The sequence below is a fragment of the Falsirhodobacter halotolerans genome (assembly GCF_022899245.1).
GTDB lineage: Bacteria > Pseudomonadota > Alphaproteobacteria > Rhodobacterales > Rhodobacteraceae > Falsirhodobacter > Falsirhodobacter halotolerans.
In genome coordinates, this window is record NZ_JALJAZ010000001.1 from 1,505,079 (window position 1) to 1,616,951 (window position 111,873).

At 65.1% G+C, this 111,873-nt stretch carries 111 protein-coding genes and 4 tRNA genes (1 of these 115 cut by a window edge); 62 read left to right on the forward strand and 53 right to left on the reverse strand.

What is annotated here, in order from left to right; genetic code table 11:
• The first annotated feature begins 83 nt into the window (after positions 1-83).
• Positions 84-1,373: a serine--tRNA ligase gene (gene serS, locus MU449_RS07965; protein ID WP_244737490.1), complete on the forward strand. Its 1,290-nt coding sequence runs from the start codon at positions 84-86 to the stop codon at positions 1,371-1,373.
• Here serS and MU449_RS07970 read toward each other — a convergent pair.
• Positions 1,370-1,948 carry a lytic transglycosylase domain-containing protein gene (locus MU449_RS07970; RefSeq protein WP_244737491.1) on the reverse strand — a complete coding sequence of 193 codons (579 nt, stop codon included), beginning with the start codon at positions 1,946-1,948 and terminating at the stop codon, positions 1,370-1,372. The two genes, serS and MU449_RS07970, sit on opposite strands and share 4 nt — an antisense overlap.
• 148 nt (positions 1,949-2,096) lie before the next feature.
• On the opposite strand from MU449_RS07970, the gene ssb reads away from it, so the two are divergent.
• Complete coding sequence (gene ssb, locus MU449_RS07975; protein ID WP_244737492.1) at positions 2,097-2,609, forward strand: single-stranded DNA-binding protein; 513 nt, start codon at positions 2,097-2,099, stop codon at positions 2,607-2,609.
• Positions 2,610-2,651: 42 nt separating this feature from the next.
• Here ssb and MU449_RS07980 read toward each other — a convergent pair whose 3' ends face one another.
• Positions 2,652-4,922: a Tex family protein gene (locus MU449_RS07980; RefSeq protein WP_244737493.1), complete on the reverse strand. Its 2,271-nt coding sequence runs from the start codon at positions 4,920-4,922 to the stop codon at positions 2,652-2,654.
• Between the two features lie 154 nt (positions 4,923-5,076).
• Between MU449_RS07980 and MU449_RS07985 the strand changes: the two genes are divergently transcribed.
• The 6 genes from MU449_RS07985 to MU449_RS08010 all read left to right on the forward strand — a co-directional run bounded on the left by MU449_RS07985 (position 5,077) and on the right by MU449_RS08010 (position 14,823).
• On the forward strand, positions 5,077-6,654 hold the full coding sequence (locus MU449_RS07985; RefSeq protein WP_244737494.1) for a peptide ABC transporter substrate-binding protein: 1,578 nt from the start codon (positions 5,077-5,079) through the stop codon (positions 6,652-6,654).
• A gap of 66 nt (positions 6,655-6,720) precedes the next feature.
• On the forward strand, positions 6,721-7,644 hold the full coding sequence (locus tag MU449_RS07990) for an ABC transporter permease subunit (protein WP_244737495.1): 924 nt from the start codon (positions 6,721-6,723) through the stop codon (positions 7,642-7,644).
• Positions 7,637-8,746 carry an ABC transporter permease gene (locus MU449_RS07995; protein ID WP_244737496.1) on the forward strand — a complete coding sequence of 370 codons (1,110 nt, stop codon included), beginning with the start codon at positions 7,637-7,639 and terminating at the stop codon, positions 8,744-8,746. Before MU449_RS07990 ends, MU449_RS07995 begins: the two co-directional genes overlap by 8 nt.
• A gap of 1 nt (position 8,747) precedes the next feature.
• On the forward strand, positions 8,748-10,370 hold the full coding sequence (locus tag MU449_RS08000) for an ABC transporter ATP-binding protein (protein ID WP_244737497.1): 1,623 nt from the start codon (positions 8,748-8,750) through the stop codon (positions 10,368-10,370).
• A gap of 104 nt (positions 10,371-10,474) precedes the next feature.
• Positions 10,475-11,605 carry an efflux RND transporter periplasmic adaptor subunit gene (locus MU449_RS08005; RefSeq protein WP_244737498.1) on the forward strand — a complete coding sequence of 377 codons (1,131 nt, stop codon included), beginning with the start codon at positions 10,475-10,477 and terminating at the stop codon, positions 11,603-11,605.
• Positions 11,602-14,823, forward strand: coding sequence for an efflux RND transporter permease subunit (locus MU449_RS08010; RefSeq protein ID WP_244737499.1), 3,222 nt, complete (start codon positions 11,602-11,604; stop codon positions 14,821-14,823). Before MU449_RS08005 ends, MU449_RS08010 begins: the two co-directional genes overlap by 4 nt.
• Here the strand turns inward: MU449_RS08010 and MU449_RS08015 are convergent.
• Positions 14,762-15,247 carry a DUF1499 domain-containing protein gene (locus MU449_RS08015; RefSeq protein ID WP_244737500.1) on the reverse strand — a complete coding sequence of 162 codons (486 nt, stop codon included), beginning with the start codon at positions 15,245-15,247 and terminating at the stop codon, positions 14,762-14,764. The genes MU449_RS08010 and MU449_RS08015 overlap by 62 nt on opposite strands.
• An 82-nt stretch (positions 15,248-15,329) precedes the next feature.
• Positions 15,330-18,407, reverse strand: a complete 3,078-nt coding sequence (locus tag MU449_RS08020; protein WP_244737501.1) for an EAL domain-containing protein — start codon at positions 18,405-18,407, stop codon at positions 15,330-15,332.
• A gap of 115 nt (positions 18,408-18,522) precedes the next feature.
• Between MU449_RS08020 and MU449_RS08025 the strand changes: the two genes are divergently transcribed.
• Positions 18,523-18,843 carry an arsenate reductase family protein gene (locus tag MU449_RS08025; RefSeq protein WP_244737502.1) on the forward strand — a complete coding sequence of 107 codons (321 nt, stop codon included), beginning with the start codon at positions 18,523-18,525 and terminating at the stop codon, positions 18,841-18,843.
• Here MU449_RS08025 and MU449_RS08030 read toward each other — a convergent pair.
• Complete coding sequence (locus MU449_RS08030) at positions 18,840-19,046, reverse strand: cold-shock protein (protein WP_244737503.1); 207 nt, start codon at positions 19,044-19,046, stop codon at positions 18,840-18,842. The genes MU449_RS08025 and MU449_RS08030 overlap by 4 nt on opposite strands.
• 173 nt (positions 19,047-19,219) lie before the next feature.
• Here MU449_RS08030 and MU449_RS08035 point away from each other — a divergent pair.
• Positions 19,220-19,309, forward strand: a tRNA-Ser gene (locus MU449_RS08035).
• A gap of 329 nt (positions 19,310-19,638) precedes the next feature.
• Here the strand turns inward: MU449_RS08035 and MU449_RS08040 are convergent.
• From MU449_RS08040 to MU449_RS08050, 3 genes are all read right to left on the reverse strand, one after another.
• Positions 19,639-20,262 (reverse strand): protein NO VEIN domain-containing protein, encoded by a 624-nt coding sequence (locus tag MU449_RS08040; RefSeq protein WP_244737504.1) that lies wholly within the window; start codon positions 20,260-20,262, stop codon positions 19,639-19,641.
• 245 nt (positions 20,263-20,507) lie between these two features.
• Positions 20,508-22,214, reverse strand: a complete 1,707-nt coding sequence (locus tag MU449_RS08045; protein ID WP_244737505.1) for a DEAD/DEAH box helicase — start codon at positions 22,212-22,214, stop codon at positions 20,508-20,510.
• Between the two features lie 103 nt (positions 22,215-22,317).
• Positions 22,318-22,776, reverse strand: a complete 459-nt coding sequence (locus MU449_RS08050) for a hypothetical protein (protein ID WP_244737506.1) — start codon at positions 22,774-22,776, stop codon at positions 22,318-22,320.
• 15 nt (positions 22,777-22,791) lie between these two features.
• Here MU449_RS08050 and MU449_RS08055 point away from each other — a divergent pair.
• Positions 22,792-23,951, forward strand: a protein-coding gene (locus tag MU449_RS08055) for an IS3 family transposase (RefSeq protein ID WP_244737507.1) whose coding sequence is annotated in 2 segments (ribosomal slippage) — positions 22,792-23,050 and positions 23,050-23,951 — 1,161 coding nt in all. Because the reading frame shifts where the segments join, the coding sequence is not laid out codon by codon here.
• Between the two features lie 126 nt (positions 23,952-24,077).
• Here MU449_RS08055 and MU449_RS08060 read toward each other — a convergent pair.
• Complete coding sequence (locus MU449_RS08060; protein ID WP_244737508.1) at positions 24,078-24,278, reverse strand: helix-turn-helix transcriptional regulator; 201 nt, start codon at positions 24,276-24,278, stop codon at positions 24,078-24,080.
• 389 nt (positions 24,279-24,667) lie between these two features.
• Positions 24,668-24,744 (reverse strand) — tRNA-His (locus MU449_RS08065).
• 144 nt (positions 24,745-24,888) lie between these two features.
• Here MU449_RS08065 and MU449_RS08070 point away from each other — a divergent pair.
• Positions 24,889-25,104, forward strand: coding sequence for a DUF6324 family protein (locus MU449_RS08070; protein ID WP_244737509.1), 216 nt, complete (start codon positions 24,889-24,891; stop codon positions 25,102-25,104).
• Here the strand turns inward: MU449_RS08070 and MU449_RS08075 are convergent.
• Positions 25,101-25,553, reverse strand: a complete 453-nt coding sequence (locus tag MU449_RS08075) for an MmcB family DNA repair protein (RefSeq protein WP_244737510.1) — start codon at positions 25,551-25,553, stop codon at positions 25,101-25,103. The genes MU449_RS08070 and MU449_RS08075 overlap by 4 nt on opposite strands.
• Before the next feature lie 127 nt (positions 25,554-25,680).
• Here MU449_RS08075 and MU449_RS08080 point away from each other — a divergent pair, with 127 nt between their 5' ends.
• Positions 25,681-27,759: a TonB-dependent receptor domain-containing protein gene (locus MU449_RS08080; protein ID WP_244737511.1), complete on the forward strand. Its 2,079-nt coding sequence runs from the start codon at positions 25,681-25,683 to the stop codon at positions 27,757-27,759.
• 30 nt (positions 27,760-27,789) lie between these two features.
• Here MU449_RS08080 and MU449_RS08085 read toward each other — a convergent pair whose 3' ends face one another.
• The 4 genes from MU449_RS08085 to MU449_RS08100 are packed head-to-tail and all read right to left on the reverse strand — an operon-like array spanning position 27,790 to position 31,377.
• Positions 27,790-28,548, reverse strand: coding sequence for an iron ABC transporter ATP-binding protein (locus MU449_RS08085; RefSeq protein WP_244737512.1), 759 nt, complete (start codon positions 28,546-28,548; stop codon positions 27,790-27,792).
• Positions 28,545-29,507 carry an iron chelate uptake ABC transporter family permease subunit gene (locus MU449_RS08090; protein ID WP_244737513.1) on the reverse strand — a complete coding sequence of 321 codons (963 nt, stop codon included), beginning with the start codon at positions 29,505-29,507 and terminating at the stop codon, positions 28,545-28,547. The genes MU449_RS08085 and MU449_RS08090 overlap by 4 nt, the downstream gene beginning before the upstream one ends.
• Positions 29,494-30,456 (reverse strand): ABC transporter permease, encoded by a 963-nt coding sequence (locus MU449_RS08095; RefSeq protein ID WP_244737514.1) that lies wholly within the window; start codon positions 30,454-30,456, stop codon positions 29,494-29,496. Before MU449_RS08095 ends, MU449_RS08090 begins: the two co-directional genes overlap by 14 nt.
• A 3-nt stretch (positions 30,457-30,459) precedes the next feature.
• Positions 30,460-31,377: a siderophore ABC transporter substrate-binding protein gene (locus tag MU449_RS08100; RefSeq protein WP_244737515.1), complete on the reverse strand. Its 918-nt coding sequence runs from the start codon at positions 31,375-31,377 to the stop codon at positions 30,460-30,462.
• Positions 31,378-31,520: 143 nt separating this feature from the next.
• Between MU449_RS08100 and MU449_RS08105 the strand changes: the two genes are divergently transcribed.
• The 5 genes from MU449_RS08105 (at position 31,521) to MU449_RS08125 (ending at position 36,383) form a co-directional block, all read left to right on the forward strand.
• Entirely contained in the window at positions 31,521-32,177 is a 657-nt protein-coding gene (locus tag MU449_RS08105; protein ID WP_244737516.1) for a paraquat-inducible protein A, read from the forward strand.
• Positions 32,174-32,773 carry a paraquat-inducible protein A gene (locus tag MU449_RS08110; protein ID WP_244737517.1) on the forward strand — a complete coding sequence of 200 codons (600 nt, stop codon included), beginning with the start codon at positions 32,174-32,176 and terminating at the stop codon, positions 32,771-32,773. The genes MU449_RS08105 and MU449_RS08110 overlap by 4 nt, the downstream gene beginning before the upstream one ends.
• A gap of 3 nt (positions 32,774-32,776) precedes the next feature.
• The gene (locus tag MU449_RS08115; RefSeq protein ID WP_244737518.1) at positions 32,777-34,873 is read left to right on the forward strand and encodes a PqiB family protein; all 2,097 of its coding nucleotides are present in this window, start codon (positions 32,777-32,779) and stop codon (positions 34,871-34,873) included.
• Positions 34,874-34,880: 7 nt separating this feature from the next.
• Positions 34,881-35,438, forward strand: coding sequence for a PqiC family protein (locus MU449_RS08120; protein WP_244737519.1), 558 nt, complete (start codon positions 34,881-34,883; stop codon positions 35,436-35,438).
• A 63-nt stretch (positions 35,439-35,501) separates the two neighbouring features.
• Entirely contained in the window at positions 35,502-36,383 is an 882-nt protein-coding gene (locus tag MU449_RS08125; protein WP_244737520.1) for a lysophospholipid acyltransferase family protein, read from the forward strand.
• Between the two features lies 1 nt (position 36,384).
• Here MU449_RS08125 and MU449_RS08130 read toward each other — a convergent pair whose 3' ends face one another.
• Positions 36,385-37,077 (reverse strand): DUF1223 domain-containing protein, encoded by a 693-nt coding sequence (locus MU449_RS08130; protein ID WP_244737521.1) that lies wholly within the window; start codon positions 37,075-37,077, stop codon positions 36,385-36,387.
• A gap of 211 nt (positions 37,078-37,288) precedes the next feature.
• Between MU449_RS08130 and acnA the strand changes: the two genes are divergently transcribed.
• The 6 genes from acnA (at position 37,289) to MU449_RS08160 (ending at position 42,771) form a co-directional block, all read left to right on the forward strand.
• Positions 37,289-39,994, forward strand: a complete 2,706-nt coding sequence (gene acnA / locus MU449_RS08135; RefSeq protein ID WP_244737522.1) for an aconitate hydratase AcnA — start codon at positions 37,289-37,291, stop codon at positions 39,992-39,994.
• An 85-nt stretch (positions 39,995-40,079) separates the two neighbouring features.
• Positions 40,080-40,691, forward strand: a complete 612-nt coding sequence (ccmA, locus tag MU449_RS08140; protein ID WP_244737523.1) for a heme ABC exporter ATP-binding protein CcmA — start codon at positions 40,080-40,082, stop codon at positions 40,689-40,691.
• Positions 40,688-41,344: a heme exporter protein CcmB gene (gene ccmB, locus MU449_RS08145; protein ID WP_244737524.1), complete on the forward strand. Its 657-nt coding sequence runs from the start codon at positions 40,688-40,690 to the stop codon at positions 41,342-41,344. Before ccmA ends, ccmB begins: the two co-directional genes overlap by 4 nt.
• A gap of 37 nt (positions 41,345-41,381) precedes the next feature.
• A complete protein-coding gene (locus MU449_RS08150) occupies positions 41,382-42,110 on the forward strand; it encodes a heme ABC transporter permease (RefSeq protein WP_244737525.1) in 729 nt (242 codons plus the stop codon).
• Positions 42,107-42,259, forward strand: coding sequence for a heme exporter protein CcmD (gene ccmD / locus MU449_RS08155; RefSeq protein ID WP_244737526.1), 153 nt, complete (start codon positions 42,107-42,109; stop codon positions 42,257-42,259). The genes MU449_RS08150 and ccmD overlap by 4 nt, the downstream gene beginning before the upstream one ends.
• Positions 42,256-42,771, forward strand: a complete 516-nt coding sequence (locus tag MU449_RS08160) for a DsbE family thiol:disulfide interchange protein (RefSeq protein ID WP_244737527.1) — start codon at positions 42,256-42,258, stop codon at positions 42,769-42,771. Before ccmD ends, MU449_RS08160 begins: the two co-directional genes overlap by 4 nt.
• On the opposite strand, the gene pgi is transcribed toward MU449_RS08160, so the two are convergent.
• Genes pgi through zwf form a run of 3 tightly spaced genes read right to left on the reverse strand, consistent with a single transcriptional unit; the run spans position 42,740 to position 46,463 of the window.
• On the reverse strand, positions 42,740-44,329 hold the full coding sequence (gene pgi, locus MU449_RS08165) for a glucose-6-phosphate isomerase (RefSeq protein WP_425310219.1): 1,590 nt from the start codon (positions 44,327-44,329) through the stop codon (positions 42,740-42,742). The genes MU449_RS08160 and pgi overlap by 32 nt on opposite strands.
• A gap of 11 nt (positions 44,330-44,340) precedes the next feature.
• Positions 44,341-45,012 (reverse strand): 6-phosphogluconolactonase, encoded by a 672-nt coding sequence (gene pgl, locus MU449_RS08170; RefSeq protein WP_244737529.1) that lies wholly within the window; start codon positions 45,010-45,012, stop codon positions 44,341-44,343.
• The gene (zwf, locus tag MU449_RS08175) at positions 45,009-46,463 is read right to left on the reverse strand and encodes a glucose-6-phosphate dehydrogenase (RefSeq protein WP_244737530.1); all 1,455 of its coding nucleotides are present in this window, start codon (positions 46,461-46,463) and stop codon (positions 45,009-45,011) included. The genes pgl and zwf overlap by 4 nt, the downstream gene beginning before the upstream one ends.
• Positions 46,464-46,607: 144 nt before the next feature.
• On the opposite strand from zwf, the gene opgC reads away from it, so the two are divergent.
• Both opgC and MU449_RS08185 read left to right on the forward strand, forming a co-directional pair.
• Positions 46,608-47,816, forward strand: a complete 1,209-nt coding sequence (gene opgC, locus MU449_RS08180; protein WP_244737531.1) for an OpgC domain-containing protein — start codon at positions 46,608-46,610, stop codon at positions 47,814-47,816.
• A gap of 9 nt (positions 47,817-47,825) precedes the next feature.
• Positions 47,826-48,263 carry a GNAT family N-acetyltransferase gene (locus MU449_RS08185; protein ID WP_244737532.1) on the forward strand — a complete coding sequence of 146 codons (438 nt, stop codon included), beginning with the start codon at positions 47,826-47,828 and terminating at the stop codon, positions 48,261-48,263.
• 4 nt (positions 48,264-48,267) lie between these two features.
• Here MU449_RS08185 and ypfJ read toward each other — a convergent pair whose 3' ends face one another.
• From ypfJ to pdxH, 7 genes are all read right to left on the reverse strand, one after another.
• On the reverse strand, positions 48,268-49,104 hold the full coding sequence (ypfJ, locus tag MU449_RS08190; protein WP_244737533.1) for a KPN_02809 family neutral zinc metallopeptidase: 837 nt from the start codon (positions 49,102-49,104) through the stop codon (positions 48,268-48,270).
• 105 nt (positions 49,105-49,209) lie between these two features.
• Positions 49,210-49,557 carry a PRC-barrel domain-containing protein gene (locus tag MU449_RS08195; RefSeq protein ID WP_244737534.1) on the reverse strand — a complete coding sequence of 116 codons (348 nt, stop codon included), beginning with the start codon at positions 49,555-49,557 and terminating at the stop codon, positions 49,210-49,212.
• A gap of 128 nt (positions 49,558-49,685) precedes the next feature.
• A complete protein-coding gene (locus MU449_RS08200) occupies positions 49,686-49,892 on the reverse strand; it encodes a cold-shock protein (protein ID WP_244737535.1) in 207 nt (68 codons plus the stop codon).
• 228 nt (positions 49,893-50,120) lie between these two features.
• Positions 50,121-50,197: transfer RNA gene (locus MU449_RS08205), tRNA-Pro, on the reverse strand.
• Positions 50,198-50,238: 41 nt separating this feature from the next.
• A complete protein-coding gene (locus MU449_RS08210) occupies positions 50,239-50,703 on the reverse strand; it encodes a DUF192 domain-containing protein (RefSeq protein ID WP_244737536.1) in 465 nt (154 codons plus the stop codon).
• Positions 50,700-51,236: a cold-shock protein gene (locus MU449_RS08215; RefSeq protein ID WP_244737537.1), complete on the reverse strand. Its 537-nt coding sequence runs from the start codon at positions 51,234-51,236 to the stop codon at positions 50,700-50,702. Before MU449_RS08215 ends, MU449_RS08210 begins: the two co-directional genes overlap by 4 nt.
• A gap of 117 nt (positions 51,237-51,353) precedes the next feature.
• Positions 51,354-51,959 carry a pyridoxamine 5'-phosphate oxidase gene (pdxH, locus tag MU449_RS08220; RefSeq protein ID WP_244737538.1) on the reverse strand — a complete coding sequence of 202 codons (606 nt, stop codon included), beginning with the start codon at positions 51,957-51,959 and terminating at the stop codon, positions 51,354-51,356.
• A 134-nt stretch (positions 51,960-52,093) separates the two neighbouring features.
• Between pdxH and fabI the strand changes: the two genes are divergently transcribed.
• The 5 genes from fabI (at position 52,094) to trpE (ending at position 57,487) form a co-directional block, all read left to right on the forward strand.
• Positions 52,094-52,906, forward strand: coding sequence for an enoyl-ACP reductase FabI (gene fabI, locus MU449_RS08225; protein ID WP_244737539.1), 813 nt, complete (start codon positions 52,094-52,096; stop codon positions 52,904-52,906).
• Positions 52,907-52,937: 31 nt separating this feature from the next.
• On the forward strand, positions 52,938-53,546 hold the full coding sequence (locus MU449_RS08230) for a LysE family translocator (RefSeq protein ID WP_244739009.1): 609 nt from the start codon (positions 52,938-52,940) through the stop codon (positions 53,544-53,546).
• 9 nt (positions 53,547-53,555) lie between these two features.
• The gene (gpt, locus tag MU449_RS08235) at positions 53,556-54,062 is read left to right on the forward strand and encodes a xanthine phosphoribosyltransferase (RefSeq protein ID WP_244737540.1); all 507 of its coding nucleotides are present in this window, start codon (positions 53,556-53,558) and stop codon (positions 54,060-54,062) included.
• A gap of 67 nt (positions 54,063-54,129) precedes the next feature.
• Entirely contained in the window at positions 54,130-55,974 is a 1,845-nt protein-coding gene (locus MU449_RS08240) for a SurA N-terminal domain-containing protein (RefSeq protein WP_244737541.1), read from the forward strand.
• A gap of 7 nt (positions 55,975-55,981) precedes the next feature.
• Positions 55,982-57,487 (forward strand): anthranilate synthase component I, encoded by a 1,506-nt coding sequence (gene trpE / locus MU449_RS08245; protein WP_244737542.1) that lies wholly within the window; start codon positions 55,982-55,984, stop codon positions 57,485-57,487.
• Here the strand turns inward: trpE and MU449_RS08250 are convergent.
• The gene (locus MU449_RS08250) at positions 57,484-58,260 is read right to left on the reverse strand and encodes a divergent polysaccharide deacetylase family protein (RefSeq protein WP_244737543.1); all 777 of its coding nucleotides are present in this window, start codon (positions 58,258-58,260) and stop codon (positions 57,484-57,486) included. The genes trpE and MU449_RS08250 overlap by 4 nt on opposite strands.
• 97 nt (positions 58,261-58,357) lie before the next feature.
• Here MU449_RS08250 and MU449_RS08255 point away from each other — a divergent pair, with 97 nt between their 5' ends.
• The 5 genes from MU449_RS08255 to MU449_RS08275 are packed head-to-tail and all read left to right on the forward strand — an operon-like array spanning position 58,358 to position 62,370.
• Entirely contained in the window at positions 58,358-58,945 is a 588-nt protein-coding gene (locus MU449_RS08255; RefSeq protein WP_244737544.1) for an anthranilate synthase component II, read from the forward strand.
• On the forward strand, positions 58,942-59,973 hold the full coding sequence (gene trpD / locus MU449_RS08260; RefSeq protein ID WP_244737545.1) for an anthranilate phosphoribosyltransferase: 1,032 nt from the start codon (positions 58,942-58,944) through the stop codon (positions 59,971-59,973). The genes MU449_RS08255 and trpD overlap by 4 nt, the downstream gene beginning before the upstream one ends.
• Complete coding sequence (trpC, locus tag MU449_RS08265) at positions 59,970-60,749, forward strand: indole-3-glycerol phosphate synthase TrpC (RefSeq protein WP_244737546.1); 780 nt, start codon at positions 59,970-59,972, stop codon at positions 60,747-60,749. The genes trpD and trpC overlap by 4 nt, the downstream gene beginning before the upstream one ends.
• Complete coding sequence (moaC, locus tag MU449_RS08270; RefSeq protein ID WP_244737547.1) at positions 60,749-61,219, forward strand: cyclic pyranopterin monophosphate synthase MoaC; 471 nt, start codon at positions 60,749-60,751, stop codon at positions 61,217-61,219. The genes trpC and moaC overlap by 1 nt, the downstream gene beginning before the upstream one ends.
• Positions 61,216-62,370, forward strand: coding sequence for a molybdopterin molybdotransferase MoeA (locus MU449_RS08275; protein WP_244737548.1), 1,155 nt, complete (start codon positions 61,216-61,218; stop codon positions 62,368-62,370). The genes moaC and MU449_RS08275 overlap by 4 nt, the downstream gene beginning before the upstream one ends.
• Here the strand turns inward: MU449_RS08275 and MU449_RS08280 are convergent, their stop codons facing one another.
• Positions 62,371-63,084: a M48 family metalloprotease gene (locus MU449_RS08280; RefSeq protein ID WP_244737549.1), complete on the reverse strand. Its 714-nt coding sequence runs from the start codon at positions 63,082-63,084 to the stop codon at positions 62,371-62,373.
• A 102-nt stretch (positions 63,085-63,186) separates the two neighbouring features.
• Here MU449_RS08280 and MU449_RS08285 point away from each other — a divergent pair, with 102 nt between their 5' ends.
• From MU449_RS08285 to MU449_RS08300, 4 genes are read left to right on the forward strand one after another with little or no spacing between them, the layout of a single operon-like run.
• Complete coding sequence (locus MU449_RS08285; RefSeq protein ID WP_244737550.1) at positions 63,187-63,423, forward strand: hypothetical protein; 237 nt, start codon at positions 63,187-63,189, stop codon at positions 63,421-63,423.
• Positions 63,424-63,459: 36 nt separating this feature from the next.
• Complete coding sequence (locus MU449_RS08290; protein ID WP_244737551.1) at positions 63,460-64,077, forward strand: hypothetical protein; 618 nt, start codon at positions 63,460-63,462, stop codon at positions 64,075-64,077.
• A gap of 51 nt (positions 64,078-64,128) precedes the next feature.
• Positions 64,129-64,692 carry a nitroreductase family protein gene (locus MU449_RS08295; protein WP_244737552.1) on the forward strand — a complete coding sequence of 188 codons (564 nt, stop codon included), beginning with the start codon at positions 64,129-64,131 and terminating at the stop codon, positions 64,690-64,692.
• Entirely contained in the window at positions 64,692-65,375 is a 684-nt protein-coding gene (locus tag MU449_RS08300) for an EI24 domain-containing protein (RefSeq protein WP_244739010.1), read from the forward strand. Before MU449_RS08295 ends, MU449_RS08300 begins: the two co-directional genes overlap by 1 nt.
• On the opposite strand, the gene MU449_RS08305 is transcribed toward MU449_RS08300, so the two are convergent.
• Positions 65,372-66,070 (reverse strand): GNAT family N-acetyltransferase, encoded by a 699-nt coding sequence (locus MU449_RS08305; protein ID WP_244737553.1) that lies wholly within the window; start codon positions 66,068-66,070, stop codon positions 65,372-65,374. The two genes, MU449_RS08300 and MU449_RS08305, sit on opposite strands and share 4 nt — an antisense overlap.
• Positions 66,071-66,086: 16 nt before the next feature.
• The gene (gene aspS / locus MU449_RS08310; RefSeq protein ID WP_244737554.1) at positions 66,087-67,862 is read right to left on the reverse strand and encodes an aspartate--tRNA ligase; all 1,776 of its coding nucleotides are present in this window, start codon (positions 67,860-67,862) and stop codon (positions 66,087-66,089) included.
• 185 nt (positions 67,863-68,047) lie between these two features.
• Here aspS and carB point away from each other — a divergent pair, with 185 nt between their 5' ends.
• Positions 68,048-71,374 carry a carbamoyl-phosphate synthase large subunit gene (gene carB, locus MU449_RS08315; RefSeq protein WP_244737555.1) on the forward strand — a complete coding sequence of 1,109 codons (3,327 nt, stop codon included), beginning with the start codon at positions 68,048-68,050 and terminating at the stop codon, positions 71,372-71,374.
• Between the two features lie 3 nt (positions 71,375-71,377).
• Here carB and MU449_RS08320 read toward each other — a convergent pair whose 3' ends face one another.
• Complete coding sequence (locus tag MU449_RS08320) at positions 71,378-73,204, reverse strand: glycoside hydrolase family 15 protein (RefSeq protein ID WP_244737556.1); 1,827 nt, start codon at positions 73,202-73,204, stop codon at positions 71,378-71,380.
• 127 nt (positions 73,205-73,331) lie between these two features.
• Between MU449_RS08320 and MU449_RS08325 the strand changes: the two genes are divergently transcribed.
• The 4 genes from MU449_RS08325 (at position 73,332) to MU449_RS08340 (ending at position 75,432) form a co-directional block, all read left to right on the forward strand.
• Positions 73,332-73,691: a hypothetical protein gene (locus MU449_RS08325; protein ID WP_244737557.1), complete on the forward strand. Its 360-nt coding sequence runs from the start codon at positions 73,332-73,334 to the stop codon at positions 73,689-73,691.
• 35 nt (positions 73,692-73,726) lie between these two features.
• Complete coding sequence (locus tag MU449_RS08330) at positions 73,727-74,554, forward strand: copper chaperone PCu(A)C domain-containing protein (protein WP_244737558.1); 828 nt, start codon at positions 73,727-73,729, stop codon at positions 74,552-74,554.
• A gap of 25 nt (positions 74,555-74,579) precedes the next feature.
• Entirely contained in the window at positions 74,580-75,158 is a 579-nt protein-coding gene (locus tag MU449_RS08335; protein WP_244737559.1) for an SCO family protein, read from the forward strand.
• A gap of 70 nt (positions 75,159-75,228) precedes the next feature.
• Complete coding sequence (locus MU449_RS08340; protein WP_244737560.1) at positions 75,229-75,432, forward strand: DUF3072 domain-containing protein; 204 nt, start codon at positions 75,229-75,231, stop codon at positions 75,430-75,432.
• A 9-nt stretch (positions 75,433-75,441) separates the two neighbouring features.
• Here MU449_RS08340 and lepA read toward each other — a convergent pair whose 3' ends face one another.
• Positions 75,442-77,241: a translation elongation factor 4 gene (gene lepA / locus MU449_RS08345; RefSeq protein ID WP_244737561.1), complete on the reverse strand. Its 1,800-nt coding sequence runs from the start codon at positions 77,239-77,241 to the stop codon at positions 75,442-75,444.
• Positions 77,242-77,414: 173 nt separating this feature from the next.
• Between lepA and MU449_RS08350 the strand changes: the two genes are divergently transcribed.
• A complete protein-coding gene (locus MU449_RS08350; protein WP_244737562.1) occupies positions 77,415-77,723 on the forward strand; it encodes a hypothetical protein in 309 nt (102 codons plus the stop codon).
• 89 nt (positions 77,724-77,812) lie between these two features.
• On the opposite strand, the gene rpmB is transcribed toward MU449_RS08350, so the two are convergent.
• Complete coding sequence (rpmB, locus tag MU449_RS08355; protein ID WP_244737563.1) at positions 77,813-78,100, reverse strand: 50S ribosomal protein L28; 288 nt, start codon at positions 78,098-78,100, stop codon at positions 77,813-77,815.
• Positions 78,101-78,250: 150 nt separating this feature from the next.
• Here rpmB and MU449_RS08360 point away from each other — a divergent pair, with 150 nt between their 5' ends.
• The 4 genes from MU449_RS08360 to MU449_RS08375 are packed head-to-tail and all read left to right on the forward strand — an operon-like array spanning position 78,251 to position 81,185.
• Positions 78,251-78,964 carry a DUF3108 domain-containing protein gene (locus tag MU449_RS08360; protein ID WP_244737564.1) on the forward strand — a complete coding sequence of 238 codons (714 nt, stop codon included), beginning with the start codon at positions 78,251-78,253 and terminating at the stop codon, positions 78,962-78,964.
• Positions 78,965-79,019: 55 nt separating this feature from the next.
• On the forward strand, positions 79,020-80,330 hold the full coding sequence (gene hisD / locus MU449_RS08365; protein WP_244737565.1) for a histidinol dehydrogenase: 1,311 nt from the start codon (positions 79,020-79,022) through the stop codon (positions 80,328-80,330).
• A complete protein-coding gene (locus tag MU449_RS08370; RefSeq protein ID WP_244737566.1) occupies positions 80,327-80,740 on the forward strand; it encodes a UPF0262 family protein in 414 nt (137 codons plus the stop codon). Before hisD ends, MU449_RS08370 begins: the two co-directional genes overlap by 4 nt.
• 1 nt (position 80,741) lies before the next feature.
• Entirely contained in the window at positions 80,742-81,185 is a 444-nt protein-coding gene (locus MU449_RS08375) for an arsenate-mycothiol transferase ArsC (protein ID WP_244737567.1), read from the forward strand.
• Here the strand turns inward: MU449_RS08375 and MU449_RS08380 are convergent.
• On the reverse strand, positions 81,175-81,585 hold the full coding sequence (locus MU449_RS08380) for a GFA family protein (protein ID WP_244737568.1): 411 nt from the start codon (positions 81,583-81,585) through the stop codon (positions 81,175-81,177). The genes MU449_RS08375 and MU449_RS08380 overlap by 11 nt on opposite strands.
• A gap of 102 nt (positions 81,586-81,687) precedes the next feature.
• On the opposite strand from MU449_RS08380, the gene infA reads away from it, so the two are divergent.
• The 5 genes from infA to MU449_RS08405 all read left to right on the forward strand — a co-directional run bounded on the left by infA (position 81,688) and on the right by MU449_RS08405 (position 83,866).
• Positions 81,688-81,906, forward strand: a complete 219-nt coding sequence (infA, locus tag MU449_RS08385; RefSeq protein WP_023664579.1) for a translation initiation factor IF-1 — start codon at positions 81,688-81,690, stop codon at positions 81,904-81,906.
• Positions 81,907-81,932: 26 nt separating this feature from the next.
• Positions 81,933-82,508: a Maf family protein gene (locus MU449_RS08390; protein WP_244739011.1), complete on the forward strand. Its 576-nt coding sequence runs from the start codon at positions 81,933-81,935 to the stop codon at positions 82,506-82,508.
• Positions 82,505-83,539: a ribonuclease E/G gene (locus MU449_RS08395; RefSeq protein WP_244737569.1), complete on the forward strand. Its 1,035-nt coding sequence runs from the start codon at positions 82,505-82,507 to the stop codon at positions 83,537-83,539. Before MU449_RS08390 ends, MU449_RS08395 begins: the two co-directional genes overlap by 4 nt.
• Positions 83,536-83,700, forward strand: a complete 165-nt coding sequence (locus MU449_RS08400; protein WP_244737570.1) for a DNA gyrase inhibitor YacG — start codon at positions 83,536-83,538, stop codon at positions 83,698-83,700. The genes MU449_RS08395 and MU449_RS08400 overlap by 4 nt, the downstream gene beginning before the upstream one ends.
• A gap of 90 nt (positions 83,701-83,790) precedes the next feature.
• Positions 83,791-83,866, forward strand: a tRNA-Phe gene (locus tag MU449_RS08405).
• A gap of 99 nt (positions 83,867-83,965) precedes the next feature.
• On the opposite strand, the gene MU449_RS08410 is transcribed toward MU449_RS08405, so the two are convergent.
• Positions 83,966-84,217, reverse strand: coding sequence for a hypothetical protein (locus tag MU449_RS08410; protein ID WP_244737571.1), 252 nt, complete (start codon positions 84,215-84,217; stop codon positions 83,966-83,968).
• 490 nt (positions 84,218-84,707) lie between these two features.
• Between MU449_RS08410 and MU449_RS08415 the strand changes: the two genes are divergently transcribed.
• Positions 84,708-86,363, forward strand: coding sequence for a Hint domain-containing protein (locus MU449_RS08415; protein WP_244737572.1), 1,656 nt, complete (start codon positions 84,708-84,710; stop codon positions 86,361-86,363).
• Positions 86,364-86,748: 385 nt separating this feature from the next.
• On the opposite strand, the gene MU449_RS08420 is transcribed toward MU449_RS08415, so the two are convergent.
• From MU449_RS08420 to MU449_RS08450, 7 genes are all read right to left on the reverse strand, one after another.
• Positions 86,749-88,002: a glycerate kinase type-2 family protein gene (locus tag MU449_RS08420; RefSeq protein WP_244737573.1), complete on the reverse strand. Its 1,254-nt coding sequence runs from the start codon at positions 88,000-88,002 to the stop codon at positions 86,749-86,751.
• Positions 87,999-88,982, reverse strand: coding sequence for a D-2-hydroxyacid dehydrogenase (locus tag MU449_RS08425; protein WP_244737574.1), 984 nt, complete (start codon positions 88,980-88,982; stop codon positions 87,999-88,001). The genes MU449_RS08420 and MU449_RS08425 overlap by 4 nt, the downstream gene beginning before the upstream one ends.
• Before the next feature lie 2 nt (positions 88,983-88,984).
• A complete protein-coding gene (locus tag MU449_RS08430) occupies positions 88,985-89,947 on the reverse strand; it encodes a hydroxyacid dehydrogenase (RefSeq protein WP_244737575.1) in 963 nt (320 codons plus the stop codon).
• A 38-nt stretch (positions 89,948-89,985) separates the two neighbouring features.
• The gene (locus tag MU449_RS08435; protein ID WP_244737576.1) at positions 89,986-90,630 is read right to left on the reverse strand and encodes a GntR family transcriptional regulator; all 645 of its coding nucleotides are present in this window, start codon (positions 90,628-90,630) and stop codon (positions 89,986-89,988) included.
• A 74-nt stretch (positions 90,631-90,704) separates the two neighbouring features.
• Complete coding sequence (locus MU449_RS08440) at positions 90,705-92,210, reverse strand: tripartite tricarboxylate transporter permease (protein ID WP_244737577.1); 1,506 nt, start codon at positions 92,208-92,210, stop codon at positions 90,705-90,707.
• 4 nt (positions 92,211-92,214) lie between these two features.
• A complete protein-coding gene (locus MU449_RS08445) occupies positions 92,215-92,670 on the reverse strand; it encodes a tripartite tricarboxylate transporter TctB family protein (protein ID WP_244737578.1) in 456 nt (151 codons plus the stop codon).
• Between the two features lie 40 nt (positions 92,671-92,710).
• A complete protein-coding gene (locus MU449_RS08450; protein WP_244737579.1) occupies positions 92,711-93,676 on the reverse strand; it encodes a tripartite tricarboxylate transporter substrate binding protein in 966 nt (321 codons plus the stop codon).
• A 285-nt stretch (positions 93,677-93,961) separates the two neighbouring features.
• Between MU449_RS08450 and MU449_RS08455 the strand changes: the two genes are divergently transcribed.
• The 3 genes from MU449_RS08455 to MU449_RS08465 are packed head-to-tail and all read left to right on the forward strand — an operon-like array spanning position 93,962 to position 96,693.
• A complete protein-coding gene (locus MU449_RS08455) occupies positions 93,962-94,771 on the forward strand; it encodes a DUF1932 domain-containing protein (RefSeq protein WP_244737580.1) in 810 nt (269 codons plus the stop codon).
• A 40-nt stretch (positions 94,772-94,811) separates the two neighbouring features.
• Positions 94,812-95,492 carry an RraA family protein gene (locus MU449_RS08460; RefSeq protein WP_244737581.1) on the forward strand — a complete coding sequence of 227 codons (681 nt, stop codon included), beginning with the start codon at positions 94,812-94,814 and terminating at the stop codon, positions 95,490-95,492.
• Positions 95,485-96,693 carry an alpha-hydroxy acid oxidase gene (locus tag MU449_RS08465; RefSeq protein WP_244737582.1) on the forward strand — a complete coding sequence of 403 codons (1,209 nt, stop codon included), beginning with the start codon at positions 95,485-95,487 and terminating at the stop codon, positions 96,691-96,693. Before MU449_RS08460 ends, MU449_RS08465 begins: the two co-directional genes overlap by 8 nt.
• Before the next feature lie 6 nt (positions 96,694-96,699).
• Here MU449_RS08465 and MU449_RS08470 read toward each other — a convergent pair whose 3' ends face one another.
• Entirely contained in the window at positions 96,700-97,626 is a 927-nt protein-coding gene (locus MU449_RS08470) for a pirin family protein (protein WP_244737583.1), read from the reverse strand.
• Positions 97,627-97,781: 155 nt separating this feature from the next.
• Between MU449_RS08470 and MU449_RS08475 the strand changes: the two genes are divergently transcribed.
• Positions 97,782-98,510 carry an ImuA family protein gene (locus MU449_RS08475; protein WP_244737584.1) on the forward strand — a complete coding sequence of 243 codons (729 nt, stop codon included), beginning with the start codon at positions 97,782-97,784 and terminating at the stop codon, positions 98,508-98,510.
• A gap of 30 nt (positions 98,511-98,540) precedes the next feature.
• Positions 98,541-101,693 carry an error-prone DNA polymerase gene (locus MU449_RS08480; RefSeq protein WP_244737585.1) on the forward strand — a complete coding sequence of 1,051 codons (3,153 nt, stop codon included), beginning with the start codon at positions 98,541-98,543 and terminating at the stop codon, positions 101,691-101,693.
• Between the two features lie 5 nt (positions 101,694-101,698).
• Here the strand turns inward: MU449_RS08480 and MU449_RS08485 are convergent, their stop codons facing one another.
• From MU449_RS08485 to MU449_RS08520, 8 genes are all read right to left on the reverse strand, one after another.
• Complete coding sequence (locus MU449_RS08485; protein WP_244737586.1) at positions 101,699-103,228, reverse strand: tripartite tricarboxylate transporter permease; 1,530 nt, start codon at positions 103,226-103,228, stop codon at positions 101,699-101,701.
• A 10-nt stretch (positions 103,229-103,238) separates the two neighbouring features.
• Complete coding sequence (locus MU449_RS08490; RefSeq protein WP_244737587.1) at positions 103,239-103,706, reverse strand: tripartite tricarboxylate transporter TctB family protein; 468 nt, start codon at positions 103,704-103,706, stop codon at positions 103,239-103,241.
• Between the two features lie 61 nt (positions 103,707-103,767).
• The gene (locus MU449_RS08495; RefSeq protein ID WP_244737588.1) at positions 103,768-104,733 is read right to left on the reverse strand and encodes a tripartite tricarboxylate transporter substrate binding protein; all 966 of its coding nucleotides are present in this window, start codon (positions 104,731-104,733) and stop codon (positions 103,768-103,770) included.
• 172 nt (positions 104,734-104,905) lie between these two features.
• A complete protein-coding gene (locus MU449_RS08500; protein WP_244737589.1) occupies positions 104,906-106,417 on the reverse strand; it encodes a tripartite tricarboxylate transporter permease in 1,512 nt (503 codons plus the stop codon).
• Positions 106,418-106,419: 2 nt separating this feature from the next.
• The gene (locus MU449_RS08505) at positions 106,420-106,887 is read right to left on the reverse strand and encodes a tripartite tricarboxylate transporter TctB family protein (RefSeq protein WP_244737590.1); all 468 of its coding nucleotides are present in this window, start codon (positions 106,885-106,887) and stop codon (positions 106,420-106,422) included.
• A gap of 52 nt (positions 106,888-106,939) precedes the next feature.
• The gene (locus MU449_RS08510) at positions 106,940-107,911 is read right to left on the reverse strand and encodes a Bug family tripartite tricarboxylate transporter substrate binding protein (protein ID WP_244737591.1); all 972 of its coding nucleotides are present in this window, start codon (positions 107,909-107,911) and stop codon (positions 106,940-106,942) included.
• A gap of 41 nt (positions 107,912-107,952) precedes the next feature.
• Complete coding sequence (locus tag MU449_RS08515; protein WP_244737592.1) at positions 107,953-108,636, reverse strand: RraA family protein; 684 nt, start codon at positions 108,634-108,636, stop codon at positions 107,953-107,955.
• 1 nt (position 108,637) lies between these two features.
• Complete coding sequence (locus MU449_RS08520) at positions 108,638-109,639, reverse strand: hydroxyacid dehydrogenase (protein WP_244737593.1); 1,002 nt, start codon at positions 109,637-109,639, stop codon at positions 108,638-108,640.
• 168 nt (positions 109,640-109,807) lie between these two features.
• Here MU449_RS08520 and MU449_RS08525 point away from each other — a divergent pair, with 168 nt between their 5' ends.
• Positions 109,808-110,701, forward strand: a complete 894-nt coding sequence (locus MU449_RS08525; RefSeq protein WP_244737594.1) for a LysR family transcriptional regulator — start codon at positions 109,808-109,810, stop codon at positions 110,699-110,701.
• Positions 110,702-110,733: 32 nt separating this feature from the next.
• Here the strand turns inward: MU449_RS08525 and MU449_RS08530 are convergent, their stop codons facing one another.
• Together MU449_RS08530 and MU449_RS08535 are read right to left on the reverse strand one after the other, a co-directional pair.
• Positions 110,734-111,429 (reverse strand): RraA family protein, encoded by a 696-nt coding sequence (locus MU449_RS08530; RefSeq protein ID WP_244737595.1) that lies wholly within the window; start codon positions 111,427-111,429, stop codon positions 110,734-110,736.
• A 10-nt stretch (positions 111,430-111,439) separates the two neighbouring features.
• On the reverse strand, positions 111,440-111,873 hold the 3' portion of the coding sequence (locus MU449_RS08535) for an NAD(P)-dependent oxidoreductase (protein ID WP_244737596.1). It continues 439 nt past the right edge of the window; only the last 434 of its 873 coding nucleotides appear in the window; the start codon falls outside the window, past its right edge; it ends in the stop codon at positions 111,440-111,442.

Below are 111,873 nucleotides of genomic sequence, written 5' to 3' on the forward strand. Positions count from 1 at the left end.
GTCCCGGGCGGCGGCGTGATTTTCCCGGTTTTCACATCATCCGCGATGGGGCATAGGACAGGCACAGCAACAGGAGAGCCGCCATGCACGACATCCGCGCCATCCGCGAAAACCCCGCCGCCTTCGATGCGGCGATGGCCCGACGGGGTCTGGCCGGTCTGTCGTCGCGCATCCTCGGCCTGGATGAAGCGCGGCGCGGCAAGATCCTTGCGGCGGAAACCGCACAGGCCGAACAGAACCGCGCCAGCAAGGATGTGGGCGCGGCCAAGGCGGCGGGCAACGACGCCGAGTTCGAGCGTCTGCGCGCGCTGGTCGCCCAGAAAAAGGCCGATGTCGCACGCCTGAACGAAGAGGCCGTGGCCGAGGATGCCCGCCTGCGCGATCTTTTGATGACCCTGCCGAACCGCCCCCTGTCCGACGTGCCCGACGGTGCCGACGAATCCGGCAATGTCGAACTGCGCCGCTGGGGCACCCCGCGCGCCTTCGATTTTCAACCCGTGGAGCATTTCGAGATCGCGGGCGCGAAGGGTGGTCTGGACTTTGCCACCGCCGCGAAACTGTCGGGCAGCCGGTTCGTGGTTCTGTCGGGCGCGATCACCCGCCTGCACCGGGCGCTGGCGCAATTCATGCTCGACACCCATGTCACGGATCACGGCCTGACCGAAATGTGGACCCCGGTTCTGGTGCGGGACGAGGCGATGGTCGGCACCGGCCAGCTGCCGAAATTCGCCGAAGACAGCTATCGCACCACAAACGGCTGGTGGCTGATTCCGACGTCGGAGGTCACGCTGACCAACACCGTCGCAGGCGAGATGCTGGAAGAGGAGCGCCTGCCGATCCGCCTGACCGCGCACAGCCAGTGCTTCCGTTCCGAAGCGGGCAGCGCAGGCAAGGACACGTCGGGCATGTTGCGCCAGCACCAGTTCGAAAAGGTGGAGATGGTGTCGATCACCACCCCCGATCAATCCGCCGCCGAACAGGAACGGATGACCGGCTGCGCCGAGGCGATCCTGCAGAAGCTGGAACTGCCCTATCGCGTGCTGGTCCTGTGCGCGGGGGACATGGGCTTCGGCGCGACCCGCACCTACGATCTGGAGGTGTGGTTGCCGGGTCAGGACACATACCGCGAAATCTCGTCCGTGTCGGTCTGCGGCGATTTTCAGGCGCGGCGCATGAACGCGCGGTTCCGTCCGCAGGGGGGCAAGCCCGATTTCGTCCACACGCTGAACGGATCGGGGCTGGCCGTGGGGCGTTGCCTGATCGCGGTGCTGGAGAATGGCCAACAGCAGGACGGCTCGGTCGACCTGCCGGCAGCTCTTCATCCCTATCTGGGGGGCAAGACCCGGATTGCCGCAGACGGAACGCTGGCCTAACGGCCGGCAATCCTGCGGACATAGTTCTGGGTTTCGGCATAAGGTGGGATGCCGCCGAAGCGTTCCACCGCCATCGGCCCCGCATTATAGGCCGCAAGGGCATGTGGCCAGTTGCCGAAACGGTCATGCATCATCTTCAGATACCGCGCGCCCCCATACAGGTTCGCGCGCGGATCGTTGATCGCCGCCCCCACCAGCCGCGCGGTGTCGGGCATCAGCTGCGCCAACCCCCGCGCGCCCTTGACCGACACGGCGTTCGGGTTCCAACCCGATTCCTGCTGCACCAGCCGCAGGAACAGATCTTCGGGAATGCCATGTTCCCGCGCGGCGGACCGGGCCGTTTCCAGATATTCGCCGCGGTAATTGCCGCTGTAGCGTGGGGTAGGCAGGGCGGCGGTGGCCTTGGCCTCCTCATCCTCTTTCGACGGGGGACGCAGACGGGTCGAGGCGGAGTATTGTTGCGCGCCACGCTGGTCCAGAACCTGGAACCGGGAACTTGCGCCATTGCCGAAAATATCGGCCTGCGCCACCTGCGCCGTCATCGCCACCGCCAGCGCCAGAACCGCAACCCGCATGATGTGCCCCTCTCCGTTGTCGCGGCGGACGATGCCACAGAACGGCCTTCGGCAAAAGTCTGCGATTTCACCGTCGGCGGGAAGGTGTTCTTGCGGGGCGGCGGCGTGGCGTGTAGGTCGGATCAAACGCATTTCGAAGGGGGCACGCATGGCGGGTTCGGTCAACAAGGTCATCATCGTCGGCAATCTGGGGCGCGACCCCGAGGTTCGCAGCTTTCAGAACGGCGGACGCGTGGTGAACCTGCGCATCGCCACGTCCGAAACCTGGCGCGACAAGAACAGCGGTGAGCGGAAGGAACGGACCGAATGGCACTCGGTCGCCATCTTCTCCGAACCGCTGGGCAAGATCGCCGAGCAATATCTGAAGAAAGGCTCCAAGGTCTATATCGAGGGGGCGCTGGAAACCCGCAAATGGCAGGACCAGTCGGGGGCCGACAAATACACCACCGAGATCGTGCTGCGGCCCTTCCGGGGCGAGCTGACGTTGCTGGATGGACGTGACGGCGGCGGATCGTCGGGCGGCGGATATGACGATCGCGGCCAGGGCGGCGGCGGATACGATTACGAAGGCGGCGGTTCGCGGGGCGGATCGTCGGGGGGGCGTTCGGGCGGATCGCAAGGCGGGCGCGGATCGGACTTCGACGACGAAATCCCGTTCTGATCACGGCGACATGGGGCGGCCTTCGGGCCGCCCCTTTCGCATTCAGCGGCGCAGCCCCTTCAGCGCATCGGCAAAGGCGTTTCCGCCGGTCGATGCCGGCGCTGCCTTCGCCCCCCCGCGCGGGCGATCCTTCGGGGGCGGGGCGTCCCCGCCCTTGCCGTCCTTGCGCATGGTCAGGCCGATGCGCTTGCGGGGCACGTCCACTTCCGTCACGCGCACCTTCACCACATCGCCCGCCTTCACCACCTCATGCGGATCCTTGACGAACTTGTCGGCCAATTGGCTGACATGGACCAGACCGTCCTGATGCACCCCGATATCGACGAAGGCACCGAAGGCCGCGACATTGGTGACCGTGCCTTCCAGCAGCATTCCCGGCTTCAGATCGGTGATCGCGTCCACGCCTTCGGCGAAGGTCGCGGTGCGGAACTCGGGGCGCGGGTCGCGGCCCGGCTTTTCCAGTTCGGCCAGGATGTCGCGCACCGTGGGCAGGCCGAAACGGTCGTCCACGAAATCCCGCGCGTTCACCCGGGTCAGAACGGCGCTGTCGCCCATCACCGACCGCAGGTCGCGCCCGCAGGCGGCCACGATCCGCCGCGCCACGTCATACGCCTCGGGGTGGACTGAGGAAGCGTCCAACGGCTCTTTCCCGCCGGTGATGCGCAGGAACCCCGCCGCCTGTTCGAACGCCTTCGGCCCAAGGCGCGGCACCTTCAGAAGGTCGCGGCGCGACGCAAACGCGCCCAAGGCATCGCGATGCGCCACGATGGCATCGGCCAGCGAACCGCCCAGCCCCGACACCCGCGCCAGAAGCGGGGCCGACGCGGTGTTCAGATCCACGCCCACCGCGTTCACCGCATCCTCCACCACCGCGTCCAACTGGCGCGACAGGCGCGACTGATCCACATCATGCTGGTATTGCCCGACGCCGATGCTTTTTGGCTCGATCTTCACCAGTTCGGCCAGCGGATCCTGCAGACGCCGGGCGATGGACACTGCGCCCCGCAGGCTGACATCCAGGCCCGGAAACTCCTTCGCCGCCAGTTCGGACGCGGAATAGACGGACGCCCCCGCCTCGGACACGATGACCTTGGTGGGCTTGTGCGGCAGGGCCGAGATCACATCCGCCACCAGCCGTTCCGTCTCGCGGCTGGCGGTACCGTTGCCGATGGCGACCAGATCCACCCCATGCGCGCGGATCATCCGCGCCAGATCCGCCGAAGCGCCGCGCAGATCGTTCTTCGGCTGGAACGGATAGATCGTCCCCGTTTCCAGAACCTTGCCCGTCGCATCCACCACGGCCAGCTTGCACCCGGTGCGAATGCCCGGATCGACGCCCAGCGTCACCTTACCCCCTGCGGGAGCTGCCAGCAGCAAGTCCTTGAGGTTGCGGGCGAATACGTGTATAGCCTCCGCCTCCGCCCGATCCCGCGCCTGCGCCATAAGATCGACCGTCAACGAGGTTTTCATCTTCACCCGCCACGCCCAGGCGGCCACGTCCCGCAGCCAGATGTCGGCCGGCCCTGTGCCCCCCGCCCGCAGGGCGGCGCCCGCCATGCGCTCGGCCCGGCTTTGCCCGCGCGGGGCCTCCGGCTCCACGGCGAGGTCGAGACTCAGCACACCCTCGTTCCGGCCCCGCAGCATCGCCAGAACGCGGTGGCCCGCCGCCGTCGAAAACCCTTCGTCATGCGCGAAATAATCGGCGAACTTCGCGCCCTCGGTCTCCTTGCCCGCGACCACGCGCGCTGTCAGGCGGCCGGTTTCGGCCATGTGCCCCCGCAACCGGCCCAGAAGGTCCGCATCCTCGGCCAGACCTTCGGCAACGATGTCGCGCGCGCCGTCCAGCGCGGCCTTGGCATCGGGCACGGCCCCGGTCACGAAGCGCGTGGCCAGCGCCGCCGGATCGACCGTCCGGTCCGCCAGAATCGTTTCCGCCAGGGGGCCCAGCCCGTTTTCCCGCGCGATCATCGCCTTGGTCCGGCGCTTCGGGCGGAAGGGCAGATAGATGTCCTCAAGCTCGGCCTTGGTCATCACGCCCGCGATCCGTCCCTCCAGCGCGGCGTCCAGCTTGCCCTGATCGCGGATCGAGGTGAGGATCGTCGTGCGACGCGCCTCCATCTCGCGCAGATAGGTCAGGCGTTCGGCAAGCGTCCGAAGCTGCGTGTCGTCCAGCCCCCCCGTCGCCTCCTTGCGATAGCGCGCAATGAACGGCACGGTCGCCCCCCCGTCCAGAAGCGTGATCGCCTGCGCCACCTGGCTCGGGGCGGCCCCGATCTCGGTAGCGATCAGGGCGGGAATGCGTTGGATGGTCATGAACAGGCTCCGTCTTGGGAGCGCCACCATATCCGTCGCCCCCGCCGAACGGAAGCGATGCCATCTTCCTCTTGCGGTTGCGCGCCAAGCACGATTGACTCGAGTCATAAAATTTCAGACAGACCGAAGTCTGGTCCTACAGGGAGAACCAAGAATGAAAAAACGCGACCTTTTCGCCGCCTCGGCGCTGGCCTTGGTCATGGGCGTCGCCTCTGCCAACGCGCAGGTCACCATCAACCGCGGCAACGACACCGATCCGGCAACGCTGGACCCCCATCACACGCAGACCGTGTCCGAAGCGCGCGTGCTGGCCGACCTGTTCGAAGGTCTGATCACCAAGGACGCCGCCGGCCAGAACATCCCCGGCATGGCAGAATCGTGGGAGATGTCGGAGGATGGCACCGTCTATACCTTCACCCTGCGCGATGCGAAGTGGTCGAACGGCGATCCGGTCACGGCGCAGGATTTCGAATATTCGCTGAAGCGCATCATGACGCCGGAAACCGCGGCGGGCTATGCCTCCATCCTGTTCCCGATCAAGAACGGTGAGGCGGTGGCCGGCGGCGAGATGCCGGTGGACGATCTGGGCGTCCGCGCGATCGACGACAAGACGCTGGAAATCACGCTGAACGGCCCGACGCCCTACTTCCTCGAACTTCTGACGCACCAGTCGTCGCTGCCCGTCCACCGCGCCTCGGTCGAGGAGTTCGGCGACCAGTTCACCCGCGCGGGCAACCTCGTGTCGAACGGCCCCTACATGCTGCAGGGCTTCACGCCGAACTCGCAGCTGTCGATGGTCAAGAACCCGAACTACTACGACGCCGACAACGTGGCGGTCGATGCCGTGAACTGGATCCCGTTCGAGGATCGTTCGGCCTGTATGCGCCGCTTCGAAGCCAAGGAAGTGGTGACCTGCGCCGACGTGCCCGCCGAGCAGATGGATTACGTGAAGGCGAACCTTGCGGATTCGCTGCACATCGCCCCCTATCTCGGCACCTATTACCTGCCGGTGAAGGGCGCGGATGGCAGCCCCCTGAAGGATGCCCGCGTGCGTCGCGCCATTTCGATGGTGATCGACCGCGACTTCATCGCCGAGAACGTCTGGGCGGGCACCATGCTGCCGGGCTTCACGCTGGTTCCTCCGGGCATCTCCAACTATGTCGAGGGCGGCGTGACGGTGGATTACGCCGAGGACGACCTCTTCGACCGCGAAGATGCGGCCAAGGAGCTGCTGGAGGAGGCCGGGGTCGAACCGGGCGCGCTGACGGTGGAACTGCGCTACAACACCGGCGAGAACCACAAGAACACCATGGCCGCCGTGGCCGACATGCTGTCCAACATCGGCATCAACGCCCGCCTGAACGAAGTCGAAGGCACGACCTATTTCAACTATCTGCGCGAAGACGGGCCGTTCGATCTGGCCCGTGCCGGCTGGATCGGCGATTACAACGATCCGCAGAACTTCCTGATGCTCTATACCAGCAACACGCCCTTCAACTATTCCCGCTGGAAGAACGAAGAGTATGACGCGCTGCTGGACGAAGCGGCGATGGAAACCGATCTGCCCGCACGGGCGGAGATCCTGGCCAAGGCCGAAGCGCTGCTTCTGGAAGAACAGGCGATCATTCCGATCCTGTCCTATTCCTCGCGCGAACTGGTGGCCACGAATATCAGCGGATACGAGGACAACCTCGGCTCGGACCACTATACCCGCTGGCTGTCGGTCAACTGATCCTGAACCCCTTCACGACGCGCGCCCGATCCCGGGCGCGCGTCCCTTTTATGTCATAGGTCTTCGATGCTTGGATATACCTTGCGACGAATGGCCAGCGCGATCCCGACGATCTTCATCATCGTCACGCTGACCTTCTTCGCCATCCGTGTCGCCCCCGGTGGCCCGTTCGATCTGGAACGCCCGCTGGACCCGCTGATCCTTGCCAACCTGCAACGCGCCTACAATCTGGATGCGCCGTTGTGGCAGCAGTATCTCATCTATCTTGGCAATCTGATTCAGGGCGACCTGGGTCCAAGCTTCACACGGCGCGACTTCACGGTGAACGATCTGTTCGCCCAAGGGTTGCCGGTGTCGATCCTGCTGGGCGGCCTTGCGCTTTTGGTGGCGACGATTCTGGGCACGATCCTTGGCGCCATCGCCGCCCTGCGGCAGAATTCCTGGCTGGACACGACCATCGTCGCCATCGCGACGCTGGGCATCACCACGCCGAACTTCGTCATCGCCCCCCTTCTCAGCCTGTTCTTCGGCGTGATCCTTGGCGTTCTGCCCGCAGGCGGGTGGAGCAACGCGAACCCCGCCTATTGGGTCCTGCCGATCGTGACGCTGGCCTTGCCGCAGGTGGCGGTGATCGCCCGTCTTGTGCGTGGCGCCACGGTGGAGGCGCTGCGCGCCAACCACGTCCGCACCGCCCGCGCCTATGGCCTGCCGGCCCGCGTCGTCGTGGGGGTTCACGCCCTGCGCGCCGCGATGCTGCCGACCGTGTCCTATCTGGGGCCGACCGCCGCCGCCCTGCTGACCGGTTCGGTCGTGGTGGAAACGATCTTCGGCCTGCCGGGTGTGGGACGTTACTTCGTTCAGGGGGCGCTGGGCCGCGATTACACGCTGGTCATGGGCACCGTGGTCGTGATTGCCGTCTTCGTCGTTATTTTCAACCTGCTTGTCGATCTGGCCTATGCCTGGCTCGACCCGAGGGTGCGCTATGACTGATACAACCCTGCCCATCGCCCCCAGCCGGTCGCTGTGGGAAGATGCGTGGCGCCGCCTGCGCCAGAACCGCGCCGCCGTTGCCAGCCTGATCGTGCTGGTCGTGCTGGGGCTGGCGGGGATCTTCGGTCCGATGATCTCCCCCCACCCCTATGACCGCATCTATCAACAATATACCCGCGTGGCCCCCAGCCTTGAGGCCTATCCCCGCGCCGACGCGATCACCCCCGCCTTCGAAGGCCTGATGGCCCGCGCCCGCATCGAGGGGGAGCCGGAGCTGTCCGGTCAGACCATTTCGGTCGATTTCACCTCGGCCGAGCCGGTGGACGAACGCGTCATCCGGTATTTCCAGCGGTCAGACCTGTTCTTCAACCCGAAGCTTGAGATTGCCGAGAACGGCCTGTCGGCGACGCTGTCGGCCAATGTGTCGCGCAATTATTTCCTTCTTGGGACGGACAATCTGGGGCGGGACATGCTGTCCCGCATCCTGATCGGGGTGCGCATCTCACTGGCGATCGGCATCCTCGCCTCGGCCATGGCGCTGGTGGTGGGCGTGACCTACGGCGCGATTTCCGGCTATCTCGGCGGCAGGGTGGACAACGTGATGATGCGGATCGTCGACATCCTCTATTCGCTGCCGTTCATCTTTTTCGTCATTTTGCTTCTGGTTTTCTTCGGGCGGAACCTGTTCATCATCTTCATCGCCATCGGCGCGACGGAATGGCTGGACATGGCCCGCATCGTGCGCGGCCAGACGCTGTCGCTGAAACGCCGCGAATTCGTGCAGGCCGCGCAGGCGCTGGGCGCGACCAGCGGGGCCATCGTGCGCCGCCATGTCATCCCGAACGCCCTTGGCCCCGTGATCGTGTTCGTCACGCTTCTGGTGCCCAAGGCCATTCTTGCCGAAAGCCTGCTGTCCTTCCTGGGCCTTGGCGTGCAGGACCCGATGACCTCGCTGGGCCTTCTGATCTCGGAAGGGGCGCAGAACATGCAAGGCGCCGCGTGGCAGCTGATCGGCCCCGCCGTGGTGCTGACCGTCATCCTGTTCGCGCTGAACTTCCTGGGCGACGGATTGCGCGACAGCCTCGATCCGAAGGAGCGTTGAGATGACCGATCCTGACAAAACGGGCACCATTCTTTCGGTCCGCGACCTGCGGGTCACGTTCCAGACCAATGACGGCCCCGTGGACGCGGTCAAGGGCGTCAACCTCGATCTGAAATCGGGCGAGACGCTGGCCATCGTGGGCGAATCCGGCTCGGGCAAAAGCCAGACGACGATGGCATTGATGGGGCTGCTGGCCGCGAACGGGGCCGCCACCGGCACCGTCAGCTATCGTGGGCGCGACATCCTCAACACGTCGGAACGCGCGCTGAACGGGATCCGCGGCAAGAAGATCACCATGATCTTCCAAGAGCCGATGACCTCGCTCGACCCGCTTTACAAGATCGGGACGCAGTTGGCCGAACCGCTGCGCTATCACGCAGGGATGACGCGGGCGCAGGCGCGGCCGCGGATCCTGGAACTGCTGCGGCTGGTCGGCATTCCCGACCCCGAACGCCGGATCAACGCTTATCCGCACGAATTGTCGGGCGGGCAGCGCCAGCGGGTGATGATCGCGATGGCGCTGGCCAACGATCCCGACATCCTGATCGCGGACGAGCCCACGACCGCGCTGGACGTCACCATTCAGGCGCAGATCCTGGAACTTCTGGCCGATCTTCAGAAACGTCTGGGCATGGCGATCATCTTCATCACCCACGATCTGGGAATCGTTCGCCGCTTTGCCGACCATGTGGCGGTGATGCGCGCGGGCGAAGTGGTGGAGGATGGCGCGGCGGCGGACGTGTTCGCCAGCCCCAAACATCCCTACACCCGGATGCTGCTGGATGCAGAGCCCGAAGGCCGGAAACTTCCCCCGGCCGAGGGCGCGCCCCTGCTGCTGGAGGGCGAGGATGTTCGCGTCACCTTCCCCATCGGTGGCAGTCTGTTCCGCAAGCCGGCGCCGCTGCACGCGGTGAAGGGCATCTCGCTGACCCTGCGCGAGGGCCAGACGATCGGCGTCGTGGGGGAATCCGGTTCGGGCAAGTCCACTCTTGGCCGCGCGCTGCTGCGCCTGCAGGAGTCGGAGGGCCGGATCGCGTGGCTGGGAAGCGAGCTTCCCACCGGCCTCGATGCGATGCGCCCCTATCGCGGCGATCTGCAACTGGTGTTCCAGGACCCCTTCGGCAGCCTGTCGCCGCGCATGACGGTGGGCCAGATCATCACCGAAGGGCTTTTGGTGCACGAGCCCCAGATCACCCGCGCCGAACGGGCGCAGCGCGCGTCCGAAGCGCTGGCCGAGGTGGGGCTGGACCCCGCGATGCGCAACCGCTATCCGCACGAATTCTCGGGCGGGCAACGCCAGCGGATCGCCATTGCGCGGACGATGATCCTGCGCCCGCGCGTCATCGTGCTGGACGAACCCACCAGCGCGCTGGACCGGTCGGTGCAAAAGCAGATCGTGACGCTGCTGCGCGATCTGCAGACCAAGCACCGCCTGTCCTATGTCTTCATCAGCCACGACCTGACCGTGGTGCGGGCCTTGTCGGATTACATCATCGTGATGCGGCTGGGGGAGATCGTGGAAGAGGGTCCGACCGACGCCGTCTTCGATGCGCCGAAGCAGGACTATACCCAGAAGCTGATGGCGGCGGCGCTGTCCACGACACGGTTCCGCGACGTGTCCTGACCACGGCGGGGCGCGCGGCCATCCGCACGCGCGCGCGCCCCGGACTTTCCTTCACCGACGGCGCACCCCATATCAAACGCGACGAGATCCGAGGTCCGCCCCCCGTGAAGTATGCCCTGTTCGCCCTGACCGTCCTGCTGCCCCTGCCTGCGCTGGCGCAGGACGTGCCGCCCCCCGCCGTCACCGTGACGCCGGTGACGGAACGCGACCTGACCGCCCGCGTGGTGGTGTCCGGCCTGATCGCGCCGGTGGAACGGGTGGCGGTGCAGCCCCTGATCGAAGGGCAGCCGATCGACGAACTGCTGGCGGATGTGGGTGACACCGTTCAGGCGGGCGAGGTTCTGGCCCGCCTGTCCTCCGACACGCTGACTTTGGAGAAAAGCCGCCTTGCCGCGCAGCGTGCGTCCGCCCGGGCCGCCGTGGCCCAGGCCGAGGCCGGTCGGATCGAGGCGGAGGCGGCCGCCACCGAGGCGGATGCCGCCGCCGAACGCATCGCGCAGCTTCAGGCGCAGGGGGCCACCTCGCAGGCGGCCATCGATCAGGCGCGGGCCAATCGCGCGACCACCGCCGCCCGTCTGGCCGCCGCCGCGCAACAGGTGGAGGCGGCACGGGCCGAAGAGGACGTGGCGCAGGCGCAGATCGCCGATATCGACCTGCAATTGCAGCGCACCGCCGTCACCACCCCCGTCGCGGGCGAGGTGATGGAGCGGAACGCCGACCGTGGGGCCATCGCCTCGGCCGGCAGTGGCGCGCCCATGTTCGTCCTGATCCGCGACGGGGCGCTGGAACTGCGCGCCGATGTGACCGAGGCGGATCTTGCATCCCTGCGTCCCGGCCAGCCTGCCACCCTGCGCGTCGTCGGCGGGGTGGAGATCGACGGCACCGTCCGTCTGGTCGAACCGCAGATCGACGCCACAACCCGTCTGGGCCGTGTCCGCATCGCGGTCAACGCATCCGCCGCGTTGCGCCCCGGCATGTTCGCCGAAGGCCAGATCGTCACGGCCGAGCGTCCCGCCCTTGCCCTGCCCATCGGCGCGGTGGGGCATGACGGCGACGGCGACTTCGCGCTGCGCGTTCAGGATGGCACGGTGCACCGCGTGCCCGTCGAGGTGGGCATTCGCGACGGCAGTCATATCGAGATCACCGACGGGCTGACCCAAGGCGACCGCATCGTCGCCCGCGCGGGGGCCTTCGTGCGCGATGGCGACCGCGTGACGGCGGTGGACGCGGAATGAACTTCTCCGCCTGGTCGATCCGCAACCCCGTCGCGCCCATCCTCGCCTTCGTGATTCTGGTCGTTCTGGGGATACAGGCGTTCCTCAGCCTGCCCGTCACGCGGTTTCCCAACATCGACCTGCCGTTGGTGTCGGTGACCGTCGTGCAGGACGGCGCCTCGCCCGCCGAACTGGAACGGCAGGTGACCCGAGAGGTGGAGGACGCGGTATCGGGCGTGGCCGGGGTGAAGAACGTCACCTCTACCATCTCGGACGGGCAGAGCACGACGGTGGTGGAATTCCGCATCGAGGTGCCGACAGACCGCGCGGTGCAGGACACCAAGGACGAAATCGACCGGATCCGCGCCGACCTGCCCGCCGATGTCGAGGCCCCCATCGTGTCGCGGATCGACGTGGAGGGGCAGGCGATCCTGACCTATGCCATCGCCTACCCCGAAATGACGGTCGAGGAGCTGTCGTGGTTCGTGGACGATACGGTCATCCGCGCCCTGCAAGGCCAGCCCGGCATCGGTCAGGTGGACCGCTATGGCGGGGCCGAGCGCGAGGTGCGTCTGACCCTCGACCCGGTGGCCTTGGGCAGTTACGGCATCACGGCCGATGAGGTCAGCCAGCAGATCGCGGGCACCAATCTGGATCTGGGCGGCGGGCGCGGCGATGTAGGCGGGGCGGAACAATCCATCCGAACCCTGGGCAATGCCGCAGATGTGGCGGCGCTGGCGGCCACGACCATCGCACTGCCCACGGGCGGCCATGCGCGCCTGTCCGATCTGGGACGGGTGGACGACACGCATGAGGAAATCCGCTCCTTCTCCCGCTTTGCCGGCCAGCCGGTGGTGACCATCGCGGTATTCCGCGCGCAGGGGGCGTCCGAAGTGTCGGCTGCGGACACCGCGACCGCCTCGCTGGCCCGTCTTCAGGCGCAATACCCGCAGATGCAGGTGACCCCGGTCGACGACATGGTGCGCTACACCTTGGGCAACTACCACTCGGCCGTGGATACGCTGATGGAGGGGGCGTTCCTTGCGGTTCTGGTCGTGCTGATCTTCCTGCGCAACTGGCGGGCCACGGCGATCGCGGCGGTGGCGCTTCCCCTGTCGGCCATCCCGACCTTCTGGGTCATGGATCTGATGGGGTTTTCGCTGAACCTCGTGTCGCTTCTGGCGATCACGCTGGCGACCGGCATTCTGGTCGATGACGCCATTGTGGAGGTGGAGAACATCTCGCGTCACATGAAGATGGGAAAGACCCCTTACCGCGCCGCCATCGATGCGGCGGACGAAATCGGGCTGGCCGTGATCTCCACCTCGCTGACCATTGTCGCGGTGTTCGTGCCGGTGTCGTTCATGCCGGGCATTCCGGGCCAGTATTTCAGTCAGTTCGGGCTGACGGTGGCGATTTCGGTCCTGTTCTCGCTGGCGGTGGCGCGATTGATCACGCCGATGATGGCCGCCTACCTGATGCGGGGGTCGGATGCGCACGACCATCAGCCGGGCGACGGGTGGGTGATGGGCGGATATCTGCGGTTCGTCGGGATCACGCTGCGCTGGCGCTTCGTGACGCTGGCGGTGGCGATCGGCATTCTGGCCGTATCGCTGATGTTCATGCTGCGCATTCCGGGCAGTTTCATCCCGCCCGAGGATGTGAGCCGCATCCCGATCAGCGTCGAACTGCCCCCGGGCAGCACGCTGGACGAAACGGACGCCGTCACGGCCCGCATGGAGGCCGCGATCCGCGCGGTGGACGGGGTGCAGGATGTCTTCGTTCTGGGCGGATCGTCCCCTACCGGCGATCTTGACGTGCGCCGCGCCTCGGTCACGGTGCTGCTGGATGCGCCGGCCGAAGGTCTGGGCGGCCGGTTGTGGCATATCCTGAACGGGCTGGGCGGCCTGCTGCCGGAGCCTGACGGACGTTTGCGCCCGCAATGGGATGTGGAGGCGGACATTTTCGCCGCGTTGACGGGCATCCCGGATGTTCGCGCCTATAAACTCAACGATCGGGGGCAGCGGGACATCCAGTTCTCGATCCTGTCGAACGACCCTCAGGCCTTGGGTGAGGCGACGGCTCGTCTGGAGGCTGCGTTGCGGGCCGAACCCCGCCTTGCGAATGTCGCGGCGGAAGGGGCCCTGCCCCGACCGGAGGTTCACATCGTGCCGCGGCCCGCCGATGCCGCGCGTCTGGGGATCACCACCGATGCCATCGCCCGCACCATCCGCATCGCGACACAGGGAGATGTGGACGCGGCGTTGGCGAAGATCTCGTTGGACGACCGGCAGATCCCGATCCGCGTGCGGCTCTCGAATGCGGCGCGCGCCGATCTGGGCCGCATCGCCGCGATGAAGGTGCGCACTGCCGAGGGGAATCTGGTGCCGTTGGCTGCCGTGGCCGACGTGTCCTTGGCCGAAGGGCCCAGCCAGATCAAACGCTACAACCGCGAACGTCAGGCGACTTTGGGGGCCAACCTTCCCCCCGGTGTGGCGCTTGGCACCGCGACCGAGGCGTTTCGCGCCGCCACCGACCGGGTGGAGCTTCCGCCGAACGTCCGCATCGCCGAACTGGGCGATGCCGAGGTGCAGGCGGAGATGGTCGCCGGGTTTGCGAATGCCATGATCTTGGGGCTGATGATGGTTCTGGCGGTTCTGATCCTGCTGTTCCGTTCGGCGGTGCAGCCGTTCACGATTCTGTTGTCCTTGCCTTTGGCGTTGGGCGGGGTGGCCGGTGCCCTGATCCTGACGGACGAGCCGCTGTCGATGCCGGTTCTGATCGGCATCCTGATGCTGATGGGGATCGTCACGAAGAACGCGATCCTGCTGATCGACTTTGCCATCGAAATGCGCGCCCGTGGACTGGCGCGGATGGAGGCGGTGATCGAGGCGGGACACAAGCGCGCCCGGCCCATCATCATGACCTCCATCGCCATGTCGGCGGGAATGTTGCCCTCGGCGCTTGGTGTTGGCGCGGGTGGATCGTTCCGCGCGCCGATGGCCATCGCCGTGATCGGCGGCATCGCCGTATCGACCGTGCTGAGCCTGGTGGTCGTGCCGTCGTTGTTTCTGGTGATGGACGATCTGTCCCGTCTGCTTGCACGGCTGTTCGGACGGCTGATCGGCCCGAAGGAGGAGGAAGCCGCCCCCCTGTCGTCGGACGAGGTTCTGGCCCTCAGGGACCGGGTGTCGGCATTGGAGGGGGCCCCGCCGCATCCTCGGGCACCAGAGAGGTGAGGGCCGCGATCCACCCTTCGATCCGCGCCCGTTCGCGGGCCGGAAGATCGGGGAAATACCGCGCCCTGGCATAGATCGCAACGCGGGTGCCACCGTTTTCAGGGATCAGCCGGACCGAGGTGAAGGTGGGCAGCCCCAGAACACCTGCCCGCGTGGTCCACGTCCGGTGAAACCCCTCGCCCGCGAAGGCCTCGGTCCCCGGGGTCTGACGGGTCAGCGCATCCAGCCGTGCCGCCACCTGATCGGGCGGCAGGGCAATGAACGGCCCGTCGTTTCGATACAGGATATGGTTCGGGCGGTTGGGTTTGCGCACCGTCAGCGGATCGACATGCCAATCCTGCGAATCCGACGGGGTGTAGCGCAAGATCGCCCATGCGGCCAGAAGCGCCACGGCCAACAGGACAAGAAGATCGGCAAAGCTCATGGACAGGTTCCTTTGAACGTCTGTCCTTTCATATGGTTCGCCCCGCCAGCGGCGCAATATGGCGGGGCGGGTTCTTGCCGTCTCAGGCCACCTGCTCGGTCACCTCCAGATCGGGCATGACGGATTCCAGGCGGCCCGGACGGCCCAGAAGGAAGCCCTGCGCCTCGTCGCACCCTTCGCTGCGCAGAAGGTGCAACTGCTCCAACGTCTCCACCCCTTCGGCCAGAATGGGCACTTCCAGACTGCGGCCAAGGGCAAGGATGGCGCGCACGATGGCCTTGGCCTGGCGGCTGGTCTCCACCTCCCGGATGAAGCTGCGATCCAGCTTGATCTTGTCGAAGGCGAAGGAGCGCAGCGTTTCAAGCGAGGAATATCCGGTGCCGAAATCGTCGATGGCGATGGTGACGCCAAGATCCTTGATCTGCGCCAGCATATGCAGCGCCCATTCCTTGTCGGCGATGATGGCGCTTTCGGTAACTTCCAGTTCCAGCCGCCAGGGCTCCAGACCCGTATCGTCCAGGACGGCCTGAAGATTGGTGACAAAGCGCGGGTTTCCAAGCTGCACCGGCGACAGGTTCACCGCGATGCGCACCTTGTTCGGCAGACGGGCCGCCTGTTCGCAGGCCGTGCGCAGAACCCATTCCCCGATATGCAGGATCGCGCCGCATTCCTCGGCCACCGGAATGAAATCGGCGGGCGAGATATTGCCGCGCTCGGGGTGTTGCCAGCGCAGAAGAACCTCATACCCCGTGGTTTCGCCAGTGGTCACCGATTTCTGGATCTGGTGGTGCAGATACAGCTCGTCCCGCTCCACCGCGCGCCACAGATCTCGCGCCATCTGGCGACGCGTGCGCGAGGCTTCGTCCATCTCTGCCTCATAGTAGCAGATTTTTTCGGTGATGCTGGACTTCGCGCGATACATCGCCATGTCGGCATTGCTGATCAGCTTGCCCCCGACATGCCCGTCCTCGGGGAACAGCGCGATGCCGATGCTCGCGCCCACGCTCAGTTCGTTCTGGGCCAGCGGGATCGGCTGGCAGATCGTCTCCAACAGGCGCGCGGCGAAGGCCTCCACCTCCTCGCGCGTGCGGAAGGCCTTATAGGCCGCGAATTCGTCGCCACCGAAACGCGCCAGAAATTCCCCCTTTTCCAGCACATTCGTCAGGCGCGTGGCCAGTCCGATCAGAACGTCGTCGCCCACGGCATGGCCAAGATGGTCGTTGATTTCTTTGAACCGATCAAGGTCGATGCCCAGCACCGCGACCTGCATTCCGCCATCGACCCCCGCATCGTCCAGCGCCCAGGCCAGATGTTCGGCAAAGCTGGCGCGGTTGGGCAGGCCGGTCAGCGCGTCGTGACGGGCCATGTGCACGATCTGCCGTTCGGAACGGGTGCGCTCGGACACATCCTCGAAGGTGGACACCCACCCCCCTTCGGGGATCGTGCGATGGGTGACCAGCAATGTCCGCCCGTCATGCAGTTCCAGCGTCCGTTGGCGCCGCCCCTGCCCGTCCATGCGATAAAGTTCGTCCATGACCGTCGAGGACGCGGTCAATTGCGCCGAAACGTCGGTTGCAAACTCGATCAGGGTCTGTCCCGTCGGGGCCGGGCGGCCGAGAATCTGCGCCAGGCGGGTGTTGGTCAGGACCAGAGCGCCATCCGGGTCGAACAATGCGATCCCCTGGATCATGTTTTCCAGCGCGGCGGTCAGATTGCGGCTCATGCTCGCGATCTGTTCGGCATCCTCTTTCTGGCGGGTGTTGTCATGGGTGACCTTGACGAACCCGATATGCTGGCCATCGTCATCCGTGATCGGTTCCAGCAGCACATGGGCCCAGAACCGGGTGCCATCCTTGCGAAACCGCCAGCCCTCCGCCTCGAATTTGCCATCAAGAAGGGCGCGGTCCAGCATACGATAGGGCAGACGATCCTTCTGATCCTCGGGCGAGAAGAAGATGGAGAAGTGTTTTCCCACAACCTCGTCACTGGTGTAGCCTTTGTTGCGTTGCGCGCCCGCGTTCCAATTCGCGATGAACCCTTCGGGTGTCAGCATGTAGATGGCATAGTTGGTCACGCTTTGGATGAGGAAGCGGAACCGGCGTTCGGCGTCCAGCCGGGCGCGCACGATACGCTCGCTTTCCGCCTCGGCCGCCCGGGCACCCCGCAGGTCGCGCAGGGCGATCGCCTCGGCCGATCGGTTGCCAAGGGTGACAAGGCGCAACGTCGCCTCAACGGGAATGACGGTGCCGTCCTTGCTGCGGATGTCGATCTCCTGCACGCGGGTGGGGTTCGCGCGCAAGCGGTCCAGACCCCCGACATCGACCACATCGGACAAGGCGATGCCGGCATCGAACCCGGTCATGAGGACGAAGGACAGGTTGCAGCTTGTCACCATACCGTCGATGGCCGAAATCAGCCCCTCCTGCGATACATTCGCAAGCTCTCGCAGGCGGTGGGCCTGCAGTTCCATCTGCCGTTCGCGCCGGACATCCATCAACCAAAAGACCAGCGGCACGGCCAGAAGAACACAGGTCGAAAATCCGATCGTCAGCATGACGCCCAGGGGCAGCAAGCTTGTGTCCGCATCCACGACGCGCCCCGCAAACGGTGTCAGCGTACGATAGGTCAGAACATGCGCCACCAGAGCGGTGACGACCATTCCGCCCACCCCGACCGCCCGAACCCAACGTGTTGCGCTGCGCAGCACTGCAATGGCACCCGCCCCGATCATCGCAGGGATGACGAAAGCGACCAGCATCGCGTCCGTATCCCAGACGACCTGACTCCACGCACCCAAGGCGGTCAGCCCCGTCATTCCCGACGCAGCCGTCCCCAAACCATAGATCACCCCCCCGGCGGCCCCGCGTCTGCGGCCCACCCACACCATGGCCCCCGCCAGCGCGATCAGCATAAGCAGGGAGATGACAAGCGCGCCCGTTTGAAGCCGAGGCGCCGCATCCATAACGTGCGAAAGAAGGAACAGAAGCTGCGACACCCACCACCCGGCTCCCAGGACCGCTGCGGACAACACGCCCCAGCGCCGGGGCGCCCCATCCGCCCAAGCCCGCCGCAGAAAACTCGTGCCGACAAGGGTCGCGAAGCTGCACAGGCTGATCGCGGCACCGAATATCATCGGATCGTGGTGAAAGAGGTTCGTCATCCTGGTCCTCACTGTTGTTGCGAGGAGGGTTGACGCCTTCAAATGAATGGTTTGTTTATCCGCCTATGCGCCTTCAGGCAAAAATACATCGAATTGGATACATTCAGGGGTCGGAATGAAGCTTTATGGACTGGGAACGTGCGACACGTGCCGCAAGGCGATCCGCGAGCTTTCGCCCTTTGATCCCGAGTTCCAAGACGTGCGAAAGACGCCGCTGTCCCGCCCCCAGATCGACGCCCTCTTGGAAATATTCGGCGACGAGCTTGTCAATCGAAAGTCGACCACTTGGCGCGGGCTGAGCGATACGGAAAAGGCCATGACGGCGGGCGATCTTCTGGTCGCTTACCCGACCTTGATGAAACGGCCCGTCATCGAGCATGACGGGCGCCATCACCTTGGCTGGGGAGCCGCCACTCAGGCAGCCCTACTGCGTTAAAGCAGACGCAAATCGCCCGCAGAATCACGCCCGTCGCGGCCGGTCTGAAGATCGTATCCGACCTTCTGATTGTCGTTCAGCCCCTTCAGCCCTGCCCGCTCCACCGCAGAAATGTGGACGAAGACATCCTTGCCGCCGTCATCGGGTGCGATAAACCCGAACCCTTTGGTGCTGTTGAACCATTTGACCGTTCCCGTCGGCATGACCCGTTCCCTTTCCTGGTGCTGGCGACGGTTCGAACCCGTCCCCTTAACGCAGGATGCCCGAAGCCGGAGCAAAATCAAGCGTCCAGCATGAGGTGGGGCGATTTTCCTTTCGATTCCCCCCGGATGGGGCCTTGCGCATCCCCGCAAGGTCACGCTACACACCGTCGAACGGACAGGTGGCCGAGTGGTCGAAGGCGCACGCCTGGAAAGTGTGTAGGCGGGGAACCGTCTCGAGGGTTCGAATCCCTCTCTGTCCGCCACTTGCCCTCGCGAAAGCGTTCTCCCGATCCGGCTGCGGCCGGATTTTTCCGTTGTTTTCGAGGGTTGTGCGGGATGGGCTGAGCACTGACAGAGGCGCCGGGTGGCCACGAAGCGGTCTCTCCAGGCCAATATTCTCCGGACCTCATGACTGCGCAGATACGGTGAATAGCCCACACCATGCTGAAATTATTGGATTTTCTTTATTAGTCCTCTGAACACTTCGACGCCGGTGTCGTTCGCGAAGTGGGACTGAGATCGAACACTCGACAGCGAACCGTTATATAAAGTGAAGGGCTCTCCCGTCGCGATACATGGCGATTTACCGAGACTACTGATCCGCATCGCCAGGAAAATCACGGAAGAATTCCTTGAAAGCGGAGAAGGGAATCCTGAGTGTCTCCCACGCACCAGCACCTGCATCCTCAGGTACGTGCGCCCCAACTTGTTCAACCGTCAGTACGGCAAGCTCATCTTTGGCCCGTGCTATCGCCCACAGGTGAAACCGATGAGCCATCGAGCCGATAGCAGTTTGCCACTCGTTGCGCGTCAAGTGGAATGATGCAAATTCAGTGCCTTGTTCGCTTGCCTTCACTTCAATCGTCATGCGCCTAGTGTCAGAAGCCGACACACGGGAGAGCACGTCGTAGCCGTCAGATGAGCTTTCAATCGCAATCCACTTCGGCTCCACTCGGGTCCGATTTTGCTCATACTGAAGCGTTAATCGTTCGCCGCGCCGTCCGATTTCGGTCAGGACATCATCACGGAGTCCGCGCGCACGCGCCGCAAGCCCATCCCAGAATTGAACAGTTTCCTCGTCGTCTCCATAAGCAAGACCAGCCTCAACGAATACCTGACGGATGCTCGGAGGAGCCTGGAGTAACGTCTCTCGACGACCATAGGGGACTAGTTGAAGCCATGGTGGTTGTTCGACCTCAATGAAGTCGACCAGCATAGTTCGTAGCCCTGCTTGAGGACTTGCCGCTGAGGCAGCGATTTCTCCTCGCGCAGTAACAACGAGTAGCCCATTGGGCTCCACCTCAAGCCAGGACAGATCAAAGCAGGCGCGGTAAATTGCCGAGGATGATACGGAGCCCAACGAAAGAGAATGTACGCCTCCCGGGGTCAGCTGGTTTCGTTTGACGACCCCTAGAAGTTCAATACAGCCAAAGGCGATACCGGGTGACAGTGGTTGCACTACTATCCTCCGAGAGCGGCGAGCAGTGCGCGAATGTCGCCCTCATTGAGGCCCCCGGCACCAAAACCCTCGTCCATTTCGTCCGGCACGATGGGAACAGGCGATATTCTCAGACCGGAATCGTTGAGTGCTGCAGCCATTTGGCCGACTTTGAACTCCAGTCTCTGGCGCACAGTCTCATCCACGCTTCCAACACATTCCACAATCTCGATAGTCGTACCTTGGTCCGGTGGCAGACCAAGCCGGTGAATACGATCTTCGGACTGAAGGTATTGGGCAGCGTTAAAGTTTCGGTCCAAATAGATGGCGTGGTGACAAATCGTATGTAGACTGATGCCCTCTCCGGCCGCTGCTGGGTTTGCGACCATAACCATGACATTGGGGTCGTCATGGAACAGCCGAATCTTGCCTTCCCGGGTATCGTCGTCGTTCTCATCCCCGGCATCAACACCACCGTGAATGTAGACCGCGCCTAAGTCTTGAAGGCTGCTAGCAATATGCTCCACGTTCTCCACGAATGTTGACCAGATCAGCACCTTTTTCCCTTCGCGGGCCAAGCTTCGCGCTCTATGCAAGACGTAGCGCATTTTCGGGCCGCGGCCCTCTGCCAACGCCATGGACAATTCGTTGGAATGAGCGAAAGCGATCTCATGTGCCAGCAGGGCCGGGTTGGAAACAAACTGCAGAACGCGCGTTACAGACCGCCCCAAGCCCCTGAATGCCTGCTTACTTTTGATCGTCAGCGCCTGCGCGGCTTCGCGAGCCAAGGCGCTTTTCATCAATTCGTAAAGCCGCTGCTGGAGCGGATCCATCGGCAGCGTCTTCAAGACCCTGGTAACCGGAGGCAGGTTCAGCTCGCTCTTATTGGTCCGGACGTAAACCGGACTGATGAGTCCAACAACAGAATCCTCATCCGCCTGAACCTCGGGATACAAGAACCGAAACTGGGGAAGCAGGTCACTCGTCGACTGTGGCATGGGTGTGCCGCTCATAACGAGCTTGCTGACAGGCAAATGCGAGAAGCTCAGAACAGCATCCGTCGAAATGTTATTCTGGCCCTTGATCCGGTGGCTTTCGTCCAGAAAAACATGGACCCGACGGCCGACAAGATGGTTCGCAGTGACCTCTTTAACGCGCGCCAGCTGCTGATAACCGATGATCATAAGCCGCGGATCATCGAGCAGCTGGAGTGGGATTTTGTCGGTCTTTCGTAGCCGAAGAAACTTATGGCCGAAGGACGGAAGGCAGGTTTCGATTTGTTCATCCCAAGCTGCGAATGCGTTCTTGGGCGCAATCACAAGTAGGCGGTCACCCGGTTCGGCACGCACGGCAAAGGTGGCCAGGGCTTCCGTTGTCTTCCCAGCTCCCGGGACAGAAAACGTTGCTCCCGCAGGCAGAAGCGCCAGCTTAGAGACATTACGAAGCTGCTGGTCTGTCAGGTTGCGGACGAAACCGGCCGACTTAAGCCGTTGCTTCAACTCCTCCGGTTTGAGCTGGCTGGAAGCGACTGCCTGGGCATAGCCTTCGTCCCGGGCTCGCGCGAGGTGAAGATGGCCTCCCGCCCTTGCGGACACTTGATAGCCAACGCCTCGAACAAGTCCAAAGCCCCTGATCAGGTCAAAGATGGCTGGCCGCAGGCCAAGGAAAGACCACCACGGAAGCGAGATGGCGTTGCCGCCTTCCTGCAATGCCTCCTTCGAGCCGGACAACAAAATATCCCTAGCGATGCCCAACCATGGCGTAGCTTCGTCCTCTGGGTGCCATGAAACAACCGCACGCCGGTCAGTTTCCCTGTAATCGAAAACGAGCAACTCAACCCCGCTTGTTGGCGACCCAGGCCTCGATAGCGTCCAAGTTGTCGCGAATACCCTTGATCTGCAATTCGACGCCCTGGATCGTGCTCTCCGTTCGCAGCCCATGCGCTGCAATGTTCTGCACGGTGGCGTTGACCTTCTTCAGGGTCTTCAGAAGATAGTCCGCCTGCTTCAGTTCCTCTTTCTGATCGTCTTGGGCACGGATAGTCTCCAAGACCGTCTCGCGCGCCTTTTGGATCGAGCTTTCATCCTTCTTGATCTCAGCGACCAAAGCCAGATCGGAACCCGGATTTTTGGTGCTGGAAGATGGCCCTCCGAAAAGGTCTTGTGCGTCTTTGTCGGCTTCGCCGACGTTTACCGGGAAGGCTTGCGACAAGTCGCTTTTGATCTTGGTAAGATGCTCTTTGACCTGCCCCCCGGAATATCCCTCGCTCTGATGTAGAGTCTGCTTCATCACGCAGGAGCAGACGATATGAGGAAAAGCCGCTTCACCGAGGCGCAGATCATCGGAATGATCAAGGAACAGGAAGCCGGGATGGCGACGGCGGAGGTCTGTCGTCGGTATGGGCTCAGCCCGGCCACGTTCTACAAGCTTAAGGCCAAGTATGGCGGCATGGACGTATCCGATGCCCAGCGGCTGAAGACCCTTGAAGACGAGAACGGCAAGCTGAAGCGTCTTCTGGCGGACGCGATGCTGGACAACATCGTGCTCAAGGATCTGCTGGGAAAGCCCTGACGACACCGAAGGTGCGGCGGGAGGCGGTGCTCAGGGCGATGCGGGATCACGATATCTCGCAACGCCGGGCCTGCGTTCTGATCGGTGTCGATCCGAAGACGGTGCGGCGAGAGCGGCCGCCCGACAATCCGGAGATCCGCAAGGCCATGCAGGAGATCGCGGCCGTGCGCCGCCGGTTCGGCTATCGGCGGATCGGCCTGATGCTGGAGCGCAGGGGCATGCTGATGAATCCGAAGAAGCTGTATCGACTTTACCGCGAAGAAGGGCTGTCGGTCCGGCGCAGGCGTGGTCGCAAACGAGCCCGTGGCACGCGCACACCGATGCCCTTGGCCTTGATGCCGAACCAGCGCTGGTCGCTGGACTTCGTCGCCGACACGTTCGGGGCCTCGCGCAAGTTCCGCATTCTGGCGGTGATCGACGATTGCTGCCGCGAGAACCTGTGTCTGGTCGCCGACACCAGCATCTCGGGCGCAAGGGTGGCGCGCGAGCTGGACGCGCTGGTGCGGATCTATGGCAAGCCTGCCTGCATCGTCAGTGATAACGGCACCGAGTTCACCAGTCGCGCCATCCTGAAGTGGGCAGACCAGAACAACGTCGCCTGGCATTACATCGATCCCGGCAAGCCACAGCAGAACGCCTTCATCGAAAGCTTCAACGGCAGCCTGCGCGACGAGCTGTTGAATGAAGAGATGTTCGACACCTTGGGCGACGCGCGCCGCAAAATCGCCCTCTGGCGCTATGATTACAACGCCGTCAGACCACATTCCTCGCTCGGCAACCTGACGCCGCTCGAAGCGCGCCGGACGCTTGCGCTACCTGATGGCTCCGCGCCCGGCGCGCTTGCCAAGAAACTACCCGCCGATTACCAATCTCAAACCGGCAGACTCTCGTTATGAATGAGGGACCCACGGGGGGCAGGTCACGCCAAGCCAAGTTCAAGATCGATGCAGAATCGGGACGTCGATTACTGAACGATAACGGTGGCTTATGAAGGCAGATCAGAATACGCAATCATTTGGTGCTCAATCCTTTCGATACTGCTCTCCGGCAGCATTCAGCGCGGCGCGCTCGAACGCTTCCACGTCTTCAATCCTGTAGATCACACGACCGCCGATTTTTAGGAACCGAGGCCCGTCTCCAATCCAGCGCCACCGTTCCAGCGTCCTCGGGCTGATCTTCCAACGTGCTGCCAGCTCTGTCTGGTTCATACAAGTTTCACGCATCTTCGACTCCTTTCGCGCGCGCCCACATGGGCGCAGGGGAACGAAGGCGTCTGCAAAAAAGATATGCAAGTCCGATAGTTACAAGTCCTCTGGTGGGTTCTGCCTATTCGGCCCGGCTCAGAGAAGGTTCGACCGCAGTCGCGTTCCCTCCGCCATATACCCATATTGCGACCTTGTCGCGGTTCCCTCGCAGAGCCCTCTCTCGCCACGACAGCGCACCGCCCGTGTTTCGTAAGCTCACGCTTGCTTCGGCGATAATAGGATAACTTATGGACTGCGCATCACACCGCGTAGGCACCCCACGATCACCTTCGTCGTGACCGCCAGCCGAAGAACCAATTCACACAAAGGGGTTGGCTGCTTCTGTCAAAATAAGTGCTTGATTTAAATGGTACCGACTCCCCGGCTCGAACGGGGGACCCCCAGATCCACAATCTGGTGCTCTAACCAACTGAGCTAAGCCGGCACTTGGGGGTCGTTTAGCGAGGTGATGAACCGAATGCAAGCGGGTTTCGCGGCCCTGCCCCCAGAACTTGGCCGTGGGGCCGCGACCAATATCTTGCAAGTTGCGCCCCGTGGACGTAGGCCGAAAAAAAACAGGAGTTTGCAGATGAGCATCAACAAGGAAAGCGCGGTCGCCGCAAATCTTCAGATCGGCCCGACCACGCTTGGCATGGTCCGCATCTATATCGAGGCGGAGGGAATCGAGATGCCGCTTGATTTCGACCCCGAGGAGGCTGAGGAGATCGCGGAAGAACTGCGTGCCGCCGCCGAACGCGCCCGCACGATGTCCGCGCCCCCTGACACACCCAAGAAACGCCGCTAAACCCCCGGCGAAACGCCCGGGTCACGGGCCGCTTGCAGGCGAGCCGCCGCCGTTCGCGCGATCGCCAGCGTCAACGCCTTGCGCCGGGCCGGAGCCAGACGGGTTTCCGGCCCCATTCGCATGATCTCTGCATCATAGGGGTCCGCCAGGATCAAACCGCTGTCCGGCGGCAGCAACGCCTGTGGAAAGTCGGCATCCACGCCCCAGAAAAAGCGGTCGCACCATTCCAGATAGTTCTGCCACTTCCGGTCCGCCGCATAATCGGCTTGGCAGGACTTGCACTCGACGATCCACACCTCGCCCTTCGGACCGATGGACATGAGATCGACCCGCAGTCCGGGGCTTGGAACGAACTCCGCCACGCTCATGAAATCATGGCCACGTAAATGGCGGGCGATGCCACGGGCCAGCCGGACACCGGGCGGGGCAAGATCAACGTTCAGGGTCATGGCGACAAAATAAGAACATACGCGAACATATGTCCAATCGCGATTTGGTGAACATTATCGCGCAAATTTGTTGACTCTAACTGTCGTCTTTTATATCCGACAGAAAAGTTCAGGATTAGGGACAGTCATGAGATTTGAAAACACGGGGGTGCGCTGCCTTTCCGTAACGGCCTCGCTTTGCCTTGCCACGGCGCTACCGCATATGGCGCACGCGCAGGACGTCATCACTCTGGCACCGATCATCGTCACCGCATCGGGGTTTGAACAAAGCGTCGCCAACGCGCCAGCCAGCGTCACCGTCGTCACATCGGAAGAGTTGCAGAAGGGCAGTTTCACCAGCCTCTCCGACGCCCTGCGCGAGGTTCAGGGCGTGACCGTCACCGGCGTCGCGAACGAGGCGGACATCTACATCCGCGGCCTGCCCGGACAATACACGTTGATCCTGGTGGACGGCAAACGTCAAGGCACACGCGATGCGCGCACCAACGGCAGTTCGGGGTATGAGCAGAGCTTCATCCCCCCGATCCAAGCGATTGACCGGATCGAGGTGGTGCGCGGCCCGATGTCCTCGCTTTACGGCTCTGACGCCATGGGCGGCGTGATCAACATCATCACCAAGCCCGTGGCCGATGTATGGACCGGATCGGCCACCCTAGAAACGACGCTGCAGGATGCGTCCGGTTTCAAGAACAGCCAGCAGCAGTCGATCTATCTGTCCGGCCCGTTGATGAAGGACCGTCTCGGCCTTCAGATCTGGGGACGGAAATTCGATCAGAATGCGTCCACGATCGAGAATGGACCGGACGGTTCGGACGACATCGACCTGACAGGCCGCCTGACATGGCAGGTCGATCCGCAGAACGAAATCGAACTGGAGGCCGGCCGCACCCGGATCCGCAGCGAGGAACTGGGCGACCTGTCCTATCGCGATCACGACCGCGATCACTGGTCGCTGTCGCACAAGGGCACTTATGGCCTGACCGACACGCTGCTGACCTTCTCGCAGGAAACGGGAGAACGGACGTCGCAGGAACGCGTGCCGGGCGAGACCACCTTCCGCGAGGGGTTGCGGTCGCCCAAGGTCACGAACTCGGTTCTGGACGCCAGGATCGGCCTGCCGTTCACGCTGGCGGGCGAACACCGCCTGTCCTTCGGAGCGCAGTATTTCCGCGCAAAGGTCGAGGATCAGAACCCTGGCGCGCAAGCCGCCATCCCCGAAGATCAACGCTATGACGAGACGTTCGAACTGGATCAATGGGCCGTCTTCGTCGAGGATGAGTGGCAGATCCGAAACGACTTCGCCCTGACGATGGGGGTGCGTTACAATCATCACGAACTTTATGGCAGCCACGTCACCCCCCGCCTTTATGGCGTGTGGAACGCAACGGAGGCGCTGACGCTGAAGGGCGGCATTTCCACCGGCTTCAAGGCGCCCGACATCCGCACCATCACGCCCGATTACGCCCTGACGACCGGCGGTGGCGGCTGCGCACGGAACACACCGCCGTCCTGTGGGGTGATCCTGGGCAATCCGGACCTCGACCCGGAAAAGACTGTGAATGTGGAACTCGGCGCGATCTATGAGGGGCGTGGCTACAACCTTGGCGCCACGGTGTTCCGAACCGAGTTCAAGGACAAGCTGCAACAGATCCGCACGGCCGAGACGTGGACCGATGGCCCGCGATACACGGGCGCGGACGGCAACGCCTATTTCTATGACATCTTCCGCAATTTCAACGTGGACGAGGCTGTCATCAAGGGGGTCGAGCTGACAGCCGGGGTCGAGGTGACGGACAGGGTGCGTCTGCGCGGCTCCTACACCTACACCAACTCGGAACAGCGCACGGGCGATTTCCGTGGCTTCCCGCTAGCCCGCACACCGGAACATATGGCCAGCCTGCGCGCCGATTGGCAAACGCCGGTCACGGGACTGGATGCCTGGGTCAGCGCCAATTACCACGGGTCCGAAATCGCGTCGGGCCTGCGGATCGGTTCGAACGGCAGCCCCATCACGATCAACGGGGTGGAGGGGCGGAAATATGACGCCTATACCACCGTGGATCTTGGCGGCGGATACCAGATCAACGACACGGCGAGTTTCCGCGCCGCGATCTACAACCTGTTCGACAAGGACATTCGTGAAACCGACTTCAACACCGTGGTCGAGGGGCGGCGCCTGTGGCTTGGCCTGACCGCGAATTTCTGACGCAAGGTGGGGCGCCCCGACGGGCGCCCTTCACGCATAGAACAGGCTGATCCGCTTGCCGTTCACCTCCTGCACGGTGATGTCCATGTCATAGACATCCGACAGGATCTCGGACCGCATGATCGCCTCGCACGGGCCGGAATGGCACAACCGCCCCTCTTTCATCGCGACGATATGGTCGGAATACCACCCGGCGAAGTTGATGTCGTGCAGGACCAGAACGATGGTCTTGTCCAGATCGTCCGCCGCCCGCCGGATCATCTGCATCATGTTGCGCGCGTGCTTCATGTCCAGATTGTTTAGCGGCTCGTCCAGCAGGACGTAATCCGTGTCCTGGCACAGCACCATCGCGATGAAGGCCCGCTGCCGCTGCCCGCCCGACAGCTCGTCCAGGAAGCGGTCGGCCAGATCGGTCAGGTGCAGATAGGCGATCGCCTCCGCCACCTTGTCCCGATCCGAAGCCGTCAGCCGCCCGCGGGAATAGGGATAGCGGCCGAAGCCCACCAGATCGCGCACCGTCAGGCGCGAGGAGATGTGGTTGTCCTGCCGCAGGATCGACAGCCGCTTTGCCAACTGATCCGACGGGGTGGTGTCGATGTCCAGCCCGTCCACCGCCACCCGCCCGCCGCTGCGGTCGATCAGCCGCGCGATCATCGCCAGCAGCGTGGACTTGCCCGCGCCGTTCGGCCCGATGATCGACGTGACCCCGCGCGCGGGAATGGTCAGCGTGACGTCATCCACGCAAAGAACCGCTCCGAAGCGTTTGACAGCGTTCTGGATTTCAATCATCGGGCCGCCCCGCGCACAAGAAGAAGAATGAAGACGAGCCCGCCAAGGAACTCGATGATGATGGACAGCGCGGTGTCGAAGGCAAACACACGTTCCAGAAGGGTCTGCCCACCGACAAGGCAGATGATCCCCAAAAGAACCGCCGCCGGAAGGACATGCCGGTGCCGCCCCGATCCGCACAGGACATGGGCCAGACTGACGACCAGCAGGCCGAAAAACGTGACCGGCCCCACCAGCGCGGTCGCGACCGAGACCAGCACCGCGACGATGGCCAGGATCGTCGCCACCCGGCGGCGATAGGGCACGCCGAGGCTGATCGCCTGCTCCCGCCCCAGCATCAGCACGTCGAAGGAATGGGCGATCCGCCACGTGACAAGGCTGGCCGCGCCGACGATGACCGTGGACACCCCAAGCAATGTGGGATCGATCCGGCTGAAACTGGCAAAGAACATATCCTGCAACGTCTGGAACTGCACAGGATCCATCAGCCGCTGCATGAAGCCCGCAAGGTTGCGGAACAAGACGCCGAACACGATCCCCACCAGCACCATCAAATGCAGGCTTCGCTGCGCGCGGAGAAACAGCCACTGGAACAGAAACACGGCAAATCCCGTCATCACAAGGACTTCCGCGCCGAACTGCACCTTGGGTGACATCAGTGCCAAGGCGCCGAACCCGAAAAAGAACGTGACCCCCGTGCGGATCAGGATGAACAGCGCGTCGAACCCCATGATCGACGGGGTCAGGATGCGGTTGCCCGTCACCGTCTGGAACAGCACCGTGGACAGCGCGATGGACCACGCCACCAAGATCAGGCCCAGAACCTTGGTTCCGCGAAAGCCCAGAACGAAGCCCCAGTTGCCGCGCACCCCCAGCGTCATGAACGCGACGATCGCGGCCGCGGCAAGGACCGCCAGCACCGCCAGCACGATCCGGGCGCGGGCGTCAGGCCGGTGCATGATGACGCGTCCTCAGCAGAAGGAACAGGAAGATCACGCTGCCGACAACGCCCAGCGTGGTGGAGATCGGGATCTCATACGGGGCGCGGATGGTGCGACCGACGATGTCGCAGGCCAGAACGAACCCCGCCCCCGAAACCGCGACCCAAGGCACCGCCCGGCGCATGTTGTCGCCCACGATCAGGCTGACGATGTTGGGCACGATCAGACCCAGAAACGGGATCATGCCCACCGATACCAACACCACCGCGCTGACCAGCGCCACGATCACCAGCGCCAGCGCCATCGTCGGGCGATAGCCCAAACCAAGATTCGTGGTGAAATCCTTTCCCATCCCCGCGACGGTCAGCCGGTCTGCGGCGGCATAGGCGGCCAGCGTCAGCGCGCCGCCGATCCACAACAACTCATACCGACCCCGAAGGATGCCCGAGAAATCCCCCATCGACCACGCGCCCAGCGAGGGAAGAAGATCGAAACGATAGGCGAAGAAGGTCGTCCCCGCCCCGATCACCCCGCCCAGCATGATGCCGATCAGCGGAACCATCAGCACATCGCGCAACGGCACCATCCGCAGGATGCGCAAGAAAAGCGCGGTCCCCGCCAGCGCGAAGGCGGCCGCGACCAGCATCTTGCCCATCAGCGGCATCCCCGGCGCGAACAAGGTCACGACCAGCAGCCCCAGCCCCGCCGCCTCGACCGTGCCGGCGGTGGACGGTTCCACAAACCGGTTGCGAACGATGATCTGCATGACCAGCCCCGCCACCGCCGTCGCACATCCCGCAAGGATCAGCGCCAACGTGCGCGGCACCCGCGCCGCCATCAGCACCTGCCATTGCCGGTCGTCGATCCGGCCCGCCAGAAGGTCCGCCGGCGTGATCTCGGTCACCCCCACGAACAGGCTGATGACCGCCAGCAGGGCGGTCACGGCAATGGCAAGGACAAGACGCACGCGTCAGCCCTTGTCGCTTACGGCATCATGGACCTGATCCAGCAGATCGCTCAGCGCCTGATAGCCGTTCATGACGACATAGGCCCGCTGCGGGTCCAGATAGACGACCTGATCCTTCGTCCAGGCGGAGGTCTGGCGCACAAGCTCGTTGTCCAGAAGGGCGCGCGCCGCCTCACCACTTTCCTGCCCAACGCCAGCGTCGCGGTCCACCACGAACAACCAGTCGGGATTGGCCTCCAGGATGAACTCGAAACTCGCGGCATCGCCCCGGTCCGAGCGGTCGTCCACGGCGTTGGTCACGGTGGGAAAACCCACCTCGCGCTGCAGCCAGCTTGTGCGGGATTCCGCGCCATAGACGCCCAGCTTGTTGCCGCTGGTCACCAGGGTCATCGCCGTGCCCTTGCCCTGCGCCGCGGCGCGCAGCCGCTCCACCTTGGCATCAAGGTCGGCCACCATCTCCCGCGCGCGGTCCCCTCGCCCGAAAATCTCTCCGTATTCCAGGATGTTCGCTTTCACACTTGCGATGAAATCTGCATTGTCGATGGACATGTCCACCGTCGGCACGATCCCGTTCAACTGCGGCTGCGATCGGCGGGACCGGGCGGCCACGATCACCAGATCGGGGTTCAGCGCCGCGATCCCCTCGACATCCGGCTCCTGCAGGCTGCCCAGCTTGGCATAATCGTCGCCCGCGAACTTCGACAGATAGTCCGGCACGTTTGACCCCGGCACCCCGGCAATCGGAACGCCAAGGGCATCCAGCGTGTCGACATTGGCCCAATCCAGAACGACCACGGATTGCGGCGCCTTGGGCAAGGTCACCTCCCCCTGCTGGTGCGCGATGGTGACGGGCGCAGCCCAAAGGGGCGCGGCGGCGGTCATGGAAAAGGCGGCGATCACGCCAAGGGCAGAACGTTTCATGGAACACCTCATGTCGAAGGGCGGCCAGCGCCGATGCCCCGTCTCACCATATCCGAGTGTTATTGTAAACCATTCCCGACCCCTCACGAAGTTTTCGGTCGCACTTCGTTGACGAACCGCCGCGCGCGGATAAAATACGCGTCATGGATCAGGTGCGCGATCAGTCTATGGCGGGGGTTCCGCTTCGTCAGCTGCGGGCCTGCCCGCATTGCGATGCGCTGTATCATCTGCCGCCTTTGAAATCGCGCGAACGCGGGGCCTGCCCCCGCTGTGGTGCCACGCTGATGTCACCCCGGTCGCACGCCTTTCCCCGCATCATTGCACTGGCCTTGGCGTCCCTGGTTCTTCTGATGATCGCCCTCTTCACGCCATTTCTGGATCTGACGGCGGCGGGCCTGCATTCGGATGCGTCCATTTGGGATGCGGCGATGGCCTTTTCAAACGGGATGATGGTGCCCCTGTCCATCGCGGTGGCGGCCTTCATCATCGTGATCCCGGCCCTTCGGCTGGCCCTGATCATCTATACCCTCGCGCCGCTGGCCTCGCACCGCCCGCCCGCACGTCACGCGGCCCACGCCTTTCGCCTGTCCGAGGCGCTGCGCCCCTGGTCGATGGCCGAGATCTTCGTGATCGGCGTCGCCGTGGCGCTGGTGAAGATCGCGGGCATGGCCTCGGTCGCGCCGGGCGTGGCCTTCTGGACCTTCGGCGCGCTGGTGATCGTGACCTTGTGGCAGGACAGCTTTCTGGACCGCGAACAGGTCTGGTCCGCCCTCGACCCCGCCCCCGAGGGAAAGGCATGATCAACATCCCCACCGCGCGGGATCAGGGGCTGGTGGGCTGCACCCGCTGCGGCCGGGTCTTCGATGCCCGCACCACCGAATGCGCGCGCTGCGGGGCCCCCCTGTCCAGCCGGCGGGTGCACAGCGTCCAGAAGGTCTGGGCCTGGTGGGCGGCGGGGCTTGTCGCCTATCTGCCCGCGAACATCTATCCCATGCTGCTGACCAGCACCCTTGGATCGAGCAGCGAGGCGACGATCCTTGGCGGCGTGGTCCAGTTGTGGGGGCACGGCTCCTATATGGTCGCGCTGGTCGTCTTCATTGCGTCGATCATCATTCCGGTGGGCAAGTTCCTGGCCATCGCCTTTCTGGCCGCGTCGTTGAACCGGCGGCGCTTCATGTCCGAACACGCGCAGCACCGCCTGTTCGCGGTGGTGGAGTTCATCGGGCGCTGGTCGATGATCGACGTTTTCGTTGTGGCCATCACCGCCTCTCTCGTGCAATTCAGTGTGGTGGCGACGGTCAATCCGGGCATCGCCGCGCTCAGCTTCGCCCTGTCCGTGGCCTTCACCATGCAGGCCGCCCTTGCCTTCGACCCGCGCACCATTTGGGATGACTGATCCGTGACCGATACCCCTCCGACAGACCGGCAGCCGCCCGAGCTTGCGGTGAAACCGCCCCGTCGTCACATCTGGCAACGGGTGTCGATCGTCTGGCTGGTGCCGCTGGTCGCGCTGATCGTGGCCATCGCGGTGGCCGTCAACAGCTATACCAGCCGGGGCACGCTGATCCGCATCAGCTTTCAGAACGCCAGCGGGATCGAGGCGGGGCAGACCGCCCTGCGGTATCGCGATGTGAACATCGGCGCGGTGGAATCCGTCACCTTCGCGCCCGATCTGGACCGGGTGATCGTGGCGGCCCGCGTGGCCGACGACATTGCCGAATACATCGACACCGACGCCCAGTTCTGGGTCGTGCGCCCCGAAGTGTCGGTGCGCGGCATCAGCGGGCTGAGCACGGTGCTGTCCGGCGCCTATATCGCGGGCCAGTGGGACAACGTCCCCTCGGGGGAGGAGCGGACGTTCACCGGGCTGGAGGTGCCGCCCCTGCAATCGCAACAGGGCACGACGATCACGCTGCGCCTGCGCGACGGCAACCAGATATCCGCCGGGGCGCCCGTGATCCACAAGGGGATCGAAGTCGGGACCGTCGGCACCCCGCACCTGGACGAGGATGGCAATTCGGTGCTTCTCGAAGCCCTGATCCTTGCGCCCTATGACAAGATCCTGACCACCGACACGCGGTTCTGGGACGCGTCGGGCTTCGACATTCGCCTGGGCGCCAGCGGCATCGATCTGGATGTGCGGTCGCTGGCCGCGCTGATCGAAGGGGGGATCAACTTCGACACCGTCGTATCCGGCGGCACGATGGTGGAACCGGGTCAGGAATTCTTCGTCTATCGCAACGAATCCGACGCGCGGGGATCGGTCTTCACATCGGCGGCGGAGGCGTCCACCTTCGTGTCCATCCTGTTCGACGGATCGGTCGCGGGATTGAGCGAGGGGGCCGAGGTGCGCTTCAACGGCGTGACCGTCGGCAATGTCACCGACCTTGGCGCGATTGCCCAGGATGGGGAGGACGGGCCGAACGTCCGAATGCTGGCGAACCTGTCGATCGGGGTCGGCGCGCTTGGCCTGCCCGACGACGCGACCGAGGACGACGCCCGCGACTTCCTCGCCGATCTGGTGCGAGAGCGCAATCTGCGCGCGCGGTTGGCCACGGCATCGCTGCTGACCGGATCGTTGATGGTGGAACTGGTGGAGGAGGAGGACGCCCCCCCCGCCGAGTTGGACCTCGATTATCGGCCCTTCCCCCTGATGCCCACGGGCGAAGCCGCCATCACCGAGTTCCAGACGACGGCGCAAGGGGTCATCAACCGTATCGGCGGCCTGCCGGTGGAGGAGTTGATGCAGTCGGCCATCGGCGCGCTCAACAGCATCCAGTCGCTGGCGGGCGACCCGGAAACCCGCGGCGTGCCCACCGCCGTGACCGACCTGCTGGCCGAGGCGCGGGCCCTGATCTCGGGCGAGGATGTGGGGGCGACGCTGGCCAACGTCCGCGCTGCGACCGACACGCTGCGTCAGATCGCGACCGATCTGGAGCAGGGTCAGGCGGTGTCGAACCTGATTTCCGCGCTTGGCATGGCCAATTCGGCGATGGTGGGGGTGAACGACGCCTCCTCCGACTTCCCCGAAATTGCGCGGCAGGTGCGGGATCTGGCGGCGCGGGCCAACACCCTCCCGATCGAGGAGTTGGCGAATTCCACCGACAGCCTGATCCAGAGCATGGACAACATCCTTGCCAATCCCGACATGCAGCGCGTTCCGGGCACCGTGTCCGACGCGCTGGCCGAAGTGGCGCGAGTGTTGGGCGAAGTGCGCGAAGGCGGGGCCATCGGCAACGCGAACGACGCCATCGCCGCCGCCCGCACCGCCGCCGAGAATGTGAGCGCGGCAGTCCAGAACCTGCCGAATCTTGCGGCCCGCGCGGCCAACCTGCTGGATCAGGCCGGAACCACCGTGTCCGGCTACGGCAGCGATTCCCGCTTTAACGTGGAGCTGGTGACCGCGCTGCGCAGCCTGCAAGAGGCGGCGAACACCATCAACTCGCTGGCACGCACGATCCAGCGCAATCCCAACTCGATCATCCTCGGACGTTAAGGAGCCAATGATGAGACACCTTTTCGCCCTGCCCCTTCTTCTGGCCCTTGCCGCCTGCGGCACCCCCCCGGCGTGGGAGATGCAGACCGGCGCCTCGGCCACCCGCGTCACCACCGCCGCCCGCTCCATCATGGTGCGCGAGGTGTCGATGCCCGATTACGCCGCCGACGACGCCATGGCGCGCCAGGATGCGAACGGCGCGGTCAGCGTCCTGAACCGCGTCCGCTGGGCCGATGTGCAGCCCCGCGCCGTGACGCTGGCTTTGGCGCGGCAGTTGAACGACAGCCTGAGCGCCACAGTCGCCCCCGAGCCCTGGCCGCTGGCCGGCCTGCCGGATGGCGAGGTGGACGTCCGCATCGAGCGAATCCTTGCCGGCTCCGACCGGGTGTTCCGGCTGAACGGCGTGTTCTATGTCCGGGCAGAAGGCGTCAATCTGGGCGCGTCGTCGCGCAATTTCGCCATCGCGGTTCCCATGGCCGGCACCGAACCCGCCGACATCGCCGCCGCGCAATCGCAGGCCGTCGCCCGTCTGGCGCAGGATATCGCCCGGTCGGTCGCGCGCTGATCCCCCGGCTCTTGTGATTGTGGCGGGCGGCTTTTATGTCTGCCCGCGCACAGAACGGACGAGATGATGGGCAAACACAATCGCAGCCGCACCCGCGACTGGATGGAGAACGCGGCCCTGCGCGGGTTGATCGGCGGGCTGCTTTGCCTGCCCTATGCGTGGCGTGTGCCGTTGTGCGGCTGGGTCATGTCACGCGTCATCGCGCCGATCGCGGGCTATGACAAGCGGATCCGTGAAAACCTAGCCAAGGTCATGCCCGACCTGCCCAAGGCGGAGGTGGAACGTCTGGTCCGCCGCGTTCCCGACAATGTCGGCCGCAGCGTGATCGAGAACTACTCCGGCAGGGAATTCTTGGAGCGCGCCGGGCGCAGCCCCGTCGTCGGCGACGGGCTGGCGGCGGTGGAAGCCGCCCATGCCGCGCAGCGCCCCGTGATCTTCGTGACCGCCCATTTCGGCAATTACGAGGCCAGCCGTGCCGCGATGACCGCGCGCGGATACACCGTCGGCGTTCTCTATCGCCAGATGAACAACCGTTATTTCAACGATCATTACGTTCGCGCGATGGAACAGCTGGGCGAACCGGCCTTTCCGCGCGGGCGGCAGGGTCTGGGCGGAATGCTGAAGTTCCTGCGCGGCGGCGGCAAGCTGGGAATGCTAATCGACCTGCACATCTATGACGGGGAACGGCTGACCTTCTTCGACCGCCCGGCGATGACGTCGCTTTCGGCCGCGGAACTGGCGATGAAATACAATGCCGTCCTGATCCCCGCCTATGCCATCCGGCAAGAGAACGGTCTGGACTTCAAGATCATCTTCGAGGGCCCGATCCCCCATACCGACACCCGCACCATGACGCAGGCGCTGAACGATTCGCTGGAAGACCTGGTGCGCACGCATCTGGACCAGTGGTTCTGGATTCACCGCCGCTGGAAGGCGCGGGACTAGGTCAGTCCAGCCGCGCGGCGGACAGGATCGCGCCCGGTCCCGCCTCCTGAAGGATCACCACCGCGGGCTCCTCCCCCGTGACCGGAAGGGTCGCGTCCAACGGGGCGGTGCCCGCCCAGTCCTGCACCACATTCCACGACGTGACGATGTTGTGGTAATCGATGGACATGCCCGCATTCTCGCCCTTGTCGATCTCCATGCGGATTTCGGGGCGGTAACGGACAACGGTTACCTTCAATGGCCCGCGCAAGGCGCCCACGGCCTCGGCGCGGATGTGCATCTGATCGCCCACGCGGTCGGCCGTCAGGGTCACGGCCGCAGGGGTCGCCGCGTGGTGCAGGATCATCGATTCAAGATCGCGGGGCTGCGTTCCCTGGATCCGGTCGCGTCCGTTCACGATGAACTGCGGCGTGTAAAGGGTCCGGTCGCCCGTCATGCGGGCATAGGCCTTCTGGCGGTCGGTGAACGCGGCTTGCCCGAAGGCATCCTTCCAGCCGATGTAATCCCAGTAATCGACATGCAGCGCCAAGGCGATGACCCGTGGGTCATCGGCCAGACGGGCCATCTCCTCATCCGCGGGCGGACAGGCCGAACACCCCTGCGAGGTATAGAGTTCGATCACCACCGGCTGGGCGATGGCCGCGCTGCCCATGGCAAGGACGAACCCGCATGCGGCGCCAAGGATCGTGTGCATGTCGTCTCCCCCAATGGTCCCATGAGGTTCTAGACGTGATCCGCCCCCCCTGCCAATCAAGGAATTGCGAGTTTGGCGATATGGGCTTTTCCCTCTGGAATGTCGGCATACATTCGTATACAGAACAAGCCGAGACTTGCGCCGAATGCCCACGGCTGGCATCACAACGCAAGCCAAGCCATTGAACCGAGCCAGTGCCAGGAGGCCCGCCATGACCGTCACCGTCGGCCACGACAGCCAGAAGACCCGCAAGACCCTTAGCGTCAACGGGAAAAGCATCGCCTATTATTCGATCCCCGCCGCGCAGGCCGCCGGCCTTGGCGATTTCGACAAGCTGCCCGCCGCCCTGAAGGTGGTGCTGGAAAACATGCTGCGGTTCGAGGACGGCAAGACCGTCACCGTCGATGACATCAAGGCGTTTTCCGACTGGGGCAAATCCGGCGGGAAGAACCCGCGCGAGATATCCTATCGCCCCGCCCGCGTGCTGATGCAGGATTTTACCGGCGTTCCCGCGGTCGTGGACCTTGCGGCGATGCGCGACGGCATCCTCGGTCTTGGCGGTGATGCGCAGAAGATCAACCCGCTGAACCCCGTCGATCTGGTCATCGACCACTCGGTCATGATCGACGAATTCGGCAACCCCCGCGCCTTCCAGATGAACGTCGATCTGGAATACGAGCGCAACATGGAGCGGTATACCTTCCTGAAATGGGGTCAGAAGGCGTTCAACAACTTCCGCGTGGTGCCGCCCGGCACCGGCATCTGCCACCAGGTGAACCTTGAATATCTGGCACAGACCGTCTGGACCGATCAGGATCAGAACGGCGAGGAAGTGGCCTATCCCGACACGCTGGTCGGCACCGACAGCCACACGACCATGGTCAACGGCCTGGCCGTTCTGGGCTGGGGCGTCGGCGGGATCGAGGCCGAGGCCGCGATGCTGGGCCAGCCCGTGTCGATGCTGATCCCCGAAGTCGTCGGCTTCAAGCTGACCGGCAAGATGATGGAAGGCACGACGGCGACCGACCTTGTGCTGAAGGTCGTGCAGATGCTGCGCAAGAAGGGCGTGGTCGGCAAGTTCGTCGAATTCTACGGCGAGGGTCTGGATCACCTGCCGCTGGCCGATCGTGCGACGATCGCCAACATGGCCCCGGAATACGGCGCGACCTGCGGCTTCTTCCCGATCGACGCGGAGACCCTGCGCTATCTGGAACAGACCGGCCGCGACAAGGACCGCATCGCGCTGGTCGAAGCCTATGCCAAGGAAAACGGCTTCTGGCGCGGGGTGGATTACGATCCCGTCTATACCGACACGCTTGCCCTCGACATGGGCGAGATCGTTCCCGCCATCTCCGGCCCCAAGCGTCCGCAGGACTACACGCCCCTGACGGATTCGGTCACCGGGTTCCAGAAGGTGCTGGCCGATTACCGCAAGACCGAGGGCGACGTCCTTGATCTGGTGAAATCGGTGCCGGTGGAAGGCAAGGATTACACGATCAACGACGGTTCGGTCGTGATCGCGGCCATCACCTCCTGCACCAACACCTCCAACCCCTACGTCATGATCGGCGCCGGTCTGGTGGCCCGCAAGGCGCGCGCGCTCGGCCTGACGCGCAAACCGTGGGTCAAGACCTCGCTGGCACCGGGAAGCCAAGTGGTTCAGGAATATCTGGAGGCTGCGAACCTTCAGGAAGATCTCGATTACGTCGGGTTCAACCTCGTGGGCTTCGGCTGCACGACCTGCATCGGCAACTCCGGCCCGCTGGGCGACGCCGCGATTTCCAAGGCGATCAACGACAACGATCTGGTCGCGACCGCCGTCCTGTCGGGCAACCGCAACTTCGAAGGCCGGATCAGCCCGGACGTGCGCGCGAACTACCTCGCCTCGCCGCCGCTGGTCGTGGCCTATGCCATCGCGGGCGACATGAACATCGACCTGACCACCCAGCCGCTGGGTCAGGATCAGAACGGCAACGACGTGTTCCTGAAGGACATCTGGCCCACGAACGAAGAAATCGCGGATCTGGTCCACAAGACTGTCACGCGTGAGGCGTTCCAGAAGAAATACGCCGACGTGTTCAAGGGCGACGAAAAATGGCAGGGCGTGGAGACGACCGACTCGCAGACCTATGACTGGCCGCCGAGCAGCACCTACATCCAGAACCCGCCCTATTTCCAAGGGATGGCGAAAGAGCCGGGCGTGATCTCGGACATCAAGGGCGCCAAGGTTCTGGCGATCCTGGGCGACATGATCACGACGGACCACATCAGCCCCGCCGGCTCGTTCAAGCCGACGACCCCCGCCGGGAAATACCTGTCCGAACGTCAGGTCCCGCAGAAGGACTTCAACTCCTACGGCTCGCGCCGCGGCAACCACGAGATCATGATGCGCGGCACCTTCGCCAACATCCGCATCAAGAACGAGATGCTGGACGGGGTCGAGGGCGGCTACTCCAAAGGCCCGGATGGTGAGCAAATGTCGATCTTCGATGCCGCCATGGCCTATCAGGAGGCGGGCACGCCGCTGGTGATCTTCGGCGGTATGGAATACGGCGCGGGTTCGTCGCGCGATTGGGCAGCCAAGGGCACGGCGCTTCTGGGCGTGAAGGCGGTCATCGCCGAATCGTTCGAGCGGATCCACCGGTCCAACCTCGTCGGCATGGGCGTCGTCCCGTTCGAGTTCACGAACGGCGACACGCGCAAATCCCTCGGCCTGACGGGTGAGGAGACGGTCAGCATCGAAGGGCTGGCCGGCGATCTGAAGCCGCTGTCGAACCTGCCGTGCCACATCACCTATGCCGACGGCACCACCAAGACGATCCAGCTGAAATGCCGGATCGATACGGCGATCGAGATCGAATACGTCGAAAACGGCGGCGTGCTGCATTACGTGCTGCGCGATCTGGCCCGCCAGTAAGGCCCGCCGATACGTCAAAAGGCCCCGGGTGATTCCGGGGCCTTTTTTCGTTCCGCCGGGCACGGGAATCCGATAGGTCGGGGGCATGGAATTGCGCGTCACCGATCTGGCCTGCCTGCGGGGGGGGATGATTGTCCTGTCCAGCCTGACCTTTTCGGTCACGGCGGGTCAGGCGTTGATGCTGCGCGGCCCCAATGGCGTCGGCAAGACGACCCTGCTGCGGACCCTTGCCGGCCTGCAACCCCCCGCCTCGGGCCGGATCACGGTGCCGGAAGAGGCCATCGCCTACGCCGCCCATTCCGACGGTCTGAAATCAATGTTGACGGTGGGGGAGAACCTGTCGTTCTGGGGGACGGTTTTCGGCCATCCCGTCGATGCGGCGCTGGACCGGATGGACCTGGCCCACCTGCGCGACCGCCCCGCCCAGACCCTTTCGGCGGGCCAGCGGCGGCGGCTGGGGCTTGCGCGGCTGTTGGTGGCGGGTCGGCCGATCTGGCTGCTGGACGAACCGACCATATCGCTGGACGTGGCCTCGGTCACAATGTTCGAGGGCGTAGTGCGCGACCATCTGGCCTCAGGCGGCTTGGCTCTCATCGCCAGCCACATCGACATCGCCGTGGGGGCCACGGTGCTGGACCTCGCCCCCCACGCGACCCGCACCATCGAAGCGAAGGGCTTTGACGAGGCCTTCCTGTGACGGCCCTGCTGCTGCGCGACCTGCGGCTGGCCTTCCGCGCGGGTGGGGGCTTCGGCTTGGGTCTGGGATTCTTTCTGATTCTGGCGGTGCTGGCCCCGTTGGCGATCGGGCCGGACACGGCCATCCTGGGCCGAATCGCCCCGGGCGTGCTTTGGTTGGGGGCCCTGCTCGCCTGCCTTCTGTCGCTCGATCGGATTTTCGCGTTGGATCACGAAGATGGCTCGCTGGATCTCATTGCCACCTCCCCCCTTCCGCTGGAGGGGGTGGTGGCGGTCAAGGCCCTGTCCCATTGGATCGTGACGGGTCTGCCGCTTGCGGCGCTGGCGCCGGTTCTGGCGGTGATGCTGGGCCTGCCACCTTCGGGGTATGGCTGGCTGGTCGCCTCACTTCTGATCGGAACCCCCGCCTTGTCGGTCATCGGCACGTTCGGCGCGGCGCTGACCGTGGGTCTGAAGCGGGGGGGGCTGCTGCTCAGCCTTCTGGTGCTGCCGCTTTACGTCCCGACGCTGGTCTTCGGGGCCGAGGTGGTGCGCCGTGGGGCCGAGGGCCAGCCCGTGGGCAACGCGCTGGCCCTTCTGGCCGCGCTGACCTTCGGGGCGGCGGCGCTGCTTCCTTTTGCCTCGTCCCATGCGCTGCGGATCAATCTAAGATGACTTGCGCATCCGTCATGAAACCATCACTCAGGGCCCCATGTCGATCTGGACCTATGCCAATCCCGTAAAGTTCATGACCCTGTCGGGGCGCATCCTTCCATGGGCGGCGACCTTGGCGGCGCTGGCGCTGTCGGTGGGGCTGATCTGGGGCTTCTTCCTGACGCCGGACGACTTCCGTCAGGGCTCCACGGTGCGGATCATCTACATCCATGTGCCCGCGGCACTGATGGCGATCAACGGCTGGATGATCATGCTGGTCGCATCCCTGATCTGGCTGATCCGGCGGCATCACGTCTCCGCCCTCGTGGCCAAGGCGGCGGCACCTGTGGGGCTGGTGATGACGCTGGTCGCGCTGATCACCGGCGCGTTCTGGGGCCAGCCCATGTGGGGCACCTGGTGGGCGTGGGAGCCGCGGCTGACGTCGTTCCTGATCCTGTTCCTGTTCTATCTGGGCTATATTGCGCTGTGGAAGGCGATCGAGGATCCCGACACCGCCGCGGACCTGACCGCGGTCCTGTGCATGGTCGGTTCGGTCTTTGCGCTTCTGTCCCGCTATGCCGTCCTGTTCTGGAATCAGGGGCTGCATCAGGGGGCCAGCCTGTCTCTCGACAAGAAGCAGAACGTGGCCGACGTTTTCTGGTATCCGCTCGTCATCTCCATGATCGGGTTCGCGCTGATGTTCTTCGCCCTCGTCCTTGTGCGGACGCGGACGGAGATCCGGGCCCGCCGGTTGCAGGCGCTGCTGTTGAAGGAACGCATGGCATGATTCCCGATCTTGGAAAATACGCGGCGACGGTTCTGGGGGCCTATGGCCTGACCTTTCTGCTGATGGGCGGCCTGATCGGGCTGTCGATCTGGCAGGCGGCCCGGATGCGGCGCAAGCTGGCCGAGGTGGAGCGGAGGGTCCGGTCATGAAGCCGCTGTTGCTGCTGCCCCCCCTGCTCTTTGCCGGGCTGGCGGCCCTGTTCTATGCGGGCATGATGCGCACCGATCCGAACGCCCTGCCCACCGCCTTTGCAGGCAAACCCGCCCCCGCGCTGCAAGTGGCCGGCCTGCCCGAGGACACGTTGCGCGACGGTCGGGTGAAGCTGGTGAACTTCTGGGCCAGCTGGTGCGGCCCCTGCCGGGCCGAACATCCCATGCTGATGGAGCTTGCGGCCGAAGGCGTGCCGATCGTCGGCATCAACTACAAGGATGTGCCCGCCAACGCCGAACGGTTCCTGCGGGATCTGGGCGATCCCTTCGCCGAACGCGGGGCCGACACGGCGGGGCGCACAGGTCTGAACTGGGGTCTGTATGGCGTGCCGGAAACCTTCGTGGTGGACGGCGATGGCACGATCCTGTCGCGCATCGCCGGTCCGGTCATGGCCGAGGATGTGGAGGCGATCCGCGCGCTTAACGCAGATACTCCACCAGCTGGCGGGTAGAGCCGTCCTTGCCCTCCGCCGATGCCCCTTCCAGGATCGGTTGCAACGCCAGCGCCAGTTCCTTGCCCAGCTCAACCCCCCATTGGTCGTAGGAGTTGATGCCGAGGATCACCCCCTCCACGAACACGCGGTGTTCATAGAGCGCCACGATCTGACCCAGCACGAAAGGCGTCAGCTTGGGATAGCAGAGCGTGGTCGAGGGCCGGTTGCCGGGGAACACACGGTGGCGGGCCTGACGGTCCAGTTCCGCGCCCTCCAGCCCCTTGGCCTTCATAATCGCCGTCGCCTCGGCCAAAGACCGCCCACGCATCAGCGCCTCGGATTGGGCGAGACAGTTCGCAACAAGAAGGCGGTGCTGATGGGCGAGGTCCGGCTCGAACCCCTCACGCCCCACCATGAATTCGCACGGGACCACCCGGGTGCCCTGATGGATCAACTGATAAAAGGCGTGCTGGCCGTTCGTCCCCGGCTCCCCCCAGACGACAGGACCGGAATGGATGGGCAGATCCGCCCCATCGACCGAGACGCGCTTGCCGTTCGATTCCATCTCCAACTGCTGAAGATAGGCCGGAAGGCGGGCCAGCCGTTGTTCATAAGGCAGCACGGCGCGGGTGGCGTAATCGCAGATCTGGTTGTGCCAGATCCCCACCAGCGCCAGCAGCACGGGCAGGTTCTGCGCCGGATCGGCGTTGCGGAAATGCGCGTCCATCGACGCCGCCCCCGACAGGAACCCGTCGAAATCCTTCGGCCCCACGGCCAGCATGATCGCAAGCCCGATCGGCCCCCACATGGAATAGCGTCCGCCAACCCAATCCTCGAACCCGAAGACGCGGGCCGGGTCGATGCCGAAGGCCGCCGTCTTGTCCATCGCGGTGGACACGGCCACGAACTGCGCCGCGGGATCCGCAACCTTCGCCCCCATCCACACCTTGGCGGTTTCGGCGTTGGTCATCGTTTCGATCGTGGTGAAGGTCTTGGAGGCGACGATCACCAACGTCGTTTCGGGGTTCAGAACCGCCAGCGTGTCGGCGATATGCGCCCCGTCCACGTTCGACACGAAATGGCAGCGCGGGCCGTCGGCAAACGGCGACAGCGCGATACAGGCCATCGCCGGCCCAAGATCCGACCCGCCGATGCCGATATTCACGACATCGGTGATCGCCCCGCCTGCGCCGGTGAAGCGGCCTGTGCGCACATCCTCGGCAAAAGCCGTCATGCGGCCATGCACCTCGCGCACGGCGGTCATCACGTCCGCCCCATCCACCATGACCGGCGTATCCAGATTGCGAAGCGCGGTGTGCAGCACGGCGCGATGTTCGGTGTCGTTGATCCGCGCGCCCGAGAACATCGCCCCACGCTTGGTGGCCAGATCGGATGTGTCCACCAGCGACAGCAACAGGTTCAACCCCGTCTCGCAGATGTTGGTCTTGGAGAAGTCGAACAGCAGATCGTCGGCGCGCACCGAGAACGCCTCCGCCCGCGCGTCGTCGAACAGGGTCAGGATCGGGCGATCGGCGACCATGCGGTGATGGTCGCGAAGGGCTTGCCAGTCGTTCATCGTCATATCCTTCATTCGGCCCAGTGGACGGACAGGTCAGGCAGAAAGGCCCGGATCGGCGCCTCGATGGGGGGCAGCTTCTCGGCCCGCTCCAACGCGTCGCGCTTGTCCTGCCCCGTGATCAGAAGATGCGACGACAGTGCCTTTTTCAGCGGGCGCGCGGTCAGGGTGATGCGGGGTTCCCCCGCCCCGTCGGCCCGCATCGGCAGCAGAAGCGGGGCCTTGTCCGACAATCCCTCCTCCAGCCGATCGGCACCGGGGAACAGCGAGGCGGTGTGCATGTCCGTGCCCATCCCCAGCAGCAGGACCGAGATCGGCAGATGCGGCTCGATCCCCTCGGCCAGACGCGCCACCCCCTCTTCGGGCGTGGGGGCTTCGGCATAGAGGGGCACAAGCGTCGCCGCCGCCGCCTTGCCCACCAGAAGCCGCTGACGCAGCAGGCGGGTGTTCGACCGCGCATCGCTTTCGGGCACCCAGCGTTCGTCGTTCAGGAACACGGTCACATTAGCCCAGTCGATGTCCACCCCCGACAGCGTGTCGAAGATCGGGCCCGGCGTGGTGCCGCCGGGAACGCACAGGGTCGCCTTGCCTTCGCGCCGCAGGAAATCGGCCAATTCGCTCGCGATCTTGTTCGCGAGGCTCAGGAACAGAAACTCGCGGTCGGGATATTCGTTGAAATTCATTCCTTCACCTCGCGCCAGCGGCGTCCGTCGCGGTGCAGCAGCATCAGCGCATCGTCCGGCCCCGCCCCACCGGGGTGATAGCCCTGAGGCCGGTCGCCCCGCTGCTCCCACCCTTCGATGATCGGGTCGGCCCAGGCCCAGGCGGCCTCCACCTCGTCCCCACGCATGAACAGGGTCTGGTTGCCGCGGATCACGTCCATGATCAGCCGTTCATAGGCGTCGGGAATGTCCGTCCCCTCGTCGCCCAGCGCCTGCGCGAAGGACATGTCAAGCGGCACCTGCACCAGACGCATACCGCCCGGCCCCGGCTCCTTGATCATGACCTTCATGTTGATCCCCTCATTCGGTTGCAGCCGGATGACGAGGACGTTCTGCTGGCCGTCCACCGCGTTGTCGAAAATCGAATGCGGCGGACGGCGGAAGAAGATGGCGATTTCGGAGGTGCGGGCGCGCAGGCGCTTGCCCGTGCGCAGATAGAAGGGCGTGCCTTTCCACCGCCAGTTGGCGATGCCCACCTTCAGCGCGATGAAGCTTTCGGTGCGGGAATTGGGGTTTTCGGAATCCTCGATATATCCCGGCTTGCCGCCCCCCTCCAGATACTGCCCGCGCACGATATCTTCGGGGCGCACAGGTTCCAGCGCGCGGATCACCTTCAGCTTCTCATCCCGCACGGCGTCGGGGTCGAAGTGATAAGGCGGCTCCATCGCGATCAGGCACAAAAGCTGCATCAGGTGGTTCTGGACCATGTCGCGCATCGCGCCCGACGTGTCGTAATACGCCCCCCGCCCGTTCACGCCCACCGTTTCGGCCACGGTGATCTGGACGTGGTCGATGTATTCCGTTTTCCACAACGGCTCAAACAGGATGTTGGCAAAACGGATCGCCATCAGGTTCTGGACGGTTTCCTTGCCCAGATAATGATCGATCCGGTAAATCTGCTGTTCGTTGAAATGTTCGGCCAGAACCGCGTTCAACGCCTTGGCCGAGGCGAGGTCATGCCCGAAAGGCTTTTCCACCACGATGCGGCTGTCGGCGTCGGCGATGGAATGGGCCAGCAGCCGCTCGGCGATATTGCCGAACAGCGAGGGCGCCACCGAGAAATAGAAGGCGTGGACCATGCCGGGCCGGATGACGCCGCGCAGCTCGTCCCAACCCTCCTGCCCCGTAGCATCGACGCGGACGTAACGTATGTGGCGCAAGAACGCCTCGACCGTGGTGTCGTCCCGCTTTGCCGCGGGCAGGAACTCCATCAGGGCGTCGCGCGTCATGTCGCGGAACGCCTCCTCGCTCAGTTCGCTACGGGCCGCGCCGATGATGCGGCTTTCCTCCGGGATCTGCCCCGCAAGATAGCGGCGGTAAAGGCTGGGAAGGATCTTGCGACGGGCCAGGTCGCCCGTGCCGCCGAAAATGACCAGATCGAACGCGTCGACGGGAATTGTCCGTGATACCATGCCGGGCCTCCTGTCTTCCTGCATCAGGTCCGAGAGTTAGCCCCCGCCCTCACCCATGTCCAGCGTCACGCGCGCGCCGGTTTTCCGCCACCCACCCGAAAGGGCATCTCGACTATTCCATCCCATCAAGAGTATGGAACCCCAATGTCACGGATAATCGCTCTTGACGGCCTTCGTGGCTGGCTTCTGATAAGCATGACGCTGAGCCATATCGTGCTTGGCCGGAACCACTGGGTGTCGGAATTCCACTTCCGCCATTTCATGTTCGTGGAAAGCGCGCAGGGGTTCATCTTCATCTCCGGCCTGCTGTTTGGAATGATCCAGTATCGGCGCCTGCAGCGGATGGGGCCTGGACCGGTCTGGATCAGCGCGGGGCGGCGCGCGGCGCAGTTGTGGATCGCCACCGTCCTGCTGACCTTCGCCTTCATGATCCTGCGCGATACCTTGCCCGAAGGTGTGGACACGTTCCGGTATTGGCTGGCGGTCAGCAGCCTGCAGGAAAACATGCGGATGCTGGCGGTGATGCTGCTGGCGTTCCAGCCGACATTTCTGGACATCCTGCCCCAATACATCCTGTTCCTGCTGATGGCGCCGGCCGTTCTGCTGCTTGTGCGCAGGGATATGTGGCCGGTGGCCGCCGCCCTGACGACGATCTGCTGGATGGCGTCGCAACTGGGGCTGATGCTGCCCTTCTACAACATCTTCAACGGCGTCTTCATGGCCAGCGACGGCCAGGGCCTGCGCTTTGCCTTCGATCCGATGGGGTGGCAGCTTCTGTTCATGACGGGCGTGATCTTCGGCAGCCTGATGCAGCGCGGATCCTATTCGGCGGCGGATTTCTTTCCCAAGGGCGCGGGCTGGCCGGTGGCGGCGTGTCTGGTCCTGCTGTTTTTCGCACCATTGCGCATCGCCACGGCGCATGGGTGGCTTGACGGCGACACGATCAGCGTCTTCGTCATGATGGAGAAGCGCGCCGATTTCGGCCCGGTCTATGTCCTGAACTTCATCGCCGCCTGCTGGTTGATGGGCTGGCTGCTGTATCGGGGGCCGAACCTTGCCAGCCCGATCCTGCGGCGCGTCGCCAACGGCCTGCAAAGGGCGGTGCATGTCGGGCCGGTGGTGGTGCTGGGGCAGCACGCGCTGCTGACCTATGTCTGGCATGTCATCCTGATCTATGCGCTGCATTATGTGGACCGGAACGTGGTGTCCCTGACGGGCGCGACCGGGACCGCCGTTCTGCTGCTGCTGTTCGGCCTTCTGTTCGTGCCGGCGACGATCCGGCAACGACTGGGCCGAGCGGGCGTGACAGCCCCCGGCGCGTCGCGCCTTGCGCGTGACGGACGGTTGCGCTAACGCACGGCCATGCAGATAGCCGCCATCACCGTCCTAACCGTTCCCCATGGCTCCGCCCTGTGCGAAGCAGCCTTTGCCCTGCGGCACGAGGTGTTCGTGCTGGAACAGAAGGTCGATCCCGCGTCCGAGATCGACGCCTACGACCCCCTTGCCACGCATTTCATCGCGATTGCGGCCGGGGAGGTTCAGGGGACCCTGCGGCTGATCGAAACGGACGCGCATATCAAGATCGGGCGCGTGGCGGTCCGCGCGACCGCCCGAGGCACCGGTATCGCCCAAGCCATGATGCGCGTGGCGATGGAGGCCGCCCGGGCCGAGGGCCACACCCGCTTCTATCTCTCCGCGCAGACCGACAAGGTCGGCTTTTATGAAAAGTTCGGGTTCACCGCCCACGGCGCGGAATACCTGGATGAGGGCATTCCGCACCGGGACATGCACACCTATTGATCCGTCAGAGCGAGGCGGCGCCGAACGTGTCGCAGCTTGCCAGCTCTCCGCTGTCATAGCCTGCCTGGAACCACCGCGACCGCTGCTCGGACGTGCCGTGGGTGAAGGTGTGGGGGAATGGCACCCGGCCCGCATTCTCTTGCAGCGTATCGTCACCGATCTGCCGTGCGGCGTTCACCGCCTCTTCCAGATCGCCGGGTTCGATCGTGCCGAACTGCGCGTCCGCCTGCCGCGCCCAGATGCCGGAGAAACAATCGGCCTGAAGTTCGATCATGACGGAAATCGCATTGCTGTCGGCGGTGCTGGCCTGCCGCTGCGCATCCTGCGCGGCGGACAGGATGCCCAACTCGTCCTGCACATGATGCCCGATCTCGTGGGCCACGACATAGGCGGCGGCGAAATCGCCCCCGGCCCCCAACTGACGCTCCAGCGTGACGAAAAACGCGGTGTCGAGATAGACCTTCCGGTCCAGCGGACAGTAAAACGGCCCGGTGGCCCCGCTTGCCCCTCCGCAGGGCGATGACGTCACACCCTTGTAGAGGACCAGCGTCGCGGGGGTGTAGACCTCGCCCAACTGCTCCTGAAAGACGCGGCCCCACACATCCTCGGTATCGGCCAGGGTGACGGAGACGAACTGCCCCGCCTCTTCATCGGCGGCGGTGATCTCGCCCCCGCCCCCGCGCTGCGTGTCATCCAGCAGGGGCGTCAGATCGACCCCGAGGAAATATCCGATCACCACGATCGCCAGAATGCCGACGCTTCCACCCCCGACGACCAGCCCACCGCCGGACGCGCGCCGATCTTCGATGTTCCGGCTGCCCCGCCTGCCTCGCCACTGCATCTTTGCACCTCATATCCCGATATGGGGGGACATAGCGCGGCCGGGCCCGGATCATCGGCCCACAGGCAATAAAAAAGCCCCCGGCGCGGGAGCTTTCCCGTCGGCTCAGACGAGCGGGGGAACATAGACGGTGTAGCCGTCCCCTTCCTCAGGCCGCACGAATTCGGGCCTCTGCTTTAACTCATCCTTCGTCCAGGAAATATGGGCGTGGATATCGCCGCCCTTGCCGTCATGGACGAAGTTCAACGTCTCGAACGGCACGGCGACCGGCTTGGCCCCGATACCCAGGAATCCACCGACATCGATCACCGCCGAGCGCACGGTTTCATCCCCCGAGAGCATCAGATCGCCGATGGTCCCGACTTTTTCATGCTCCGGTCCGTAAACCGGCGCTCCGGTCAGGTTTTCCACCGTCAGCTCCGCACCGGTCAGTATAACGTGTTCATGCGACATGGGTTGTCTCCTTCCACCCGATGAACGGGCACGGCGGGTCGAAGGTTCCAGAATCGAAAAAAGCGCGGCACCCTGCCGGGTCCGCGCCTTCCGCTGTCATATTCGGTCGGATGTCCGACCGACCCGTCTTAGACGAGTTTCAGGTTCGAAGCCGACTCACGACCGTTGCGGTCGGATTCGATATCGTAGGACACAGCCTGACCGTCGTTGACCGAACGCAGACCAGCGCGCTCAACCGCGGAGATGTGCAGGAACACGTCCTTGCCGCCCGTTTCCGGCTCGATGAAGCCGAAACCTTTGGTGGCGTTGAACCATTTGACTTTTCCGTTTGCCATTTGGGTGGCCTTTCTCAGATAAACCCGCTCGCATCATGCAGCGGTGTGGCACAGATGAATATCGAAACCTGTGCCCAAGGGATCAGATGCGAAAACGACGATGCAGAAATTACAGTAGCGCCAAAACATCACAGTTTCAACTGTGGAATGCCAATGGCGCGGATTGAAACCCGGAGTGCAAAAAGGATGCGGCGCGCATGTCGCGAACACGTCTGCCAAACAGGATGGTGGTCGGGGCGATAGGATTCGAACCTACGACCTACGGTACCCAAAACCGTCGCGCTACCAGGCTGCGCTACGCCCCGAACACGGTCTGACTAGCGGCTTCGATCCCGGTTGAAAAGGCCTATTCGCAGGGCCAGGCGGCGGTGTCCTGCGGGATGGCGGGATGGCGCAGCATCGCCCCCTCCTCGATTCCCAGCTTCGTCGCCAGACCGCCGTTGATCTCCAGCACGGTCAGGACCTCGTCGCCGCCCGGGATCGGCGTTTCATCATGCGGCTGCGCCATGCTGTGCACATGCCGAACGGTCCCGGTTTCATCGGTGAACACCATGTCCAGCGGGATAAGCGTGTTCTTCATCCAGAAACTGGCGGGCTGAGGCCGCTCATACACGAACAGCATACCGGCCGATTGCGCCATCGTCTCGCGCCCCATCAGCCCTTGGGCACGCGACTGGACGGTGTCGGCCACCTCGACATGGAACCGCAAGGTCTGGGTCGGCGTGCGCAATTCCACCTGATCCGCCCGACAGGCGGCGAAGGCCGAAACCGGCGTCATGATCAGGCATAGAAGACAGGCAATGGCTTTCATTCGGTCCGCCGCGCGGCGCTCTCCCATGACATCAGTTGAACGGCCATGCGGCCGCGCTTTCCATCCATGATACGCAAGCACACCGCCTCGCCCGGCGCAATCTCTGCCAGACCCGATGCCCGGAGAATCTCCATGTGCAGGAACACATCTTCGGGACGTCCGAACACATTGGCGAAGCCGAAGCCCTTGCCGCGATCGAACCACTTTACTCGCGCAGGTTCGATCTCCAACGCGCCCAGGGCGTCGATGTCCAGCACCTCGTCATCTATGCGCGGTGGCAGGCCTTCCGGGATGTCGATCGCCACCAGTTCGGTCGCCTGCGTGCCCCGCGACGTGGACAGGACGCGCAGCCGAACCCCCGCGCCATCCGCGATGGAGCTTTGGCCGAAGTTTCGCAGAACGTTGGCGTGCAGCAGAATATCGTGCGGCACGTCATCGCTTATCACAAATCCAAACCCGCGCGCCGGGTCGAACCATTTGACGTATCCCGCCACGATCCGGGTCAGGTCGTCTTGAACATCATCGGTCGGCACGTCGGCAAAACCCTTAACCATGTTCTTTGGGTTTTGCGGTAACAGAACAATAATTCAAGGCGTTTCGACAACTGTGGGATATATTGCAATTTCAGGTTGAAAATCGCCAGACTATCCTCACGGACTCAGCCTTCTCACGTCCCAATCCGCGTCCAGATCCTCGCGGCGCCACTGGAAGCGGTCATGCAGACGAAACGCGCCATCGGCCCAGAACTCGATCTGAACGGGGCGGATGCGAATCCCCCCCCAGAAGGGCGGGCGCGACGGGTTTCCGACAGACCGGGCGGTCACCTTCGCCACGTCGGCCATCAGGGTGGCGCGGCTGTCCAGCGGGCGGCTCTGGGCCGACGCCCACGCCCCCAGACGGCTTTGCAACGAGCGGGAGGCGTAATAGGCATCGGCCTGCAGCCCCTCCTCCCGCTCGGTCACGCCGCGCACGCGGATCTGACGCCGCAGGGATTTCCAGTGCAGGACGAAGGCCGCGTTTCCGGTTGCCGCGATCTGCGTCCCCTTGGCGCTGTCATAATTGGTGTAGAAGACAAAGGCGTCCGCCTCGATCTCTTTCAGCAGGACCATGCGCACGTCGGGCATCCCCGCCGCATCGACCGTGGCGAGCGCGATGGCGTTCGGGTCGTTCGGCTCCACCGGCTCGGCTTCGGCCAGCCAGGCGCGGGCCAGTTCGAAGGGGTCGTCGCCTGCAAAAATGCCTGTGCGCTTTTCCATGAAGGTCCCCTGCCCGTGGCGTTTGCGCCAGACCCTAGGGGCTTTCGGCCGAAACGCAAGTGCGGCGGCTTGATGCGGCCCGAACTATGGCCTAAACCCACCAGATAATGAATAATGTGGCGAGGGAAGCCGGAATGAACGGATTGCTGGCTGGAAAACGCGGTCTCATCATGGGACTGGCAAACGACAAATCCATCGCCTGGGGCATCGCGAAGGCCTGCGCGGACCAAGGCGCGGAGCTTGCCTTCTCCTATCAGGGCGACGCGCTGAAAAAGCGGGTGGAGCCCCTGATCGCCACCATCGGCGCCGACCTGATGGTCGAATGCGATGTGGCCAACGAGGCGTCGATGGACGCCCTGTTCGCCCAGCTGCAGGAGAAATGGGGCAAGCTGGATTTTCTGGTCCATGCCATCGGCTTTTCCGACAAGAACGAATTGCGCGGCCGCTACGTGGACACCTCACCCGCGAACTTCGCAAACACGATGAACATCTCCGTCTACAGCTTCACCGCCGTGGCGCGGCGGGCGGCGGCGATGATGCCGGATGGCGGCAGCCTGCTGACCCTGACCTATTACGGTGCCGAAAAGGTCATGCCGCATTACAACGTGATGGGCGTCGCGAAATCCGCATTGGAAACCTCGGTCCAGTATATGGCCGAGGATCTGGGCAAGGACGGCATCCGCGTGAACTCCATCTCCGCCGGTCCGATCAAGACGCTGGCCGCTTCGGGCATCGGCGATTTCCGCTACATCATGAAGTGGAACGAATACAATTCGCCCCTGCGCCGCAACGTCACGCAGGACGAGGTGGGGAAATCCGCGCTCTATCTACTGTCGGATCTGGCGTCGGGCGTGACGGGCGAATGCCTGCATGTCGATGCGGGCTATCACGTCGTCGGCATGAAGGCCGTGGACGCGCCCGACATCGAAGCGCCGAAAAAGGACTGACCCGATGATCCCGACCGGAGCGGAGGCGGGCATGACGCCGGCGGCCTTCGTGGCGGTCGGGCTGATCCATCTGGCCGCCGCCGCCAGCCCCGGCCCCGCCGTGCTGATGGCCGCCCGCACCGGCGCGGTCGAAGGCTTCCGCACCGGGCTGTTGCTGTCGGTCGGACTGGGTCTGGGCGCGGTCTTCTGGGCGGTCGCCGCGCTGTTCGGCCTTTCGGTGCTGTTCGTCGTGGCCCCCACGCTTTTGTGGGTGTTCAAGCTTCTGGGCGCCGGTTTCCTCATCTGGACCGGATGGAAGATGTGGCGCCACGCGAAGGATACGCTGGTTCTGGGCGCACGTCCCCCGCGCGGCTGGATGTCGGCGTTGCGGCTGGGGGCGGCCACGCAACTGGCCAACCCCAAGCCCGCGATCTTCTTCGGCGCGGTGTTCATCGGCCTGATCCCGCCCGGCACGCATCCCGTGACCCTGGCCGCGCTGCTGCTGGTCGTCTTCGTGAACGAGGCGGGGTGGAACGCCCTTGTCGCGCGCGCCTTTTCGTTCGACCGTCCGCGTCGTATGTATATCCGCCTGAAATCCACGCTCGACCGTGTGTTCGGGGGGGTGTTCGCCCTTCTCGGCCTCCGTGTCGCCACAAGCTAAGAGGTCGCCATGTCGCCCGATCGCCTGCCCCATGAAAAGGGCTTCCACATCAGCTGGGACCAGATGCACCGCGATTCCCGCGCGCTGGCATGGCGTCTGGACGGGCACGGCCCGATGGATGGCGGCTGGAAGGCCGTGGTCGGCATCACGCGCGGCGGTCTGGTTCCCGCGATGATCGTCGCCCGCGAACTGGACCTGCGCGTGGTCGATACGATCAGCATCCGCAGCTACAGCCAGCAAGAGCGGGGCGAGGTCGTGGTGACCAAACCGCCGCAGGCCGACATCATGGGCGACGGGGAAGGCATCCTGATCGTCGACGATCTGGTGGACAGCGGCAAGACGCTGGAATTCGTCCGCAAGATGTATCCCAAGGCGCATTTCGCCACCGTCTATGCCAAGCCGTCGGGCCGTCCGCAGGTCGATACCTTCATCACCGAGGTCAGTCAGGACACGTGGATCTTCTTCCCTTGGGACATGGCGCTGCAATACGTCCAACCCTATCGCGGGACCGACTGACGCGCGGCTTGCCCCCTTCCCCGCGACCGATTAGGAAGACGCGGACACGGGGATACGAGGGCGAGCGATGACGAAAAGCATGAAGCGCGGCAACAAGGCCATGAACGCCATCGTCTGGGCGCTGATGGCCATGCTCATCCTCAGCCTCGGCGGTTTCGGGGTCAGCAATTTCGGCACCACAACCGCCACGGTGGCGGAGGTGGGGGACGAAAAGATCGACTCCCAGACCTACGCCAACGCGCTTCAGCAGAACCTGCAAAGCATTTCGCAACAGACGGGTCAGGCCTTCACCCTGGCGCAGGCGCGCCAGTTCGGTCTGGACGCGCAGGTGCGCCAGCAACTCTTCACCTCCGCCGCCCTGCTGAACGAGGCCGACCGGATCGGCATTTCGGCCGGAGACGCCGCCGTGGCGAACGAGCTGCGCCAGTCGCAGGCCTTTTTCGGCGCGAACGGCCAATTCGACCGCAACACCTATGAACTCGTCCTGCGCCAGAACGGCCTGACCGCGTCGGATTACGAACAGGACCTGCGGGACGGCATCGCCCGGTCGCTGGTCATGGGTGCAGTCGGCGGCGGTTTCGTGGCGCCGGCGGCGGCGACGGACACGCTCTATGCCTATGTCGCGGAACGCCGCGCCGTCTCGGCCCTGCGCGTGACCCAGGACATGCTGGAAACCCCGCCCGCCGCCCCGACCGAGGATGACCTCCGCGCCTATTACGACGCCCACACCGACGCGTTCCAGTCGCCGGAAACCCGCACCGTGACCTATGCCGCGCTGCTGCCGGACGATCTGGCCCCCACCCTGCCCGTGGACGATGCGGCGCTTCAGGCGCTCTATGACCAGCGGATCGACGAATTCCAGCAGCCCGAGCGCCGTCTGGTCGAACGCCTTGTCTTTCCCGACCGCGCCACGGCCGAGGCCGCCCGGACCCGCATCGACGAGGGGGCCGCCTTCGAGGATATCGTCGCCGAACGCGGTCTCGCGCTCGAAGACACCGATCTGGGCGACATGGCCGAAGCTGATCTGGGGGTGGCGGGCGCACCGATCTTCGCCTTGACCGAACCGGGCGTCGTGGGCCCGATCGACACAAATCTCGGCCCCGCGCTGTTCCGCATGAACGGCATCCTGTCCGCCCATGACGTGCCCTTGGCCGAGGTGCGCGACGATCTGGCCCGCGAATACCAGATCGACGCCGCCCGCCGTGCCATCGCCGACACCCGCGCGACGCTGGACGACGCGCTGGCCTCGGGCGATACCGTGGCCGATATCGGCGCGGCCAACCAGATGACGACCGGCACGGTCACCCTGCCCTCGGACGACCCGATCGCCGGGTATCCCGCCTTCCGCGATGCGGCAGCCGCGGCCCAGACGGGCGATTTCCCCGAACTGATCGATCTGGACGATGGCGGGTTGGTGATCCTGCAACTGGACGCGATCACCCCGCCCGCCACCATCCCCTTCGAGGACGCGCGCGCGGCGGTGGCCGCCGCCTTGCAGGCGGAGACGCTGCAAACCGCCCTGTCCGCCCGCGCCGAGGAGATCGCGACCGCCGTGACCGGCGGCGCCGCGCTGACCGATTTCGGCCCCGTCACCGAAACCCCCGCCGTGGCGCGCGAGGGCGTGGTGGACGGCGCGCCCCCCGCGGCCGTGCAGACCGCCTTCGCACAAGGCGAAGGTCAGGCGCAGGCCGTCACCACCCCCGACTGGGTGGGCGTGGTGCGGACCGACGGCATCACCGCCGCCGACACCCAGGGCGATGCGGCTGCGGCCCTGCGCGCGCAGATCGCCGCGCAGATCGAAGGTGCCATCGCGCAGGACGCCCAGCAGCTTTACACCCAATCGATCGCCAACGAGGCGGGCATCCAGATCAACCAGGCGGCCATCGACGCCGTGCACGCGCAAATTCCCTGAGGGCATCATGAACATCACCCCCTCGTTCGCGGAGTTCGAAGCGCGGTACGCCGAAGGCCGCAATCAGGTTCTCTATGCCCGGCTGGCGGCCGATCTGGACACCCCGGTGTCGCTGATGCTGAAACTGGCCGAGGCGCGGCCCGACACGTTCATCCTCGAATCCGTTACGGGGGGCGAGGTGCGGGGGCGGTATTCCGTCATCGGCATGAAGCCCGACCTGATCTGGCGCTGCGACGGGGATACGGTGTCGATCAACCGCGACGCGCGGGTGGATGCCGAGGCGTTCCACCCCGACCCCGCACCGCCGCTGAACAGCCTGCGCGCGCTGATCGCGGAAAGCCGCATCGACATGCCCGAAGGCCTGCCCCCCATCGCGGCGGGGCTGTTCGGCTATCTCGGGTACGACATGATCCGGTTGGTGGAGCGTTTGCCCGAGGCCAAGCCCGACACGATCGGCGCGCCCGATGCCGTGTTGCTGCGCCCCTCGGTCGTGGCCGTGCTGGACGGCGTGAAGGGCGATGTGACGGTGGTCGCCCCGGTCTGGGCCGCCTCCGGCCTGTCGGCCCGCGCCGCCTATGCCCAGGCGGCGGAACGGGTGATGGACGCCCTACGCGATCTGGACCGCACACCCACCATTCCCCACGCACTGGGGGCCGCCGCCCCGCAGGGGGAGGCCACGTCGAACTTCACCCGCGACGGGTTCAAGCAGGCGGTGGAGGCGGCCAAGGATTACATCCGCGCGGGTGACATCTTCCAGGTCGTCCCCTCGCAGCGGTTCTCCCAACCCTTCACCCTGCCGCCCTTTGCCCTGTATCGCAGTTTGCGGCGCACGAACCCGTCGCCGTTCATGTTCTTCTTCAACCACGGCACCTTCCAGATCATCGGCGCCAGCCCCGAAATCCTCGTCCGCCTGCGCGACGGCGAGGTGACGATCCGCCCCGTCGCCGGAACCCGCAAACGCGGGGCCGATGCGGTCGAGGATCAGGCGCTGGCCGACGACCTGCTGGCCGACCAGAAGGAGCGGGCCGAACATCTGATGCTGCTGGATCTGGGCCGCAACGATGTGGGCCGGGTGGCCCGGATCGGCACCGTGAAGCCGACCGAGACGTTCATCATCGAACGCTACAGCCATGTGATGCACATCGTGTCGAACGTGGTCGGCGAATTGGCCGAGGGGGAGGATGCTTTGTCGGCCCTCTTGGCCGGTCTGCCGGCGGGCACCGTGTCGGGCGCGCCCAAGGTTCGCGCGATGGAAATCATCAACGAGCTGGAGCCGAACAAGCGCGGCGTCTATGGCGGCGGCGTCGGGTATTTTGCCGCGAATGGCGAGATGGATTTCTGCATCGCGCTGCGCACCGCCGTGCTGAAGGACCAGATGCTGCACATCCAGTCCGGCGCGGGCATCGTCTATGACAGCGATCCCGACAGCGAATACGAGGAAACCGTCAACAAGGCTCAGGCGCTGCGCCGGGCGGCGGCGGATGCCGGTTTGTTCGACACAGGCAACCGTTAACGCAGCACCGCGCTGACCGGGGCCAGAACCACACCCTGCGCCCCGGCCGAGGCGGCGAACCGCTCCAACGCGGCCACCGTCTCGTCGCGCACATCGCCCACGACGACGGCGCGCCCATCGCGCAAGGCGACCGCCGCCGCCGCATCCAGCGCCGCAACGATCTGGTCCGCCGTTTCGCCCTGACCGTCCAGAACGGCGGTGATCGCGGCCTGGGGGACGTCCCGTTCCATGGGCCGCCAGGTGATCAGACCTCGCCCTTCGGCCTGCATCGGGGGGGCAAGATCCAGCGGGCCCACACGCGCCTCCATCCCGGCCACGGCTTCGGGAAGGCGCGGGTCGTCCACCGCCCCCAGGACCATCAGCACCTCCTGCCCGCCGTCACGCCGCGCCTGCGCCAACGCGGCCGCGTCCGCCACGCGCGGCGGAATGGCGAAGGACACCGGGAAGGGCAGGTTGACCGGCCGATCCCCCAGAGGCCCCGTGTCGATCAGGATGATCGACAGCATCGGGCGGCCTTCGGGATTCGCGAACGGACGGGCATAGAGATCCAGCGCGCGCGGACGGTCCGCCACCCCCCCGGCCACCGGCGCCGGTTGGTCCCCCGGCATCGTCGGCGCCGCGCCCGCGGGCGGCACGGTTCCCGCGCCGGGGGCCTGAACGGGAACCTCGGGCGCGGGGCCCGTCACCGGCGGCAGGCTGCGCGACAGCAGGGCCAGCCCCGCCACACCCAGTATCGCCCCGCAGACAAAGCCAGACACCAGCCGCGCACCCATCCGATTTCCCTTCCGCTCTTGACGCCCCACCGCGCCCGGGGCCATGTATAGCCCGACCGCCGCGGCGGTTCACCCCCCTAACGACGGTCCCGCCCGCATGCTGCTGCTCATCGACAATTACGACAGTTTCACCTATAACCTCGTGCATTATTTCGGGGAATTGGGGGCCGATGTCGTTGTGAAACGCAACGATGCGCTGGATGTGCAGGCGGCCATGGCGCTGAACCCCGCCGCCATCGTGCTGTCGCCCGGCCCCTGCGATCCGTCGCAGGCCGGTATCTGTCTGGCCCTGACCGAAGCCGCCGCCGAAACCCGCACCCCGTTGCTGGGCGTCTGTCTGGGCCATCAGACCATCGGTCAAGCCTTCGGCGGCAAGGTCGTGCGCTGCCATGAGATCGTGCACGGCAAGATGGGGCAGATGCATCACGAAGGCCACGGGGTCTTTGCCGGCCTGCCCACCCCGTTCGAGGCGACTCGCTATCACTCGCTGGTCGTGGACCGCGCCACCCTGCCCGACGCGTTGGAGGTGACGGCGTGGCTTGAGGATGGCACGATCATGGGCCTGCGCCACCGCGACCTGCCGATCGAGGGGGTGCAGTTCCATCCCGAAAGCATCGCCTCGCAGCACGGACACCGGATGCTGCGGACTTTTCTTGCCACCGCGAACGTCCCGCTGACGGCATGAGCGCGCTGAAACCCCTGATCGGCCTGGCTGCGGAACGCCCGCTGACCGAAACCGAGGCCCGCACCGCCTTTGCCGCCCTGTTCGAGGGCGAGGCGACGCCCGCCCAGATCGGCGGCTTTCTGATGGCCCTGCGCACACGGGGCGAGACGGTGGACGAATACGCCGCCGCCGCCGCCGAGATGCGCGCCCGCTGCGTGCCCGTTCGCGCGCCCGACGGCGCGATCGACATCGTGGGCACCGGCGGCGACGGCAAGGGCACGCTCAACATCTCCACCGCGACGGCGTTCGTCGTGGCGGGCGCGGGCGTGCCGGTGGCCAAGCACGGCAACCGCAACCTGTCGTCGAAATCCGGCGCCTCGGATGCCCTGACGTCGCTGGGCCTGAACGTGATGGTCGGCCCGGATGTGGTGGAACGGTGTTTTCATGCGGCGAATATCGGCTTCATGATGGCCCCGATGCACCACCCCGCCACCCGCCATGTGATGCCGGTCCGGGTGGAACTGGGCACGCGGACGTTGTTCAACATTCTGGGGCCGCTGACCAATCCGGCGGGGGTGCGGCGTCAGTTGACGGGCGCCTATTCCCCCGCCCTGATCCGCCCCATGGCCGAGGTTCTGCACAAGCTTGGGTCCGAGAAGGCGTGGCTGGTCCATGGCGGCGACGGCACGGACGAGCTGGCGATCTCTGCCCCCTCCCGTGTGGCTGCGCTGGAACATGGCGTGGTGCGGGAGTTCGAGATCACACCCGAGGAGGCGGGCCTGCCCCGCCATCCGTTCGAGGCGATCATCGGCGGCACGCCGGATGCGAACGCGGCGGCATTGCGGGCGGTGTTGGACGGCGCGCCGGGGGCCTATCGCGATGCGGTCCTTTACAATGCCGCGGCGGCCTTGCTGGTGGCCGACCATGTGACGACCCTTCCCGAAGGGGTCGAACTGGCCCGCCACAGCATCGACAGCGGGGCCGCGCGAACCGCGCTGGCCGCGCTGGTGACAGAGACGAACGCCCAAACGAACGGGGACATGGGATGACCATTCTGGACCGCATCAAAGCCTATAAGCTGGAGCATGTGGCGGCCTGCAAGACCGCCCGCCCGCTGGCCGAGGTGGAGGCCGCCGCAAAGGAGGCCGACGCCCCGCGCGAATTTTATCGCGCGCTGGCGAACGCCCCCCGCCAAGGCCTGATTGCCGAGATCAAGAAGGCCAGCCCGTCCAAGGGTCTTATCCGCCCCGATTTCGATCCGCCCGCCCTCGCCCGCGCCTATGAGGCGGGGGGGGCGCATTGCCTGTCGATCCTCACGGACGGGCCAAGCTTTCAGGGCGCGGATGCGTTCCTGACGGCGGCGCGGGCCGCCGTGTCGCTGCCCTGCCTGCGCAAGGACTTCCTTTACGACACCTATCAGGTGGCCGAGGCGCGGGCCTTGGGCGCGGATTGCATCCTGATCATCATGGCCTCCGTTTCGGACATGCAGGCGGCGGATCTGGAAGACGCCGCCCGGCACTGGGGCATGGATGTGCTGATCGAGGTGCATGACCGGCCCGAACTGGATCGCGCCCTGCACCTGAACAGCCCGATGATCGGCATAAACAACCGCAATCTCAAGACCTTCGAAGTTACTCTTGATACAACGCGCGAACTTTCGCGCCATGTGCCGGGGGATCGGATGATCGTGTCGGAAAGCGGACTTCATACCCCTGCGGATCTGGAGGCGATGGCGGAGGTGGGGGCGAAAGCCTTCCTGATCGGCGAAAGCCTGATGCGGCAGGACGACGTGACCGCCGCCACCCGAACGTTGATGGAGGCGTGATGCTGACCCATTTCGACGGCAAGGGCGATGCGCATATGGTCGATGTCTCGGCCAAGCCTGCGACGGCGCGGCTGGCCACGGCCGAAGGCTTCGTCCGCATGACACCCGCGACACTGGCGTTGATCACCGAAGGTCAAGCAAAGAAGGGCGACGTTCTGGGCGTGGCGCGGTTGGCCGGGATCATGGGGGCCAAGCGCACCGCCGATCTGATCCCGCTGTGCCATCCGCTGCCGATCACCAAGGTGACGATGGACCTGATCCCCGACCCCGCACTGCCCGGCATCCGCATCACCGCCATGGTCGGCACCACCGGCCAGACGGGGGTGGAGATGGAGGCGCTGACCGCCGTTTCGGTCGCCGCGCTGACCATCTATGATATGCTGAAGGCGGCGGAGCGGGGGATGGAGATCGGCGCGATCCGCGTCACGATGAAGGAGGGTGGCGCCTCGGGCCGCTATGACGCGCCATGATCCCGGTCGATCAGGCGCAGGCGATGGTGCTGGACATGGCCCGCCCGATGGGGACCGAGGTCGTGCCGCTGCATCGGGCCAGCGGGCGCCTTCTGGCGGTGGCGGTGGCGGCGCGGCGCGACCAGCCGCCCTTCGACGCCTCGGCCATGGATGGCTATGCCGTGGGGGGCGACCCAGAGATCGGCGCGGTTCTGCCGGTGATCGGGGAATCCCGCGCCGGGGCCGCGTTTCATGGTGATCTGACGGGGGCGATCCGCATCTCCACCGGGGCGCCGGTGCCGGCGCAGGCGACGCGCGTCATCATGCAGGAACACGTTCGCCGCGACGGGGATACGATCACGATCACCGAACTGTCCGAAGGCCGCCACATCCGCGCGCAGGGGCAGGATTTCCGCGCGGGCCAAACCTTCGCCCCCCGCCGCCTGCGCCCCGCCGATATCGGCCTTCTGGCCGCCATGGACGTGGCAGAGGTGTCGGTGTTTCGCCGCCCCGACATCGCCATCATCTCCACCGGGGATGAGCTTGCGGCCCCCGGCAGCCCGATGCGGGACGACCAGATCCCGGCCTCCAACGCGTTCACGCTGCAGGCGATGATCGAGGAGGCCGGAGCCACGGCCCGCGTCCTGCCGATCGCAACCGACGATGCCGACACCCTGCGCGCGGTCTTTGCGCTGGCGAAGGGGGCGGATGTGGTGGTGACCATCGGCGGCGCGTCGGTGGGCGATCACGACCTGGTCGGCCCCATCGCGCGGGAATTGGGGATGGACCTCTCGTTCCACAAGATCGCCATGCGCCCCGGCAAGCCGCTGATGGCGGGGCGCATGGGCGACGGGGTGATGCTGGGGCTGCCCGGCAATCCCGTCTCCAGCTTCGTCTGCGCCCAGATTTTCCTGCTGCCGCTGATCCGCGCGATGACGGGGCAAACGGCCCTGCCCGACGTGCAATCGGCGCGCTTGGCAGCGGAGGTGCCCGCAAACGGCCCCCGCACCCATTTCATGCGCGGGCGGCTGGACGCGGGGGGCCTTGTGCCCTTTTCGGAACAGGACAGTTCGCTGATGCTGCGCCTGACCGAGGCGAACGTGCTGCTGATCCGCCCGCCGAACGACCCCGCCCGCCCTGCGGGGGACGAGGTGTCGGTTCTGCCGATCTGATTACCGGCCCATCGCCGCCGCCTGACGGCGGACCACGGCGATGCGGTCGGAGTTGGCCGGGTGGCTGCCCAGGAAGCGGTCGCCGGGATCGGGCAGGCGCTGGAAGAACCCAAGGCCCCGCACCGGGTCATAGCCGGCGCGAATGGCAATCTCGGCCCCCAGACGGTCGGCCTCCAGCTCATGGTTCTTGGAATAGACGCGGCCCCCCAGCCCCGCCCCCACATCCGTCAGCGCGCTGGGGTCCAGACCGCCGATCTGCGCCACGAGCCCCCCCAGAATCGCCCCGGCCGCCGCGCTTTGCGACTGGCGGTCCAGATGGCCGAGGATGTGGTGCGCCGCCTCATGCCCCAGCACGAAGGCCAGTTCGTCGGCATTGCGCGCGTCGTTCACCAGCGCCGTGGTGAAACGGATGATCGGACGCCCCTGCGCGTCGCGCGATTGATAGGCGTTGGCGATATTGCCCTGCGTCCGGTCGATGGAGATGGCGAAATCGCAATTCGCCCCGCGGGTGCGTTCGCGGCAGATCTGCTCGGCCACCGGCTCCACCCGTGCGCGGGCGGTGTTGAAGGCGGCCTGCGCCGCCGCCGGGCTCAGCTTGGCTCCCGCCTCGACCTGCGGCAGCGGCGCCAAAGGTGGGCCGGTATCCGGCGGCGGCAGGGGTTCGCACGCGGCCAGGGCCGCCATCGCCAGCAGTGCCGCACCAATTCGTCGCATTCGTCCCTCCGTCGGTCGTGCCATTCGGGGTATATAAGCGCATTGTGCCCGTTCGCCCATATTCCTGTGGCGTGATCGGCGTGCATTCCTTAACGTGATGGAATGTTCACCATCGAGCACACCTTCGACGCGACCGTGATCACCTTGGTGGATGAAGGGGCGCGCGTCCTGCAGGAGGATGTGGGCATTCACGCGTTCGAGGATCAGGTGACCATCGAACAGGTGGACGCCCTGACGAACGAGGTCATGCGCATCACCTTGTCGCTGACGCAGGTTCGGGATCTGGCGGCGGCGTTGAACCTGCCCGAAGGGTCCTATCGCCGGGCCGCGAAGACGTGAATTGCACGGCCCCTTCGGCGGGGGTATGAGCGCGCGATGAAATGGATCCTTGTCCTCCTCGCCCTGATGATTCCCTCTGCCGTCCTGGCGGGAACGGAAAGCTGCGCGACCTCGGTCGGGGGGCAGCGGATCAATCTGTTCTATGAGGCGGATGACAGCCAGCTTGCCGCCAACCGCACCCGGCGCGAGGCGTGGCTGGGCGGTTGGGGCGCGGTGGACTGCCCCGGCTATGTCACGCTGCGCTATCTTACGCCCGATCTGGATGACGACCAGCGTCAAGCCTTCTGCCTGCAATGGGACGATCGGGCCAAGACCTATTCCGGGTATTCCGAAGGGGCGCGGGACGCCTGGCTGCAATGCCGCGCGCCGCGCCGGACGTTTTGCGAACGGGTCAACACCTCCACCCAGACGGCGATGGCGATTGCCGGGTTGGGCGATGCGCCCGAAGGCACGGCGGGGGTCGTGAACGGGGTGCAGACGGTGACCCGGCCGGGCGGTGCGGTCGTCCTGTCCGGCGCAGGGGCGGCGGTGCAGCAGACCATCGCCTCCACCAGCGCGACGGCCGGGGCGGCATTGGCCACACCCATCGGGTTGGCGGCCGCAGCCGTGTCGGTCGTGGCCGTGGGCGGCGCGGTCTACTTGTGCAGCGAGTGACTTGACCCCGCGGGGGTCCGCCCTCATTCCTGTCGGGCAAAGGAGATGCCGATGCCCGTTCCAAATCCCGCCGTCACCGAATTCCTGATGAGCCGCCGGTCGCGCCCCGCCAAGACGCTGGCCGCCCCCGTGCCCACGCGGGAGGATCTGGGCCCGATCCTGACCGCCGCCGCCCGCACCCCCGATCATGGCATGTTGCAGCCGTGGCGGTTCATCGTGCTTCCCCCCGCCGCCATGCCCCGCATCGCCGATCTGGCGGAATCTTTCGGCACGGATGACACGTCCCGCAAGAAGGGCCGCAAGCAGTTTGAATTGGGGACCTTGGCCGTCGCGGTCATCGCAAGCCCCAAACCGTCGGACAAGATCCCGCAGATGGAACAGATCCTGTCTGCCGGGGCCGTCTGCCTCGCGCTGCTGAACGCCGCGCAGGCGGCGGGCTGGGGGGCGAACTGGCTGACGGGCTGGGTGTCGCATCATGCGGCGTTCGGCGCGGCCTTCGGGTTGACGGAAGGGGAGTTCATCGCGGGCTTCATCCACATCGGCACGGAAACGATGGAACCTGCCGACCGCCCGCGCCCTGACATCGATGCCCTGACCACCTGGATCGGCGCATGATCCTCGCGTCGTTCTTCAAGGCGCTTGGACAGGTGTTCGATCCGCGCTTTCGCGGCGTGCTGTTGCGCGGGATCGGATTGACGGTGCTTTTGCTGGCGGCGCTGACCGCCCTGTTCCTCTGGGGGCTGGAGACGGTGGTGCCCGACAGCGTGACGCTGCCGTGGATCGGTCCGGTCGGGGGGCTGGACTGGGTGGCGGGGGCCGGCGGGCTTCTGGTCATGCTGCTGGCCTCGGTGTTCCTGATGGTGCCTGTCGCCTCCGCCTTCACCGGTCTGTTTTTGGAAAACATCGTCGGCGCGGTTGAGGGGCGGCATTATCCCGCCCTGCCCGAGGCGGAAGCCCTGCCCCTTGGCGATCAGATCCGCGAATCCGCGCAGGCCTTCGCGCTGTTGATCGCGGCGAACATTCTGGCGCTGGCCGTCTATGCCTTTGCGGGGCCATTGGGGCCGGTTCTGTTCATCGCCCTCAACGGCTATCTGCTGGGCCGGGAGTATTTCATTCTGGTCGCCATGCGCCGCGTCGGGCGCGCTGCGGCCAAGCGGCTGCACCGCAAGCATGTGGGCCGCGTCTGGCTGGCGGGGGCGCTGATGGCGGCGCCGCTGTCGGTGCCCATCGTGAACCTTGTGATGCCGGTGCTGGGCGTCGCGACCTTCACCCACCTCTATCACCGCCTGACGCGTTAGAGCGTCGGATCGGAGGCAACACGGATCGGGGCGGTCAGATCCGCAAGGCGGGTCTTCTGCACCCCGTCCGAAAAGTTGTCGGGCGACAGCCATGTGGTGAAGGCGGCCTTCAGCGCGGGCCATTCGGCGTCAATGGCCGCGAACCATGCCGTGTCGCGGTTGCGCCCCTTATAGACCAGCGCCTGCCGGAACACCCCCTCATAGCTTAATCCCAACCGTTGCGCCGCACGGCGGGACGGGACGTTCAGGCTGTCGCATTTCCATTCGTAACGGCGGTAGCCCGCCTCGAACGCCCATTGCATCATCAGGAACATCGCCTCGGTCGTGGCGGTCTTGCGCTGGACGCTGGGGGCGAAGGTGATGAACCCGACCTCGATCGACCCTGCGGCGGGCGCGATGCGAAGGTAGGAGGCGACGCCGACCGCCTGCCCCGTGTCCCGATCAATCAGGGTATAGAAGAATGGATCGACGCTGTGCGACGCCTCCGCCACCCAGGCGCGATACCCTTCCAGATCCGTCCGCCCGCGCGGCATATAGGTCCAGAGGGCATCGCCCCCCGCCTCGAACGCGCGGTGCAGCGCGTCCGCATGGGCCAGCGTCAGCTTTTCAAGACGGGCGGTGCGACCGACCAGCGTTTCTCCGGTCGGTGGGGGCGGCGGCGTCCAGTCGGGAACCGAAAATCCGATCTGCTGCATCCGCCCCTCCGTTTGTTTATGCGTCCTTAGGGATCACACGAAGGCGCAGGTCGCGCAACTGTTCGTTGGTCGGCTCAGATGGGGCGTTCATTAGCATGTCTTCGGCCCGCTGGTTCATCGGGAACATGATGACCTCGCGGATGTTCGGCTCGTCCGCCAGAAGCATGACGATCCGGTCGATCCCCGCCGCACAACCACCATGGGGCGGTGCGCCGTAACGGAAGGCCTTGACCATGCCGCCGAACCGCTTCTCCACCTCGGAATTGGGATAGCCCGCGATTTCGAACGCCTTGAACATGATCTCGGGCTTGTGGTTGCGGATGCCGCCCGAGATCAGCTCATACCCGTTGCAGGCAAGGTCGTATTGATAGGCGTGAACCTTCAGCGGATCGCCTTCCAGCGCCTCCATCCCGCCCTGCGGCATGGAGAAGGGGTTGTGGCTGAAGTCGAGCTTGCCCTCATCGTCCTTTTCATACATCGGGAAATCGACGATCCAGGCGAACTTGAAGCTGTCCTTTTCGGTCAGGCCCAAATCTTCGCCGATGACGTTGCGGGCGCGGCCCGCCACGGCTTCGAACGCCTCGGGCTTGCCACCAAGGAAGAAGGCCGCGTCGCCCTCGCCCAGACCAAGCTGCTGACGGATCGCCTCGGTCCGCTCGGGCCCGATATTTTTCGCCAGCGGACCTGCAGCCTCCATCGAGCCGTCTTCGGCCTTGCGCCAGAAAATATAGCCCATGCCCGGCAGGCCCTGTTCCTGCGCGAACTTGTTCATCCGGTCGCAGAACTTGCGGCTGCCGCCCGTGGGGGCGGGAATGGCGCGGATCTCGGTCCCGTCCTGCTCCAGCAGCTTGGCGAAGATGGCAAAGCCGGAGCCCGCGAAATGCTCGCTCACCACCTGCATCTTGATCGGGTTGCGCAGGTCGGGCTTGTCCGAGCCATACCACGCCATCGCGTCCTTGTAGGGGATGAGCGGCCAGTCGCTGTCGACCTTCTTGTCGCTGAACTCCTCGAACAGGCCCTGGATCACCGGCTGCACCGCGTCGAACACGTCCTGCTGTTCAACGAACGACATCTCGATGTCCAATTGATAGAAATCGGTGGGCGAGCGGTCGGCGCGCGGGTCTTCATCGCGGAAACAGGGGGCGATCTGGAAATAGCGGTCGAAGCCCGCCACCATGATCAGCTGCTTGAACTGCTGCGGCGCCTGCGGCAGGGCATAGAACTTGCCCGGATGCAGACGGCTCGGCACCAGAAAGTCGCGCGCCCCTTCGGGCGAGGACGCGGTGATGATCGGCGTCTGAAACTCGTTGAAGCCCTGATCCCACATCCGGTTGCGGATCGACCGCACGACGTTCGACCGCAGCATCATGTTGCGGTGCAGCTTTTCCCGGCGCAGGTCGAGGAAGCGATAGGTCAGGCGCGTTTCCTCGGGGTAATCCACCTCGCCGAAGACCGGCATGGGCAGTTCGGCGGCCTCGCCCAGAACGGTCAGGCCGCGGGCATAGACCTCGACCTCCCCCGTCGGCAGCTTGGGGTTCACCAGAGACGCGTCGCGGGCCAGCACCTTGCCCTCGACCCGGATCACCCATTCGGCGCGCACCTTCTCCAGGTCGGCAAAGGCCGCGCTGTCGCTGTCGCAGATCACCTGCGTGATGCCGTAATGGTCGCGCAGGTCGATGAACAGCACGCCGCCGTGGTCGCGGACGCGGTGGACCCACCCGGCAAGACGAACCTCCTGCCCCACGTTCGACGTGTTCAGGTCGGCACAAGTATGGCTGCGATAGGCGTGCATCACGCTCCCCTTTTCCGAGGTGTCTTCCGTTTGGGCCGGATGAATACCGCCCCGCCCACGAAGTCAAGCCAAAGAGGGTTGCGCCCCGCCCGTCGTTCAAGATAAACCGCGTCAATTTGCAAACACTCCGCCCTCCGAATCCGGCCGTCACCTGCGGTTTCGGGGGCAAAGCCATGGGGCCCGTCATGCCGAAAAGAACCGATATCACCTCCATCATGATCATCGGCGCGGGGCCCATCGTCATCGGTCAGGCGTGCGAATTCGACTATTCCGGTGCGCAGGCGTGCAAGGCGCTGCGCGAGGAAGGGTATCGCGTCATCCTCGTGAATTCCAACCCCGCCACGATCATGACCGATCCGGGGCTGGCCGACGCCACCTATATCGAACCGATCACCCCCGACGTGGTGGCCAAGATCATCGAGGCGGAACGCCCCGACGCGCTGCTGCCGACCATGGGCGGGCAGACCGGCCTCAACACGGCGCTGGCGCTGGCCGACATGGGTGTGCTTGAGAAGTTCAACGTCCAGCTGATCGGCGCCAACCGCGACGCCATCGAGATGGCCGAGGACCGCAAGCTGTTCCGCGAGGCGATGGACCGTCTGGGAATCGAGAACCCCAAGGCCACCATCGTGTCGGCCCCCAAGGTGAACGGCAAATACGACATCAAGGCCGGCGTGGCCGAGGCGATGGAGGCCATCGAATATGTCGGCCTGCCCGCCATCATCCGCCCCGCCTTCACCCTTGGCGGCACTGGCGGCGGCGTGGCCTACAACCGCGACGATTACGAACGCATCGTGCGCTCAGGCCTCGACGCCTCGCCCGTGGCGCAGGTTCTGGTAGATGAAAGCCTTCTGGGCTGGAAGGAATACGAAATGGAGGTCGTGCGGGATCGCAACGACAACGCCATCATCGTCTGCGCCATCGAGAACGTCGATCCTATGGGCGTTCACACGGGGGATTCGATCACTGTCGCCCCCGCCCTGACCCTGACCGACAAGGAATATCAGGAGATGCGCAACGGCTCCATCGCCGTCCTGCGCGAAATCGGGGTGGAGACCGGCGGATCCAACGTGCAATGGGCGATCAACCCCGCCGATGGCCGCATGGTCGTGATCGAAATGAACCCCCGCGTGTCGCGCTCCTCGGCGCTGGCGTCCAAGGCGACGGGCTTTCCCATCGCCAAGATCGCGGCCAAACTGGCCGTCGGCTATACCTTGGACGAGCTGGACAACGACATCACCAAGGTCACGCCCGCCTCGTTCGAGCCGACGATCGATTATGTCGTGACCAAGATCCCGCGTTTCGCGTTCGAGAAATTCCCGGGATCGAAGCCCGAACTGACCACCGCGATGAAATCGGTGGGCGAGGTCATGGCGATCGGCCGGACCTTCCACGAATCCATGCAGAAGGCGCTGGCCAGCCTTGAAACGGGCCTGAGCGGCTTTGACGAGATCGCGATCGAGGGCGCTCCGGACAAGGCCGCCATCGTCAAGGCGATCAGCGCCCAGACCCCGGACCGCATCCTGCTGATCGCGCAGGCGATGCGCCACGGGCTGACCGATGACGAGATCGTGGCCGCCACCAGTTTCGATCCGTGGTTCCTGGCCCGCATCCGCGAAATCATCGAGGAGGAGGCGAAGGTTGCCGCGAATGGCCTGCCCACCACGGCCGAGGGCCTGCGCCGCCTGAAGATGTTCGGCTTCACCGACGCCCGTCTGGCCAGCCTGACGGCCCAGACCGAGGGCGCCGTTCGCAAGGCCCGCCGCAACCTTGGCGTCACGGCGGTGTTCAAGCGGATCGACACCTGCGCCGCCGAATTCGAGGCGCAGACCCCCTATATGTATTCCACCTACGAATCCCCCGTGATGGGCGATGTGGAATGCGAGGCGCGCCCCTCCAACGCCAAGAAGGTCGTAATCCTGGGCGGCGGTCCGAACCGGATCGGCCAGGGGATCGAGTTCGACTACTGCTGCTGCCACGCTTGCTTTGCGCTGACCGAAGCTGGGTATGAGACCATCATGGTCAACTGCAACCCGGAGACGGTCTCCACCGATTACGACACGTCGGACCGGCTGTATTTCGAGCCGCTGACCTTCGAGCATGTGCTGGAAATCCTGCGCGTGGAACAGGACAACGGGACACTGCATGGCGTGATCGTGCAGTTCGGCGGGCAGACGCCCTTGAAACTGGCGAACGCGCTGGAGGCGGAAGGGATCCCGATCCTTGGCACCACGCCGGATGCCATCGACCTGGCCGAGGACCGCGAGCGGTTCCAGAAGCTGCTGAACGATCTGGACCTGAAGCAGCCGGTGAACGGCATCGCGTCGTCGGACGAACAGGCGCTGGACATCGCGGGCCGCGTCGGCTTTCCGCTGGTGATCCGTCCGTCCTATGTTCTGGGGGGCCGCGCGATGGAAATCGTGCGCGATATCGAACAGCTTCGCCGCTATATCACCACGGCGGTGAACGTATCGGGCAAGAACCCGGTGCTTCTGGACAGCTATCTCTCCGGCGCGATCGAGGTCGATGTGGACTGTCTGTCGGATGGTGAGAATGTCCACGTCGCGGGCATCATGGAGCATATCGAGGAGGCGGGCGTCCATTCCGGCGACAGCGCCTGCTGCCTGCCGCCCCACTCGCTTGGCGCCGACATAATCAAGGAGTTGAAGCGCCAATCGGTGGCCATGGCCCGCGCCTTGGGCGTGGTCGGCCTGATGAACGTGCAATTCGCGATCAAGGACGGTGTGATCTATGTGCTGGAGGTGAACCCCCGCGCATCCCGAACCGTGCCCTTCGTGGCCAAGGCCACCGACAGCGCCATCGCCTCCATCGCCGCGCGCCTGATGGCGGGAGAAAAACTGTCGGCCTTCCCGCTGCGCGCCGCCTATCCCGCCGGTGTGGGGCCCGACACCGCCCTGCCTTTGGCCGATGCGATGACGCTGGCCGATCCGATCACGCCCTGGTTCTCGGTCAAGGAATCGGTGTTGCCCTTTGCCCGCTTCCCCGGTGTGGACACGCTTCTGGGGCCGGAAATGCGGTCGACCGGCGAGGTGATGGGCTGGGATCGCACCTTCGCGCTGGCCTTCCTGAAGGCGCAGATGGGCGCGGGCGTCCAACTGCCGGAAGACGGTCGCGTGTTCCTGTCGGTGCGGGACGCCGACAAGACCGACGCCTTGGCGGATGCCGCCCGTGGCCTGATCGATCTGGGGTTCGAGATCGTGGCGACCAAGGGCACGGCCGATTGGCTGAAGGCGCAGGCCATTGCCGCCACGTCGGTCAACAAGGTCTATGAAGGCCGGCCGAACATCGTGGATCGCCTGAAGAACGGGGATATCGCGCTGGTCCTGAACACGACCGAAGGGGCGCAATCGGTGGCTGACAGCCGCGAAATCCGCTCGGTCGCGCTGTATGAAAAGATCCCCTACTTCACCACCGCCGCCGGCTCCATCGCCGCCGTGGCGGCGATGAAGGCGCGGGATGAGGGGATCGGCGTGCGCACCCTTCAGGGCTGACGCCTAGCCCTGACCACGGGCCAGGGCGGTTTCCAACCGGATGCCGTGGTTGATGATCGCCATATGGGTGAACGCCTGCGGGAAATTCCCCAGATGTTCGCCCGTATGGGGGTCGATCTCTTCGGCGAACAGGCCAAGGTCGTTCCCCCGGGCCAGCAGGCGTTCGTAAAGCGCCTGCGCCTCGGCCTTCTCGCCCAGTTCAGCCATCACGCCCACGCGCCAGAAGGCGCAGGCGGTGAAGGTGCCCTCATCCCCCTCCAGCCCATCCGGCATCCGATAGCGCCAGGTCAGGTCGCCCATGCTCAGTTCCCGCTCGATCGCGCGCAGGGTGGAGGCCACGCGCGGCGAACGGGGGTCCAGCGCATCGAACAGGGCCGTGCGCAGGACCGAGGCGTCCAACTCGTTGCAATCGTAAGACTGGACATAGGCCTGACGGCTTTCGGACCATGTCTCACGCTCATACTCCGCCCGGATCTCCGTCGCCGCGTCCCGCCACTCCGCCACTTTGGTGGGATCGAACCCTCCCAGACCTTCAGCCAACCTGCAGGCGCGGTCCAACGCCACCCAGATCATCGCCTTTGTATACTGGAAATGCTCCATCCGGTCGCGGAATTCCCAGATGCCGTGATCCTTGTCGTGCCGATGGCCCAAGGCACGGTCGGCAATCGTCGTGATCGCCTCGACCAAGCCCTTCGCAATGCGCGGCGGGGGATCGAAGTCGGTCGCCGCGACATAGCAGAGAAGCGCGACCATGAACTCTCCGAACAGGTCATACTGGTGCTGGTCGGAAGCGGCGTTGCCGATCCGCACCGGCCCCACACCCCGCCAGCCGGGAAGGTGGTCCAGCTCCGTCTCCGGCGGAATTTCACCGTCGACCGGATACAGCAGATGCAATTCCCGCCCCTTTGTCCCGTCGGCGTTGCGCAGGAAACGGATATACTCCTCCGCCTCGCGGTGCTGACCCAGATTGCAGAAGGCCGTGACGGTGAAACTGGCGTCCCGCACCCAGCTGTAGCGATAGTCGAAGTTGCGGTTTCCGGGCACCGCCTCGGGCAGGCTGGTGGTCGCCGCCGCCACGATCCCGCCCGTCGGGGAATAGGTGAGGGCTTTCAGCACCAGCGCGCTCCGCTCCATCGCGTCGCGATAACGGCCTTCGTATTTCAGGTTGCCGCACCACCGCTGCCAATAGGCGGCCGTGTGGCGGATATCATTCTCGGCATCGTCCAGCGTGCGGGTCGGGCAGACGTCGGGCACACCGTCACAGGCCAGCGCAAGGAACGCCGCTTCCCCCGCCGCCAGATCGAAGCGCATCACGATGGACTGCCCCTCCACCCGCAGGGGGTGCGACCCGTGGGCGTGCAGATCCAGATTCGGCACACGCACATCGATGCCGTCATCATGGGCCGTGAACGTGGCCCGCGCACGGCCGAAGTCCGGGGTGAGGCTCAGCCGCAGCTCTCCACGCGCCCGGCCCGAATCGCACGTGACCCGGCGCAGCAGACGGCTTTGCACGAACCCGTCCGGCCCGTCATCCTGTTCGGTGGACGGGGGATGGACCGGCATGAGGTCGGTCAGCGTCGCCGCCCCGGCATCGCCTGCAAAGGACGTTTCCAGGATATTCGTGCCGGGAATGTAGCGGCGCCCGACCGATGCCAGACCGTCGAACCGGATCGCGGCATGGCCGCCACTGCCCGCATCCAGCAGGCGGGTGAACAGGGCCGGACTGTCGTGGCGTGGCCAGCAAAGCCAGTCGATCGACCCCGCATCGCAGATCAGCGCGTTGGAATGGGTGTCCCCAATCAGGCCATAGGCGGCGATGGGTTTGTTCATGAGGCGGCGGGATTTGAAATTGTCATGCGGCTTCAACTACTCTGGGGCCGGAAAGTTTCCTGAAACCTTTGGTCGCAGGACAATGCGTCCACTTGCGACAAGGCGCGTGACCGGGCACAACAACGGCATGACCCGCACGCCCCCCATACGCATGGCCCTGCTGGCGCTTGTCGGCGCCCTGGCGATGGCCTTTGCCGCCTTGGGCGCGGGCCACGCGACGCCGCGCGCCTCCGATCCCGCGTATGAGGCGTATTTACTGGGCGGCGGGGCGATGGGCGATCTGTGCCCCGCCGGTCCGCTGGAAAGTGCGGCGCACACCTGTCCGGTCTGCACCTTGATCGGCAAGATCGCCCTCCCCTCCAGCCCGACCCCGACGCATCAGGCGCGTGGCGGATACACGGTCGTGTCCGCCCATCCCGCCATCCGCATGGCCCCGTTGCGGGTCACGGCCCCCTATGCCGCGCGGGGCCCGCCGGTTCGGATCTGAGCAGCCCTCGGTTTCAGATCATCACAGGATACGCCATGCTTCGCCCCATCACCCTGACCGCCGCACTGTTCTGTGCCGCGCCCGCCCTTGCCCATGTGTCCTTCGACACACGCGCCCTTCCCGCCGACCAGGCGCTGGCCGCCGCGCTGATCGTGCCCCATGGCTGCGACGGCGCCCCCACGCGCGAGGTGCGCATGACCGTCCCCGAGGGCGTCCGCGTCGTCGCGACCGCGCCCGATGGCTGGACCATCGCGCAGGTCAGCGGCGGCATCACCTGGCAAGGGAATTTGCCCGCAGATGTCCGCGGCGTGTTTCCCGTCACGGTCACGCTGCCCGCGTCCGACATCGGCACGGAATTCGCCTTTCCCACCGAACAGGTCTGCGACACGACGACCGAGGTCTGGGGCGACGGCGGCGCAGGTCCGGCCCCGACGCTGGTCACCGCCGATCCCGCCATGGCCGCAGGCGATCTGCTGATCGGCGAGGTCTTCGCCCGTGCGACCCTGCCCGGCGCGCCGGTGGGCGGTGGATACCTGACCATTCGCAACACCGGCACCACCGATGACGTGCTGCTGGCCGCCGGATTGGACGTTGCCCAGACCAGCAGCCTGCACAAGATGGAGATGACGGACGGGATCATGCGCATGGCCCCTCTGGACGGTGGATTGCCCATTCCCGCAGGCGGCACGGTGGATCTGCAACCTTCGGGCAACCATATCATGTTCGAGCGGCTGACCGGCCCCTTGGTCGAGGGGGAGACGCTTCCCCTGACCCTGACCTTCCGCGACGCCGGAACCGTGACCGTGCCGATGACCGTTCGCGCCATCAACGCGGGCGGCGGCTCCGGCCATCATCACCACTGAGGCCATCACCAGAAAGGAGGGACCCATGTCCCGTTATCTTCCCATTTTTGGCGGTGTGCTGGCGGCGCTGGCGGTGTGTGCGGCGTTGTGGTTCATGCTGGCCCCCCGCATCCTCGACCGGGCGGACGGGGGCATCGGCCGCGGCGATTATGTCCTTGAAACCACCGCAGGCGAGAAGTTCACCCAAAGCTGGCTTGCGGGCAAGCCGACGGCGGTGTTCTTCGGTTTCACCCACTGCCCCGATGTCTGCCCAACGACCTTGGGTGACATCATGGGCTGGCAGGAAGCGTTGGGCGACCGGGCGGACGGACTGCGAATCGCCTTCGTGACCGTGGATCCGCAGCGCGACACGGTGGCGATGTTGAACGACTATGTCTCGTGGTTGCCGAACGCCGTGGGGGTCACCGGGTCGGAGGAAGAGGTGAAGAAGGCCGAAAAAGCGTTCGGCGCCTATTCCCGCGCGGTGCCGATTTCCGGCGGGGATTACACGATGGAGCACACCTCCAAGGTAATCCTGTTCGACCGCAACGGAACCTTCAACAGCCTGATCTCCTATCAGGAAGCGACCGACAGCGTCTTGGCCAAGATCGAGCCGCTTTTGTGACAGGTGGGGCGGGTGGAACCATTTCCGCCCGCCCTTCGTTTCATGAACATTGAATGAACATGAGGCGATTATGGAAAATCCGAAATCCCATCCGACCGGCAATGCCGAAAAGGACCCCGAAGATTGGGTCACGGGCGACGAGGCAATGACCGGCGCGCAAGCGAGCTATCTCAAGACCCTATGCGAAGAGGCGGGGGAGGAGTTCGACGAGACGTTGAGCAAGGCCGAGGCCAGCAGCCGCATCGACGCGTTGAAAGAAAAAACGGGGCGCTAGGCCCCGTTTTCAGCTGTCCATCTTCAGCGCGCTGATGAAGGCTTCCTGTGGGATCTCCACCTTGCCGAATTGGCGCATCTTCTTCTTGCCGGCCTTCTGCTTGTCCAGCAGCTTGCGCTTCCGGCTGGCATCTCCGCCATAACATTTCGCCGTCACGTCCTTGCGCATGGCCGACAGGGTTTCGCGCGCGATGACCCGCCCGCCGATGGCGGCCTGAATCGGGATCTTGAACATATGACGGGGGATCAGCTCTTTCAGCTTTTCCACCATCACGCGCCCGCGCGATTCGGCCCGGTCGCGGTGCACCATCATCGACAGGGCGTCCACAGGCTCGTCATTGACCAGGATCGACATCTTCACGAGGTTGTCCTCGCGGTATTCGCTGATCTGGTAATCGAAGCTGGCATAGCCCTTCGTGACGGATTTCAGGCGGTCATAGAAATCGAACACCACCTCGGCCAGCGGCAGGTCATAGACGACCATCGCCCGCGATCCGGCATAGGACAGGTCCAGCTGGATGCCGCGACGGTCCTGACACAGCTTCAGGATGTCGCCCAGATAATCGTCGGGCACCATGATCGTGGCCTTGATGCGCGGTTCCTCGATATGGTCGACATAGGTCAGGTCGGGCATGTCGGCGGGGTTGTGCAGATCGCGCACCTCCCCGTCCTTCATGTGCAGCTTGAATACCACCGACGGCGCGGTGGTGATCAGGTCCATGTCGTATTCACGCTCCAGCCGGTCGCGGATGACCTCCAGATGCAGCAGGCCGAGGAAGCCGCAGCGGAACCCGAACCCGAGCGCGGCCGAGGTCTCCATTTCGAAGCTGAAGCTTGCGTCGTTCAGGGCCAGCTTCTCGATCGCGTCGCGCAGATCCTCGAAGTCGTTCGCATCCACGGGGAACAAGCCGCAGAACACCACCGGCTGCGCCGGCTTGAAGCCCGGAAGCGGCGCCTCGGTCCCCTTGCGCTCGGTGGTGATAGTGTCGCCCACCCGCGTGTCGCGCACCTGCTTGATGGAGGCGGTGAGAACCCCGATCTCGCCCGGGCCAAGTTCGGCGATATCGACCATGGCGGGCTTCAGAACGGCCAGCTTGTCGATGCCATAGACGGCGCCGGTCTGCATCATCTTCACGCGGTCGCCCTTTCGGATGACCCCGTCCATCACGCGGATCATGACGACCACGCCCAGATAGGGGTCATACCACGAATCGACCAGCATCGCCTTCAGCGGCGCGTCGCGGTCGCCCTTGGGCGCGGGCAGACGGGTGACGATCGCCTCCAGCACGTCGGGAATGCCCATGCCCGATTTCGCGGAAATTGGAATGGCGTCCTGCGCGTCGATGCCGATCACATCCTCGATCTGCGCCTTCACGCGGTCGGGTTCGGCGGCGGGAAGGTCGATCTTGTTCAGCACGGGAACGATCTCGTGGCCGGCGTCGATCGCCTGATAGACGTTGGCCAGCGTCTGCGCCTCGACCCCTTGGGACGCATCGACCACCAGAAGCGAGCCTTCGACCGCGCGCATGGATCGGCTGACCTCATAGGCGAAATCGACGTGGCCGGGGGTGTCGATCAGGTTCAGGACATAGGTGTTGCCGTCCTTGGCCGGATATTCGATCCGCACCGTGTTGGCCTTGATCGTGATGCCCCGCTCCCGCTCGATGTCCATGCTGTCGAGCATCTGGGCCTTCATATCGCGTTCGGCCACCGTTCCCGTCAGCTGGATCAGCCGGTCGGCGAGCGTGGATTTGCCGTGGTCGATATGCGCCACGATGGAAAAATTGCGGATGCGATCAAGCTGGGTCATGCGCGCATATGACCATGAAACAAAGGGCGGTCAATGGGGATCGCACACGCACACCCGCGCGAGGGTGCACATGTCCCCGATCTGTGCCGATTGAAGCGTGGCGGGATTCGCCTATGATGCATGGATCGACACACAGGGCGGCATCAAGACCGCCCCCGGAACGAGGCAGAGACATGAAACCCACGACGCTTGCGGCGGCGGTCCTTGCGATGGCCGTGACGCTTCCCACCCTTTCCCTTGCCGGTCCGATCGACAGCGCGTGCCTGCGCTCGGAACGGTCTTCGGCCAATGCTCGCACCTGCGCCTGCATTCAGGCGGCGGCGGATGCCACGCTGAGCCGCGCCGATCAGCGCAAGGCCGCGCGCTTCTTCACCGACCCGGACCGCGCGCAGGAAGTTCGTGTGTCCAAGGGGGCGGCGGACAGCGCCTTCTGGCAACGCTATCGCGCGTTCGGACGCACGGCTGAAGCTTATTGCAGCTGATCCAACGGAGGCCCCGCCACGCGGGGCCACGCCACATGAAAAAAACCCCGCTATGCGGGGTTTTTGGCCGTGCGGAGCTCGACGCTGGATCAGGCGGCGGTCTGCGCTTTGGCGATGTCTTTTTTCACCTTCAGCGCGCGGGCCGACAGCTCGTCATCCTTGGACTTCGCCAAAAAGGCGTCCAGACCGCCACGGTGATCGACCGTGCGCAGCGCCGCAGCCGACACGCGGAACTTGAACGACTGACCCAGCACGTCCGAGATCAGCGTCACGTCGTTCAGGTTCGGCAGGAAGCGACGACGGTTCTTGTTGTTGGCGTGGGAGATGGTGTTGCCCGACATCGGGCCTTTCCCGCTGAGTTCGCAGACGCGCGACATGATGTTGATCCTTCAAACATGATGGGCACCGCCAAAAAGCAGCGCGCCGAAAATCCGTTGGGGGTCCATAGAGGCATTCGCCCCCCGCGTCAAGCGGTTCGCCTTCCGCCCCCCGGCACTTATATGTGGCCCAGACCGAAAGGAGCCGCAATGCGCATGATCCCGACCCTGGCGCTGGCCGCCATGATGGCCCTTCCCGCCCTGCCCCAAGCCACCGAGCAGGCGACCTATGCCCTGACGATCCGCGGCATCTCTGCCGGAACCCTGCGCCTGTCGGGACGGGTGGAGGGGGGGCGTTACAGCGCCAATGGCACGCTGCAAAGCGGGGGGTTGGTGGGGATCCTGCGCACCTTGCGCTATGATGCGGCGACGCAGGGGCGCGTGTCGGGGGACCGCTTCACGCCCGACACCTATTCCGAACGCGCCGACAACAACGGACGCAAGCGGCAGGGCACGATGGAATACCGCGCGGGCGTGCCGCAGGTGAAGGCCTACGACCCGCCCCGCCGCGCGGACGAGGATGACGTGAACCCCGCCACCCAGGGCGGCACCGTCGATCCGCTGACCGCGCTGTTCGCCACGCTGCGCGATGTGCCGCCGGGGCAGGAATGCGGGCAATCGCAGCGCATCTTCGACGGGCGCCGCGCGACGGAGGTGGCGCTGTCCCGGCCTTCGCGCCAAGGGGATTCGGTGACCTGCGCGGGGGAATATCGGCGCGTCGCAGGCTATTCCGCGCGAGAGATGGCCGAAAAACGCGTCTTTCCGTTCACGCTGCGGTATGATCCCGCGCCGAACGGGATGATGCGCGTCACGCGCGTCACCACCGACACGCCCTACGGCCAGGCGCGCCTCACCCGCCGCTGAGGGACTTGAGGCACGGCCCCGCCATTGCTAAGCGAGGGGGCAAAGGAGAGCCGCGATGCCCCAGTTCCTATCCACGACCGATGCGGGGTTCGAGGCCGCCTTCACCGCCCTTCTGGGCATGAAGCGCGAGGACAGCCCCGATGTGGATGCGGCGGTGGCCGACATAATCGCCGATGTGCGCGCGCGGGGCGATGCGGCGGTCATCGACCTGACCGCGCGCTTCGATCGGCTGGACCTGACGCCCGACACGATGGCCTTCACGACGGAGGAGATGGAGGCCGAGATCGCCAAGGTCTCGGCCGAGGATCGCGCCGCGCTGGAACTGGCGGCGGAGCGGATCCGTACCTATCACGCCCGCCAGATGCCCGAGGATGCGCGCTGGACCGATGACAGCGGCGCCACGCTGGGGTGGCGCTGGACGCCGGTTTCGGCGGCGGGCCTCTATGTGCCGGGGGGGCTGGCAAGCTATCCCTCTTCCGTCCTGATGAACGCCATTCCGGCCAAGGTGGCGGGGGTGGCGCGGCTGGCCATCGCCTGCCCGACGCCGGGCGGGGTGGTGAACCCGCTGGTGCTGCTGGCCGCGCGCCTTGCGGGGGTGGATACCGTCTATCGCATCGGCGGGGCGCAGGCGATCGCGGCGCTGGCCTATGGCACGGACAGCGTGGCCCCGGTGGACAAGATCACCGGCCCCGGCAACGCGTTCGTCGCGGCGGCAAAGCGGCGGGTGTTCGGCAAGGTGGGCATCGACATGATCGCCGGCCCCTCCGAGATCCTGGTGATTGCCGATGCCGACAACGATCCCGACTGGATCGCGCTGGATCTGCTGAGCCAGGCCGAACATGACGAAAGCGCGCAGTCCATCCTGATCACGACCGACGCCGCCTTTGGACAGGCCGTCGCGCGGGCGGTGCAGACGCGGCTGCAAACGCTGGACCGTCGCGCCATCGCGGGGCCAAGCTGGCGTGACTTTGGTGCGGTCATCACCGTGCGCGATCTGGACGAGGCGGCGGCGCTATCGAACCGCATCGCCCCCGAACATCTGGAACTGTGCGTGGGCGATGCCGAGGCGCTGGCCGAAAAGATCACCCATGCGGGTGCGATTTTCCTTGGCGCATGGACGCCGGAGGCGATCGGCGATTATGTCGGCGGGCCGAACCACGTCCTGCCCACGGCGCGGTCGGCGCGGTTTTCGTCGGGACTGTCGGTGATGGATTTCCTGAAACGCACTACGCTGGCGCGGATGACCCCCGAAGCGCTGGCCGCCATCGGCCCCGCGGCCGAACGGCTGGCCATGTCCGAAAGCCTTGAGGCGCACGGCCTGTCGGTGCGCGCACGTCTGGACCGGCTGAACCGGGGGGCGTCATGACCCTGCGCAGCATCGAGGTGGACGGGGCGGATCTTGGGGGCGAACGCGGCGTCGCGATCCGCGATCTGTTGGAGGAGAACGACTTTCGCCTGATCAGCGCCCCCGGCCCCCATGCCCTGCGGCTGGCCATGCGGGAGGGGCGCATCGTCTTTGCCCTCGGTTCGGCGGAATTCCATCTCTCTCTCGGGCCCTTCCGTCAGGTGATGAAGGATTACGCCCAGATCCGCACGGCCCATGCCGAAGGGGTGAAACGCCTCGCCCCCGCCCAGATCGAGGCGATCGACATGGCGCGGCGCGGCATCCACAACGAAGGCGCGCGTCTGTTGCAGGAACGGCTGGAGGGCAAGGCAACCATGAACCTCGATACCGCGCGGCGACTGTTCACCCTGATTTGTGCGATGCAGAAATAAGATGGCGCAATTCCCCTCCTCCGTTCTGTTTTGCTGCGATCACAACGCCGTCCGGTCCCCCATGGCGGAAGGGTTGATGAAGCGGCTTTACGGCACCCGCAGCTATGTCCAGTCGGCGGGCGTCAAAAGCGATCTGGAGATCGACGGCTTCTCCATCGCCGTGTGCCATGAGATCGGGGTGGAACTGGACCGCCACCGCGCCCGCACCTTCGAGGAACTGGGCGAGGATGTGGCCGGGTTCGACCTGATCGTCGCACTGTCCCCCGCCGCGCGCGCCGCCGCCCAGGGTCTGGCACACGAGACCGACATCGCGATGGAATACTGGCCCATCGACGATCCCACCGGCACCGGGGAATCGCGCGAGGCGAAGCTGGACGCCTATCGCCAGACGCGCGACCAGATCCGCGCGCATATGGTGGAGCGTTTCGGCCCCCCTAATTCCTGATGAAGCGCAGGGTGCCGATCAGGCCGCCGCTTTGGCCGTCGGACGGGTGATGCACCCCGTCCGTTACCGGAACCTCGGCGAAATCGAAGGGGCTGACACCGGACAGACAGGCCGCGTTGATCCCCAGCTGATCGGGGTTGGAGCGGCGCTGATGGTGGGTATAGATGCCGCAGCGCGAACAGAACCAGTGCTTCGCCACCTTGGTGTTGAACTGATAGAGCGTCAACAGGTCCTCCCCCGCCGTGAAGGTCACCCCGTCCAGCGGCGCCGTCACCGCAATCGCGCCGCGCATCCGGCAGAACGAACAATCGCACCGTCGCGCCGTGCTCAGACCGTCGCTCAGCGTCACGCGAAACCGCACGCTTTGGCAATGGCAGGCGGCGTCATAAGTGTCGGTCATCGGGTCTTCCCCTCTTCGAATCGCTTTTTCGCTTGAAAATATCGGCGGACCGGCGCATCTACCCCGCACGTCCCAAGGGACATCATCCGTTTTGGAGAGACCATGGCCAAGGAAGACATTCTCGAATTCCCCGGTGTCGTCAAGGAACTCCTGCCGAACGCGACATTCAGGGTCGAACTCGACAATGGCCATGAATTGATCGCGACGATGGCAGGCAAGATGCGCAAGAACCGCATCCGCGTTCTGGCGGGCGACAAGGTGCAGGTGGAAATGACCCCCTACGACCTGTCGAAGGGGCGCATCAACTATCGCTTCAAGTGATGCAAGACGACGTGCAGGACAGCCGTATGCGGCTGATCCTCGGCTCGGCCAGTCCGCGCCGCAAGGAATTGCTGGGCCAGATCGGCATCACCCCCGATACGATCCTGCCGCCCGATATTGACGAAACCCCGCTGAAGTCCGAACTGCCGCGCCCCTATTGCGCGCGGATCGCGCGTGCCAAGGCCGAAGCGGTGGCCGCGGGGCCGGAGGATATCGTGCTGTGCGCCGATACGACCGTGGCGTTGGGGCGGCGCATCCTGGGCAAGCCTGCGGATGCGGCACAGGCGGCGGAGTATCTGCTGGCACTGGGCGGGCGGCGGCATCAGGTCATCACCTCGGTCGTGGTGCGGCGGGGCGACCGGATCTGGTCACGTGATGTGATCAGCGCCGTGAAAATGAAGCGCCTGTCGGACATGGAGCTGAACGCCTATCTCGCCGGGGGCGAGTGGGAGGGGAAGGCCGGCGCCTATGGTATCCAGGGCGCGGCGGGCGCGTTCATTCCGTGGATGTCGGGATCCTTCACCGGCATCGTCGGCCTGCCCCTTGCCGAAACCGCCGCCCTTCTGGCCGCCGCAGGCTGGCCTGTCTGGAGATTAGCATGACCCATCGCGCCATTCACCTCGGCACCATCAAGGGGCGGGAGGCCGCCGCGCTGGTGGTGGACGGTGTGTTGCAGGACCTGCTGATCGACGCGGGGGACGAGGCCGTGCGTCCCGGCGCCATCTATCGCGGGGTGGTGGACCGCCCGATGAAGGGACAGGGCGGCGTTTTCGTTCGCCTGCCCGACGGGTCGGGGTTTCTGCGGCAGGCCTCGGGCCTGCGCCCCGGCCAGGCCATTCTGGTGCAGGTGACCGGCGCGGCCGAGGATGGTAAGGCCGCCCCCGTGACGACGCGCCTGCTGTTCAAAAGCCGCTTCTGCATAGTGACGCCCGGCGCGCCGGGTCTGAACGTCTCGCGCCGCATCACCGAAAGTGGGGTGCGCGAGCATCTGACCGGCCTTGCGCAGGTGGCGATGACGGGCGCGGAGGAAGACCTTGGCCTGATCGTCCGATCTGCCTGCGCTGAGGGGGATGAACACGAAATTGCCGAGGACATCGCCGCCACCCGCGCGCTGGCCGAAGCGGTTCTGGCCGACACCTCTGGCAAGCCGGAACTTCTGGTCGATGGCCCCGGCCCCCATGACACGGCCTGGCGCGACTGGACCGACCTCGCCCCGGACGAGGTGACGGAGGACGCCTTCGGCCCGCAGGGTGTCTTGGACATGGTGGACGCGGTCCTGACGGCCCATGTGCCCCTGACCGGCGGCGGAAGCATGGTGATCGAGCCCACCCGCGCGCTGGTGGCCGTGGACGTGAACACCGGCAACGACACGACGCCCGCCGCAGGGTTGAAGGCCAACGTCGCCGCCGCCCGCGATCTGCCCCGTCAGTTGCGTCTGCGGGGCTTGGGCGGTCAGGTCGTCGTGGATTTCGCCCCCATGGTGAAACGCGACCGCGCCACGTTGGATCAGGTTCTGCGTGCGGCCTTCAAAGGGGAGGCGGCGGAGACCAGCCTTGTCGGCTGGACCGGCCTTGGTCTTTACGAACTGGTCCGCAAACGCGACCGCGTGGCCTTGGTCGAGGCGTTGAAATGAGCTGTCCGATCTGCGGAAAACCGACGGTGCAGGACTATCGCCCCTTCTGCTCCAAACGCTGTGCCGATGTGGATCTGGCGCGCTGGCTGAACGAAAGCTACGCCCTTCCCGCAGAAGACGAGACCCCTCCGCCGCCCGACGATCCCCCCACCCGACATTGAGCGAAACTTTTTCCATAATCGCTCTGGACAGCCCCCGCGCCCTGCCGTATCAGGTCGCCACCAAGCGCGGCACAGCCCGCAAGGCTAAGTGCCCGGATAGCTCAGTTGGTAGAGCAGCGGATTGAAAATCCGCGTGTCGGCGGTTCAAATCCGTCTCCGGGCACCACTTAAATCAAGTACTTAGCAGACCGCCGCGCTGCACAGTCAAAAGTTGTGGCAACTCTCGTGGCAACATTCGCTCTCTGTGCCCCGCCCGTTCCCATCATCATCTCCGCATCCGCTGCGCTTTGATCGCGCGGGAGTTGTTGGCGAACCAGTGCTCTGTCACGTAGCCTGTAACGGCCGCGATCCGTTCATTGGCGCATCCAGCTTCCGCACGCTTGGATGCCGCCGCAAAACGTAAGTCATGGATATCGTAGGAGTTGGCACCGATCCCTACGTCTCCCGGGTGGACATGGCCGCCACGCAAGAGGCAGCCGATGTCAGAAATTACCGCTGACCAGCTTAGCACCGTCATTTTCGCCGTCTCTCGGACGATCATCCCACTGATGGGGGGAAGATGGGAAGGAACATGGTACACGGGCAACGATCCGCGATCGTTGGGGACATCATCGACGTGGAGGGCGCGATTGCCAGCGACCGGGCCATTGCAAAATGGGTGAAGTCGAATGGCGCGCTGACCTCTTTGACCATGATGTTGGCGCGGCCAGTAGGTCGGAACACCTGCGATGTTGAGGATTCAATGCAAACCGAGCACAGCGCGGTGAACGAAGTTCGGGTTTTACGCGTGAGGCAATCCGCTTGCAGACGACATCGGCCCAGATGCACTTTGGCAATATGCACCTCAGTTCCCTGCCTTGTAAGACATATCGTATAAGTTGCATTATTATCACACACACAACTCCAGATTGTTTTAATCTTTCTTTAAGCTTTGGAATTATTTCGCCGCCACTTAAGCGCACATAGGGCCTTGCAGATGCGCTCAAGTTATATTGCGGTGGTAGGATATGGTACTTGCGACAAAACTTCCTGTGGACACATCGGCAGATGCCTATCGTCTCGCGGATAATATGTTTGGTGAGGGTGTTCAGCTGGTCTCTGCCAGCTATACCGGCGATCCTCTTTCCAAGGGTGTCTATACCGGTGCCAGTTCGATCTCGCCCGGCGCCGTGCCTTCCGATAGTGGCATTATCCTGTCCACGGGGCGCGCGGATGGTTTTACAAACGCAACTGGTTCGGGTGACGCAAACCAAAACGATGGGTACGGAACGGATGTCGATGGCGGAGTAGATGGCAACCCCATTCTGGACGATGCCGCGGGTGTCGCTACCTTTGACGGCTCGATCCTGGAGGCGGAATTTATTCCCCAAGGACCAACACTGACGATGCAGCTGGTGTTCTCGTCGGATGAATACCCCGAATATGCTGGCACAGGCTACAACGATGTCGTTCGTATTATTGTGAATGGACAGGTCGTACAGCTCTCAATCGGATCTGGCGAGGTATCAATCAACAATATAACCAACGGGGGCGTGAACGTTGACGGGAATGATGTTCCTGCCAGCAATCCGAACCTGTATCTCGACAACACTGGCAGTCAGTTCAACACGGAGATGGATGGGCTAACCATCACCCTGACCATGAAAGCGCCAGTCGTGCCCGGTGAGGTGAACTCCATATGGATCGGCATTGCTGATGCCGGCGACGGTCTATACGATTCCAATCTTATGATCGTTGCAGACAGTGTCCAGACATCCGTCATTGCCAACGAAGATTTTGGCGAGACGAAGCTTAAAGATTCTCTCACCATGGATGTATTGGCAAACGATACCGTCTCGGGTGAAAATATCACGTTAACAATAACCCAGATCAACGGCCAGAATGTTTCCCCGGGCGACAGCGTGACATTGCCGTCTGGTTCTGTCGTGATGCTGAACCCCGATGGAACACTCACATTTGACGGCTCTGGCACTGGCACTGAAACGTTTACTTACCAGATCAGCAACGGAGCGGGCACGACCGACACCGGGTTCGCCACGGTCAATGTCACATGTTTCGTAAAGGGCACATTGATCGAAACACCAAACGGCCCCGTCCCGATCGAAACATTGAAGGCGGGCGATCTTGTCCAAACGCGAGATAGAGAGCCGCAGCCCATCGTCTGGATCGGTCGCAGTCATCTTGACAGGAGTGTTCTGGAACAGCACCCCCGGCTTAAACCGATCCGCATCATGGCAGGAGCCTTGGGTCCCGCTCTACCCTTGGCGAATCTGACAGTTTCCCCTCAGCACCGTATATTGATTTGTTCAAAGATCGCGCAAAGCATGTTTGGCATTGGCGAGGTTCTCATTGCGGCCAAGCAGTTGCTTGCAATCGATGGGATTGAGACAGTCGAGGATGGTGATGGCGTAGAGTATTTTCACATTCTCCTCCCTCAACACGACATCGTCTTTTCGAACGGCGCATGGACCGAGTCACTGTTTACGGGTGCTCAAGCTCTCCAATCGCTCTCCGACGAAAATCGCGAAGAAATTCGACAAATTTTCCCTGAAATTACGGATGAAAGGTGGCAGCCAGACGCAGCTCGTTTCGTTCCGAAAGGCCGGCTTTCTCGAGATCTCGCGGAACGTCACGCCGCATGCGGTCTGGCCCTCGCTTACTAAGCGGTCGAGATCAGCATAGTGACTGCGACGCGCGCCAGCAGTCTGACGTTGAAAACGGGACTCAGCCCCGCCTTGTGCGGGGCTTTTTCATTTCAGGTGACGATCATGATCCCAGTCGGATTCCCGGGTCGCGCGCTCGCGCGGCGTGTAATCGAGGTGAAAACCTCGGGCGGCGGGTTCGATTGACAGGGCCGCCCCAGGATGTTGCTCAAGGCGCATGGCGCTGTAGGGCTGGGTTAGATCATGGACTCCAACCTCAAGGCGGAGAGCTATCCCAATGCCGGCGATATGGTGGCGACGTTCTGCGAGATGGAGACCCGGCATCCCCGGGCACCACTTATCTCCCCACCCGCGAGCTTGATCGCGCGCCCAAGACGTCGTGGGTCTACAGGATCAGCACGGCGCGGAAATCGTTGACATTGGTCAGGGTCGGGCCGGTGCGCACGGCGTCGCCCAGCGCATCGAACAGCGTCAACGCATCATGGCGGTCCAGAAGGTCGCGCGGCGCAAGGTCCAGGGCCGCCGCCCGCGCCAGGCTGTCCGGTGCAATCAGGGCCCCTGCGGCATCGTCGCTGCCGTCGATGCCGTCCGTATCCCCGGCGATGGCATGGACGCCGGGCAACGCCTCAAGCGACAGCGCCAAGGACAACAGGAACTCGGTATTCCGACCGCCACGGCCCGTCGGGGCGGTGCCCAGGGTCACGGTCGTCTCGCCCCCGGACAAGAGCACGGCGGGGCGCGGCACCGGGACGTTGTGAAGGACACAGCTTCGCGCGATGCCTGCCATCATGATGCCCATCTGCGCCGCCTCCCCCTCCAGCGCGTCGCCGAGGATCAGCGGTGTGACGCCCGCCTGCCGTGCAACCCGTGCCGCCGCCTCCAAGGCAAGCCTTGGGGTGGCGATCAGGCGGACATCGGCGTCAAAGCGCGGCACCGGCGCGGGGGGCGCGCAGAGGATACGGCGGGCGGCGGCGGGAAGCCGATCGCCCAACCGCGCCACCACCCCGGCCAGATCGGTCTGTGACGACGGGTCCGGCACGGTGGGGCCCGATGCGATGGTGGCCGGGTCATCCCCCGGCACGTCCGATATCGCCAGCGTCACGACCCGGGCCGGATGCGCCGCCCGCGCCAGCTTGCCCCCCTTTACCGCCGACAACCGGCGGCGCACCTGGTTCATCACCGAAATCGACGCGCCCGAGGCCAGAAGCACCCGGTTCGTTTCGGCCTTGTCCTCGATCGACAGCCCCTCGACCGGCAAGCTCATGAGGGCCGACCCGCCCCCCGACATCAGGGCGATCACCAGATCGTCGGCGGTCAGGTCGCGCACAAGGTCCAGCATCACCCGTGCGGCGCGCACGCTGTTGGCGTCCGGCACCGGATGGGCGGCCTCGATCACGCGGACGCGCCGCGTCGGGACCGCGTGGCCGTAACGGGTGACGACGGCCCCTTCCAGCGCGACATCCGGCCAAGCGGCTTCCAGCGCGGCGGCCATCGCGGCCGACGCCTTGCCCGCCCCCACCACGACCACCCGCCCACGCGGCAGGTCGGGCAACGCGGCGGACAGGACGTGTTCGGGCCGCGCGCTGTCGATGGCGGCATCGAACATGGCGCGCAGGAGCGTGGCGGCATCGCGGGTCACGGGCCCACCAGCACACGCACCGGAGCGCCCGCCAGAAACCCGTCGATGCTGGCGACGACCTGATCCCACAGCGCGGTCATGGCGTTGTGGCTGGCCCAGGCGACATGCGGGGTCAGGATGACATCGGGACGCGCGCAGATGCGCAGGATCGGGTTGTCTCCGGCAGGCGGCTCGGTCGTCAGCACGTCAAGCCCGAGGCCGGAGATCCGCCCCGCCTCGATCGCGCGCACCGCCGCCGCCTCCTCCACGATCCCGCCCCGCGACACGTTGATGACGATCGGACGGCGCGCCATCGCGGCGAACTCCGCGTCCCCGATCATGCCCTTGGTCTCCGACGTCAACGGGCAATGAACCGTCAGGACATCCGCCCGGGCAAGCACGTCGTCGAACGCGGTCTTTCCGGGGCGAAGCGTTGCGGCCCCCTTACGCTCGGCCTGAAGGACGCGCATCCCGAACGCCTCCGCCAGCCGCGCGACGGATGCCCCGATCGACCCCGCCCCGATCAGGCCCAAGGTGGCCCCCGAAAGATCGCGTATGTCATGGTTGAAAAAGCAGAACTGGCCGGACGCCTGCCAGTCCCCGGCGATCACGTCCCGGCGATATCCCACCACCCCCCGGGCAAGGGCGAGGATCAGCGCCATCGTATGTTCCGGCACGCTGCCCACGGCATATCCCCGGACATTGGACACGGTGACGCCTTTTTCCCGGCAGGCGTCCAGATCCACGATGTCATATCCGGTCGCGGCAATGGTGACGAAGCGCAGATCGGGCAGCGCGTCCAAGGTCGCGCGGGTGATCGGCACCTTGTTCGTTATCGCCACCTGCGCGCCGCGCAAACGGGCCACCACCTGATCGGGCGCCGTCCGGTCATGTTCCTGCCAACAGTGCGGAACATGGGGCCGCGTCAGATCGACCTTGGGGTCGATGGTCGCGCGGTCCAGAAACACGATGCGCGGAGGGGTGGTCGGCGCCGTGTCCATCCTCACCTCCCCGCCGGATCGTTCAAGGCGAATTCGGGCCGCCCACCGGACAAGGCGGTGGCGATCTGGGCCACGGTCGCCTGCCCCACACGGATCAACGCCTCGTCCGTCTGGCCCGCGACATGGGGCGTGACGATCAGGTTCGGCAGCCCCGCGATGTCCAGCCGGTTGTGCGCCATGGGCGCGATCATGTCGGTATTCTCTGCCTCCAGCACATCAAGGCCCGCCCCGCCCAACTTCCCCGAAATCAGGGCCTGGGCCAAGGCCTCCTCATCCACCAGCCCCCCGCGTCCGGTGTTGATCAGGATCGCCCCGGTCTTCATCGCCGCGATCGCCTGCGCGTCGATGATGTGGCGGGTGGACGGCAGAAGCGGGACATGAAGCGACAGGACATCCGCCTCTGCCAACAGCCGGTCGAACGTCACGACACCGGCCTGCGCCGGATCCGCCGCCGGATCGCAGACCAGAACCGTCATGCCCAGCGCACGCCCCACATCCGACACGATCCGGCCGATGGTGCCCTGCCCAAGCAATCCCAGCGTGCGGCCATGAAGCTCGGCCCCGTTCAACGCGGCGCGGTGTTCGGACCACGCGCCGCCGCGCGTCTGTGCGCTGGCGATGTCCAGCTTGCGCGCCAGCGACAGGACAAGCGCGAAAACATGTTCGGCCACCGCACGGCTGTTGGCGCCCGGCGTGTTGGTGACCCAGATGCCCCGGGCGGTCGCCGCCGGAATGTCCACCGTGTCAAACCCCGCCCCGTGACGCGCGACGATGCGCAGACGCGGACAGGCGTCCATCTGCGCCGCCCCGAACGCCCCCGCCCGCAGCAGGACGGCGTCCACCCTGTCCTGCACTTCGGCAAAAGGAACGGCGTCGGGACCATAGCCGAGGACCACATCTCCAACCCGGGCCGCATGGGCAAGCGTGTCGGCGTGAACCGTGCTGGTGACATAGATGAGGGGCAAGGGATGTTCCTTATGGTTTCACGGTCCGCGCCGGACCGTCATTGCGTATCGTCCCCGCGCAGGAACCGTTCGGTCGCGGCGCTGAGATGGCAGGCCATGACCGCCCGCGCCCAGTCGCCGTTTCCCAGCGTCAGCGCCTTGTGAAGCTCTCGGTGGTGGCGAAGGCTTTCTTCCACATCGGGGTCGGAATAGATGAAGAACCCGCCCATCACCATCTGCACGTCCAGAAGGTGCCGACCCGACAGCCGAAGATAGGGACTGCCCGACGCGTCATACAAAAGCTCGTGGATCACCCGGTTGCCTTCGTCCAGCGCCTTCTGCCACCCCTCGTTTCGGGCGGCGAAAGCCGCCTCCATCGCATCGCAGGTGCGCTCCATCAGGTCCAGCTGTTCGGGCGTCGCGTGGCTGGCGCTCAGATACGCGCCCTGCCCTTCCAAGAGGATGCGGAGGGAGAAGATTTCGGCCACATGTTCCTTGCGCCATTCCGTGACGATCGCCCCCCGTTTCACGCCCGAGGACAGCAGACCTTCGGCGATCAGGCGGGCAAAGGCCGCGCGCACGGGGGTGCGGCTGACCCCCATGTCGCCTGCAATGATCTCTTCCTTCAGATGGGTGCCGGGGTCGTAGCGGCCCGCCATCAGCTTGCGGCGCAGGTTGGTATAGACGGTTTCGGTGACGTTCATGCAATCGGTCCGTGCCAAGGGTCGTATCGTCGGGCCCGACGCCGCCAACCGGACGGCATCCGGTTGGCGGACGGTCATACCGGAGGGGCCGACGCCTTCCGCCGTTTCGCGCGCATCCGGGCAACGATGGGCAGCGTGACGGACAGCGCAATCATCGCGATCAGTATCCATGAGATGACCCCGGTGAACAAGGCGCCGAAATCCCCGCCCGAGATCAGCAATGTCCGCCGCAGCGCCGCCTCGGCCATCGGGCCCAGAATGACGGCCAAGACCGTCGGGGCCGTGGGGATCGACAGCTTCTCCATCGCGTATCCCAGAAGGCCGAAGCCCAGCATCATCCACACCTCGAACAGGCTGTTGTGGATGGCATAGACCCCGATCACCGCCATCAGCATGATCATCGGCGCCAGAATCTGCGAGGGCATCCGCAGGACATAGATGAACGCTTTCGCCCCCACGGTTCCCAGCACATACATCATGCCCGCCGTCAGCAGCATCGACAGCATGAAGCCATAGGTGATATCGGCATTCTCGCGGAACAGCTGCGGGCCGGGGATCAGGCCATGCACCAGAAGCGCGCCCAGCATGACGGCCGCCACCGCGCTGCCCGGAATCCCAAGCGTCAGGGCCGGGATAAGGGTCGCCGCCGTGTCGGCGTTGTTGGCGCATTCGGGGGCGGCCACGCCTTCGGGCGCGCCCTTGCCGTATTTCTCCTTGTCCGGGTCGCCACGGCGTTGTTCGTTCCACGCAAACAGCGCGGCGACATTGCCGCCCAAGGCGGGAATGATGCCCGTCACAACCCCGATCAGGGATGCCTTCACCCAGACAGGAACGAGGCTGGACCACCGGAACCCGGCGGGGCGTCCGTCCAACTGGCGCAACGATCCGTCCATCCTGGGCGGGTTCAGCGCAAGGTCGATGGCGGGCGGAATGGCATAAAGACCGGTCAGCAGCACGACGATGTCGATCCCGCTCAGCAACTCCAGCTGGTTGAAGGCGAACCGCTCCACCCCGGTGATGGAATCGATGCCGATCATGCCGATCACCAGCCCCAACCCGGCGGCCAGAAGCCCCTTGGCCACATTGCTGGACAACAGAACGGCAATCGTCAAAAGCCCGAAGGCCGACAGCCAGAAATAGTTGGCGGGGCTGAACTTCAGCGCGATCATCGCCAAAGGCGGAGCCAGCAGCAGCAGCGCCACGGCGCTGACCGCCGATCCGATGGCCGACGACGCGAGCGAGATGCGCAGCGCCAGCCGCCCCTCGCCCTTCTGGGCCATGGGATAGCCGTCGAACACCGTCGCCACACCCGCAGGCGTGCCGGGAATGCGCAGCAGGATCGCGGGAATGGACCCGCCATACATCGCGCCGTTATAGATCCCGGCCATCATGCCCAGCGCCGTCAACGGCTCCATCGTGAAGGTCAGGGGGATGAGGACGGCGATGCCCATCGTGGCCGACAGGCCCGGAAGCGCCCCGACCGCGATCCCGACCGCCGTGCCGACCAGCATCCCCAGAAGCACGGGAAGCGTGAACATCTGCGGAATGGCGGCGGCAATGTTGTGAAGAATCTCGATCATGACATCACCCCAATCGTGACAGGATGGCTTCGGGGGGCAGCGGAATCTTCAAGAGCAGGTGGAAAACGCTGTAAAGAAGGCCGATGAAGGCCAGGGTGCCGATGGCCAGACGCACGGGATCGCGATACCCGATCGCCACCGCCATCAGCGGCAGCAGGACGATGGCCGTGGTGAAGAACCCGATCATCGCCGTGCCGACGATCACCAGCGCCGTGCCACCCACCGTGACGCAGAACCGCATCACGGTGGGGCCGTGAAAGTGGATCGCGGCCCCTTGGGTGGTCCGCATCTTGGACAGGCTCTGCCCCAGCCAGACCAAGGACAGCGCGATGCAGATTCCCAGCACGGCGCGGGGCATCAGCCCGCTCGTGCCGGAATAGCTCCACGCGGCGGTCATCCCCGCGATGGAGCAGATCAGTGTCAACGCAGCGGCGCCCGTTTCCAGATGTGTCGTCCTCATGATGGGATGCTCCGATGGCGGGTGAACCGGGAAACGTCGCTTATTGCTCCATCCACGGGGAGTCGTTCCACAGGGTGGAATAGCTTTCGTGCATCGCCTGCAGATCGGCCGCGAAGGTCGCCCCATCGGCGTAATCCAGCGCCAGCTTCTGCTGTTCGGCGCGGGCGCGGAACTCCGGGTCGGCCACGGCATCGGCCACCGCCTTCTCCAGCTTGGCGGCCACATCCTCGGGCAGACCGGCCGGGGCGCCAATCCCGCGCTGGGAGCCGGACACGACATCATACCCCTGCTCGCGGAAGGTCGCGATCTCCGGCGCGCCGTCCCACCGCTCCACGGCCATCTGGCCCAGCGGGTGCAGGGTGCCTTCCTCGACATCCGCAATGGTTTCCGAGATGTTCATGTTGGCCAGCATGATGTGGCCGCCCAGCGTCGCCGCACGCACATCCGCGTTCCCGCCGAAGGGCACGTGCGAGAATTTTACGCCGGCCACCTTCTCGAACTCCAGCGCGGCCAGATGGTCGTCCGAACCAAGGCCGGTCGTGCCATAGGTGACCGCACCCGGATTTTCCTTGGCATAGGCCACAAGGTCGTCCAGCGTCTTGATGTCGCTGGAGGGCAGGACGCTGAACGCGCCCGGATCGTCGATCACGCGGCCAATGGGCTGAAGATCGTCAAGACCGTAGCGGGCCTCGCGCTGGATCGGCACCGTCACGACGTTGGGCGTGTTGATGAAGCCGATGGTATAGCCGTCGGGGCTGGCTTTGGCGAGTTCGGCGAACCCGATCTCTCCGCTGGCACCGGGGCGGTTGACGACGACGATGGATGCCCCGCCGCCCAGATGTTTCTCGATGAAGGGGGCCAGCGTGCGGGCGGCGATATCCGTGCCACCCCCGGCACTGTAGGCGACGATCATCGTGATCGGGCGTTCGGGATATTCGGCGAACGCGGCACCGGCGGCGAATGTGGACACACCAGCGGCGATGGCCGCGAGAATACGCTTTTTCATGAACAGTCCTCCCATATGCGCGCAACCCTCCCCGGCTGTGCGATCCGTACATGACGAATACATAAGTGATGTCATCCAACCAAGAACAACACAATCGAAATTTTTCGATCTTTCAGATTTTTCCGTTATACCCCTGTAAATACGGGGTATAACGACCCCCTCCCTTCCCTCGCCGCCAAACAAACGAAAAACAAAACGATTGATTTGTTCTTTTTCCGTATTTAGCGTCGACCCCGGTTCAGGAGAGGGGAGGCTGCCTTGGACAAGCGGACATCAGAGGAAAACTTGCGTGTTCTTGTTGTGGGATACGGGGCTGCGGGTCGGCCGATCGCGGACGGCCTGGCCAGCTCGGGCGCGAATGTGACGGCGGTGGACGGGGTTGTGCCCGACGATTCGAATGTGCCGGTCCTGCCACGCCTGCCCGAGGATCTGGGCGCGTGGGATCTGGTGATCACCGTGGTGACCTCGGCGGCGACGCTGGCGCTGGCCCGCGACATTGCCGCGCGGCCGGGAACGCCCCCGGTTCTGGACCTGTCATCCTCGCCCGCCGATCTGATGGCACAGGTTCATCGCCTTCTGGGCGACCGTCTGGTCGATGGGGTCATTCTGGGGGCCGTCGCGTTGGGACGGCATCGCACGCCCTTGTTGTTCGCGGGCGGCCCTGCGGGGCAAGTGGCCGACATGCTTGCGCCGCTGGGATGCCGGATCACCGTTCTGCCCGATGCGGGCATCGGCGATGCGGGCAAGCTGAAACTGCTGCGCAGCGTGTTCACCAAGGGGATCGAGGCGCTTGTGGTGGAACTGCATCAGGTCGCCTCCGCCATGGGACAGGTCGAACGGCTGCCCAAGGTGCTGGCCGATCTTGAGGAAGGCTCGTTCCACGCGCTGACCCAGGAGATGCTGCGGACCCACCCCCGCCACGCCGCCCGCCGCCTGCACGAGATCGAGGATGCGCAGGCCGCGATCCACGGCGTTGGCCTGGCGTCGCCGATGACGGATGCCGCCCATGCGGTGTTCGAACGCACCTCCAAGGCCGGACCCGGGCCGGACACATCCCCAGCCCAAGCCCTTGAATGGCTGGTCGCGCGGGCCTGACGCCCGACGCAATTGCACATATTTTCGAAGGACATTTCCCATGACACTTGGATTTCAGGTCAAACGTCGCCACCGCCGCATCGCCCCCGCCACGGTCGAGGCGTTCCGCGCCCTTCCCGTCGCCAATGTCAGCGACTGCATGGCGCGCATGTTCGCGGGCGGTCCGACGCTGCGCCCCATTCACGACGTCACGGGCGTGGTGGCGGGCCCGGCCCTGACGGTTCGGGCGCGGCCCGGCGACAATCTGATGCTGCACCACGCGCTCGACATCTGCGAGCCGGGGGATTTCATCGTCGTCGACGCGGGCGGTGACCTGACGACCGCCATCATGGGCGAGATCATGGCCGCCATCGCGTTGAAACGCGGCGTGGCGGGGATCGCGATCCTTGGCGCCATCCGCGACGCGGACGAAATCCGCAGCATGGGCCTGCCGCTTTACGCCAGCGGCGTCACCCATCGCGGCCCCTACAAGAATGGCCCGGGCGAGATCAACACCCCCATCGCCCTTGGCGGCAACGTGATCGAGCCGGGTGATCTGGTGCTGGCCGACGGGGACGGGCTGCTGTCGGTTCCCTTCGACAGCGCCGACCGGATCCTGACGGCCGCCAAAGCGAAATACGCCGCCGAACAGGAGGAGATCGCCGCGATCGCCGCAGGCACTAACGACCGGTCCTGGGTGATGGCCGCGCTGCGCGACGGGGGCTGCGCCTTCGATGACTGACCCCATCGCGACCGACGCGATCGCCACGCGCAAGGTGTCGGCCACCCCCCGCCACCTGCGCCGCTATCTTGCGCTGGACGATTTCGAACGGCGGGCGCGCCGGTTCCTGCCGAAAGCGATCTACGGCTATGTCGCAGGCGGGGTGGAGACGGATCAGAGCCTGACGATGAACCGGTCGTCCTTTACCGACCTGTCCTTCGTTCCAAAGGTGTTGCGCAACGTGGCCGGGCGCGATCTGTCGCATCCGCTGCTGGGGGTGACGCAGTCCCTGCCCTTCGGCATCGCACCGATGGGGTTCAGCGCCCTTGTGGCCCCCGACGGCGATGTCGCGCTGGCCCGCGCGGCGCAGGAGGCGGGGACGCTGGCCATTTGCAGCGCGGCCTCGCTGACCCCGCTGGAACGCGTGGCGCAGGCGGGGAAAAGCCGCTGGTTCCAGGCCTATCTTCCGGGGGATGAACGGCGGGTTCTGGCCCTCCTGGACCGCCTGCAGGCCGCGGGGTTCGAAACCCTTGTTGTGACCGCCGACGTTCCGGTCGCTGCCAACCGCGAAAACAACGCCCGCAACGGCTTTGACGCGCCCTTCCGCATGTCCCCCGATCTGGTATGGCAAGGCATCACCCATCCCGGCTGGACCATGGGCACCCTGCTGCGGGGGATGCGGCGCACCGGAATGCCGCATTTCGAGAATATGGAGGCCGTCCAGGGCCCCCCGCTGTTTTCACGCACCCTCGTGCGGTCCACCATCGCCCGGGATCGGCTCAGCTGGGACGAGGTGGCGCTGATCCGGCGCAATTGGCCGGGCAAGGTCGTGCTGAAGGGCATTCTCGCGCCCGACGATGCCCGCCGCGCGGCGGATGAAGGCATGGACGGCATCATCGTGTCGAACCATGGCGGACGTCAGTTGGACGGGGCCATTGCGCCGCTTCACGCGCTGCCCGCCATCCGCGTGGTCAGTGGGGATATGTCGGTGATGCTGGATGGCGGCATCCGGCGGGGAACCGACATCCTCAAGGCCCTGGCCCTGGGGGCGGATTTCGTCTTCGTCGGGCGTCCGTTCCTGTTCGCCGCGGCGGTGGCGGGGGTTGACGGGGTGCGTCATGCCCTTACGCTGATGCGCGATGAGATCGACCGCGACATGGCCCTGTTGGGGATCACGCGGCTGTCCGACCTTTCGCCCGACCTGCTGCGCACACGGGCATAAGCCACCTTACGGCAGGGGGATGAATTCGGCGTCGTCCCCCGGCGGAAGGCGAAAACGGCCATGCTCCCAATCCCCCTGCCGCCAGGCCTCTTTCGCCGCGTCGATCTTTTCCTGCGATGACGCGACGAAATTCCACGAGATGTAACGCGGCCCGTTCAACGTCTCGCCCCCCAGAACCATCAGCCGCGCCCCCCGATCGCCGGCGTGCAGGGTGATGCGGTCCCCGGGGCGGAACACCATCATGCGCCCCGCCTCGAACGTATCGCCGGCAATGGTCACCGACCCTTCGGAGACATAGACGCCCCGATCCTCATGATTGTCCGGCAACGGCAGTTTCGCCCCCGCCGCCAGAACCGCATCGGCATAGAAGGTGTCGGTGAACGTCCGAACGGGCGAGGTCGCGCCCCAGGCCGACCCCAAAATCAGCCGGATGTCCTTGCCCCCGTCCGACAGGGTCGGCAACGCCGCACGGCCATGGTGTTCGAAACTGGCCGGACGGTCTTCGGCGGATTCCGGCAGGGCCACCCATGTCTGGATCCCGAACAACGCGCCGGGCCTTGTCCGCATTTCGACGCTCGTCCGTTCGGAATGGGTGACCCCGTTGCCCGCGATCATCCAGTTCACCTCCCCCGGGCGCACGGTCTGATCGGCCCCGGTGCTGTCCCGGTGATGAAATTCGCCCTTGTAAAGGTAGGTCACGGTGGCAAGCCCGATATGCGGATGCGGCCGGATGTCGATCCCGCCCCCGGTCAGGAACTCCGCCGGCCCCATCTGGTCGAAGAAGATGAACGGCCCCACCATCTGACGCTTCGGGGCCGGCAGGGCGCGCCGAACCTCGAACCCGCCCAGATCACGGGCGCGGGGGATGATCAGCGTCTCGATCGCATCCAGACCTTCGGGGCCATCGGACGCTTGGGTGGGATTCCAGCTCATGACGCGCCTTTCCGGGATGAGTTGTGCCAAGGATGCCATCGGACGGGGGGTGCGGCAAGGCCTGGGGCGGTGTCACCAAGGATTGACAGCGCAAGGTATGTGAACGAATAGTGAACCACCAAGACTGATTCCATATATCGGAGCCTGACACTGCCATGTCCGTGCGCCCCTCGCCCGCCGCGCTGACCGCGCTGCGCCAGAAGATTCATGCCCTGGAGGGCGTAGGCCATGCCCCGCACGGCAGCCTGCCCTTCGGGGTGCCGGAACTGGACCACCATCTGCCCCATGGAGGATTGGCCACAGGGGCGCTGCATGAAGTGCGGGGGGAGGATGACGGCGCCGCCGCCGCGGCCTTCACCGCCGGGATCGCGGGCCGCCTGCACGGTCCCGTCCTGTGGTGCGCCACGCGGGCCGATCTGTTCGCGCCGGGGTTGGCGCAATCGGGTCTTTGCGCCTCGCGCGTCATCCATGTCGCGGCGGGGGACGACCTGACCGCCCTTGCCTGCATGGAAGAAGGTCTGCGCCATGGCGGTCTGGCAGCCGTGGTGGCGGAGGTGGCGCGGCTGTCGATGACCGCCTCGCGCCGGTTGCATCTGGCCGCGCGGGGGTCGGGCACCATGGGGATCGCCTTGCGGCGCGGGCCGGAGCATGAGGTCGCCTTGCCCACCGCCTCCATGACGCGTTGGCGGGTGTCGTCCCGCCCCTCGGCCCCCCTGCCCGTTCCGGGGCTGGCCCGCGCGCGATGGCGCATCGAATTGCTGCGCGCCCGTGCAGGCGACCCGTTCGAGATCGAGGTGGAGGCTTGCGATGCCGAAGGGCGGCTTGCCTGTCCGATCGACAGGGACGTGGCGCACGCCCCCGCGCCGCGCCGCGCAGCGGGCTAGCGCGCCCCCAGCCTCGCAGGGAATACCGCCATGACCTATGCCGAACTTCAGGTGACCTCCGATTTTTCCTTCCTGCGGGGGGCGTCCTCGGCCGAGCATCTGTTCGCCACCGCCGCGCGGATGGGCATCACGGCGCTTGGGGTGACGGACCGCAATTCGGTCGCGGGGATCGTGCGGGCGTGGGAGGCGGCAAAGGTGACCGGCATCCGGCTGGTGGCGGGCTGCCGTCTGGATCTGGCCTGCGGCATGTCGGTGCTGGTCTATCCGACCGACAAGGCGGCGTGGTCGCGCCTGTGCCGGTTGCTCACCTTGGGCAAGGGCCGCGCGGGCAAAGGCGCCTGCCATCTGACTTGGACCGACCTGACCTTTTACGCCGAGGGGCTGATCGCCATCCTGATCCCCGACCAGCCCGACGACACCTGCGCCCTGCATCTGCGCCGGATGCGGAACACGTTCGGGGATCGCGCCCACCTCGCCCTGACCTTGCGCCGCCGCCCGAACGACCAGGTGCGGCTTCACGATCTGGCGACCCTCGCCGCGCAGTGGAACGTCGCCACGGTGGTGACCAACGACGTCCTTTATCACACCCCCGCCCGCCGCATCCTGCAGGACGTGATCACCGCCATCCGCCACCGCACCACGGTCGAGGCCCTTGGCCATCGCCGCGAACGTCACGCCGACCGCTACCTCAAGCCCCCCGAGGAGATGGGCCGCCTTTTCGCCCGTTACCCCGAGGCGCTGGCTCGCACCGTGGAGATTGCGAACCGCTGCACCTTCGATCTGGGCGAGCTGCAATACCAATACCCCGAGGAACGCGCCGACCCGACCCTGACCCCGCAGGAAACGCTGTCCCGCCTGACATGGGCGGGGGCGAAAGACCGCTATACCCAGGGGGTGCCGGAGGGGGTTGGCGCGCAACTGACCCATGAACTGGCCCTGATCGCCAAGCTGGACTACGCCCCCTATTTCCTGACCGTTCACAGCATCGTCGCCTTTGCCCGTTCGAAAGGCATCCTGTGTCAGGGGCGCGGTTCGGCGGCGAATTCGGCCGTCTGCTATGTGCTTGGCATCACCTCGATCAATCCGGTCGGCCATCAACTTCTGTTCGAACGCTTCATCTCGGAAGATCGCAACGAACCGCCCGACATCGACGTGGATTTCGAACATGACCGGCGCGAGGAGGTGATCCAGTGGATCTACAAGACCTATACCCGCGACCGTTCCGCCCTGACGGCCGTGGTGACCCGTTACCGCGCCAAGGGAGCCTTGCGCGATGTGGGCAAGGCGATGGGTCTGCCCGAAGATCTGATCGGCGCCCTGTCCGGCCTGCTCTCGGCCTGGTCGCCCGAAGGGCTGACCGACGACGATCTGCGCGCGCTGAACCTCAACCCCGACGACCGCCGCCTGCGCCTGACACTGGCCCTTGCCGCAGAGCTGAGCGGCGCGCCCCGCCACCTGTCCCAGCATCCCGGCGGTTTCGTCCTGACCCATGACCGGCTGGACAATCTGGTCCCGATCGAGCCGGCCGCGATGCAGGATCGCCAGATCATCGAATGGGACAAGGACGATATCGAGGCGCTGCGCTTCATGAAGGTCGATGTGCTGGCGCTTGGCATGTTGACCTGCATGGCGCGGGGGTTCGGGTTTCTGGCGCAAAAGGGCCTCAGCCATGATCTGGCGTCGATCCCCGCCGACGATACCCCGACCTATGACATGATCTGCCGTGCCGACACGCTTGGCACATTCCAGATCGAAAGCCGCGCGCAGATGTCGATGCTGCCCCGGCTGAAGCCCCGCTCGCTTCAGGATCTGACTGTTCAGGTCGCCATCGTCCGCCCCGGCCCCATCCAGGGCGACATGGTCCACCCCTATCTGAAACGCCGGATGCGTCAGGAACAGCCCGATTACCCGACCGAGGCGCTGCGCCGCGTTCTGGAACGCACCTATGGCGTGCCGCTGTTTCAGGAACAGGCGATGCAGGTGGCCATCGTCTGCGCCGACTTCACCCCCGGCGAGGCGGACATGCTGCGCAAATCCATGGCGACCTTCAAGATGACCGGCGGGGTCAGCGAGTTCCGCACCCGCCTGATCGACGGCATGGTCAGGAACGGGTATGATCGCGACTTCGCCGACCGCATCTTTCGCCAGTTGGAAGGCTTCGGCTCCTATGGCTTTCCCGAAAGCCATGCGGCCAGCTTCGCGCTCATCGCCTATGCGTCAAGCTGGCTCAAATGCCATCACCCGGACGCCTTTTGTGCCGCGCTTCTGAACAGCCAGCCCATGGGCTTTTACGCCCCGGCGCAGATCGTCCGCGACGCGCGGGATCATGGCGTGGAGGTGCGGCCCGTCTGCGTCAACGCCTCCCACTGGGATTGCACGCTGGAGCCGGTGGGGACCGGATTTGCCGTGCGGCTGGGTCTGCGCATGGTCAAGGGACTGGCCGAAGGGCATGTGGAAACGCTGATGAACGCGCGCCACGTGGCCCCCTTCACCTCGGTCGAGGATATCGGACACCGCGCCCGCATCCCCCGTGCCGCCCTGTCCCGCATTGCCGAGGCTGACGGCTTTCACACCTTGGGCCTGTCGCGCCGCGACGCCGCCTGGGCGCTCAAGGGCCTCCCTGACACCGACCTGCCGCTGTTCGCCGCCGCCCCGTCCAACGAGCCTGTCATCCCCCTGCGCCCCATGCCCGCAGGGCGCGAGGTGGTGGCGGATTACAGCCATACGGGCCTGACCCTGCGCCAGCACCCCGTGGCCTTCCTGCGCGACGACCTGCGCGCCCGTCGCATCGCCCCTTGCGCCGCCGCCATGGCCGCGCAAGACAAACAATGGGGCCAGGTCGCGGGTCTGATCCTTGTCCGCCAGCGCCCCGGTTCGGCCAAGGGCACCATGTTCATCACGCTGGAGGATGAGACCGGGATCGCCAACCTCGTCCTTTGGCCCAAGGTGTTCGAGGAGTATCGCCGCATCATCCTGACCGCCAGCATGATCGCCGCGCGCGGCCGTGTGCAGCGCGAAGGGGCGGTGGTGCATTTCGTGGTCCACAGCCTGACCGACCTTTCGGCCGATCTGGCCAGCGTCGGGGCGCAGGGCGCGTTTCCCCTGCCCCACGGGCGCGGCGACGGGTTCCGCAACGCCAGCCCCGCCCACGCCCCCGGCCCGCGCTCCAAGGCGGAGCGTTAGCGCCCCTACGGCTCCCGGAAATCGAGGGCGTCGGGGGGCGTTCGTCGGCTGGCCCGATATTCGTTGGTCAGCTGCCAGATGATGGAAATCAGGGCGAGCCCCAGGAACGTCGCGGCGATCGGATTTTGCACGAACCCCATGTAATCCCCCCGCGACAATTGCAGCCCGCGGCGGAAGCTGGTTTCGGCCATCGGCCCCAGAATGAACCCGATGATGAAGGGCGCCGTCGGGATACCCGCCTTGACGAACCCGTATCCAAGAATGCCGAACGCCAGAATGGTCCAGACGTCGAACACCCGGCTGGCCAGCCCGAATGCGCCGATCGCGCACAGCACCAGAATGACCGGCAGCAGAAGATGCTTGGGGATCGACAGCAGACGGATGAAGATCCGCAGGCCCCAGAACTCCATCGCCAGCATCACGAACGCCGCCACGACCAGCGCCGCAAAGATTGTATAGACCAGGGGCGCCTGGGTCAGGAACAGCATCGGCCCCGGTTGGATGCCGTGGATCATCAACCCGCCCAGCAGGATCGCGGTCACCGCATCGCCCGGAATGCCCAGGGTCAGCAAGGGGATCATCGCCCCGCCGATGCCCGCATTGTTGGCGGTTTCGCTGGCGACCACGCCTTCGGGCGCGCCCTTGCCGAACATATGCGGCGTCTTGGACCGTTTCTTGGCCGCGATATAGGAGATGATGTTCGACGTGCCGGCCCCGATGCCGGGCAGAATGCCGATCGCCACCCCGATGATCGAGGACCTGAAGGCGTTCGGCAGCTGATGCACGAATTCCGCGCGGGAAAACCCGAAGCCCTTGATCCGTCCCACCTTGGGGGCGACGGTCGCATCGCTGGCGGCACGGCGCGCGGTTTCGGCCACCTTGATCACCTCGGCGATGGCGAACATGCCCACAAGGACGGTCAGGATATTGAAGCCGCCGTTCAGCTCCACCTTGCCGAAGGTGAACCGGGGAATGGCGTCCACCGGGGCGATTCCGACGGTGGAAATGGCAAACCCCGCCACGCCCGCGAAGATGCCCTTCACCATCGACCCCGAGGACAGCGTGGCGATCAGGGTCAGCGAGAACACCGCGATGGCGAAATATTCATGCGGCCCGAAGGCCAAGGCCACCTGCGCCAAAGACGGGGCGATGAAGACCAGCGCCAGGATCGACAAGATCGTCCCGATGAACGAAAACACGATCCCAAGGCCAAGCGCCTTCGCCCCCTCCCCCTTCTCCATCATCGGGCCGCCGTCGAACGTGGTCGCGATGGAGGATGGCGTGCCGGGGATGCGCAGCAGAATGGCCGATATCAGACCGCCCGAGGTGGCACCGACGAACAGCGCGATCAGCAACGACAGCCCCGCCGCCGGTCCAAGGCCATAGGTCATGGGCAGGCACAGGGCGATGGCCATCACCGCCGTCAGCCCCGGCACCGCGCCGAACACGATGCCCACGCCCACCCCGGCGCAGATCAGCAGAAGAACATGAGGCGACAGGACGACGCCGAAACCTTGCAGGAAAAGATCGAACATCGAATATTCCTCAGTTGATCCAAGCGCTGAGCAGACCGGCAGGCAGCAGCAGATCAAAGCCGTAACGGAAGGTGACAAAGATCAGCGTGGTCGTGCCGACGGCCAGCGCGGCATAGAATGGATAGTTCGGCCGGCGGTCGCCCGGGGTCAGCACGATGAACTGCAAGAACAGGAACGAGGCCGCCGCGATCGGAAATCCAAGCGGGCGCAGCGCGGCGATGAACCCGGCGATCAGGATCAACGTGACCAGAACCGTCGCCATTCCCCCGACCGACACCCGCGGCCCGTCATCGACCGGAACCAGCCGGACGGCCCCCACCAGTTCCAGCACCCCAAGCCCGATCATCATCCACGCCAGCGCCTTCGGCACCGTGGCCGCATCGACGCCTTCGCGCCCCGGCAACGCCATGGCCATCGCCATATATCCAATTCCGGCCACCAGCATCAGCAGCGCCACGACGATACGTTTCGTCCGCATCCATCCCCCCGAACGGAAATCCGTGATGGGCGGGCCGCGTCATCGGCCCGCCCCCAAAGGCTCAGCGTGCCTGAAGCGCGTCGCGATACGGCATGTAGGTGTCGCGCATCTGGGTCAGAAGCTCCACCGCCTCGGCCTGCGGCAGGAAGGCCACGGGCTGCTTGAACCCCTGCTCCAACGCCTCGGCATATTCGGGGTTTTCGGTGATCTGCTGCATCACGTCGCCCATCTTTTCGACGATGGCCGCATCCGTGCCTTTCGGGAACGCGATGATGTAGGGGTTGTTCATCACGAAATCGACCCCCTGTTCCTTGAAGGTGGGGATGTCGGGCAGAAGCGGATTGCGCTCGGCGTTGGGCTGGCCCAGAACGACCATCTGGCCGGCTTGGGCGTAATCCTGAATGGCGCCATAGGCGATGCCCGCCACGTCGATCCGCCCACCCAGAAGGGCCGCGATCTTTTCGGCCGCCGACCCTGTATCGACGATGGTCATGTCGGCCCCCGCACCCTGCTGGAAGATCAACCCCTGCAGGTGGGAATAGCCGCCGAACTCGGTCCCGAAGGTGACGCTGCCCGGCTCCTCGTCCGTGCGGGCCTTGACATCGGCGGGGGTTTCCAGACCCGAACGTTTGCTGGCCACAAGAACCGCGCCCTGGTCGATGGCGGGAATGCAGCAGATCTCGAAGTCGTCGATGCCGTAATTCGCGAGGCCAGACACTTCGGTCACGACAAGATGGCCCGTATGTCCGAACAGCATGGTATAGCCGTCGGGATCGGCGTCGCGCACCGCAGTGGTGGCGATGGTGGCCCCCCCGCCCGGCATGTTCGTGATGATCATGCTGGTGCCGGTGATCTCCTCGAAGAACCGGGCCATGGTGCGTGCGTTGAAATCCGTATCGCCCCCCGGGCTGGCACCGATGATGACGTTGACCGTCCGCTCCGGCCAGGCGGTCTGCGCCAGCGCCGCCCCCCCGACGCACAGCATCGACGTCGCCGTGACCAGTGCGGCCATGATTTTCCTGGACATGAAACTCTCCTCCCTACTCCCACCTTCTACGCTAGTATATTAGTTACACTGCCGCAAGAATTTGTTGGACAAGGTGAACCCTGAACAAGCCCGGCGGCAAAAAAAATCGCCCGGACAGGCCGGGCGATCTTTGGGGTCATGCGGTCCGCCGCCCCTGTCCTGCACGCCGACGTCAGCGCGGCCCGTGTGCGGCCTGCGCCCGAAGACGCCGCGCCCGCAAGGTGGACCGTATCCCCAAAAGCAGAAGCCCCAAGGTCAAAAGCAGCACCACCGCGCTGATCGGGCGGCTCAGGAACACGAGGGGATCCCCCCGCCCCAGCAGCATCGCGCGGCGGAAATGCTCTTCCATCATCGGACCGAGGACAAATCCCAGAAGCATCGGCGCCAGCGGAAAGCTCAGGAGCCGCAGCGCATAGCCCAGGATGCCGAACATCGCGACCATCAGCACGTCGAACCCGCTGGAATTCACGCTGTAGGTGCCGATGCAGATGAACATCAAAACCGCAGGGAAAAGCCATTGATACGGCACGGTCAGCAGCCGGACCCACAGGCCGATCAAGGGAATGTTCAGCACCAGCAAAAGCAGGTTGCCGATCCAGAAGCTCATCACCAGTCCCCAGAACAGGGACGGTTGTTCCGTCATCAGCTGCGGACCGGGTGCGATGCCGTGGATCATCAACGCCCCCAGCATCAGCGCCATCGTGGCGCTGCCGGGAATGCCCAAGGCCAACGTCGGGATGAACGCCGTCTGATCGGCCGCGTTGTTCGCGGATTCGGGGCCGGTGATGCCCTCGATCTCGCCCGTGCCGAACTTCTCGGGTGTCTTGGACACGCGGCGTTCCATGGCATAGGACATGAAGGCCGCGATGGACGGGCCGGTTCCGGGCAGCGTCCCGAAGAACGACCCGACCGCCGCCCCACGAAGCATGGGAGGCCAGGACCGGCGCACATCCTCGCGGGTGGGCTTCATCGACTTCAACCCGATGGAGCGGCTGTCGATATCCTTGGCGTCGATCTTGCCGATGCTGACAATGACCTCGGACAGGCCGAAGATCCCCAGCGCCAGCGCGACCAGCGCGATGCCGTCGGCCAGTTCTATCATGCCGAAGGTGAAGCGGCGCGTGCCGGTATAGACGTCCGACCCCACCAGCCCGAACAGCATCCCGAGGCAGACCATGATCAGCCCCTTGCTCATCGCGCCGCTGGACATGCTGGACGCCGCGACAAGGCCCAGCAGCATCAGCGCGAAATATTCGGCTGAGGAGAATTGCAAGGCGACCTGCGCGATGCTGCCGGAAAAACCCATCAGAAGAAGAATGCCGATGGATCCGCCGGTGAAGGATGCGATCGTGGTCATCAACAGCGCGACACCCGCGCGCCCTTGGCGGGCCATGGGATAGCCGTCAAGGGCGGTGATGGCGCTGGACGGCGTTCCCGGCACGTTCAGCAGGATCGAGGCCGTGCTGCCGCCATAACTGGTGCCATACCAGATGCCCGCCAGCATGATCAGCGCGGCAGTCGCGTCCAGCTGAAAGGTCAGCGGCAGCAGCATGGAAATCGCCGCCAGAACCCCGATGCCGGGGATGACGCCCAGAAGGGTGCCCGCAAAGACCCCGACGAAGCACCACAGCAGATTGTCGAACGAAAGGGCCGTCTGAAGCCCAAGCGCAAGGTTGTCCAGCATGATCAGCGCAGCCCCATCGGCAAAAGCGGCATGGGCAAGTCCAGCAGCCAGTGGAAGATTGCGACGGCCAGCGCCGCCAGGACCCCGGCCAGGACGAGGACGGCCAGCGGTTTGTTCTTACGATCGGCGAAGGCGGGAATGATGACCACCGCCAGCACGGCAAGGATCAACCCCAGAGGCCGGATCATCAGCCCGAAGGCGATCACGCCCACCGTGGCCAGGACCGCGTTGCGCCATTCGACCGATACCTTTTCCCGCGCGGGACGTCCCGGCACCCGAACGGCGGCGCCGATGGCGACGATCGCGCCAAGGGCCGCCATCAGCAGCCCAAGCCCCATCGGGAACATGCCCGGGCCCATCCGCCGCAGCGTGCCCAGATCATAACTGCTGGCGGCATAGGCGGCGACGGTCACGCCCACCAGAACCACAAGCAACCCGGCCGCGAAATTGGCCTTGTCATCGACAGACATGAATTCTCTCCCTTGGAAAATGCGGGCCGCATCGCGGCCCGCATCCGGGGTTTCAGCGTTGTGCCGTAAGCCCGGCGGCGTCAACGACTTCGGACCACGTCTCGACCTCGCTGGCAAGGAAGGCCTTGAAGTCTTCGGACGACCCGCCCATCACGACGCTGCCCTGGCTTTCGAAATTCGCGACCAGTGCGGGATCCTTCAGCGCCTCGTTGATGGCGCTGTTCAGAGCTTCGACCGATTCCTCGGGCATTCCGGCGGGGCCGACGACGGCTTTCCAGTCCTGCGCCTCATACCCCTCGAACCCGAAGGAGGCGATGGTCGGCACATCGGGGATGATCGGGAACGGTTCCGCCGAACTGACGGCCAGCAGGCGCACGCTGCCGGAATTGGCATGGGGCAGCACGCTGGGCAGGCTGCCGACATAGAAATCGACCACGCCACCCATGACGTCGGAAATGGCCTGCGCGATGCCCGAATAGGGGATCTGTTCGAAGTCCAGATCGCCCTGCTGCATCAGACGTTCGATGGCCAGATGGCCGCCCGTGCCCTGACCGGGCGTTCCATAGAGCAATCCGCCCGGATCGGCGCGGGCCGCATCGACGATGTCACCGAAATCCTCGAACGGCGAGTTGTTCGGGACGATGATGCCGACGGGTTGGGTCACGATGGGGATGATGGGGGTGAAGTCGGTCAGCGGGTCATACTCCACCTCCGCGTTCATGGCCGGGTTGATCGCCATGTTCGCGGTCTGACCGATCCCGATGGTATAGCCGTCGGCATCCGACCGGGCCAGTTGGTCCAGACCGATGGTTCCCGCCGCGCCGGGCTGGTTCAGCACGACGAAGTTCCAGCCCCGGTCACGCGTCAGCCATTCCGAAATCAGGCGGGCCGGAATGTCCGTGCCACCGCCGGGCGGATAGGGCACGATCATGTCGATGTTGCCCGACGGGTAATCCTGCGCCGCGGCCGGCAGGGCCAGCAGCGCGCTCAAGCCCAGAACGGCGACTGTCTTGATCTTGTTCATGTGGTTTCCTCCTCCTCAAAAAATCCGTGCGCCAAGGGCGTTCAGTGACCCTCGGGCATCGTGCAGCCAAGGCGGCGCAGCGTCTCGTCCACCCACGAGCGGTCGTTCGTGCCGTCCATGATCCGCTTCATCTGTGCAACCTCGGCGGCCTGCTTGGCCTCGGTCCGCTCCAGCACGCCCTCGGCATCCGCCACCGGCACCGACAAGACGCCGTCCGCGTCGCCCAGGATCAGATCGCCCGGTTCGATCACCATGCCGTCAAAGGCGATGGGCACGTTGATTTCGCCCGGGCCGTCCTTGTAGGGACCGCGATGCGTGACACCCATGGCCCAAAGCGGCAGGTTGGCCTCGCGGATCGCATCGGCATCGCGGATCGCGCCGTAAAGGACAAACCCCGCCACCCCGCGCCGCATGGCATGGGCCAGCATCAGTTCGCCCATCAACGAATTGGTCAGATCCCCGCCACCATCGACGACGATCACGTCCCCCGGCTGCGCCATGTCGATGGCCTTGTGCAGCATCAGGTTGTCGCCGGGCCGGGATTTCACCGTCAGGGCGGGGCCGGCAAGGCTGCCGCTGGCGTGATAGGGGCGCAGACCCGCGCCGCCGCCCGTCATGCGATGCATGCTGTCGCTGACATTGGCGACCGGAAGGGCGGCGAAACGCGTCACCATTTCGGGGCTGACGCCCGGACGGCGGGGCAAGATGCGGAAACCGATGGTCATGTCAAACTCCTTCCGCCGCGGGGGCGTTCTGCGCCAGCAAGTGGCGGTTCGCAACGCGTTCGGGCGGCACGGGACGCCCCTGAATGATGTCGAGCGCACCTTCCACCGCCGCGCGGGCGACACGCGCGCCCGCCTCGGCGGTGACGCCCGCCACATGGGGCGACAGCAGGATGCGCGGTTCGCCAAAGAAGGCGTGATCGGCCGGGGGCGGTTCCACGGCGAAGCTGTCCAGCGCGGCCCCGCTCAGATGCCCCGAACGCACCGCGTCCAGAAGCGCCGCCTCGTCGATCAGGCCCCCGCGGGCGGTGTTGACCACCACCGCGCCCTGCGGCAACACCGCCAGACGCCGCGCATCCAGCAGGTTCCGCGTCTCGGCGGTCAGCGGGCAATGAAGGCTGACGATGTCCGATCCGGCCAGCAAAGCGTCAAGGTCGGTGACCCGCGCAACACCCGCCTGTTCGAACACGCTGTCCGGGGCGTGGGGATCATAGGCCGAGACGCGCAGGCCGAACCCCTGCGCCATGCGGGCGGTCGCGCGGGCGATGGCGCCGATGCCGACCAGACCCATCCGCAGGCCCGCGATCTCACGGCCCAGAAACCCGGGCTTTTCCCACCGACCGGCGCGCATCCCGGCATCCAGCGATCCAAGCTGCTTCGTCACGGCCAAGACGGACGCCATCGTGTGTTCGGCCACGGAGACGGCATTGCCGCCCGGCACGCTCAGCACCGGAATGCCGCGCTCCGCCGCCGCCGCAAGGTCGATATTGTCCACGCCGGCACCATGCTTGGCGATGACGCGCAGATCCGGCGCCGCCTCGATGACGGCGGCGGTCACGCGGCCCATCCGCGACAGGATCGCCGTGGCCCCCGCATCCCGGACCGTCTGGATCAACTTGGCCTCGTCGGCATAAGGCGGCATGAACACCAGCGTCGCCCCACGCTCTTCGGCCAGCGCCACCGCCGTCGCATCAAGGCGCGGCCCGGTCACGATTATCGTTGTCACGTCATCATCCTCCGCAGGCAGCCCGAAGTTCCGCCCGACTTTTTGATTGAGATCATGGGACCGCGATGCCTCCAACATCCGGTCCACCCTCCTGGGTTCCTGTGGTATGACGAAACGAAGCTTAACGGAAACGCCAATAATTAATGCACAGATGAAGAAGAACTGAACATGGACACGCGACAGTTGCGCACCCTTCTGGCCATCGTCCAGCACAACAGCTTTGCCCGGGCGGCCGACACGGTGCATGTGACGCCGTCGGCGGTCAGCCAGCAGATCCGGGCGCTGGAGAGCGAGCTGGACGTTCTGATCTTTCAACGCGGCACCCGCCCCCCTACCCTGACCGCCCAAGGCGCGCAGGTGGTCGAAATGGCGCGCGACATGCTGCGCCGCGAGGAGGAGGCCCGCACCGTTCTGTCCGGCAGCGGGCTTGAGGGAACGCTGGTCGTCGGCTCGGTGCGGACCAGCGCGCTGCGGGTGCTGCCGCGCGCCATCTCGCGGATGCGGCTGGCCTTCCCGCAACTCAAGGTCAACCTGCGCCTCGCCAATTCCGCCGCGCTGATCGAGGATGTGTCGGCGGGGCGGCTCGATGCGGCGGTCGTGGCGGAAAACCTGGCGATCCGCCCCGGAATCCGGTGGCGGCCCTTTCTGCGCGAACCCTTGTGGCTGATCGCCCCCGCCGCGATGGCGGGGTCCACGGTCGCGGATATCCTGAACCGACGCCCCTATTTGCGGTTCTGCGCCCCGGTTCCGCTGGCCAGCCTGATCGACGCCGAACTGTCGCGCATGGGGGCCGCCCCGCAGGTCATCGCAGAGCTGGATTCGATCTCCGCCATCATGTCCTGCGTGACCGAGGGGATGGGCGTGTCCGTCGTCCCGGATGTCGCGCTGACCGAACCGGGGGCCGAAGGGCTGGTTCGCCTGCCGTTCGGCGCGCCCCAGATCCTTCGCCAGATCGGGCTTGTGGACCGCGTGCCGAGCAGCCGGGGCGTGATCATCGATCAGTTCCACGACCTGCTGGCCGCCAGTTCGGGCGTCCACGGCATAAGGCGTGATGTGCCGTAGGGGCGACGGACGCGGGGCCCCGGATCGCGCGGTCAGCGGTCGGACCAGACGCAGTCCAGTATCTCGCACCCCTTGTCCGCCAAGGCGCGGTCGATCCATGACGTGTCGGCGGTGCCTGCCTTGATGGCCGCCATCTTGTCCTGCTCGGCGGCCTGCTTTGCGCGGGTCATCGTCAGGATGTCACGTGCGTCGGCGGGCGGAATCGCCACAAGGCCATCCTCATCCCCCACGATGATGTCGCCCGGATGAATGACCACGCCCCCCACGGTGACAGGAACGTTGATCTCTCCCGGTCCGTCCTTGTAGGGGCCTGCGGGGGTTACCCCGGCGGCATAGATCGACAGCGGCAGGTCGCGCAAGGTTGCCAGATCGCGGATCGCCCCATCGATGACAATCCCGCCCAGCCGCCTTTCGATCGCGGTCTGCATCATCAACTCCCCGGTTATGGCGGTCGTCAGATCCCCGTGCCCGTCGAACACGATGACGTCACCCGGCGCGGCCATGTCCAGTGCCTTATGCAGCATCAGGTTGTCGCCCGCCCGCGATTTGACCGTGAAGGCCGGACCGGCCATATCCACGCGGCTGATCCGCCGCAGGCGGGCATCCAGAAGCGAGGCGCGGTTCATCGTATCGCCGATATTGGCCACGGGCAGACCGCGAAACCCATCGACCAAGGCGGGGTCCGGGCGGTTCAGGCGGGTGAAGATGCGAAAGCCGGGATTGGGCATGACCATGTCCTTATGCAGAAAGAGCGGCAAGAATATCCTGAAAATCGGCCGGGGGTTTGCCGCCGAAATGATCGCGCAGACCCCGATCCTTGCACCAGGCCAGCTTGTCCCTGCCGGCGACCGACATCGTCGCATCAAGACCGAGGGAGTTGAGCGTGGCCACCACCTCATCCATCTCATGCTCGCGCCGTTCGGCATGGATGACGGCCCGGCACATCAGGTCGCTGGCGGTCTTGCGGAAGTCGTCCGTGCGGATCGATTGGCCGATGGAGGCCAGAACATCCTCCTCAATCCCGAAGGCGCGTCCCGCGATCACCGTCTCCAACAGCAGCATGACGTAGCCCTTCATGAAGATCGACCGGAACATTTTGGAGGCCGACGCCATTCCGGTCGGCCCGTCCAGGGCGGTGATCCCCATCCCATGGGCGTTGCCGAAGGCGGCGA

What these genes read in the sequence shown, in the direction of transcription:
- serS (WP_244737490.1), top strand. Translation starts at nt 84, where the DNA reads ATGCACGACATCCGCGCCATCCGCGAAAACCCCGCCGCCTTCGATGCG.
- MU449_RS07970 (WP_244737491.1), bottom strand. Translation starts at nt 1,948, where the DNA reads ATGCGGGTTGCGGTTCTGGCGCTGGCGGTGGCGATGACGGCGCAGGTG.
- ssb (WP_244737492.1), top strand. Translation starts at nt 2,097, where the DNA reads ATGGCGGGTTCGGTCAACAAGGTCATCATCGTCGGCAATCTGGGGCGC.
- MU449_RS07980 (WP_244737493.1), bottom strand. Translation starts at nt 4,922, where the DNA reads ATGACCATCCAACGCATTCCCGCCCTGATCGCTACCGAGATCGGGGCC.
- MU449_RS07985 (WP_244737494.1), top strand. Translation starts at nt 5,077, where the DNA reads ATGAAAAAACGCGACCTTTTCGCCGCCTCGGCGCTGGCCTTGGTCATG.
- MU449_RS07990 (WP_244737495.1), top strand. Translation starts at nt 6,721, where the DNA reads ATGCTTGGATATACCTTGCGACGAATGGCCAGCGCGATCCCGACGATC.
- MU449_RS07995 (WP_244737496.1), top strand. Translation starts at nt 7,637, where the DNA reads ATGACTGATACAACCCTGCCCATCGCCCCCAGCCGGTCGCTGTGGGAA.
- MU449_RS08000 (WP_244737497.1), top strand. Translation starts at nt 8,748, where the DNA reads ATGACCGATCCTGACAAAACGGGCACCATTCTTTCGGTCCGCGACCTG.
- MU449_RS08010 (WP_244737499.1), top strand. Translation starts at nt 11,602, where the DNA reads ATGAACTTCTCCGCCTGGTCGATCCGCAACCCCGTCGCGCCCATCCTC.
- MU449_RS08015 (WP_244737500.1), bottom strand. Translation starts at nt 15,247, where the DNA reads ATGAGCTTTGCCGATCTTCTTGTCCTGTTGGCCGTGGCGCTTCTGGCC.
- MU449_RS08020 (WP_244737501.1), bottom strand. Translation starts at nt 18,407, where the DNA reads ATGACGAACCTCTTTCACCACGATCCGATGATATTCGGTGCCGCGATC.
- MU449_RS08025 (WP_244737502.1), top strand. Translation starts at nt 18,523, where the DNA reads ATGAAGCTTTATGGACTGGGAACGTGCGACACGTGCCGCAAGGCGATC.
- MU449_RS08030 (WP_244737503.1), bottom strand. Translation starts at nt 19,046, where the DNA reads ATGCCGACGGGAACGGTCAAATGGTTCAACAGCACCAAAGGGTTCGGG.
- MU449_RS08040 (WP_244737504.1), bottom strand. Translation starts at nt 20,262, where the DNA reads ATGCTGGTCGACTTCATTGAGGTCGAACAACCACCATGGCTTCAACTA.
- MU449_RS08060 (WP_244737508.1), bottom strand. Translation starts at nt 24,278, where the DNA reads ATGCGTGAAACTTGTATGAACCAGACAGAGCTGGCAGCACGTTGGAAG.
- MU449_RS08070 (WP_244737509.1), top strand. Translation starts at nt 24,889, where the DNA reads ATGAGCATCAACAAGGAAAGCGCGGTCGCCGCAAATCTTCAGATCGGC.
- MU449_RS08075 (WP_244737510.1), bottom strand. Translation starts at nt 25,553, where the DNA reads ATGACCCTGAACGTTGATCTTGCCCCGCCCGGTGTCCGGCTGGCCCGT.
- MU449_RS08080 (WP_244737511.1), top strand. Translation starts at nt 25,681, where the DNA reads ATGAGATTTGAAAACACGGGGGTGCGCTGCCTTTCCGTAACGGCCTCG.
- MU449_RS08085 (WP_244737512.1), bottom strand. Translation starts at nt 28,548, where the DNA reads ATGATTGAAATCCAGAACGCTGTCAAACGCTTCGGAGCGGTTCTTTGC.
- MU449_RS08090 (WP_244737513.1), bottom strand. Translation starts at nt 29,507, where the DNA reads ATGCACCGGCCTGACGCCCGCGCCCGGATCGTGCTGGCGGTGCTGGCG.
- MU449_RS08100 (WP_244737515.1), bottom strand. Translation starts at nt 31,377, where the DNA reads ATGAAACGTTCTGCCCTTGGCGTGATCGCCGCCTTTTCCATGACCGCC.
- MU449_RS08105 (WP_244737516.1), top strand. Translation starts at nt 31,521, where the DNA reads ATGGATCAGGTGCGCGATCAGTCTATGGCGGGGGTTCCGCTTCGTCAG.
- MU449_RS08110 (WP_244737517.1), top strand. Translation starts at nt 32,174, where the DNA reads ATGATCAACATCCCCACCGCGCGGGATCAGGGGCTGGTGGGCTGCACC.
- MU449_RS08120 (WP_244737519.1), top strand. Translation starts at nt 34,881, where the DNA reads ATGATGAGACACCTTTTCGCCCTGCCCCTTCTTCTGGCCCTTGCCGCC.
- MU449_RS08125 (WP_244737520.1), top strand. Translation starts at nt 35,502, where the DNA reads ATGATGGGCAAACACAATCGCAGCCGCACCCGCGACTGGATGGAGAAC.
- MU449_RS08130 (WP_244737521.1), bottom strand. Translation starts at nt 37,077, where the DNA reads ATGCACACGATCCTTGGCGCCGCATGCGGGTTCGTCCTTGCCATGGGC.
- acnA (WP_244737522.1), top strand. Translation starts at nt 37,289, where the DNA reads ATGACCGTCACCGTCGGCCACGACAGCCAGAAGACCCGCAAGACCCTT.
- ccmA (WP_244737523.1), top strand. Translation starts at nt 40,080, where the DNA reads ATGGAATTGCGCGTCACCGATCTGGCCTGCCTGCGGGGGGGGATGATT.
- MU449_RS08150 (WP_244737525.1), top strand. Translation starts at nt 41,382, where the DNA reads ATGTCGATCTGGACCTATGCCAATCCCGTAAAGTTCATGACCCTGTCG.
- ccmD (WP_244737526.1), top strand. Translation starts at nt 42,107, where the DNA reads ATGATTCCCGATCTTGGAAAATACGCGGCGACGGTTCTGGGGGCCTAT.
- MU449_RS08160 (WP_244737527.1), top strand. Translation starts at nt 42,256, where the DNA reads ATGAAGCCGCTGTTGCTGCTGCCCCCCCTGCTCTTTGCCGGGCTGGCG.
- pgi (WP_425310219.1), bottom strand. Translation starts at nt 44,329, where the DNA reads ATGAACGACTGGCAAGCCCTTCGCGACCATCACCGCATGGTCGCCGAT.
- pgl (WP_244737529.1), bottom strand. Translation starts at nt 45,012, where the DNA reads ATGAATTTCAACGAATATCCCGACCGCGAGTTTCTGTTCCTGAGCCTC.
- zwf (WP_244737530.1), bottom strand. Translation starts at nt 46,463, where the DNA reads ATGGTATCACGGACAATTCCCGTCGACGCGTTCGATCTGGTCATTTTC.
- opgC (WP_244737531.1), top strand. Translation starts at nt 46,608, where the DNA reads ATGTCACGGATAATCGCTCTTGACGGCCTTCGTGGCTGGCTTCTGATA.
- MU449_RS08185 (WP_244737532.1), top strand. Translation starts at nt 47,826, where the DNA reads ATGCAGATAGCCGCCATCACCGTCCTAACCGTTCCCCATGGCTCCGCC.
- ypfJ (WP_244737533.1), bottom strand. Translation starts at nt 49,104, where the DNA reads ATGCAGTGGCGAGGCAGGCGGGGCAGCCGGAACATCGAAGATCGGCGC.
- MU449_RS08195 (WP_244737534.1), bottom strand. Translation starts at nt 49,557, where the DNA reads ATGTCGCATGAACACGTTATACTGACCGGTGCGGAGCTGACGGTGGAA.
- MU449_RS08200 (WP_244737535.1), bottom strand. Translation starts at nt 49,892, where the DNA reads ATGGCAAACGGAAAAGTCAAATGGTTCAACGCCACCAAAGGTTTCGGC.
- MU449_RS08210 (WP_244737536.1), bottom strand. Translation starts at nt 50,703, where the DNA reads ATGAAAGCCATTGCCTGTCTTCTATGCCTGATCATGACGCCGGTTTCG.
- pdxH (WP_244737538.1), bottom strand. Translation starts at nt 51,959, where the DNA reads ATGGAAAAGCGCACAGGCATTTTTGCAGGCGACGACCCCTTCGAACTG.
- fabI (WP_244737539.1), top strand. Translation starts at nt 52,094, where the DNA reads ATGAACGGATTGCTGGCTGGAAAACGCGGTCTCATCATGGGACTGGCA.
- MU449_RS08230 (WP_244739009.1), top strand. Translation starts at nt 52,938, where the DNA reads ATGACGCCGGCGGCCTTCGTGGCGGTCGGGCTGATCCATCTGGCCGCC.
- gpt (WP_244737540.1), top strand. Translation starts at nt 53,556, where the DNA reads ATGTCGCCCGATCGCCTGCCCCATGAAAAGGGCTTCCACATCAGCTGG.
- MU449_RS08240 (WP_244737541.1), top strand. Translation starts at nt 54,130, where the DNA reads ATGACGAAAAGCATGAAGCGCGGCAACAAGGCCATGAACGCCATCGTC.
- trpE (WP_244737542.1), top strand. Translation starts at nt 55,982, where the DNA reads ATGAACATCACCCCCTCGTTCGCGGAGTTCGAAGCGCGGTACGCCGAA.
- MU449_RS08250 (WP_244737543.1), bottom strand. Translation starts at nt 58,260, where the DNA reads ATGGGTGCGCGGCTGGTGTCTGGCTTTGTCTGCGGGGCGATACTGGGT.
- MU449_RS08255 (WP_244737544.1), top strand. Translation starts at nt 58,358, where the DNA reads ATGCTGCTGCTCATCGACAATTACGACAGTTTCACCTATAACCTCGTG.
- trpD (WP_244737545.1), top strand. Translation starts at nt 58,942, where the DNA reads ATGAGCGCGCTGAAACCCCTGATCGGCCTGGCTGCGGAACGCCCGCTG.
- trpC (WP_244737546.1), top strand. Translation starts at nt 59,970, where the DNA reads ATGACCATTCTGGACCGCATCAAAGCCTATAAGCTGGAGCATGTGGCG.
- moaC (WP_244737547.1), top strand. Translation starts at nt 60,749, where the DNA reads ATGCTGACCCATTTCGACGGCAAGGGCGATGCGCATATGGTCGATGTC.
- MU449_RS08275 (WP_244737548.1), top strand. Translation starts at nt 61,216, where the DNA reads ATGATCCCGGTCGATCAGGCGCAGGCGATGGTGCTGGACATGGCCCGC.
- MU449_RS08280 (WP_244737549.1), bottom strand. Translation starts at nt 63,084, where the DNA reads ATGCGACGAATTGGTGCGGCACTGCTGGCGATGGCGGCCCTGGCCGCG.
- MU449_RS08285 (WP_244737550.1), top strand. Translation starts at nt 63,187, where the DNA reads ATGTTCACCATCGAGCACACCTTCGACGCGACCGTGATCACCTTGGTG.
- MU449_RS08290 (WP_244737551.1), top strand. Translation starts at nt 63,460, where the DNA reads ATGAAATGGATCCTTGTCCTCCTCGCCCTGATGATTCCCTCTGCCGTC.
- MU449_RS08295 (WP_244737552.1), top strand. Translation starts at nt 64,129, where the DNA reads ATGCCCGTTCCAAATCCCGCCGTCACCGAATTCCTGATGAGCCGCCGG.
- MU449_RS08305 (WP_244737553.1), bottom strand. Translation starts at nt 66,070, where the DNA reads ATGCAGCAGATCGGATTTTCGGTTCCCGACTGGACGCCGCCGCCCCCA.
- aspS (WP_244737554.1), bottom strand. Translation starts at nt 67,862, where the DNA reads ATGCACGCCTATCGCAGCCATACTTGTGCCGACCTGAACACGTCGAAC.
- carB (WP_244737555.1), top strand. Translation starts at nt 68,048, where the DNA reads ATGCCGAAAAGAACCGATATCACCTCCATCATGATCATCGGCGCGGGG.
- MU449_RS08320 (WP_244737556.1), bottom strand. Translation starts at nt 73,204, where the DNA reads ATGAACAAACCCATCGCCGCCTATGGCCTGATTGGGGACACCCATTCC.
- MU449_RS08325 (WP_244737557.1), top strand. Translation starts at nt 73,332, where the DNA reads ATGACCCGCACGCCCCCCATACGCATGGCCCTGCTGGCGCTTGTCGGC.
- MU449_RS08330 (WP_244737558.1), top strand. Translation starts at nt 73,727, where the DNA reads ATGCTTCGCCCCATCACCCTGACCGCCGCACTGTTCTGTGCCGCGCCC.
- MU449_RS08335 (WP_244737559.1), top strand. Translation starts at nt 74,580, where the DNA reads ATGTCCCGTTATCTTCCCATTTTTGGCGGTGTGCTGGCGGCGCTGGCG.
- MU449_RS08340 (WP_244737560.1), top strand. Translation starts at nt 75,229, where the DNA reads ATGGAAAATCCGAAATCCCATCCGACCGGCAATGCCGAAAAGGACCCC.
- lepA (WP_244737561.1), bottom strand. Translation starts at nt 77,241, where the DNA reads ATGACCCAGCTTGATCGCATCCGCAATTTTTCCATCGTGGCGCATATC.
- MU449_RS08350 (WP_244737562.1), top strand. Translation starts at nt 77,415, where the DNA reads ATGAAACCCACGACGCTTGCGGCGGCGGTCCTTGCGATGGCCGTGACG.
- rpmB (WP_244737563.1), bottom strand. Translation starts at nt 78,100, where the DNA reads ATGTCGCGCGTCTGCGAACTCAGCGGGAAAGGCCCGATGTCGGGCAAC.
- MU449_RS08360 (WP_244737564.1), top strand. Translation starts at nt 78,251, where the DNA reads ATGCGCATGATCCCGACCCTGGCGCTGGCCGCCATGATGGCCCTTCCC.
- hisD (WP_244737565.1), top strand. Translation starts at nt 79,020, where the DNA reads ATGCCCCAGTTCCTATCCACGACCGATGCGGGGTTCGAGGCCGCCTTC.
- MU449_RS08370 (WP_244737566.1), top strand. Translation starts at nt 80,327, where the DNA reads ATGACCCTGCGCAGCATCGAGGTGGACGGGGCGGATCTTGGGGGCGAA.
- MU449_RS08375 (WP_244737567.1), top strand. Translation starts at nt 80,742, where the DNA reads ATGGCGCAATTCCCCTCCTCCGTTCTGTTTTGCTGCGATCACAACGCC.
- MU449_RS08380 (WP_244737568.1), bottom strand. Translation starts at nt 81,585, where the DNA reads ATGACCGACACTTATGACGCCGCCTGCCATTGCCAAAGCGTGCGGTTT.
- infA (WP_023664579.1), top strand. Translation starts at nt 81,688, where the DNA reads ATGGCCAAGGAAGACATTCTCGAATTCCCCGGTGTCGTCAAGGAACTC.
- MU449_RS08390 (WP_244739011.1), top strand. Translation starts at nt 81,933, where the DNA reads ATGCGGCTGATCCTCGGCTCGGCCAGTCCGCGCCGCAAGGAATTGCTG.
- MU449_RS08395 (WP_244737569.1), top strand. Translation starts at nt 82,505, where the DNA reads ATGACCCATCGCGCCATTCACCTCGGCACCATCAAGGGGCGGGAGGCC.
- MU449_RS08400 (WP_244737570.1), top strand. Translation starts at nt 83,536, where the DNA reads ATGAGCTGTCCGATCTGCGGAAAACCGACGGTGCAGGACTATCGCCCC.
- MU449_RS08410 (WP_244737571.1), bottom strand. Translation starts at nt 84,217, where the DNA reads ATGACGGTGCTAAGCTGGTCAGCGGTAATTTCTGACATCGGCTGCCTC.
- MU449_RS08415 (WP_244737572.1), top strand. Translation starts at nt 84,708, where the DNA reads ATGGTACTTGCGACAAAACTTCCTGTGGACACATCGGCAGATGCCTAT.
- MU449_RS08425 (WP_244737574.1), bottom strand. Translation starts at nt 88,982, where the DNA reads ATGGACACGGCGCCGACCACCCCTCCGCGCATCGTGTTTCTGGACCGC.
- MU449_RS08435 (WP_244737576.1), bottom strand. Translation starts at nt 90,630, where the DNA reads ATGAACGTCACCGAAACCGTCTATACCAACCTGCGCCGCAAGCTGATG.
- MU449_RS08440 (WP_244737577.1), bottom strand. Translation starts at nt 92,210, where the DNA reads ATGATCGAGATTCTTCACAACATTGCCGCCGCCATTCCGCAGATGTTC.
- MU449_RS08445 (WP_244737578.1), bottom strand. Translation starts at nt 92,670, where the DNA reads ATGAGGACGACACATCTGGAAACGGGCGCCGCTGCGTTGACACTGATC.
- MU449_RS08450 (WP_244737579.1), bottom strand. Translation starts at nt 93,676, where the DNA reads ATGAAAAAGCGTATTCTCGCGGCCATCGCCGCTGGTGTGTCCACATTC.
- MU449_RS08460 (WP_244737581.1), top strand. Translation starts at nt 94,812, where the DNA reads ATGACACTTGGATTTCAGGTCAAACGTCGCCACCGCCGCATCGCCCCC.
- MU449_RS08465 (WP_244737582.1), top strand. Translation starts at nt 95,485, where the DNA reads ATGACTGACCCCATCGCGACCGACGCGATCGCCACGCGCAAGGTGTCG.
- MU449_RS08470 (WP_244737583.1), bottom strand. Translation starts at nt 97,626, where the DNA reads ATGAGCTGGAATCCCACCCAAGCGTCCGATGGCCCCGAAGGTCTGGAT.
- MU449_RS08475 (WP_244737584.1), top strand. Translation starts at nt 97,782, where the DNA reads ATGTCCGTGCGCCCCTCGCCCGCCGCGCTGACCGCGCTGCGCCAGAAG.
- MU449_RS08480 (WP_244737585.1), top strand. Translation starts at nt 98,541, where the DNA reads ATGACCTATGCCGAACTTCAGGTGACCTCCGATTTTTCCTTCCTGCGG.
- MU449_RS08485 (WP_244737586.1), bottom strand. Translation starts at nt 103,228, where the DNA reads ATGTTCGATCTTTTCCTGCAAGGTTTCGGCGTCGTCCTGTCGCCTCAT.
- MU449_RS08490 (WP_244737587.1), bottom strand. Translation starts at nt 103,706, where the DNA reads ATGCGGACGAAACGTATCGTCGTGGCGCTGCTGATGCTGGTGGCCGGA.
- MU449_RS08495 (WP_244737588.1), bottom strand. Translation starts at nt 104,733, where the DNA reads ATGTCCAGGAAAATCATGGCCGCACTGGTCACGGCGACGTCGATGCTG.
- MU449_RS08500 (WP_244737589.1), bottom strand. Translation starts at nt 106,417, where the DNA reads ATGCTGGACAACCTTGCGCTTGGGCTTCAGACGGCCCTTTCGTTCGAC.
- MU449_RS08505 (WP_244737590.1), bottom strand. Translation starts at nt 106,887, where the DNA reads ATGTCTGTCGATGACAAGGCCAATTTCGCGGCCGGGTTGCTTGTGGTT.
- MU449_RS08510 (WP_244737591.1), bottom strand. Translation starts at nt 107,911, where the DNA reads ATGAACAAGATCAAGACAGTCGCCGTTCTGGGCTTGAGCGCGCTGCTG.
- MU449_RS08515 (WP_244737592.1), bottom strand. Translation starts at nt 108,636, where the DNA reads ATGACCATCGGTTTCCGCATCTTGCCCCGCCGTCCGGGCGTCAGCCCC.
- MU449_RS08525 (WP_244737594.1), top strand. Translation starts at nt 109,808, where the DNA reads ATGGACACGCGACAGTTGCGCACCCTTCTGGCCATCGTCCAGCACAAC.
- MU449_RS08530 (WP_244737595.1), bottom strand. Translation starts at nt 111,429, where the DNA reads ATGCCCAATCCCGGCTTTCGCATCTTCACCCGCCTGAACCGCCCGGAC.